Source organism: Halostagnicola sp. A-GB9-2 (assembly GCF_030068615.1).
Classification (GTDB): domain Archaea; phylum Halobacteriota; class Halobacteria; order Halobacteriales; family Natrialbaceae; genus Halostagnicola.
The window spans coordinates 112,692-225,356 of the sequence record NZ_JASJOC010000001.1 but is presented as its reverse complement, the minus strand read 5'-3'; the positions used below and the strand labels follow the sequence as shown (position 1 = coordinate 225,356).

Genomic DNA, 112,665 nt, shown 5'->3' with positions numbered 1-112,665 from the left:
GAACGTGAGCGTCGTCTTCGACGAAGACCTCGACACAGCCCGAGTGAAGGTTGTGCGAGCCGTACTTCGGCGCGGAACAGCCCTCGATATAGTGGACTTCGGAGCCTTCCTCGGCGACGATAAGCGTGTGCTCGAACTGGCCCATCCCTTCCGAATTCATCCGGAAGTACGCCTGAACGGGCATCTCGACGGTAACGTCTTCGGGAATGTAGACGAAGGAGCCGCCGGACCAGACCGCGCCGTGGAGCGCGGCGAACTTGTTGTCGCTTGGGGGCACGCAGGTCGTCATGAAGTACTCTTTGACGAGCTCCGGGTGTTCTTCGACGGCGCGATCCATGTTCATGAAGATCACGCCTTTCTCCTCCCACTGGTCCTGCATGTTCTGGTAGACGACCTCGGACTCGTACTGCGCGCCGACACCCGAGAGTGCGTTCTTCTCGGCTTCCGGAATGCCGAGTTTGTCGAACGTGTCTTTGATCTCGTCCGGAAGCTCCGTCCAGTCGTCGACGCCTTCGCGCTTGTCAACGTCCGGGCGGATGTACGGAACGATCTCTTCGATGTCGAGCTCGGTCAGGTCGGGCTGGCCGGGCCAGTCCGTCGGCATCGGCATCGCGTGGTACTGCTGTAGCGCACGCAGACGCCGCTCGAGCATCCAATCCGGTTCGTCTTTGTCCTCACTGATCAGTCGAACGACTTCTTCGGTGAGGCCTTTGTCAGATCTGACGGCCGAGCGCTCTTCTTTTTTAAACTCGAAGCGCGCTTCAGTGTCAGTGTCTTTGAGGTGATCTTGTTCGGAACTCATGATTTGTATGTATTCGTGTTTACGGCTGTAGCGTTATTACCGTTGTTCTAGCTGCATTCGGTTACGCCGTCTCGTAGACCTCTTCTCGGACCCAGTCGTACCCCTTGTCCTCAAGCTCTGCGGCCAGCGAGGCGTCGCCGCTCTTGACGACTTCCCCGTCGAGCATGATGTGGACGGTGTCGGGTTCGACGTAGTCGAGAATTCGCTGGTAGTGGGTGATCTGGAGGATCCCAGTTCCCTGCTCGTCGCGAAGGGCGTTGATGCCGTTCGAGACGTCCTGGAGTCGATCGATGTCCAGTCCGGAGTCGATCTCGTCGAGCACTGCAACTGCCGGCTCAAGGATCGCGGCCTGCAGGACCTCGTTTTGTTTCTTCTCGCCGCCGGAGAACCCGGCGTTGAGGTAGCGCTGGGCGAACTGCTCGTCCATGTCGAGTTCCTCCATCTTCTCGGCGAGGATTTCCTGGAACTCGGCGACGCCGATTTCGCCGTCGTCGGCGGGACCTTCCATCGGCGAGGTCTCGAAGCCTTCGTCTTCGTCCTCGGCGTCGTCTTCGCCTTCGCCTTCCTCGAAGAGCTCTTCGCGCTCTTCGATCTTTGCGTTAAGCGCGGTTCGGAGGAAGTTCGTCATCGTGACGCCTTCGATCTCGGCCGGGTACTGGAACGCGAGGAAGATACCCAGTGCCGCGCGCTCGTTTGGCTCAAGGTCGAGGATGTTCCACGTCCGCTTGTCTTCGGGAATCTCGAAGTCGTCGCCGAACTCGTCCTCGTCGAGGTGGACGAGCACTTCGCCCTCCGTGACCTCGTAGGCCGGGTGACCGGCGATGACCTTGGCGGTCGTCGACTTCCCGGAGCCGTTCGGCCCCATCAGTGCGTGGATCTCGCCCGACTCGACCTCGAGGTCGACGCCGTGCAGGATCTGTTCGTCGCCCTCTGCCACTTCTGCATGCAGATTTCGGAGCTCTAAGCGTGCCATAGTACGAATACCTCTGTCGTCCAAAAGGTGGGTCGTGTGAGTGATAAGGGTTTGGTATCTAATTGGTTACGGTTCCGATTTCGGAAGATAATTTTTGGAAAGTGAAAGTGTTCCGGCGACAGCGCGCGTTTCGGCCCAAACGTTCGGCGGTCGCACAGTCACACCGCGACTCGATCACATGAAGTTGTCGAGACCTGTCTGCTCCTGTCCGGATTTGACCTCCTCCCACGAGACGTCGAGCGCCTCGAGAATGCGCTCGATCGGTCCCTTTAACGTCTTCTCGAGCATCGTATCGTAATCGATCTCGAACTCGGGGGGAATCTGGTCGTCGTACTCGAAGCAGATGACGTCCGGATCGCGCTTGAACGCGCCGTAAAGGGGATCGCGTCGGGCGTCGAACTCGTTGTTCTCCTCGAGTTTGCGGAAGAAGGATGGATCAACGCGATCGAGATACAGCCGTTTGGGCTTGCTCCCGCGGTCGAAGTTGGTTCCAAGCAGAAGATTCGCGTACTTCGCGCCGCGAACCTGTGCGGTGTCGGTGTCGTAGTTGTCGAGCCGTTTCCCGATGCCGCCCGGAATGGCGATCTCTTCGGGGTTTGCGTTGCCCGACTCGAACTCTTCGATGATTCCGTTGACGTACTCTTTGACGCCCTCGATATCGCCCTGGCGGACGATCATCTCGATGACCTGGTGCTGGACCTCTTTGGTGATCGGGGCGATGTCCGAGCGCTTGTACTCGAACCCGGTGATGTCGATGTCGTCGACGTCTTTGCCCTCCTTCCAGATGATGTGTCCCGCGTAGCGTTTCTTCGTCCCGGCCTGGAAGAACCGACGATACAGCTTCTCGAATTCGATCTGGAAGCGGTGTTCCTCCGCGTTCAGTTCCTCGCGTGCGAAGTCGTCGTACCGGTCGTTAACGTAGTCCTCGATGTCGAACGATTGCTCGAGCGCTTGTTCTCTCGAGACATCCGGTCCGAGTTCCAACATGACAGAATCCGTATCTCCGTAAGCGACGGTATGGTCGAGTTCCTTCGACGCGGTTTCGGTAAACTCGATAACTTCGCGCCCCGTTGCGGTAATTGCGGACGCGGCGTCCTTATCGTAGAGCCGGAAGCGTTCCCATCCCGATACGCCGTAGAGCGAATTCATAATAACCTTGACGGCACCCTGCTGGCGGTCGTACTGCTCGTACTCCCGGCTTCCGGGTTCGTACTCGTTTCGAAGCGACTTCTTTTCCTCTCGTTCGGCGAGCAGTTGGTTGATCATCTCCCGCATGACCCCGTCGGGCTTTTTCTGGAAGTGGGTTCCCGACGGTGCGATATGCGTCTCGCCGTCGTACTCGTCGGGATCGACTTTCGTCTCCGGCGAGGCGTTGATCGTCACCATGCACATCGGGTACAGACTCTTCAGGTCGAGCACGGTCACGTTCTCTCGAACGCCCGTAATCGGCTCGAAGACGGCCCCGCCCTCGTATTCCTCGTCGGCTTCCTGTTGGCCTTTCGAGGGAAGGGAGAACTGGCCGTGAGCCTGATGGAGGACGTACATGTCGACCGTATCGCCGGGCGTCGGCGCGTCCTCGAGCTTGCAACCGACGAACGAGCGCACCTCGTCCCAGAAGGGCACGATCGACTGCTGGCGGTCGAGTTCGACGCAGAGTTCGACGTCCCGGAGGTTGTACTCGAGCAACCGCGTCGGATCGTCCTCCCAGAGGTCGCCGATCGAGCCGGCGTACCGTTCTTTCCCAACGCCGAGTTCGGCCTCGCCGACGGCGTCGAGCCTGTACGAATCGAGCTCCGAGAAGACCATCCGCTGGTAGGCATAGAGCAGATCAAAGACGACGCGACCTTTCACGTCGGGGCCGCCCCAGTTGCTTCGCCAGACCTCGTTGACCCGCGAGAGTCGGTCCGAATTCAGATCGTAGTCGTGGTGGGGCCCTTCGAGTTCCTCGAGTCGATCCAGAAAGTACGGACAGTCGAAGTCCTCGAAGTTCCAGCCGGTGAGGATGTCCGGGTCGGTGTCGTCGATGTAGTCGACGAACGCCTCGAGCATCGCTTCTTCCTCCGAAAACGCGCGAACTTCGTGTTCGATCTCACCTTCGATCGGCTCGTACTCGTCGATTTCGCCGGGAATCTGTCCCTCGCCGTCCGGCGCTTCGAAGAGCCACATGATGTACTCGTCGCGATAGGAGTCGTGGCTCGTAAGACAGACGATGGGCTCTTCGCCGTCTTCGGGGAATCCGGCCCGGTCGTTGACTTCGATGTCGAACGTATTGACCCGCGGGTCGGCGTCGACATCTGTGGCGACCACTTCGTCGTGGGGGACGACGAGCGTCCCGTCGTCGTTTCGGCGCTCGGTCACCGTGATACCGCTTCGAATATCCTTGTCGATGAGAAAACGGTTCGGGAACAACACGTCGGCCTCAAAGTGGTCGAACTCGTCTCTGACTTTCCCGACGTCTCGAGGCGTCTGTCCGAATATTTTCGTCAACCGCTCGCCGCGAATGCTCTCGTAGGGCTCTCCGTTTTTGCCGGTTTCCTCGCTCCCAGTCAGGCGGTCGTACTCCTCTTCGGGCGGCCGGTCGAGCGAATCCGTGGGTGCGTAGAAATACGGCTTGAAGCCCAGAACGCGAATGTGCTCTAAGTCCCCTGCCGGCGTGCGCCCGAAGACGTTCATGATAACCCGCTCGTCGTCGCCGTAGCCGTCGATCGTGTAATCGACCTGCATCACGGCGAGCTCGAGTTCGCCCGTCGCGTCCGGCAGGGTCTCCTCGACGACGTCGACCACTTCCGGGCGCTCCGTCCCGCCGTTGCCCGCGACGGCCATCGCCTCCTCGTCCGGTCGCTCCCCGGACTCGGCAGAAAACGAGTCGAGTCCGGTCTGTCCCGCGTCAGTCATGGTTGCTGATTTTGGAGCCGTCGGATAAAAACCCCCGCATACGGTTCTTCGGGCGGTTCGAACCGGCGAGCGACGGCCGTGTACTCCGGTCGCGTCGCCGAACGTGATATTGCAGAGGCAATAAGACCTATAAATTGGTAACACATAGCATGGTCCAAGGTGATCGAAGTGTCCACTCGAGTTACCGACGAGACGACGGCCGACGCACCGAGTAGTGAACCCACGGGCACCGAAACGATCGAATCGTACGAAACGGACGACGGCGTCGTTTTTTATGACGCCGAAAACCCCCTCGCGTGGGTCGAGACGACGCAGACGCTCCCGCTCAAAGAGATCGTTTGACCGGGCGTACCGACGACAGGAGAACGAATGTCGACAAGCTAACCTGAAGGTGGATGGAGACGAACGCGAATGCTTTTGCCATTCGTGGCCGTTCTCACTTCTGTGGTGTTCGAGCGATCCGAAAACGAACCGGATGAATACGATCCGGAGGCGGAGTTCGAAGACCCGGAGAGCGATTCGATTACGATTCCCGACGTAACGCCCGAAGAGCCCGAGCATCCGACGGTTTCGCCGCCGGAAGTTTCGATTCCGGAAGTCTCGACCGACGAGACGGACGTTCCGAAAGCAGTGTTTCAACACTTCTGGGCGATCGTTGTCGCGGTCAACGCCGCGTTGCTCGCGTTCTCACTCGGCGTGATGTTGTTTTTCATCCAGGGAATGACGACCATCGGTGGCGTCCTTGCTGTCGGCGGCCTCGTCCTGTTCGGGCTCGCGTACCGCCGATACAGGGCTTTTCGATCCCAGGACTCCCTTGACTCAGACCCCTCCTCAGAGCGGTAACACACTACCTACACCATGAAAACCGTACGTGACGACGACGGAACCGACTACGTTCTCTTGAAAAGATCGGACGATGCGAGTCTCGTCCGGGATCCGGCAACCGGTAACGAATGTTACGTCCGCAACGACCGACTTGAGGCTACCGACCAGTCGCCGCTCGAGACGGCCGCGAGCGGCGTCGCCGATCCGGTTCGAACGCTCGTCACGAACGTCCACGACGAGAAGACGCTCGGACTGCTGTTCGAACTCGCCGACCGGGGTCCGACCCGCGTTCGGACGATCCTGGGCGATACCGCCTTCTGTGAAAGCGACCTTCACGGAACGCTCGCCGTACTCACGGCCGCCGATCTGCTCGCAGAGACGGAGGTCTCGGGCGAACGCGGGTATCGCGTCACCGAAACCGGGACGGATGCGCTCGAGGGGATTCGAACGGAGTGAAGTCGGTCGATACGTTCTCGAGAAGGACAGACTGAACGACAAACTCGAACCAGCCGACCTGTAAAGATCAGTCGGAGCCGAGCAACGCGATCTCGGGCGGCTCGCCGCGCTCGAGTTCCGACCGGTTTGACGTCGCATCTTTTTCGACGCGGACGAGTTCGTCCGCGGCACCGACGAGTTCCTCGTCGTGGCTCACGACGACGATCTGTTCGACGCCGAGGTCGCGCATCGACTCGACCAGCGAAACGAGTTGCGTGACGTGGCCCGAATCAAGAAACACCGTCGGCTCGTCGAGGATCAGCGGCGGCATCGGCGCGGTTCCCTCGACGCCTTCGGCCAAGAGTCGGTAGATCGCACACCGCAGACTGAGGTTGAACAGGGCCCGTTCGCCGCCCGAGAGCTGTTCGGGCTCGAGCGGTTCGCCGTCTTTCTGATACACCGTCAATCGGTACTGTCCGTCGAGATCGATCGAGGCGTACGAATCGTTCTGATAGACCAGCTCGAACGTCTCGTTCAAGAGCCGCTCGAGCGTTTCGACGTTGCGCTGGCGAAGCTCCGCCCGCAGCTCGCCGTAGGTCGCCTGAAGGGTTTCGGCTTCCTCGTACAGCGACTCGAGGTCGTCACAACGCGATTCGATCGACTCGAGTCGCTCGCGCAGGCGTTCGAGCTCCTCGAGTTCGTTCTCGACGCCGCCGATCGCGTTCTGTACCTCGTTTCGCTTCTCGCGAAGCGTCGAGAGCTTCTCGTCGACTTTCTCGAGGTAGTCTTCGGCGCTTCGTTTCCGTTCGCGAGCCTGCTCGACCCGTTGCTCGTCGAACTCGTCCTCGAGCGCTCGTTTCCGATCCCGCTTGTTCGAGAGCTGTTCGCGCCGCTCGTCGTTCATCGTCTGCCAGTCCTCGCGGCGCTCGCGGGCGTTTTCGATCTCGCGTTCGATCTCCTCGCGCTCGTCGTCGATCTCGACGAGTCGGTGTAGATCCTCCAGTTCGGCCCTGATATCGCCGCGCGTTCCGTTAATCTCGCCGAGTTCGCTCCGGGAGTCACCGATGGCCGCTTCGATGTCGTCCGTGGCTTCTCGCTTCTCTTCGGCTTCCGACTCGAGCTCGTCCGCCGTTTCGCGCAGTTCCTCGCATCGATCGCGACGGTCCGAGAGCGTCTCGCGCTTTTCCTCGAGCAGTTGCGCGACGTTCTGGCGGTTGTCCGAGAGCCGCTCGACATCGCGTTCGGCCTCGCGGAGCGTCTCCGCGCGGTCGATTCGCTCGTCCAATTCCTCGCGCTCCTCCTCGAGTGCCTCGCGCTTTTCCTCGAGTTCGGAGAGCGTCTCGCGCTTTTCCTCGAGTACGTTGACATGTGGGGAGTCCTCGACCGGCTGGCCGCACTCGGGACACTTTCCTTCCGCGAGCAACGTTTCACCCTCCTCGATCGAGCTTTCGACGGCTTTGATCTCCGCAGCGACGTCGCCGAGCTCCGAGACGACCGCTTTGCGCTCCTCGGCGACCGTCTCGCGGCGGTCAGCCGCGTCGCCGAAGTCGATCGAGCTCCCTTCGAACCGCTCGCGGGCCGTTTCGATCCGTTCGTCGAGCGTCGAGAGCTTCTCCTCGCGCTCGTCGATCGCGTTTTCGTCGTCGGCTATCTTCGACTCGAGCTCGGTTGCTTTCTCGCGTTTTTGTGTCGCCTCGGACTCGAACTCGTCCGCTTCGGTTTCCAGTCGCTCTTTCTCGTTCGACCGCTCGTTGATTTCGACCCGGAGCGTTTCGAGGTCGTCGCGTAGCTGTTCGTCTCGGCCCTCGAGCGCGTCGATCCGCTCTTCGACATCGGCGGTCGACTCGAGCGCTTGGGGGAGCTCGATCGATTCAGGGGTGTCGTCGTCACCGATAGCATCGCCGTCGCCATCGGATTCGTTCGCGTGGTCGATCTCCGCCGTGATCGTCTCGCGTTCGTCCGCGAGCTCGTCTCGGCGCGACTTTCGCTCGTCGATCGTTTCGCTCGCGTTCTCGCGTTTGCGCTCGGTTTCGTTGATTTTCGATCGGAGCGTCTCGATCTCCTCCTCGAGGGTCTCGATCTCCTCGCGCGTCTCCTCGTGGCGCTCGAGAACTTCCGTCGACGCCTCGAGCGTCTCGCTCGCGTTCTCCCGCTGGGATTCGAAGTTCTCGATCTCGTTCGCGATATCGGCCCGTCTGGACTCGAGTTCGTTCAGCCGTTCATGGAGTTCCTTGTCCTCCTTCTGATCGACCTGGTTTCGAAGGTCCTCCAGTACGTCCCGTTGGCCGTCAAGTACCGTCTTCACGCCCAGTCGCGCGTCGCTTGCGCGTTCGCGGTACTCCTCGAGTGCGCCCAGTTGCAGGAGGTCGTCTATCATGTCCTGACGATCGCTCGGCGAGGCGTGAATAAGCTTGTTCACCTCCCCCTGCCTGACGTACGCGCAGTTGACGAACGCCTCGGCGTCCATCCGCAACAGATTCGTCACCTTCCGGCGAACATCGGTCGCGCCCTCGATCGTCGAGTTCGGAGTCTCGAGTACGCACTTGGTCGTCGTCGCCCGATCGCCGCGAAGCTTCAGGTGACGCTCGATCCGGTAGTCGACATCGTCGTGGCGAAACGCCAGCTCGACTTCGGCTTCCTCCTCGCCCGTCGTAATCACGTCGTCGAGCGTGCGATTGTCCAGCGCTTTCGAGCCGTAGAGCGCGAAAAAGACGCCCTCGAGGAGCGTCGACTTGCCGCTCCCGTTGACGCCGTGGACGATGGTGACCCCTCGCTCGAGGCCGAGGTCGGCGTCGCCGTAGCACTTGAAGTTCCGAAGCCGTATTCGTTCGACTTTCATGCGAAATCACCGAGCGACGTGGTTTCTGCCCCTTCCGAACGGTCCGTCGCAGGCTCGCTCTCTCGGTCGTGATCGACTGATTCGTCCTCGGCTCCGACGTCGTCCGATTCGTGCTCGTCCTCGGCGCTGTCCAGCCTTCCGTCCTCCTCGGAACTCTCCGGCCTTTTGCCGTCCTCGGCGCTGTCCGGTGCTTCGTCGCTATCCAGGCTGTCCGGTTCGGCTGCTTCGGTCGATTCCACAGAAGAACTCACGTCCGCGTCGATCGGAGCCGTCTCCGGTTCGTCGTCATCCCCCACCGGTGTCACTTTTTCCGCATCGGAATCGGGCTCGTCGGTCGCTTCCCCGTCTGGGTCATCGGCCCCCTTACCGTCTCCAAGCGCGTCGGCGACCGTTGTCACCTCCGCGGGATCGCGATCCGGAGCGGGTTCGAACGCCGACTCGTCCTCCTCGAGGAGGTCCCGAACCAACCGTTCTGCGGTCTCGCGGACGTTCGAATCCGCGAGGTCGGTCTTTCGCACCGTTCGATCGAGGTTCAACGCCGCGTCGCTGAGACCCAACTCGCGGACCCGTTCGCGGACGGCTTCGTCGGGATCCGCGAAGCTGACCGAAACCTCATCGTCCTGGTCGGGAAGCTCTCGCCGATCGTTGACTCGGGAGACTAACGCGCCCCGGTCGGTCGCGAGCTCCTCGACGGTCGCGGGGGTGATCGGCCGCCCCTCGCCTTCGACGGTGACGATCACGACCGCGTCCTCGAGATCGTACTCCCGGACGCGATCCTGTACCCGGTCGATTCCCTCCTCCTCATTGAGTTCGACATCGACGAAGACGAACGCTCGAGTGTCGGCGAGACCGCGTCTGCGGATCGTCACGTCGTCTGTTCCACCGTCTTCCGATTGGGTCCCGGTCCCGGCGTCGAACGTGACGATGTTGTATCCTCGCTCCTCGCGCTCGCTCGCGCTCGCTCGCTCCGTGGATCCACAATACGTGACCCACGTCTCGAGCACCTCTGCGGTGTCGGGTTTGTGATTATCGCCGAGCAAAACGGCGTCGAAATCGACGGTCGACTCCTTGAGGAGCCGTTCCGTATCCCAGTCGGCGTGGGCGAACGGCTCGAACAGACCGTGGGTCACCAGCGCCGCGTGCTCGGCGGCGTCGGGGAGCGGTTCGAACTCGTACTCGAGGCCGTCCCGTCGCGACCGGGGGACGAAATCGAGTCCGTAGAGTGCAACCTCCTCGAGGACGTACGGGTCGGCGTCGAGTCGAGTCGCGAGGCCGAGGTCGGCGAACAGGTCGAGCCACTGGCCGTCGCGTTTCGATTCGTGGTTGCCGACGACCGCCAGAAACGGAATGTCGGCATCGTCAAGTCGCCGCAAGACCTCGACCGTTCCTTGCAGATCCGCCAGTCCCGGCCGTCGGTCGTGAAAGAGGTCACCCGCGTGGATCACCGCGTCGACGTCGTCTTCGACCGCATCGTCGACGACCTCGCGAAATGCCTCGAGAAAGTCCCGCCGTCGCTCGGGTGCGTTGTACTGCTGGTACCCGATGTGGGTATCACCCGTGTGTATCACCCGCGTCATCTACAGTGACGTTACTGTGGCTAGCCTAAATGGCTTCCGTGACCGCGGTGAAAGTGACTTCCTCTGTCGAGTTCGAGCGAAGAGAGAAAGAAAGCCGTAGGGAACTACGAGACCGTCAGGATTCGATGTCGAGCGTGTAGAGTCGCTTTCGTGCGTCGGAAAACGAGAACCGGGAGTCGATGACGTTTTCCTCGTCGAGTCGGTTCAGCGCGTATCGAACTGTCCGCGCCGGAAGCAGGGTCTCGTCTGCGATCTGCTGTTGGGTCATCGTGTCGTTGTACTCGAGTACCTTCGCGACGAGTTTCGCACTCGGCGGGAGATCTCGAACGTCCTCCCAGCTTCCGCGGGGGTCGGCTTCCTGTCGAAACGGCTCTGAAGCACTCATCGTAGTACCCGTTTCGGATACAAGGTAATAATATTTTCTGTTTCAATAAATGCCCCAGAGTAATACAGTCACCGGCAGTGTATCGACCCGAAGTCTCTTATGAACCAACACCCAAGAGTGGGTTGATGAGCGACACTGTGGACGACGTCGACCTCCCATACGATGAGGACGAGGCGTCCCAACAGGAGAAAATGCAGTCGCTCGAGGACCGTCTGGAGATCCTCGAGTCGCAAAACGAGGAGATGCGTGACAAACTCCTCGATGCGAACGCCGAGAACAACAAATACCAGCAGAAACTCGAGCGACTCACCCACGAAAACAAGAAGCTAAAGCAGTCACCGCTGTTCGTCGCGACGGTGCAGGAACTGACCGACGAAGGCGTTATTATCAAACAACACGGCAACAACCAGGAAGCCCTCACCGAAGTCACCGAAGAGATGCGTGAGGACCTCGAACCGGACTCTCGAGTTGCTGTCAACAACTCCCTCTCGGTCGTCAAGACGCTCTCAGGAGAAACCGACGTCCGGGCTCGCGTAATGGAAGTCACCCAGAGCCCCGAGGTCGATTACGAGGATATCGGCGGGCTCGAGGACCAGCTACAGGAGGTCCGCGAGACCGTTGAGATGCCGATGAAGAAACCCGGCATGTTCGACGACGTCGGGATCGACCCGCCGAGCGGCGTCCTCCTCCACGGCCCGCCAGGGACGGGAAAAACGATGCTCGCCAAAGCAGTCGCCAACCAGACCGACGCCACCTTCATCAAGATGGCCGGCTCGGAACTGGTCCACAAATTCATCGGCGAGGGTGCCAAGCTGGTTCGTGACCTCTTCGAGGTCGCCCGCGAACACGAACCCGCGGTCATCTTCATCGACGAGATCGACGCGATCGCCGCGAAACGAACGGAGTCCAAGACCTCCGGCGACGCCGAGGTCCAACGGACGATGATGCAACTGCTCTCGGAGATGGACGGCTTCGAAGAGCGCGGCGAGATCCGTATCATCGCGGCCACGAACCGCTTCGATATGCTCGACCGCGCCATCCTTCGTCCCGGCCGCTTCGACCGCCTTATCGAGGTTCCGAAACCTGACGAGGAGGGTCGGGAACTCATCTTCCAGATCCACACTCGAGGCATGAACGTCGCCGACGACGTCGAGTTCGACACGCTCGCCGCCGAAGCCGAGGAGGCCTCCGGCGCGGACGTCAAGGCGATCTGTACCGAAGCCGGGATGTTCGCGATTCGCGACGACCGAACCGAAATCGCGATGGAAGACTTCCAGAACGCCTGGGAGAAGGTACAGGCCAGCTCCGATGAGACCGAAGACGTCTCGAAGACGTTCGCCTGAAATCTCCAGACCGGTCGTTAGACCGATTCGATTGCGTGACGTTTTGCCTACCGTGTTTTCGACAGTTGGTAGTCTCTCGACCCTCGTTTGAACCACTGCTCTCGACTCCCGTCCGGTAGCACCACTCTCCTCAAGACCGCTGCAGATTCTTCCTACCGGTGGTGAGAAGCGCGCTGGCCAAATCGAGGACTTACGGAAGTGCGAGGAGAACCCCTCGCCCTTCAGAGCGGGGAGGATCTCAAGGAGAGAAGACGTCCGATCTAACGGACGATCCGTCCGAACGGATCATGGCGAGTAATCGGCGGCTTCGATCAAAGCATCGCGAAGATCTGCCATGGAATAAGAAACAGCAGGACTGTCAAGAGAACGAGAATCAACAGATACCCCACGCCGGTTCCTACCGCGGTCAGCCACGCCGGATGGTCGAACTCACTGAGATCAACGGCCATACACGAATCCTCTTGGGAGGCGTCCATAAACGTACCGAATGTCCATGATCGTTGCGGACGGCTGGCTGGGAAGCGTTCGAAACGCCCGTTTCGGGGAGGACGACCCAAAACGCTACACGGTCACCGCTCGAGCGAGTGAGGATCGACTCTCAGGCTCGGTTCCGGACCGTTTTTACCGTCTGATCCGCTACGTTCCGCCAATGACGAAGATCGTTGTGGTGGATAACCACGGCCAATTTACGCATCTCGAGGATCGAGCGCTTCGCGACCTCGGCGTTGACTCGGAACTGATCGACAACGACACGCCGCCCGAAGACGTCGACGCCGACGGCGTCGTCCTCTCCGGCGGTCCGGACATGGATCGGACGGGTCGCTCCGCAGAGTATCTCGAGTCGGAGATGCCGGTTCTGGGAATCTGTCTGGGCATGCAGTTGATCGCCGAGGAGTTCGGTGGTCGCGTCGGGAGCGGTGAGTACGGCGGGTACGCGGACGTCACCGTCGACCTCCTCTCACCCGAGGACCCGCTTACGGGTTCGCTCCACCCCGAAACCCGCGTCTGGGCGAGTCACGCCGACGAGGTCAAAGAAGTTCCGGACGGGTTCGAACGCACCGCCTCGAGCGACGTCTGTGGGATCGAGGCGATGAGTGACACCGATCGGGACCTCTACGGCGTCCAGTGGCACCCGGAGGTCGCCCATACCGAAGAGGGAGACGAAGTCTTCGAGAATTTCCTCGAGATCTGTACGGAAGCGTAACGTTCGCCTAGTTCCGCAATTTCGGTCTTCATCGACTGCTCGTTCTGGCGGTTACGCTGTCGGCTTCCTGCCTTGGATCTTAGTCACTGGGCTCGAGGCGAACCTCGTACTCGTTGAAATTCCTGTGGCCGTCTTCGGTAACGACGACCAGATCCTCGATACGGACGCCGCCGACGGCGGGATCGTAGATGCCGGGCTCGATACTGATGACGTGGCCGGGCTCGAGTTCGCCGCCGGACGGCGAAACCGTCGGCTGTTCGTGGATGTCGAGGCCGACCCCGTGACCCGTGTTGTGGATGAACCCCGTTTTCGTCGTCGGATCGCTTCGAAGGCTTTCGTAGCCGGCATTTTCGATGACGTCGCAGGCGACATCGTGAACGGCCGATCCCGTTACGCCCGCCTCGACGGCCTCGAGTGCCGCTTCGTACGCTTTCTCAGTCACGTCGTAGCGCCGTCGCTGTTCCTCGCTCGGCTCCCCGCGCAGGAACGTACGCGTCATATCGCCGAAGTAGCCCGTCTCCTTGTCCCGCGGGAAAATATCGATCACGATCAGTTCGCCGGCCTCGAGCGGCCCGCTACCGCGGTTATGAGGGTCGGCTCCGTCGGCTCCGGCGGCCACGATCGTCTCGTCGAGACCGCACCCGTGTCGAAGGAGCGTGATTTCGATCTCCTCGGTGACGCGTTCGCTCGTCAACGGGTCGCCCTCGTGGACGAGGATCCCGTCTTCGACGTCGGCGGACGCGATCATCCCTTCGGCGACGGCCATCGCCTGCTCGTTGGCTCGCTGGGTCGCCTGAATCTGTTCGATCTCCCACTCGGTCTTGCTCGCGCGAATCTCCGTTTCGACGATTCCGTCGGGTTCGACCGTCACGGAGAGTCCCTGCTCTCGGAGGCCGTCTGCGGTCCCCGTCGGAAAGCCCGCGGGAACGGCGACAGATTCGACGTCGTGGGACTCGAGAAACGCTGCGATAGCGCGAATCTTTCCTTCGTACGGGCCGTACTCCGCGACGAGTTCCCGGTAGTCGAAATCGGCGCGGCGGGCGATCGAGTCGACCTCGGCTTCGTTTCGGGCCCGACCGTACTCGAGTCCGGAGACCAGCAGGTTGACCCCCTCTCGTCCCCCGGTATCGCTCGAGTCGACGGCTCCGCCGTTTGTCGTGACCAGCGTCTGGTACGGATCCGGCGCGGTAAAATCGGAGACGTACCGCTGATCGGAGTCCGACCCATCCGCGTCGATGAGGTAGCCGTCGATACCCTCGGCCTCGAGGGCCGACCGGAGCGGCGAGAGATCGATATCCATAGCCAGAACTGTGGCGGGCGAGTACATAATTTCGAGGGTCTCGGAATTGGGCGAGTAGCCGACGAGTTCGGAAATCTGTGCGCAGACGCTGGGGGAGTCAGTCGCGCTCGACTCGAATCCTCACTCTTATCAATATACCATACAATCAGGATATATGCACCGTCGACGTCTCATCACAGCGGGAGCGACAGTCGCGCTCGCCGGTTGTTTCGAGACCGCCAGCTCGGAGGGGGATCCGGCAAGTGACGAACTCGTTCAGGAGGCGATCGACGCACGTGCGGAGATCGACGACCTCGCCGCCGTTCGGACGATGACCGCCGAAACGCCCGAAGAGTCTGTCGAACGGACGGAACGGCTCTACCAGCGTCCGCCGGATGCTCAGCGAAAGGAGGTCCTCAAGTCGACCGATTCGCGAGCACCGACGGGGACGGTTTCGGTACGAAACCAGGCAGTTACCTGGGGCTACGATCCGACGATGGACCGGGTTCTGGAACGACACCACCCCAATCGCATCGTCGCCGATCGGACGCGTCTCGTTCTGGAAACCTTGCTCGAGGACTACGAGCTCGCATACGACGGAACCGACACGGTCGGCGACAGGGAGACTCACGTCGTCGACGCCACGCCGAAATCGGATGACGAACTCGAGCGATCCATCGAACTCTTGGTCGGCGAAACGGTCTACGTCATTCCGCTCGGGATGGCAGATGATGGGGAGATCGACGAGGCGGAAGTCGTCCGAACGATCTGGATCGACGACGAACACCGATACCCGATCAAAGAACGAACGCGCGTCGAAACGGACGAAACGACCCTGCACAGCCTGACGGTAACGTACGACGAACTCGAGATCAACGAGGGTCTCGAGGATGGAACGTTCACGTACGACCCGCCGGAAGATGCCGATGTCGAGTCAGTCGGGATGGAACCCGTCGGAGTATACGAATCCCCAGCCGCTGCGGAGGCGGTGGTTCCCTACGAGCTACCTGAACCGGACGTTCCCGAGGCGTTCGATCTGGATCGGATTACCGTCCTCGACAAATCCTTCAGCACGACGGCGACGAGCTGGTACGTCGATACGAGCACGGCCGAGCGCGAACTGTTCGTCGCCGTCCGCGAATCGTCACGACACAACGAGGATGTACTCGAGCCAATCGAAATCGATGGCCACGAAGCGTATCTCCGCGACGGCAACATCGAGAGCATCTTCTGGGAATGCGAGGAGCTGAGTTTCGAGGTATCGAGCCCGCACATTGGTGAACCGCTCGAAGATATCGCGTCGTCGATCGGCTGCCCGTAGCCGTTCGTGGAGACGGCGTATCGGTATCGGTATAGGGTATCCACCCCACAGATCGAGCATGAACGTCACGCTCGCTCCCTCGAGTCTTCGGGGAACGGCGACGGCACCGCCATCTAAGAGCTACACCCATCGGGCGATTCTCGCGTCGGGCTACGCCGAGCAGGCGACAGTCCGGGACGCCCTCTGGAGCGCGGACACGCGAGCGACTGCGCGCGCGGTGGAACTGTTCGGTGGGACCGTAAATCGACGCGAGGACGGCACGCTCGAGATCGAGGGCTTCGACGGCGACCCCGAGGTCCCGGCGGACGTGATCGACTGCGATAACAGCGGCACGACGATGCGGCTCGTAACCGCGGCGGCCGCCCTCGTCGACGGCACCAGCGTGCTTACCGGAGACGAGTCGCTCCGTTCACGCCCGCAAGGGCCGCTTCTCGATGCGCTCACGGATCTCGGAGCCGAGGCCGAAAGCACGCGAAAGAACGGGCAGGCACCGCTGGTCGTCTCCGGTCCGTTTTCCGGTGACAGCGTCTCGATCCCTGGCGACGTCTCCTCCCAGTACATCACCGCCCTGTTACTGGCGGGAGCAGTGACCGCAGACGGTCTCGAGATCGACCTCGAGACGGAGCTCAAGTCTGCGCCGTACGTCGACATCACGATCGAGGTGTTAGCCGACTTCGGCGTCGACGCCGAAGCGACCGCGGACGGGTTCGCGGTTCCCGGCGGACAGTCCTACGCGCCCGAGGGCGGTGAGTACGCCGTTCCCGGCGACTTCTCGTCGATCTCGTATCCGCTCGCAGCGGGAGCCATCGCGAGTCAGGACGGCCTCCGCATCGAGGGTGCCAACCCGAGCGCGCAGGGGGACACCGCAATCGTCGACATTGTCGATCGGATGGGTGCAGTTGTCGAGTGGAATCGCGAGGACGGTACGATCGACGTCTCGAAAGCGCCGCTCGAGGGAATCGAAGTGTCCGTCGAAGATACACCCGACCTGCTGCCGACGGTCGCGACTCTCGGCGCAGTCGCGGACGGGGACACCCGAATTACGAACGCCGAACACGTCCGCTTCAAGGAAACCGATCGCGTGAGCGCGATGGCCGAGGAACTCGGAAAGATGGGGGTTGAAACGACCGAGACGCGGGACTCGCTGACGGTTCACGGCGACGAGTCGACCATCCGAGGCGCGACGGTCGACGGCCGTGCGGACCACCGGATCGTCATGTCGCTGGCGCTCGCCGGACTCGTCGCCGACGGCGAGACGACGATCCAGGGGGCCGAACACGTCGACGTCTCGTTCCCCGGGTTCTTCGACACGCTGTCGGAACTGGGTGCATCCGTCGATCGATCGGAGTGACGCCTCGAGGGAAGCCCTCACCCTGATGTGAAATTCGACCGGGAGTGAGTTCGCGCGACTGCTATCCACGGAGTACGACCGGGTTTTCTGAATCAGAAAACGGTAGACTGAGTTATATGGGTAGTACAGAAAGGAAGGGATGCCCATGAATTGGCTGCTGACGCGACTTCGGCCCTGGGGGTGCGAATGGATCGCAACTCATCTTCTCGCGTGATACTCGAAACCACTTTCGCGAACGTTCCGAAACGAATGACAGGTTATTTTTGTACCCGAGCCCTGATTGAGACTAATCACCATCCAGCTTTCAACATATGAACGCAATCACAGCAACTGACCTCACGAAGCAATTCGACGGCACCACCGTCGTCGACCGACTCGACCTCGTCGTCCCGCAAGGGACGGTGTACGGCTTCCTCGGACCGAACGGAGCCGGAAAGACCACCACAATGCGAATGCTGACAACGCTAACTCGCCCAACCTCCGGTAACGCGACGATTATGGGTGAACCGATTACCGACCGCGACGCCGTCCGATCATCGCTGGGGTATCTTCCCGAAGATCCGCCGGTGTTCGACGAGCTTACGGGTCGAGAGCAACTCAAGTACTTCGCGCGCCTCCGCGATATCCCCGCGGAGACCGCTACCGAACGAATCAACTTCTGGCTAGACCGATTCGACCTCGCCGGGGACGCCGGCAAACGGATCGAGGCCTACTCGAAAGGGATGCGCCAGAAGATCGGCCTCATTCAGGCGCTGCTCCACGAACCCGAAGTCGTCTTTCTCGACGAGCCGACCTCCGGGCTTGACCCTCGAGCCGCTCGGACTGTCCTCGACGTTATTTCCGAAGTCACCGACGAGGGTCACACTGTCTTTCTCTCGACGCACATTCTCCCAGTCGTCGAGGAACTCGCTGATCTCGTCGGCGTCCTCTATCAGGGACGGATCGTCGAGGAAGGAGACCCCCAGAAGCTGACCGGAACGCTCGAGGCCGCCGAAGGCACGACGCTCGAGGACGTGTTCCTTTCGGTGACGACCGACCACGGCGCACCGGTGATGGGTGAATAGACGGTGGTGAAATTCCTATGAATCTGGGGACACGTTCCGCGGCGACCGCTCACGTCTGGACCATCGGTAAAACAGAACTTCGCCGACGGTGGCGTAAACTGCGGGATAACGGGTGGCAGTTACTCGCTATCGTCATTGCAGTCGGTTTCGGGAGTCTGTTCGCGTTGATGGGGATTGCGGCAATGTTTTTCTTCGGACACAACGTGCAGGCTGGCAACGTTGACGACCCGCTCGCGATAAGTCACATCGGTATCGTCTACGGCTGGTTGTTCGTCACGGGATTGAGCGGCTATCGAATATACGCGACCGGATTAGATCCCGATCATTCCGATGGACTGCTGACGACGATTTCGCATCGCGAACTCATCGGCGGACTCGTCGTCGCGGAGCTGTTACTCTGGGGAATACCAGCCGTCGCACTCGGCGGCATCGGTTCACTCGCGTTTGCCGTTGGTGCACAGTCAGCGCTCATTGCACTTCTGCTGTTCGTGACGATCTGTGCGATCGTCACACTCGGGATCCTCTCCGGATTCGCACTCGCACTCGCAGTGAAAAACTCCGGCGTCCGTTCCCGGCTACTCACCCGCCTTCGAACGGTGTTTCTCGGCCTTCTCGGCCTCGTTTATTTCGGTGTTATCTTTACCCAGTCGGTCGGCTCGGTGCTCGATCCGCTCATCACAGTGTTCGCCCAGACGCCGCTGGTCTGGTTCGGCGATCTCGCACTCCTGACGCTCAGTTCCGAGGCGTCGGTATTCCGAGCCGCCGGCGCAGTCGGAATTAGCGTCCTCGGTGTGGCAATCGCCCCGACGGCACTCGGCCACCTCGCGAGATGGCTCTGGTATACCGACCCTGTCCGCGTCGATCATACAGAGACGAAAACACCGGCGGCGGAGACGGAAGAATCCAGATTGGCATCGCTCGTTCCCCGACCGATATACGGGGTGGCTCGAGTCGACTGGGCTCGAGCCCGACGTGCGCCGATCACGCTGTCGTTCGTGCTCTATCCGCTGATCTTTCTCGCGATGCCGATTACGACGACGGTACAGACCGGCAGTATCGGCGGTTCCTTACCGATTCTCGTCGGCCTGTGCGGTGCCTGGATCACTGGAACCCTGTTCACCCTGAACGTGCTCGGAAACGAGGGGGCCACGCTTCCCGTAACGGTGCTCGGACTCGAATCCGGTAAGACCCTGGTCGCCGGGCACGTCTTCGCCGGCGCGCTTATTGGCGTTCCGCTGACTGCCGTCTCGACCGCTTCCCTGGGTATCGCGAGTCCGATGTCGTTGACGCTCGTCTCCACGTTTACCCTTTCGTGTATCGTTCTCGCACTCTGTGCGGGCCCGCTCGCTTCGGGAATCGGGACGATCTTCCCGCGCTACGAGGAAGTGAGCGTCTCTCGAAGTCAAGAGGCGATCATCCCGAGTACGATCGCCTTTACCGCGTTCTCGATCGTCCTCTTTATCGCCGCGATGCCAACCCTGATCGCACATACCGGAATAATCAACGAATTCGTCGCCGACTGGCTCGGCCTGCAACCGCTCGTGCTCGGACTGATTGGTGCTATTACCAGTGCCCTGATGGCGATCGTTCTCGGTGCGCTTTCGGTCTACCGCTCGTCTCGAGCGATCGACCAGTTCCACTTCGATTGAGCGGATCGTTAATTTCCTCAACCGCGTACGACTGTAGTTCTATGCATCCGTCACGGTCTCCGCCAGTTTATCCCGAGCAGTGATCGGCTTCGGCGTCTTCGCTGATCACGAGATCCGTTTCCGCGCCGACGAAGACGTCGGTTCGCGGGCAAGCGTCGTCGAACCGCGCTTCCTCGAGTTCGATTGGTTCGTCGCCGTCAATACCGAGGGAGGTGCCGTCCGCCGAAATCTCGAGTTCGTACGACTCCCGATCAAAGAGTTCCACGAGGACGTGCTGTTCCGGGGCAAGTCCGTAGCTCCCGACGACCGACGTCTGTCCGCCAGTGTCGTCGGCGTTCCCGAGGTCGTACGCTACGGTTCGATAGTCATCCGCGAGATTCCAGATTCGAATCTGGTGGCTCCGCCCCTCACCGAGTAGACTGCCGGTTCGCGACGTTGCGACGGGGTCGGCGGGATCAGCCGGTGGTTCGGGCGTCGCGTCGGTGTTCTCGAATTCGGATTCGTCGGTCGGTTCGCCCTCGAGTCCGCCATCGGATCCGTCCGATTCGGAGCCGTTGACCGTTTCGAATCCGTCGCTCGAGTCGCTCTTCGGATCTGACTCGCTCTCTCCCGAGAGACAGCCGCTGACCGCGATTACTGTGCCACTGACTCCGGCGAGAAGCACGCGGCGTCGATACATAACACCAGGCTACAACGATGGGACGGTTATGTGTTGTGCGAATCACACAATCCCATGATTTTCAGGGAAGCGAATAGGTTCTCCGCGCGGACCGTTTCGTCGAACCCCCCGAAAATTCAGGCCAATCCTGTACCGCTAAGTGTCCGCGTCTCTGAGGTGACGGTAATGAACGGCAACGAGTTCGGTCGCCTCTTCCAGGTGACCACGTTCGGCGAGAGTCACGGCGAGGCGATGGGTTGTACGGTTTCGGGCTGTCCCGCCGGCCTCGAGCTATCCGAATCGGACATTCAGGGGGACCTCGACCGGCGGAAGCCGGGCCAGTCGATGATCACGACGAGTCGGGGCGAAGCCGACGACGTCTCGATCAAGTCGGGTGTTCAGGACGGCTATACGACGGGGACGCCGATCGGGATGATCATCCAGAACAAGGATGCGCGATCCGGCAAGTACGAGCCATTCATCACCGCGCCGCGGCCGTCACACGGGGACTTTACCTACTCAGCGAAGTTCGGAACGCGAAACTGGGGCGGCGGCGGCCGATCGTCCGCACGCGAAACCGTCAACTGGGTCGCGGCGGGAGCCATCGCGAAGAAGCTCCTCTCCGCACAGGGAATCGAACTCAAGGCTCACGTCAACCAGATCGGCGATGTGCAAGCGCCGGAAGTCAGCTTCGAGGAAATGCTCGAGCACAGCGAGGAAAACGACGTTCGCTGTGCACATCCCGAGACGGCGACTGAGATGCAGGATCTCATCGAGGACTACCAAGAGGAAGGCGACTCGATCGGCGGTTCGATCTACTTCGAAGCCCAGGGCGTGCCGACCGGACTGGGGGCGCCGCGATTCGATTCGCTCTCGGCACGGCTCGGTCAGGCCATGATGGCCGTTCCAGCGACGACGGCGTTCGAGTTCGGCCTCGGCCGCCAAGCGCGCGAATATACGGGGAAAGACCGCAACGACGACTGGGAGTTCGACTCGGAGGGGAACCCGACGCCGGTCGAAAACGACCACGGCGGCATCCAGGGCGGGATCAGTTCGGGCGAACCGATCTACGGCGAAGTCACCCTGCACGCGCCGACCTCGATTCCGAAGAGCCAACAGACGGCCGACTGGGAGACGGGGGAACTCAAAGAGGAGAAAGTCATCGGCCGTCACGACCCGGTACTGCCGCCTCGAGGCGTCCCGGTCGTCGAAGCGATGCTCGCGTTGACGCTGGTCGACTTCATGTTGCTGTCGGGCCGAATCAATCCCGATCGGGTCGACGATCAGCCTGGAACGTACGACACCGAGTATCACCCGAGTAACCCACAGAACGAGTAGCCCCGAGCCGTCTCGTCTTTTTAGCGTCGAGAGCCACTCGATGACTCGGTAACGTGTTGTCGGATTTACCTGCTATCCCGGCTCCCTCTTGCTCTTCTCAAAACCAATCGATCAGTTATCTGCAAGACTATTGTACGAGTGTCCAATACACTTACGTATTCCCTGAAATTGGTTTTCGAACGGCAGGAATCTTCTACTTTTGGTGAATCTTCCTAACGAATATGAGGGATTCTGGCACCTAAAGTGGATGGTTGTTCATTCTTCACGATAGATGCATGGCAATCTATAGCAAAGTCTTTAGGGACGGTAGACCGAAGATTGTGATACTGCTGGCCCACCGGCCATGACATTACTATGAGCGATGACGAACTCATCTGGCGAATCGCAGGGGGTTCCGGGGATGGAATCGACTCGACGAGCCAGAACTTTGCGAAGGCGCTGATGCGCGCAGGCTTGCACGTATTCACCCACCGACACTATCCGTCACGGATTCGCGGTGGTCACACGTACGTCGAAATTCGCGCATCGGCCGACGAGGTACAGTCACGAGGAGACGGCTACAACTTCCTGCTCGCGCTGGGTGACTCGTTCGCGCGGAACCCTCAGGAAGAGGCCTACTACGGAAACGAAGAGATCAAGCCGCTCTCGGAGAACTTAGACGAACTCCGCGAGGGCGGGATCATCGTCTACGACGAAGGCCTCGTCAGCGAGGAGGACGTCGCCGATCTCAATCTCGAGGAACGTGCCGAGGAGAACGACTGGCACGTCTTCCCGATGGACCTTCGCGGCCTCGCGAAAGAACACGGCCGCGAAGTCATGCGTAACACCGCCGGTGTCGGTGTCACCGCGGCTCTGCTCGACATGGATCTCGAGCACATTGAGGACCTGATGAGCGACGCGATGGGCGGGGACGTCCTCGAGTCGAATCTCGAGATCCTCCACGAGGCCTATGAGATCGTCAACGAGGAGTACGAGTTCGAACACGATCTTCGTGCCCCAACTGGCGAACACGAGACCGAGCAGGCGTTGCTCTCGGGTTCGAACGCGATCGCCTACGGCTCGATCGACGAGGGCTGTCGGTTCATCGCGGGCTACCCGATGACGCCGTGGACGGACGTCTTTACGATCCTCAGCCAGAACTTCCCCGATATGGGAGGGATCGCTGAGCAGGTCGAAGACGAAATCGCCGCCGCGGCCCTCGCCGTCGGTGCGAGCCACGCTGGCGCGAAAGCGATGTCCGGATCGTCGGGCGGCGGCTTCGCACTGATGAGCGAACCGCTCGGCCTCGCCGAGATGACCGAGACGCCGATCGTTCTGCTTGAGTCGATGCGCGCCGGTCCCTCGACCGGGATGCCGACCAAACCCGAACAGGGCGACCTCGAGTTCGTCCTCTATACGAGCCAGGGCGACTCCTCTCGAGTCGTCTTCGCACCGGCGACTATCGAGGAGTGTTACGAGCAGACGCGACTCGCGTTCCACATCGCCTACGAGTACCAGATTCCGGCGATCATCATCTACGATCAGAAGCTTTCGGGCGAGAACACGAACGTTCCCGTCGAGTTCTTCGACCGCGAGCCGAACCCAGACCTCGGCTCGACGCTAACCGAAGAGGAACTCAAGGAGGCCGCACACGACGCCTCAGGGAAGTTCCACCGGTTCGCGTACGAACACGAATCGGGCGCGGAAAACGGCGTCAGCCCGCGGTCGCTTCCCGGCCAGAAGGGTGGACGCTACCTCGCGACGGGTAACGAGCACTCGCCGGTCGGCCACATCAGCGAAGACCCCGACAATCGGGTCTATCAGATGAGCCGCCGCATCCAGAAGCTCGACCACATCCGCGAGGAACTCGACGAAGAACACGACTCGAATCAGACCTACTTCGGCGACGAGTCGGCCGACTTCGGCATCATCACCTGGGGCTCCTCCCAGGGGGCCGTCGCGGAAGCGGTCGACCGACTCAACGAGAACGGTCACTCGGTCAAAGCGGTCGGCGTCTCCGATATGATGCCGTTCCCAGAGACTGAGATGGTCGAATTCTTAGAGAGCGTCGACGAAGCGATGGTCGTCGAGATGAACGCCACCGCCCAGTTCCGCGGCCTGATCCAGAAGGAACTCGGCCGGTACGGCGAGAAGATGACGAGCCTGCTGAAGTACAACGGGAACCCGTTCGAACCGGCAGAGGTCGTCGAATCCGCCGAGATCAACCTCAACGGTGGCGAGGAAGAACCGTCCGCACAGGTACACATCGAACCCGCAGCAGGTGACTAACCATGAGTGCTTTCAACGCAATTGGCGACGAACGAGAGATCGACCGCGAGGAGTACACCCCAGGGGTCGAGCCACAGCCGACGTGGTGTCCGGGCTGTGGTGACTTCGGTGTACTCAAATCGCTGAAACAGGCGCTTCCGGAAGTCGGGCGAACCCCCGAAGAAACGCTCGTCTGTACCGGAATCGGCTGCTCGGGGAAGCTCAACAGCTATCTCGACACGTACGGCTTTCACACCATCCACGGCCGTTCGCTTCCAGTCGCCCGCGCGGCGAAACTGGCAAACGACGGCCTCGAAGTGATCGCCGCAGGCGGCGACGGTGACGGCTACGGGATCGGTGGGAACCACTTCATCCACACGGCTCGAGAGAACCACGATATGACCTACATCGTGTTCAACAACGAGATTTTCGGCCTGACGAAGGGCCAGACCTCGCCAACGAGCCCGAAGGGTCACAAGTCAAAGACCCAGCCCGGTGGAACGGCGAAGACGCCGATCCGCCCGCTCTCGATGTCGCTGACCTCGGGCGCGACCTACATCGCCCGAACGGCCGCCGTCAACCCGAACCAGGCCAAGGAAATCATCGCCGAAGCCATCGAACACGACGGCTTTGCACACGTCGATTTCCTCACCCAGTGTCCGACCTGGAACAAGGACGCGCGCCAGTACGTCCCCTATATCGACGTCCAGGAGTCCGATGACTACGACTTCGACGTCACCGACCGCGGCGAAGCCGCCCAGATGATGCACGAGACCGAAGACGTTCTCAACGAGGGAACCGTCCTCACCGGTCGATACTACGTCGACGACGAGAGTCCATCCTACCAGCAGGAGAAGAAAGATCTCGGCCGCGTCCCGCAGGAACCGCTCGCCGAGCGCTACTTCGACGACGACGCCGAGTGGGAGCGGAGCTACGACCTGCTCGAGCGCCACACGTAGGGACCGAGCGAAAGTCTTCGATTTTCTCTTTCGAACGTCGATCCGTGAGTCGCGACTTCGTCCTCGAGTTGCAGGTTTGCAGTCCAAATGTCCAACAATGAACGGCAGTTGAACAACAATCGGAACTAATTGGGAGTCCACCAGACTCAACGGAGTAGTGACTCGGCTATCTCGAGAAGCGTCTGCTCTTCGAGTTCCGCGTCACCGAAGAGGTGGTAGTAGTTGCCCTCGTGTTTCCACTCGAGTTCCGTTCCGTGATCGGTCTCGCCGATCGTTGCGTTGACATCGCTGATAGTTATTGATGAGCCGTCGACGGGTATCTCTCGTGGGCCGTCGCCGACGGCAACCAATAGACTCCGTTCGCTACCGACTCGGTAGGTCTGGGTAACCTGTGTTCGGTCCTCATCAGGGTAGGTAACCCCCTGAACGGAATCGAGTTCGAAATCAGTTGGTATCGTTTCCGGACCGGGCTCCCGCACGTCGAAGTCGACCGCCGAGTCAGCGTCTTCGACGACGTCGTATTCGTTGAATTCTGGGAAGGTAATTCCCTCAGGTTCCGAATCGGCTGGCGGCTCGAATTCGAATAGCTCGTCCTCGAAGGACTCGTCGAACGAAACGTCTTCGTAGCTCACGGCGAACTCGGTGGACTCGGAGTTCATCTCATACTGGAGCGGAAAGAGCGTCTCCTCGTCGAACCAAATCTCTATTTCCTCCGCGTGCTCGTCGCCGGCGTCTTCGAGGCTCGTCTCGAGTGGAATCCGGTAGGTCGTCTCCTCGACCATGATGTCGATCGACCGCTCGAGCGTTTCGTTTTGTGGTGGCTCGAAGACGACGCGGTGGGCGTCACGGTCGTCGATGGTCGTCTCGTCGACGGATTGGACATCGAAGCGCTCGAAGTACCGCTCCTGTTCCTCGTAGATGCGCTCGAGGCGGCTCTGGTTGCTCGTTTGGGTTTCGTAACTCGTTACCGAACCCGTCTCGTTGTCCTGGTGCCAGACTTCGTCGCCGTCGTTGACGACGACGTAACCGCCGTCGGATCCGTCCGTTTCACCGCTCACAGCTTCGGTTCGGCTCGTTCCATCGTTTCGGAGCCAAACGGATTCCGTCGTCGATTGGGTCTCGGAGCCGTTTGCAGTTTCGATCGTCGTCGACGTTTCGACCGTCGCCGAGAGCGCTTCCGGCGGCTCCGTTTCGGCCAGTTCCTGCTGGACGCGTTCACCCGGGTCGTCACCGTCATCGGTCAAGCCGATACAGCCGGCTGTTAGAACGAGGAGCGCGATCGCGGTAAAAAGGATGATGAAACGGGACCGGGTCATGCCAGATTCATCTCTTGGCGGGGGTTATTATTTCACCGGATTCGATTTCGTATATCGCGGTGGAATAATGGTTTTGCTCTCGGCTTGAATCTCTCCACGGAACCGGTATACTACGCCTCGCTGCTGATCGACTCCGCCACCGAAACTACCATCTCCTCGCCGAGGTCCTACGATCCACCGACTTGACATCCTCCCCGCGCTGAAGCTCGAGGACTCCCGACCGCGGGTGGGATATTGTGGTTTACGACGTCACGTGGCCACGTGACACTCGCCACCACTGGCGACCGCGTGACAGCCGAATACGTCCTCCCACACGACGACGAGGATACGCCATTCGAGGAGTACTGGAACGAGGATGAGTGGGAAAAGAAAGAAGCCACGCTCCACAAGCGCGACGGTGAGTACTACCTCCACGTTGCCGTTGAGGAAAAAGTCGAACCTGTTTCTAGCGACGATTCGACCGAGAACGGAGTGGTTCTCGGCGTTGACCTCAACGTGGATGGCTACCTCGCTGTCACCAGCACTGGAGCGTTCCTTGGAAACGCGGACGAGTTGAATCATAAGCGCGACGAGTACGAGCGTCGGCGTGGAAACCTGCAACAGACGGGGACGCGCTCGGCGCACCTCACCATCCAGTCAATCGGTGACTGGTTTGCTGAGTGGAGTCGCCAGCGTTTGCACGACGTGTCGAACGGTATCATTCGAGAGGGCGTTGACAACGACTGTACGCACATCGCGTTCGAGCGATTGACGTATATCTGGACGCGCATCTCGAACGCTTTCAAGTTTCCAGCAGTGGGCGTTCAGAGAAATCCAGCGACAGGTCGAGTACAAGGCTGAAGAATACGGCATCGAAGTCGAAACCGTCGCTCCTCAGTACACGTCGCAGCGGTGCAATCACGGTGAGTGTGGGTTCACACACGAGGATAACCGCGATGGTGACGAGTTCGAGTGCCTAAACTGTGGGAAGGAACTCCACGCAGATTACAACGCTGCACGGAATGTGGCGTGGCGTCTTGTCCAGAACTGGCTCAAGTCTGGTTCTGGACGGGCTACCAGTCAACTGGCCCTGAAGTCAGGAACGGTGAGCGCGAATGGCGATTTCAACGCCTCTGCCTAAGTGCGCCAAAGCGGGGGTTCACTGACAAGCCCCGACCCTTGTGGTCGGGGTTGTTGACACAGCCGAATGTGTCGTAGAATTATATCAATCGTTCGACTCGTGGTCCGAGCCGTCTCGAGAACCGTAGCCGCGGGCGAACAGCTTCGAGACGTAACTCAGCACCAACAATACGACGACCAGTCCGCCGAGGGCATACGGTTGGAAGCCGTAGACCATCTCTCGAACCGCGTAGGTCACGACGAGGACGCCCATGAGAAGTGCCGTTCCACCCGCCCACCGAGACGCGTAGGCGGGGTCGACTGACTCCTCGTACGCCGAGTGCAGGTCCGCACGCCCCTGAATGGCGATCAGATAGCCGAGATACAGGATAACCACACCGCAGACGAGCCAGACGAGACCGCTCACCAGATTGTAGTCGACCATTGGTTGTGCTTGTGCCCACCAAAAGAATAAGGGCGACGATAGATGCTTCGGATCCGCAAACTCGCCGGGCGATTGCACTCAGCTCGCCTGATTACAGTATTACCATGATTTCGATCGTCAGCAATCCGTCGTTTCCAGATACAAAAGATATTTTTCTTCGCCAGCAAAACATACTGGTATGAGCACTCAGGGAACGCAAGATCGCATCCTCGAAGTTCTCGAGGAGGATGCGCAGGCGTCCTACGCCGATATCGCCGATCGGGCGGACGTCTCGAAACCAACCGTTCGAAAATATATCAAGCAACTCGAGGAGGAGGGTGTCATTATCGGATATTCTGCGGACATCGATCCAAAGAAACTCTCGAGCCAGACGATCGCCCTCGTCGGGATCGACGTCGCGAGCGAACGGTACGTCGAAGCGACCAACGATCTCAAGGCCCTTTCCGAGATCGAGGCGCTGTACAGTTCGAGTGGCGATCACATGTTGATGGCCGAAGTTCGAGCCGAAGATGGCGACTCACTGGGCGAGATCATCTCGAACGAGATTCTCGAGATCGAGGGCGTTACCGCGGCTCACCCGTCTTTCCTTCAGGAACGTCTCAAGTAGCTCGCTCGTCTCCCGGCAACCACGTCAACGAATAGAGGCTCCGCCCTTTTGCCGGTTGACCACGTGTTCTCACTATGGCGACCTACCAGCGTGAAACGCGAATCCGAGCACCCATAGAGAAGGTCTGGCAGTTTCACTCGACAGTTTCAGGGCTCGAAGCGCTCACGCCAGAATGGATGGAATTGCGCGTCGAATCGGTGCTCGGGCCGGATGGGGAACTCGACCCGGGCGTGCTCGAGGCCGGGTCCGAGGTTTCGCTCTCCATCCGACCGTTCGGCGTCGGACCGAGACAACGGTGGACATCGGTGATCACTGCGCGAGAACGGTCAGACGGCAACGCTTTCTTTCGGGACGAGATGGTCGACGGCCCGTTCGACACGTGGATTCACACGCACTCGTTTTTCGCGGACGGCAAGGAAACGATACTCCGCGATCGCGTCGAGTACACGCTCCCGTTCGGTTCCGTCGGCGACCTCGTGACTCCGTTTTCGCGGGTCGGCTTCGAGCCGATGTTTCGGGCCCGTCACAAGCGGACGAAAGAGCGCCTCGAGGCAAAGCGCTAACTTCGACCGCTGGCCGGGCGAGTTCAGCGGCTTCGAGAGACGAACCAAACGGGTTTTGATGCCGTATTGGCTAGATGAACTATGAACCGATCCGATGCCTGTTCGGTCTCGAGACGGGCACTCGTCGCCGTTGTCGCTGGAACCGGATTCCTCGCAGGCTGTCTGGACGATGAGGGCGACGACGGAACGAACGCTGACGACGGATCCGGGAGCGAGAACGGTGGGGAAGCCCTCGAGCTCGTGGACCACCCGAGTGACGAGCCGATCGATCCACCAGAGGGGTACAACTGCCCGGTCTGTAACATGCAACCGAACGACTGGCAGGACTGGGACGCACAACTCGTTCACGGCGAGGACGGTGCCACATTTTTCGATTCGCCCGGTTGTCTCTTCGCCTATTACGCGGACCCGACCGATCCGAACCACGGCGGACCCGATTCCGAAATCACCGGTGCGTGGGTATCGGGGTTCGAAACGGGCGAACTGACCGACGCCGAGGACGCAACGTTCGTCCTCGAACACGACCACGACCGAACCACCGCGCCGATGGACAGCCCCGTTCCGTTCGCGGACCGAGAGGACGCCGTCGCGTACGTCGAGGACTACGATGACTTGTCCGAAGACGATATCGTCGGTCTCGACGCCGCAAGCGGAGAAGCCGAGGGCATGTACCCCTAAGTCTCGCTTCGAAAGCGTATCCTTCCATCGGATCGGCCCACCGATTCCTTGCCAATGACGCAACCGTCGGGAGCAACCTAGTGTGTCGCCTTCGAAACAGGTTAGTTCCGGCAGGAAGATCATCGAGCAGTAACAGTGCGGACGAACGTCCAGACCACGCCGGTCGCCGCGCTCGCGTTCGCGGTCTTTGCCGCCAGTACGAGTGCAATCTTGGTCCGCTGGAGTACTGCTCCGAGTTCCGTCGCCGCCTTCTATCGCGTGCTTTTCACGACTGCCATCGTCGCACCGATCGCGTTCGCGTTCCACCGCGAGGAGTTCGGCCGACTCTCGAGTCGCGACCTCGGATTTGCGAGCCTCGCCGGCGTCGCACTGGCGATCCACTTTGTGTCCTGGTTCGAGAGCTTGAATCACACGAGCGTCGCGGCGAGCGTGACGCTCGTTCAGACCCAGCCCATCTTCGTAGCGATCGGGGCCGCGCTCTTGCTCGGCGAGCGCGTCAACCGGCAAACGGTGATCGGTATCGTCGTCGCACTCGCCGGGGCGACTGCGATGTCGTTCGGGGATGCGGGTCAGGCGCCGCTCTCGGATGCCACCGCCTACGGCAACTCGCTTGCGGTGCTGGGTGCGATCACCGTCGCGGGGTACGTCCTCGCCGGGCGGTCGATCCGCCAGCGCGTTTCGCTCTTCCCGTACGTAACCGTCGTCTACACCACATGTGTGGTGACCTTGTTCGTCCTCGTTGGAACTCAAGGACACGACTACGTCGCCTATCCGGCCCGCGAGTGGCTGCTCTTTCTCGGGATGGCCGTCGGCCCCGGTATCTTCGGCCATACGATCATCAACTGGGTGCTGAAACACCTCGAGTCGGTCGTCGTGAGCGTCGCCTGGCTAGGCGAACCGGTCGGGGCGACCATCCTGGCGCTGGCACTGCTCGCGGAAGTCCCCGACGCGGTGACCGTCGTCGGCGGGGGAATCGTCCTCGCCGGAATCTACGCTACGACCATCGAACGAGGAAAGCGCCAAACCGACTCGAGCGAATAGTCTCCCGGAGCAGTTTTCAGCGACCCCACTCGAGTAAACCGCACCATACAGCGTTTTGCACCCCTTACGCTGTCCGGAATCACGTTCCCCAGCCAGATGAAATTGCACTTCGAGCCTGTGTTCTGTCCTGAAGCGGCGAGCATCGGTAATTTCCGGTGTGTCCGGATACCGAGACGACGTTCGGATCGTTTCGGGATGACAATCGTTTACCGCCACTGAAGCCGTTCGTTGTCTCAGAGAGGCGACGGATACAGCGTAGATACCCGATCAATAACTTACCGGGATTTTCTCGAAGGACTGGACACTCCGATGAACCGACGAACGTATCTCACGACAACCGCGGGAATCAGCGCAGTCGCCTTCGCTGGCTGCGCCGAACTGGATAACCCCGACGAATCGGGCGACGATGACGACGGTGACGAGCCCTCGGACGATGACGCATCCGACAGTGGAGACGAGGGGGACGACGAAACCGGGGGCGTCGAAGAGTTCGACGATTTCGAGGACCTCGACGATTGGGAGACGATCGAAGGATCGCTCTCCGCCGACGAGGACCGATACTACACCGGCTCCCAGTCCGCCCACCTCGAGACCGAGGCCGACGGACGAGTCACGATCGCACGCGAGCTGTCGGACTCCGAAGACTTCTCGGGGATGAGCCCCGGACTCGCCGTCGAGTCGGGCTCCCTGTCGGATCTCTTGATACAGCTGTTCGACGACGACGGCGACCTGCTCGCGTTCCGGAGCGAGATCGGCGAACTTTCGTTCGAGCGAACCAACTTCGGCGTCGCAGAAGCCGATGACGACGCGGACATGGGCGAGGTTTCCGAGATTCAGATTACGATGCTTGGCGGCGAAGACGACGGCCGGGAGATCTGGATCGACGATCTTCACTTCGTCCCCCGTCCCGACGACGGTATGGTAATGATCCAGCTCGACGGCGGCTACGAGAACCACTACACGGAAGCGCTCGGCATTCTCGAGGAGTACGACTATCCGGCGACCGCCTTCGTCCCGCCCGGGCGCATTCGCGAGGACGAGCAAGCAGAAGGCGACCGACTCACCGAGGAGCAACTCGAGGAACTCGCTGATGCGGACTGGACCATCGCGAGCAACACGCACAACGCACAGAACCCGACCGGACTCGACGACGACGAGCAGGAAGATGCGTTCGCGGACGCGGTCGAGTGGCTCGAGGATAACGGCTACGAGGACGGCGCGAAATACGTCTCCTATCCGACCGGCAGGTACAACGAGCGGACGCTCGATCTCTGTGCGGAACACCACGAACTCGGCTTTGCCGGCCGGTATGGAGTCGGCGGCTACGCGACCAATCCGACGCTCTGTCCGCGAGTGTCGGATCCGTCGGCCGGTGAAGTCGAGCAGTTACTCGAGTGGACCGCCGAACTGGGCGGGATCACGTCTCTGGCGTACTTCGAACTCGACGAGTCGCTCGAGGAGTTCGAGGACGCTGTCGAAGCCATATCTGAGTACGAAGAAGGGGGCGAAATAACCGTTATTCAACCGGAAACGGTCGAAAACGAGTACGTGATCAACGACTAACAGCTCATTTGGGTGTGCTTTTGGGCTCTTCTCCACTCGGCGGTTCAACGCCGCGACGCGCGGGCTCACAATCGTCGTGGAGTGGTGAGAGGAGGCGAAGCGTATACACGCTCAGGATCGTCAGTCCCGCGGCGAGGGCGAAAAACATCGCTGGTCGCGCGAGACCGAGCGCCTCGAGCGTCGAGAGGCCGAACCCGCCCCCGAGCATCGTCAGGATCACCCAACTGCCAGTATCTTCGGGGATCGCGTCGATAACGTGACGTCGATAGCGCCGGGTGTAGAGCAGCCCGCTCGCGATTCCGAGTGGGATTACCGGCCAGAGCCAGCCCGGGTGAAGCGCTCCCGGATCCGGCGCGACGAAATAGGCTAAAACCGGAAGGGCGACAGCGAGCGCGACGAACTCACCCTTACGTCCCCTGGGGACCGTCCAGTCGCCATTTTCGTCGCGAAACCACTCGAGGAGAGGGAGGCCCATTATCGGTCGATTCGACGCAGTGACAGATGAGCGTTTCCCCATGCGTGTCGCTCGCACCGATTGGGCGACTTCACAAAAATGTCCGCTGGGTGTGCCTGCGAGTTTCCGGGAGTCGTTCGTCTGTGAGGAAAGCATTCGAGGGAACGGATACGAACCGTCAACTCTGTGGATATGAAGGACGCGTCGCGTACGCAATCGGATCCCGAACGCCGTTGTTTCGAAACGCTTGCAGCCGGAACGCACACGAGTCACAGGTGCCGCAGGCGGGCTCATCCTCACGATAACACGACCACGTGTGTTCGTAGGGTACCTCGAGCTCGAGTCCTCGCTCGGCGATATCGGTCTTCGACCACTCGACGAAGGGGGCTTCGATCGAAATCTCCGTCTCGGGTTTCGTTCCGACCTCGACGACGCGTTCGAAGGCGTCGAAGAACGCGGGCCGACAGTCCGGGTAGCCCGAAAAGTCCTCGCTGTGGGCGCCGATGAAGACCGCTTCGCAGTCGTTGGCCTCCGCGTAGGAGACCGCCATCGAGAGCAGGTTCGCGTTGCGAAACGGGACGTAGGTGTCCGGAATTTCCTCGCTTTCCATATCCGCGTCTTCGACGGCCATCTCCTCGTCCGTCAGACTCGAGGCACCGATTGCCGCGAGGTGTCCCGTTTCGATCCGGAGGAAGTCCTCGACCGCGAGTTCGCTCGCGAGTTGGCGGGCGCACTCGAGTTCGCGGCTCTCGGTTCGCTGGCCGTAGGAGGTGTGCAACGCGTAAATGTCGTAGCCGCGCTCTCGTGCTTCGTAGGCCGCCGTCGCGCTGTCCATGCCGCCCGAGAGGAGGACGACGGCGCGATCACGGGGGCGGTCGCCTTCGGAAGTCAATTCGTCGGTCGCGTCGATGTCTGTTTTTGGAGCCATTTGTGGTACTAATCCGTCGTCTACGTTTCCGGGGCGTCGTTCCACAGGTCGACGTGGAGCCGCGGCGTGTATCGAAAGCCGTGATCCATCGCGAGTTCGGCGACTCGAGTCCGCGTCTCCGCGAGGCGCTCTCGAGTCGCGCCTTCGGGCATTAACAGAACGTCGTTGGCGGTGATCGGAACCGAAGATTCCGACCGAAGGTCCTCGAGGAGCGACAGAATTTCGGGCATATCGTCCTCGCCCGTGACGACGAACTTCAACTGGAAGTCGGAGGTTTCCAGCAGTCGGCTCATCGACTCGAGGTCGATCCGGTCGCGTTCGTGCTTCGATTCGAACTCGCCCTCGTCCCGGTTCAGGGCTCCCGCCGGCCACCGGTCACCGTCCCGAGATTCCTTCGGAACTTCGCCCCTCGGATCGCGTTCGGGCGTCGGCGTGCTGTTCTCGAGTTTCGGGCTGATCGAGGCGAGGTCGATCGGGGCGTCGCGGAAGATCGTCCCGTTAGTTTCGACCGTCGTGTGATAGCCCAGTTCGTCGAGTTGCTCGAGAAGCGTCACTGACTCGTCGTGGAGCATCGGTTCGCCGCCCGTGAGGACGACGTGATTCGCCTCCTCAAAGGACTGGATTTCGGAAACGATATCGTCGAGATTCATCCAGGCGTGGGTGGGTTCCCACGAGGTGTGATAGGAGTCGCAGAACCAACACCGGAGGTTACAGCCGCTCGTTCGGACGAACACGGATGGGACGCCCGCGAGCGTTCCCTCGCCCTGAATCGAGTAGAAGAGTTCGTTGATCGGGAGTGCGTCCCCCTTCGGCTTCTCGACAGCATCCGACTCCTGCCCGGAATCGCTTCCTGTGCTCGAGGCGGAGGCACCCTTCGAACCCGGACCGGAACTCGAGACGGGCATCTCAGCGAGTGCCTCCGCCGCAGAGTTCGCTCGTTTCGCTCACCTGGACGGTAATCTCGTCCACGCTCTCGGGCAGGGAATCCGCGAGGCGGTTCTCCAAGACGACGCTCATCACCTCCGCAGTCGGGGGGTGCTCGAGAACGACGAGCGCGTCGCCGTCGCCGGCCGCTTCGAAAGCGTCGACCAGCGGATCACCGGCCTCGAGCAGGAACATGTGATCCCACTCAGAGATCACCTCGGTAATATCTCCCTTGTCGACGACCCATCCTTCTTCGGTAAGTTCGCCTTCAACAGTGACGGAAACTTCGTAATTGTGTCCGTGTGGTCGAGCGCATTTGCCGTCGTGATGGAGGATTCGATGCCCCGCACTGATCCTGATGGGGCGATCGTGTCCGATCCGGAGCGTTCGGGTTGTGCCGACAATGTCGGTCGTTCGGGAACGGTCCGTTTTCACCGGGGCTCCATCGGACTCGACTCTACTGTTCATACTCGGAGATGATCTCGAGAATACTTAGTTCCTCTCCAAGCGAATTGCCGACGGCGGTCGGGGCGTCGACAGCGTTCGAAGCGTCGACGACGGCACCGGGCGACGAGATACCTATGGTCGCGGAGTTCGAACGAAGTGTTATGAACGTTGCCGTGGTAACGGTCGGGGACGAGTTACTCGCCGGGCGAACAGCCAACACCAACGCGACGTGGCTCGCCGAGCAACTCACCGACCGCGGGGTGGCCGTCGAGCGCGTGACGACGATACCGGATCGCATCGATGATCTCGCCCGAGTAGTAAACGAGTATCGAGCCGAGTACGACGCCGTACTCGTCACGGGCGGACTCGGACCGACCCACGACGACGTAACCATGGAAGGCGTCGCCGCTGCGGTCGGGCGACGACTCGAACCGCACGAGGGAGCGCTCGAGTGGCTCGCCGAGGAAGGCGGCTACTCCCACGAGGATCTAACGGACGGAACGGGGAATCTTCCGGCAGGTGCTCGAGCGCTGCATAATACGAACGGCGTCGCTCCCGGTGTGGTCCTCGAGAATATTTACGTCCTCCCCGGCGTCCCAGAAGAGATGAAATCGATGTTCGACGGGATTGCCGGCGAATTCAACGGCGTTCGGACCCATCGCGAGGTCGTCGTCGCGGACGAACCGGAAAGCGCACTGCTCGATCGACTCGCCGAACTCAGGGACCGATTCGATGTCTCCGTCGGGAGTTATCCCGGCGAATCCGTGCGAGTGGCGATCGAAAGTACCGACCTCCAAACCGTCCAAGCTGCGGCTGAGTGGTTCGAAGATCGGACCGAACAACCGAGTTAACGATACAAAAACGCAAGCCAGACGACGGCTATTAGGAGGCTCACGAGCAGGACGCCCCAGCCGACGATGGTCATCGGAAGTGCCGGTTCCGCCTCGAGGAGCAGGTGTGTCAGTGCAGTCATGGTCGATACTCCCGTCCCATCCCTCTTAACGTTTCAGAAAAACGGTGAGCCGCGGTGGATCGCAGTGGTAGCCGAACGGGAAGCCACACCGTTTTTGGAGCCGTCCCCGCTATCCCACCTATGAACTCAATCGGGTTCGTCGTCAATCCGATCGCAGGTATGGGCGGGCGAGTCGGCCTAAAGGGAACGGACGGCAAACTCGAGGAGGCCCGCCGTCGCGGTGCGAAACCGCGGGCTCCGAGTCGCGCACGCGACGCGCTCGAGACGCTCTTTCGGCTCCGTTCGGAGCTTTCCGTCTACACAGCGGCGGGAAGTTTGGGTGAGGACGCCGTCAGAGCCGCCGGATTCGAGCCGAAAGTCGTCTTCGAGCCCGACGCGTCCGAAGGTTTTTCGCGTTCGGCGTCCGCAGACGGGGAGGAGACGACGGCCGAAGACACGCGGAGAGCGGTTCGCTCGTTTCTCGAGTGCGATGTCGACCTGGTCCTGTTCGTCGGCGGGGACGGGACCGCCGTCGACGTCGCCGAAGTGCTCGAGGAAGCCAGCGTCGATACGCCGATGCTCGGCGTCCCGGCGGGCGTGAAAATCTACTCCTCGGTGTTCGCCGTTACGCCAGCCGACGCCGGTCGAGTCGCTGCCGAGTTCGACCGGGTCGAACCGCGGGAGGTAAACGATATCGACGAAGACGCCTACCGGGATGGGACGGTTCGGTCGGAACTGAAAGCGGTCGTTTCAGTTCCCGTTTCCTCCGAGGTCCAATCGAGCAAACAACTCGCGAGCGGGAACGTCGAATCCCTGGCTGCCGGATATGCCCGAGATATCGACCGGGGGACGACTTACGTGTTCGGCCCCGGAAGCACCGTCGGTCGGATCGAATCGGAACTCGACATCGATCCGTCCCCGCTCGGCGTGGACGTCTGGCGAGGCGGCGAGCTCCTCGAGCGAGACGCGACCGAAGACCAAATACTGGCGGTCCTCGAGGATCCGGTCACGATCGTCGTCTCTCCGATCGGCGGACAGGGATTTCTCTTTGGTCGCGGTAATCACCAGATCTCGCCGGCCGTTATTCGACGATCCGAAGCGCTCGATATCGTCGCGTCAGAGGAGAAACTCGACGGCATCGGGACGTTTCATGTCGACACCGACGACGACGAACTCGACGAAACGCTTCGCGGCTGGATCAAGGTCCAGACGGGGCGGTATACCACCCGCCTCGTGAAGGTTGTTTAAGGATGAGACGCAATATTCTGAACGACGCAAGGATATAACGACGCAGTAGAATGTATTGAGTATATAGTCAGGATTAAGGTCGCGTCCTGCGTAGGGAGCGGTATGGAAACGCGGAAAGTGCAGCGGCTTGGTCCGTCGACGCTCGCAATGACGCTCCCCGCCGAATGGGCATCCGAACACGATGTCGAGAAAGGCGACGAAGTGTCGCTTCGAACCAGCGGCAAAGGAACGCTGACGGTGATGCCCGAGTCTGCGAACTCGGAAGAAACCGAGGCGATCATCCACGCCGACAATCTCGACTCGAAAGCCGTTGAACGAGCGATCGTCGCCCAGTACGTTCTCGGTCGACGCGTCATTCGAATCGAATGCGAAGACGGCGCGCTCGAGTCGGATCACATCAACGCGGTCTACCGCGCGGAAACGCAGTTGATGGGACTCGGCGTCATCGAAGAAACGCCGGAGAACATCTCCATTCGCTGTTCGGTCGACCCGGAGGACTTCACGCTGGATAGCCTGCTCGAGCGACTCGAGCGAACCGGCCGGACGATGCGTGGCGAAGCCATCAAAGCGCTCGCCCACGGAAACCCGGACCTCGCACAGCGGGCTCTAAACCGCGAGCGACAGGCGAACAAGATCTTCGTCTTACTGCTCCGCCTGATCTTTACGGCCTACCAGAATCCGAACCTCGCCCGTGCGGTCGGTCTCAACAGCGGCTTTCCGCTAATCGGCTACCGCTCGATCGCGAAGAACCTCGAGTTGACCGCCGACAACGCCGAAGATATCGCCGATATCGTGATGGAGACGAAGGGTCACACGCTCGACATCGACAGCAGCGTCATGCGCGAAATCCGAGAACTGACCGAACTGGTCGACGAGATCACGTCCCTCGCGGTCGAGTCGGCCGTCGAGCGGGACTACGACAAGACGATCGAAGCTCGCGAACTCTACCAGGACATCGCGGACCGGGAGGAAGAGATCCTCTCGGAACTACCCGAAATGGACAACGACGACCTCCTCAAAGTTCGCGAGGTGCTGGTCAGTGTCCAACAGACCGCGGGATACGCCATGCGAAACGCGGAAATCGCCGCCAATCTCGCGCTCAACGAAGAGTCCGAGCACACGACGATCAGATAAGGTCGTTCCGTCTTTTTCAAGGGAATTCGACCTGCCGGAGTCGTTCACACCGCCTCGACAGCAGCTCTGGCCGGTGGCGAGAATCACCGCGAATGAGTGCAATTAAGAGACTTCACTCGAAACCGGCTTGATATGACTACCCAAACGGAATCTGCGTCGGACAAAGGTGTCGGCCTCACGATGGCACTCAGCGCACTCGTCGTTGTCGGTGCTGTTGCGATGATAGTCGGTGCGCTCGAGCTCGGTGGTGTTCCCGAAATTACGGCGGCCTGGGGCTTTGCTGGAGCTGTCGCGTTCGGGATAATCGCGGTCGCCGGTATTCACATCTGGGAGTAAACGGAAGGCGTCGCTGTCGAATCAATCCGCGACAACCTGCCGATCGTATTTCTCTCGGTCCACTCCTCGAGTATCGCGTTCATAACCCGTCACTGCTGGCGATTTTCACAGTCAGAAGCTGGTCTTAGCCGTTAAGAGTTAAGGCCACAGACACCCTAGACAGAACACGGACGATGAACGACTACTCCGACGAAGAACAGCGCATTCTCTCCTATCTCCGTGAGAGTGCAGCCCGAGGGGAACAGTATTTCCGGGCGAAGAACATTGCCGCAGCTATCGATCTCTCATCGAAACAGGTCGGCGCTCGCCTCCCCCACCTCGCAGAGAAATCGGAAGACGTCGATATCGAGAAGTGGGGTCGGGCGCGTTCGACAACCTGGAAAGTCACGCTCAGTTGAGTCAGTCGCCGATTTCACCGGCTTTTTACCCGTGAACCACGGATACAACTCACATGACAGTACGGGTCGATCGATCGTTCGAAGTCGACGCTTCCCCCGAACGCGTCTGGGAGTTCATTTCCGACCCGGAGAACCGAGCGCGATCTATCAGTGTCGTCTCCGAGTACACGATCGATGACGAAGCCGGCAACAAAGCAACGTGGCACGTCGAGTTACCGATCCCGCTGATTCGACAGACGATTACCGTAAAGACCGAAGACGTCACTCGAGAGCCACCGAACTACGTCAAGTTCGTCGGCCGATCGAAAGTGATGGACGTCACGGGAGATCACGACATCGTCGAGACCGAAAACGGGGCTCGCCTCGAGAACCAGTTCGTCGTCGACGGGAAACTGCCTGGCGTCGAGAAGTTCTTCAAGCGAAACCTCGACGAGGAACTCGAGAACCTTCGTCGCGGACTCGAGAACGACATCCGTTCGGACGACTACTCCCGGTCCGCTGATTGACCCGCATTTCGCTGATCACCCATTATGACGGCCGATCATTCAACGACAGGTTCGATGGAGACAGGTCACTTGACCGACAGCTCGGCGACCGAACTGGCGCTCGCACAGATCGGGATCGAACCGGGCGACGTCGACGGCAACGTCGAACGAGCGACGGCGGCGGTGGCTCGAGCAGCGTCTTCTGGTGCCGACCTCGTTGTGCTCCCGGAACTGTTCAACGTCGGTTACTTCGCGTTCGATCAGTACGAGCACTACGCCGAACCGATCCGCGGGCAAACGTTCGATCGACTCAGGGACGCGGCCGTCGACCACGACGTTGCCGTCCTCGCGGGAACCATCGTCGAGGATCTCGCGGCGACCGAGGCCGTCCCGACGCCCGCCGAGGAGGGCCTCGCGAACACCGCGGCGCTGTTTGGATCGGACGGAACCCTCGAGTTAGTCTATCGAAAACATCACCTCTTTGGCTACGAATCCGCCGAGAGCGAACTTCTCGTGGCGGGCAAGCGGGTCGAAACCGCGGAAATCTGTGGGTTCACCGTCGGCGTGACGACCTGCTACGATCTCCGATTCCCTGAACTGTATCGCGAACTGGTCGATGCGGGTGCCGAACTTCTCCTCATCCCGAGCGCGTGGCCATATCCGCGAGTCGAGCATTGGGAAACGCTCGCGCGCGCTCGAGCGATCGAAAATCAGTGTTACGTCGCGGCGGTCAACGGGTCCGGTTCCTTCGAGGACGCGGAACTAATCGGCAGATCGACCGTGTACGATCCCTGGGGCGTTCGTCTGGCCTCGAGCGGCGACGATCCGGCACTGGTATCCACGACGGTTGATCCTGCCGTCGTCGAAAGCGTCCGATCCGCTTTCCCCGCGCTCGAGGACCGCCGGTCCTAACCGAAGCAGTTCAAAAACGGTTCGAAACGCGACTCCAGACCGAACGGAAGAGCTGTCGAATGCGATTCCAGATCGACCGAAAGAGCGGTCGAACGCGACTCTAGGTAGAATAGGTGAGGTGAACGACAGTCGGTTCCGCAACCGGGATCTTTTAGTTGCTCCCGCCCCGCATACGAGATACCGGTTTACGACGCTTTTCTCGTCTTGACCGGTACTGCTCGTCTCCAACTCCGCCGAACTCCTCGAAGGACGGATCCACCGCTCGCCCACGCCTTTCGCCACCCACTCTTCGTTTCCAGGATTCATCGTTCCTAGCGTGTGCAGTGGCGTCAGAAAAGCGGAATACGATTCGGGAAATCTGGCCTGTCTATACACCAAGCATTCGATCCTTACTTTTGTAAATCGGCTACCTTTTCGACCTCGCTTCGAAGTCGCGTCGAGTCGAACTGATGATCGGGGCGTATTCGAATGAAATCGAGGAATTCTCGAGCCGAAAGCAGGAGTTCTGCGTTGTAGACGGCCGCCGCCTCGTCGACGGCGGCTCGGGATCCGATCCGCGGTTCGAGGACGGCCATTGCGCAGGCGAGGTCGTACGCCGTGCTTTCCGACAGTCGACCGTCGGAAATGCTCGTCGCGTCGATGACGTAGAGTTCGTCGTTACACAGCAGGATGTTTTCTGCGCGGAGGTCGCCGTGTGCGAGTTCGTTGGCGTGCATCGTCGCGAGCATCTCGAACAGTTCTGACGCGTGAGCCCGGACGACCGAATCGGGAACGTCGTCGAGCGACCGGAAGTCGGGGAGGTACTCGAGGACGAGGACGCCGAGGCCGTTAACTTCGAACGACTCGATCGGCTTCGGTGCGTTGAGCCCCAGTTCTCGGATTCGCTTCGTCGCTTCGTACTCGTGTTCGACCATCTGGAGTGGCGTATCGAACCGATCGAAGAATCCCTCGGTTCCCGAGGAAAACGCCCCAACGTTTCTGCCGGCCGTCAACAACCCGTGAACCAGCGCGTTCTGCTTCGAGACGATCTTGACGAACCACTTGTCGTCGATTACACAGGGGGTCGATAGCCAGTTGTCCGCCTCGAGAAACTCGACGCGCACGACTTCTTGGTCGTACCGATCCACCAGCGTGTGGATAACACGCTCGATACGGCTCCACTCGACGGACCCACGCGCGAGCTGGCGGATATCCATGTGGTGGCAGTGAGGGGTTTTGGGCTTATATGAGTCCCGAACTGTTGCCGATAAGAGGTGTTCGATGAACGTCGACGTTGCCCACTCTCGAGAGTGAGGAGAACCGAATCGTCCTGAAAACGGGAGTGACCGTCATAACAATATTATTTTCATGGTGGCGATAGAAACCCTGATCAATCATGTACGCTGTCGATGACCTCAGCGATGCGATCGACGCAACCCGCGAGTTCCTTACGCCGCTCAGAATCGGGTTCGTGCTCAAACTCGCGCTGATCGTTTTCTTCGTGAGTAGCCTCGGGATGACCGGGCCGGGAATTCCGATGGGAGATATCGGAATGTACTCGGAGGATCCGACCCAGACCCAGGAGTGGGCGGAGTTCGAGGAAGAGTTCGAGGCTGAGACCGGCGAGGAGTTTCCCTTGGAGGAACTGATCGCCGGATTGGTCATCATCGGGCTCATCTTCATGGGGATCTGGCTGGTGTACGCCCTCATCAAGGCGATCATGGAGTTCGTCTTCATCGAGTCGTTGCGCTCCGATGAGATACACTTTCGACGGTACTTCAAAGAGAACCTCGGCCGAGGGCTTCGGCTCTTCGTGTTCCGGGTGGGCGTCATACTAGCTTCGATAGCGCTCGTGGGCGGTCCGCTCTATTACGTCGCAACGACCGGCGGCGGACTCGATCAGGCTTCGGGAAGCACCCTCGGCGCGTTCGTGGCCTACGGGTTCGTCGTTACGCTCGTCTATAGTGCCGTTCTTCGCTTTACCTCCGAATTCGTCGCTCCGGTCATGCTCTTCGAGGAGCGGGGCGTGTTGAGCGCCTGGAGTCGCTTCTGGTCGACGTTCAAAGCGAACTGGACGGAGTACGTCGTCTATCTGGTGATCGCGTGGATCCTCCTGCTCGTCATCACGATCACGGCGTGGGCCGTGATCGCTATCACATCGTTCGTGCTTGCGATTCCGTTCATGATTCTGCTTTTCATCTTGGTCGCCGTTCTCGCGGAGTTGGGCGCAATCGGCGGAATTCTTCTGTTCCTCTTCGTTTTCCTCGGATTTCTCCTGTTTCTGCTGGTGCTGTCGTTGGTCTGGGCACCGATTACGGCGTACTTCCAGTACTACGCCCTCTTGTTGCTCGGCGATACCGACGGGGAACTCGATCTGATCCCGGACCAGCGCGCATTGATTCGCGGGGACGTCGCAGGCACGGCCGCTGGCGGCTCGGCAACCGGTCACGCGACGGACTCGCAGTGGGATGAGACGGCCGATATTCCAGACGACGCTGACGAAGACGAATTCGGCGACGACGATGACGACGATCCGTGGTCGGCGTCGGACAGTTCCGGTGGGGCCGACGGCGAAGACGAGTTCGAATGGTACGATTCGGGCGACTCGGACGACGAATCGGGTCTCGATGGTGACGCCGAACGGGACGACGCCGACCCCGGCACCGGCAGTGACGGTGTCGGTGGTGGATTCGACGAGGGTGAGACAGACGCGGAAGACCCTGAAGAGTCGGACGCTGACGACTCGGACAACGCTGCCGACGCGGACAACAACGACGCTGACGACTCGGACGGCGACCTCGACGACCGAGGCTGGTAGGGAGCAAATCGTTCGCCGCTCTCTCGGGTTCGCCGCCGATCGATTTTCCGGTGCCGAGCTGCGAACACTACTCGAGCCGTCGGTGCGTTTATTGCTCGAGGTGGCAAGTATTGCGTATGGAAGCCGATCTATCCGACGAGCATCGGATGATTCGAAAAACCGTCAGGGACGTCTGTACGGACGAAATCAAGCCGATCGCTCAGGAGATCGAGGACGAACACCGGTTCCCCGAGGAGATTTTCGATACGCTCGCAGATCTCGATATCATGGGAATTCCCATCGACGAGGAGTACGGCGGGCTGGGCGGCGATACGTTGATGTACGCGCTGGTCGCCGAAGAGATCGGCAGGGTTTCGGGCTCGGTGGGCCTGTCCTACGTCGCACACACCTCGCTGGCGTCGAAACCGCTCGAGTTGTTCGGCACCGAAGACCAGAAGGAACGATGGCTTCGGCCGCTCGCCGAGGGCGAGTATCTCGGCGGCTGGGCGTTAACCGAACCCGAGAGCGGTTCGGATGCCTCCGATATGAACACGACGGCCCGAAAGGACGGCTCGGAGTGGGTCCTGGACGGGACCAAGCAGTTCATCACCAACGCGTCCGTCGCGGGTTCGATTCTCGTCAAGGCCGTAACTGACCCGGACGCCGGCTACGACGGCATCTCGACGTTCATCGTCGACCCGAACGAAGACGACGGCTTCGAGGTGACGACGACCTGGGAGAAGATGGGGCTCAACGCCTCTCCCACCTGTGAAATCGCGCTTGACGACGTACGACTCCCGGACGATCGTCTTCTGGGCGAGGAGGGCGAGGGCTGGGAGCAAACAAAAAAGACCCTTGACGGGGGTCGCATCTCCATCGCCGCGCTCTCGACAGGGCTGGCCCAGGGAGCCTACGAGCACGCGAAGCGATACAGCACCGAACGCGAACAGTTCGGTCAGCCGATTTCGGAGTTCGACGCCGTCCGCGACAAAGTCGTCGATATGTACCGGAAGACCGAGCGTGCGCGACTGCTGACTCACAAAGCCGCACGGAAGTACGACCGCGGCGAACCCGTTACGAAAGCCTCCGCGCTCGCGAAACTCGACGCGAGCGAAGCCGCTCGAGAGGTCGCCGAAGATTCGGTACAGGTTCTGGGCGGCTACGGCTACACCACGGATTTCGCCCCCCAACGATTCTACCGCGATGCGAAACTCATGGAAATCGGTGAAGGGACCAGCGAAATCCAGCACCTCGTCATCGGCCGAGAACTCGGCCTTTAAATCGCCCCGGTGGAAACCACAGTCCATCGATGGCTTTCATACTCATTGCCGGATTGTGCATGCTTGGACTCGGGATTGGGGGTATCCTGTACGCACCTGCTATTCTCGAGGCCCAACGAAAACGCGGTGCGACGCCGGTTCGTGCCGAGGCAATCGGCCAGAAGGATCGACTGCGAGCCACTCGAGGGGTCGGAGTCGCGTTCGCCGTGTTTGGCGGTTTGCTTATCGCGTACGCAATTTTATGACTTGCGGCGAGACGACAAATTGATGGACGCTTCGGTGGCTATTTTCGCCGGTTGAACAGCGAGAGCGCGACCGAAACCGGCGAAGATCCAACGGACGGATCCTCTCTACGGCGGTAAGATCGGGTAAGGTGTAACACGATCAGGTAGCTGAGCCCGGAAAGCGCCAGTGCGATGAGGAAGTTTCCGACGAGCAAGAACTGGACGAGGGCAAATGCCGTGTCGATTGTCCCGTGACCGACGAAGACGAGCTGTTCGGATCCGAGGAGCATGCTCCCAAGCTGATAACTCGCGACGTACACTGCGGGTTTCACGAGCGGGTTCATGCAGACGACCGCTCCGAACATTGCCGTCTTGCTCGTCCACGACTGCCAATATGCCATCGCAGCCAGTAACCCGAGTCCGAGCCCGCCGGTGGGCATCGATGTGACGAACAATCCGATCGCAAAACTAACTGCAACTTCGTGAGGCGAGTGATCCTCCGCAAATGCGGTAGTCAGCTCGCGGCGGACACGGTCGCGGTACACCGCCAGCCGATCTCGGATCATTCAAGCGTTGGAGGGAGATTCGGAGCAGACGAGAAAAAGCTACCGAGTATCGAACGGACCGGTTGGAAATCGATCACGAGCGTCGAACTCCGCGCGGAGTCAGGAGCGAAGCGCGCGCAGGTAGAAACGAAGCGCCGATCAGGGGAACGTTCCCGCTTCTTCGAACGCGTCGGCGACCCGCTGAACTGCAACGACGTAGGCGGCGGTTCGGAACGACCGAAGATCGTTCGCTTCGTACGTGTCGACGAGATCGGCGAACGCGTCGACGATGATCGCCTCGAGTTCCTCGTTGACCCGTTCTTCCGTCCAGTAGAACCGCTGGCGGTTCTGCACCCATTCGAAGTACGAGACGGTGACGCCGCCCGCGTTCGCGAGGATGTCCGGAATGACCAGCACGTCCTCGTCGGCGAGTATTTCGTCGGCTTCGGGCGTGAGCGGGCCGTTTGCGGCCTCCGAGATTACGTCGGCCTGAACGTCCGGTGCGAGGTCACCGTCGATGGCGTTCTCGAGTGCTGCCGGGATCAGGAGGTCGACATCGAGCGTGAGGACGTCTTCGTTCGTAATCTCCTCGGCCGCGCCGTCGTAGCCGGTGATGCTCCCCGTTTCGTGTTTATGGTCTTTCGCGGCGACCGGATCGATGCCGTCGGCGTTGTAGATGCCACCGCTCGAGTCGCTGGCCGCGACCACGGTTGCACCCATTTCGTGAATCAGTTTCGCGGCAATCCAGCCGGCGTTTCCGTAGCCTTGCACGGCGACCGTCGCTCCCTCGAGGTCTTTATCGAGGTAGTCGAACGCTTCGCGTGCGGCCAGAACGGTCGATCGCCCGGTCGCCTCGACGCGACCCTCGCTACCCCCTGAATCAGGTGCTTTTCCGGTGACGACGCCGGGTTCAGTGGTGTTCTCGAGCGTCTCGTAGGTGTCTTTGATCCAGTTCATCTCCCGCTGGCCCGTGTTCACGTCGGGTGCTGGCACGTCCCGATCGACGCCGATCATCGGCCGGAGTTCCTTCGCGAACGCTCGCGTGAGCCGTTCGATCTCGGTTGCGGAGTACTCGTCGGGGTCGATGATTATCCCGCCTTTCCCGCCGCCGTAGGGAATCCCCACGGTTGCACATTTGTACACCATCCACCCGGAGAGCGCTTTGACTTCGTCGCGAGACACTCCCGGATGGTATCGAATGCCCCCTTTGTAGGGGCCGCGGTCACCGTTAAATTGGGACCGAAACGCTTTGAATCGCTCGAGCGATCCGTCGTCGAGTTCGACGGTGAGGTTCGTCTCGAGAACTCGTTCCGGGTGTTTGAGGCGCTCGAGGACGTCACTATCGACGTCGACGTGAGAACTGGCCTCGTCGATCTGAGATTGCAAACTTTCGAATGGGTTCGTTTGCTCCGACATACGCGCCTATTTTTCTGAACAGGGGATAAGCGTAGCGAATGTCTATCATGGGATGGTGTCGATAGTACATTAATTGATATGGATATCACCATATATTGGATGAACGGTCAGTATTCTCCATCTTCGAGTTCGGCACGCTCGAGGATTCGATTCGCTTGAGCGACCAACGGCGCGTCGATCATCTCACCATCGACTTCGAACGCGCCGCGGTCGATGTCGTCGGCCTCGCGTTTGGCCGCGAGAACGTCGCGCGCCCACTCGAGATCCGCCGGTTCGGGGACGAACGCCTCGTTGATCGGTTCGATCTGCGCGGGATGGATCGCGAGTTTTCCGTCGTAGCCCAATTGGATCGCAAATGACGTTTCCGTTCGCAGGCCAGATTCGTCTTCGAAATCGGTAAAGACGGTGTCGATGGCATCGATATCGGCCGCCGCCGCCGCGAGCACGATGCGCTCTCGAGCGTACAGAACCTCGGTTCCCGCCGATGTTCGCGTTGCGCCGATGTCCGCAGAAAGGTCTTCAGCACCGAAAACGAGCGCCGTGGTTTCCGGAACGCGGGCGATCTTCGGAGCCTCGAGAACGCCGGAAGCGCTCTCGATGAGCGCAAAAATCGGGACTGTTGTCGCGTACTCTTCGAGTCGATCGACGACGGACTGGACGTCCGAAGCCGATGCCGTCTTGGGGAGCATCAGGCCGTCAAGTGTGAGTTGTCCGGAATCGACCAGCGCCTCGAGATCGGCATCCCTCAGTTCCGGTTCGGCGTTGGTCCTGACACAGACCTCGCAGTCGGGATCGAATCGGGGATCGCTGAGAGCGTCTACAACGCCCTCTCGTGCCTGTTGTTTTCGATCCGGGGAAACCCCATCCTCGAGATCGAACACGATCACGTCCGCACCGGACTTCGGTGCCTTTCGGAGCATCTCCGGGCGGTCTCCCGGCGTAAAGAGCACGCTTCGACGAGCCATACAGAGTGTGTGCGCGAGTGGGCGAATTGAAAGTATGGGTTGGGAGCCGACAGTCGACGCGAATCATCCTCGTCGTACTGCCGGCGAATTCCGCCCAGCGAACTTTGGCACTACTCCCCGTGACCTCTTTCATGTCCATCGAAAGCACGAATCCCGCGACCGGCGAGACGCTCGAGACGTACGAAGGAGAGTCGACCGCGGAGCGAGACGAGGCCGTAGAGCGGGCCGAGGAGGCGTTCGCTGAGTGGCGAGACGTTCCGATCGAAGACCGACAGCGGATGCTGGCCAGAGCCGGCGAGCAGTTGCGAGAGAAGGAGACGGAGTACGCAGAGCTGATGACAGCGGAGATGGGAAAACCCATCGCACAGAGCCGAGCGGAGGTCGAAAAGTGTGCCTGGCTCTGTGAGTACTACGCCGAACACGCCGCCGAGCACCTGCAGGACGAGCGGGTCGCGAGCGACGCGGACGCTCGGACGCTGATCAGCTACGAGCCACTCGGCACAGTGCTCGCGATCATGCCCTGGAACTTCCCGTTCTGGCAGGCGTTTCGCTTCGCCGTTCCGAATCTCGCCGCCGGGAACGTGGGCGTTCTCAAACACGCCTCGAACGTCCCCGGCTGCGCTCGAGCCATCGAAGAGGTCTTTCGAGAAGCTGGCTGTCCCGAGGGCGCGTTCAGTTCGCTATTGATCGGCTCCGACGAAATCGACGAGGTCATCGAAGACGACCGAATCGACGCGGTCACGATCACCGGCTCGAGCGGTGCGGGCCGGTCGGTCGCCGAAACTGCGGGGAGTCAACTGAAAAAGACCGTCCTCGAACTCGGCGGGAGCGACCCGTTCGTCGTTCTCGACGATGCGGACCTCGAGTCCGCGGTCGAGAAAGGGACCCAATCTCGGCTCATCAACTCCGGGCAGTCCTGTATCGCGGCGAAACGGTTCATCGTCGTCGATGACGTCTACGACGAGTTTCTCGAGCGATTCGTCGAGCGGATGGACGGGCGGGTCGTCGGCGATCCGATGGACGAAGAAACCGATATTGGCCCGCAGGCGCGCGAGGACCTCATGGAGACGCTCGACGAACAAGTTCAGGAGACTGTCGATCAGGGAGCGGAGTTACATATCGGCGGCGAACCGATGGACCGGGAAGGGGCGTTCTACCCGCCGACGGTGCTTTCGGACGTTCCCGAGGGATCGCCAGCCGATCACGAGGAGTTGTTCGGCCCAGTCGCGACGGTATTTCGGGTTCCCGACGAGGAGGCGGCCATCGAGAAAGCCAACGACACGCGCTTCGGACTCGGTGCGAGCGTCTGGACCGAAGACGAGACTCGAGGTGAACGCGTCGCGAGACAGTTCGAGTCGGGACTGGCGTTCGTGAACGAACTCGTCAAGTCCGATCCCAGATTACCGTTCGGCGGCGTCAAGGAGTCCGGCTACGGCCGCGAACTCGCTCGAGACGGAATTCGGGAGTTCGTCAACACGAAGACGGTCTGGGTCCAGCACGGGAGCGAAGAAGATGGCGGATTAGTCGAATAGCGGTCTTTCGTCGGACAGCGCAACCGACCACCGGCCAAAAAATCAGTCTCGATACGTCTCGTTCGTCACAGACGGTCAGGAAGACCGCGTATACAGTCCGAGACTGGCGACTGCGACCAACAACGCCAGAAGGCCTGCGGAAACACCGAAGCCAGGCATTCCGTCGTCGTCGATTTCACTCTCCGCATACACCGAGTCCTCGTTCGAGTTTACCAGATCCCACGTTGCTGTCGTTCCATCATCGCTTATTTCGTCTGCGTTGTGGTCCTGAATCTCGCCAGGCATGATCAGTTCGTACTCGACGGTAATCTGACTGTCAAACTCGTCCATCTCATCGCCTTCATCTCCGCCGGTATCGTCCATGATGCCGCTATCCTCGAACTCGATCATATCGTCCTCAACTGTGACGTCGATATCGTCCGATCCATCAGGGTCAACATTGTCGGCACTGACAGTCACGAGATAATCTCCATCATCGAGTTCCTTGGTCGATGAACTCACGTCATCGTAGTACTCGTCGTCAGCGTCGTCTAGCATATCGTCTTCCAGCATTGCCTCAACTGAGTCGTACCCTTCCTCCTGAGCTTCAGCCTCGAGTTCGTTGTAGATAATCTCATCCATCTCCATTTCGACTGCCATCGTCTCGAGGTCGCCGTCCGGGGAAACTTCGACTGTCGCAGTCATATGAAGACATCCTGAAAGAAGTATCACCGCAAGAACAGCTAGTGACGCGATTGTTTTTCTATTCATCTTTCGGCCTTCACAATCTTGCTTCGATGAATGTTACTTCGTTCGGATCGGTCAGTGGATACCCCGGCACGCTTCTCATGACAATATCTTCCTACCATTATGCGATTTCCGTCTACGGGAACCGCTCCTGTCTATTTAATAATTATGATCTATTGAAATGTGTTGGGCAATGAAATTTGATGGATCCCATCCGTGGGGACTTTCCATACCCAACGGACTACATCGAAGAGTTCTCCGATCCCCACTGACATTCTTTGGGGCCCCCACCTATGTCTCTGGTATGACCGGACTCTACTACGAGGAACTCGAGGTCGGAGAAACCATCCAGCACGAGCGCCGGCGGACGATATCCGAGAGCGACAACCAGCGCTTTTGTGACATGACGATGAACCAGCAGCCGTTGCACCTCGATTCCGAATTCGCCGAGGACACTCAGTTCGGCGAGCGGGTCGTTAACGGGCTCTACACGATGTCGCTGGCGGTCGGTATTTCGATTCCGGAAACGACCGACGGAACGATCGTCGCGAACCTCTCCTACGACGATGTGGAACATCCCGAACCCGTCTTTCACGGCGATACGATTCGCGCCCAATCGACAATAACCGAGAAGCGAGAAACGTCAGACGGCGACCGCGGCGTCGTCACGATGCGCGTCGAAGCCTTCAATCAGGACGACGACCTGGTCTGTTCGTTCGACCGGACAGTCCTTTCGAAAAAGCGCGAACAGGTTCCCTGAACAATCGGAGCGGTTTGTCCTAGCCGTTCCGAGCTAGCACAATCACGAGACGAAACGTACACGACGACGGGACGAATGGACACGGTAGCAGCAGCCAGATTGAACGCACACGATGACATCTCCCAAATCAGACGAATCCGATGGAATCGTAATCAGCTCAGAGCCCGCTGATTCACCCGGTTCGACGACGGATCTCGAGTGGCTATCGCTCGAGGACGGTGAGTCAGTCCACTGGATCGGCGGACCGGATTGGCGGACGATCACACCGGTTGTGGCACTCCTGTTACTACCGCTGAGCACGCTGGCATTGTTCCCGTTCTCGGTATCTGCCGGGCTCGTCGCGATGGCGGTCCTGTCGATCGTGACGCTTCCCGTCGCTCTCTGGGCAGTCTTGCGCGTCAGTCGAACCGATTACGTCGTTACCTCGAGTGCGCTCTACAAGAAACGCGGCGTCTTCTCGAGGGACGTCAAACGAGTCGATTTCGAAAAGGTGCAAAACAGCTCCTACACCCAGACCGCGGTCGGGAACGTCATGGGGTACGGCCACGTCGGGATCAGCACCGCGGGCGGAGCCGGCGTCGAGATGCGCTTTTCCTCTGTTCGATCCCCAAAACAGGTACAAGCGATGATCAGTCGCTACCGCTCGGACGAGCAGGGAGCGGACGAACGGCCCGACGAGGAGGTTCTCGAGGAGATTCTCGCGGAACTCCGCTCGATTCGATCCGCCGTCGAAGACGCTGATGTGTCCAATAAAAAATCCCCGTCGCGCAACGTCGCCGTCAGTCACGACGAGACGGAATTCGATAAGTGAACGGTAACGCGGAACCAAAACCGGAGTTACAGCTTCAACGGCGACCGCCTGATGGGGTTAGGCCTTCGCCTGCCACGTCCGAACTCGGTCCGCGCTCACGCCGTCGACGCTCTCGGCGACGGCATCCGGATCGGCATCAGAGAGATCCGACACGTCTTCGATTCCCGCGTTCGCCAGCTTTTCGACGGTCTTCGCGCCGATCCCCTCGAGCGCCTCGAGGTCCGAACCGCTGTCGGCTTCTCGAGCCTGAAACTCGCGGTAGTTACAGATCGGACAGCCAAGCTCCCACGGTTCGTCGCCGTTGTGGACGAGCAGTTCCGGCAGGTCGTGTTCCTCACAGCGTTCGTCGGTGACCTCGATTTCGCCGCGGCGGGGAAGCGGTAGCGAGTACTCACAGTCCGGATAGCGAGTACAGCCGACGAGCCTCGAGCCGCTCTGGAGGGTCTTTACCGCAAGCTCCCCATCGTGTTCGTCTCCGCATTCTGGACACGCCCCCAGCGTCGGCCCTTCGCCAGCCTCTTCGGCCTTACAGAGCGCACAGCCGTGAACGAACGTCTGTCGTCCGGCGAGCATCTTGACCTCGTTGAGGCCGTGGTCCTCGCATTCGTCCTCGAGGATCAGCGGCTTGCCCGTCGAGGGGAGCGGGAGCGTGTTCTCACAGTCGGGATAGCCGTCACAGCCGACGAAATAGGAGCCGTGGCGCGAGCGCCGAACGAGCAGGTCCTCGCCGCATTCGGGACACGGTCCGAGGCGCTTGTCGTCCTTGAGCGACTTGCGAAGCTGGTCGCCGATCTCTTCGCGGGAGTCGGCGAGGCTCGCGAAGATGTCCTCGAGCATCTCTCGGGACTCGTCGGTGACGTCTTCGAGCGACGCTTCTCCGTTCGCGATGGCGTCCATGTCCGCCTCGAGCTGGGCGGTCATGTCCTCGCTGACGACGCGGTCGGCGTAGTCCTCCGCGGCACCGACGACGGCCATCGCGAGTCGCGTCGGCCGCGGCGGATCGCTCTCGATGTAGCCACGGTCATAGAGCTTCTCGATCGTCTCGTGGCGGGTCGACTTCGTTCCGATACCCAGATCCTCCATCGTCTCGATGAGCCGAGATTGGCCGTATCGACGCGGCGGCTGGGTTTCCTTGGCCTCGAGTTCGGCATCGGATAGCGAGAGCTCCTCGCCTACGTCGACGGCGGGAACGAAGTTTTCGGAGGTGTTGAAGTACGGGTAGACGGCGTGGTAGCCGGGTTCGACGAGACGCTTGCCGTTTGCCTTGAGTCGCTCTTCGTCGTCGACCTCCGCGACGACCTTGAGGTGTTCCCACTCCGCAGGGTCCGCGACGGTCGCGTAGAAGCGCCGAACGACGAGTTCGAACACTTCCCACTCGTCGTCTGAGACGTCGCCGCCCCGGGACGGAATCTCTCCCGTCGGGTGAATTGGCGGGTGATCGGTCGTCTCTTCATCGCCTTCCGTCGGAACGATTTCCTCGTCGTCCTCGAGGAGCGATTCTGCGCTCTCGCCCAGCGTCGGGTGGCCGACAAACTCGTCCAAGAGCGCGTCGGGCTCGAGGTCGTCCGGGTAGACCGTGTTGTCCGTTCGGGGATAGGTAATGTAACCGGCAGTGTAGAGGTCCTCCGCGATGGACATCGCCCGCTTGGCGGAGTAGCCGATCGCGCTCGCTGCGCGGATGAACTGAGTGGTGTTGAACGGCGCTGGCGGCGAATCCGTCCGGCTGCGACCGTTGACGTCGACGACCGTGGCCGAGTCAGCGCTCGAGAGCGTCTCGTAGACTCCTTCTGCGGTCGACTCGTCCCAGACGCGTTCGGCTTCGTTATCGTCTTCGTCGCGATAGAAGTACTGGGCTTCGAACGGGGCGGTCGGGTCCTCGCCGCTCTCGCCGTCGGCCTCGGCACCGTCATCGCTGTCGGTTTTCGCCAAATCGGCGACCAGTTCCCAGTAGGATTCGGGATCGAAGGCCTCGATTTCGCGCTCGCGGTCGACCATCAGTTTGAGCGTCGGCGACTGGACTCGACCGACCGAGATGAAGTCGTTGCCCAGTTGGCCCGAAGAAAGCGAGAGGAATCGCGTGAGCGACGCTCCCCAGATGAGATCGATGATCTGGCGGGCCTCGCCGGCGGCGGCGAGGTCGAAGTCGAGTTCGTCGGGTTCGTTGAACGCCGACTGGACCTCGTTTTCGGTGATCGAGGAGAACCGCACCCGGCGAATCGGGATCTCGTCGTTGGCTTCCTCGACGATCTCGTAGGCTTCCTTGCCGATGAGTTCGCCCTCGCGGTCGTAGTCGGTCGCGATCGTCGCCCGTTCGGCTTTGCGCGCGAGGATCCGAAGCGTCGCGACGATGTTTTCTTTCGTCGCGGTCTTTTCGACGCTCGCGTCGATCAACTCCTTGGGTTCGACGTCTCGCCAATCAGAGTACTCCGGCGGAAAGTCAACCCCGACGACGTGGCCCGAAAGGCCGACGCAGCGCTTGCCGCCCCACTCATAGACGTTCACTCCGTTCTTTCGACTCGAGTCCATCGAGTCGCCGCTCAGTATTTCGGCGATTCGCCGCGCAGCGTTGTCCTTCTCCGTAATAATCAGCTCCACGGTCGCTCACCCCCCACAAGGAACTTCTCGAGCATGATCGCTCGGTACGACCGAGATTGGGATAACCCTTTCGCCGAAACTCGCCTGAAATCGCAAGACTACGCGGGTGTGCGTGCGATGGGCGCTCGCGTGCGCAAGGTGGCTCGAGATGCGCCGTGTCGACTCGAGATCGAACTTCGTCGAGTTTCGAAATACGACGTGAACGTCCCCGAGTTGAAAAATACTCGAGTCGTGAACACTGCTCGAGTCCGGTTGCGGACAGTTATCCCTCTGGAATTCCTCTCCGCACCTATGACCCGCCGTATGACGGTTTCTCTCGACGACGACGCTGAAACAGCACTCGAGACGCTCATGTCCCAGACGGACAACGGCCAGAGCGAGGTGGTCCGACGGGCGCTCGCGTTCTACGCGGCGAACTTCGAAGCCGCGAGCGGTCGGCCCAGCGACAACCTAGAGCAGTACTACCAGATGCTTTCTTCGGGCGAGCACGTTCTACTCGATGTCGACTTTCTGCACTGTTTTCTCGAACACCTCTACGAGGACGGTGACCCGGATCCAGCGTTCGTCGAGGCCGCCGACCGGGTCTCGGACTACCACGCTCGAGAGTACGCCGAGCGCTTCGACAGCGTGGAAGAGCTCCTCGAGTGGCTGTCCTTTTGTGGGTTTCTTGGCGTTCGAACCCAGGAGGATGGCGTCTACCAGATCGTCTTCGCGTCCGAACCGATCCGCTGGTTCATGACGCGGTTCATCGAACGAAGTACGGTCGATCTTCCGGTCGACATCGAGATCGATCAGGGGCTCTCGAAGGTGTTTATTACCGAGCGGCCGGCAGGCGAGCAGAACGAAGGCGAGTAGCCGAACCCGGCCGAGCCAGTTGACCGGAGTCGACAAGTGGAGTTCTGACCACACATCTTCATACGCAGACGAGATCATACGAACTCATACAATATCATACTTTCTCACACGAAACCATACACTCTCATACAGATTTCGTCCAATCACCGGTACTGTATCGAGCCGTATGACCGCTTCTCAACAACCCTTTTGGTGGTTACGGAGAGGGATGTGAGCGTATATCGAACATGGGTATCGTCAACCGACTCAAGGCAATCGGTCCGGGGGCGCTCGTCGCGGCGGCGTTCGTGGGACCAGGTACTGTAACGACGGCAAGCGTCATCGGCGCGGAGTACGCTTACCTCCTGCTGTGGACGATTGCGTTCTCGATCATCGCAACGATGGTCCTGCAGGAGATGAGCGCGCGGCTCGGACTGGTCTCTCGAGAAGGGCTCGGAGAAGCGCTTCGGAACGAGTCGTCGAACCTACTCGTCAAGGTCGTTACCGTCGCCCTTGTCGTCGGTGCGATCGGTCTCGGGACGGCGGCGTTCCAGACCGGCAACATAGTCGGTGGTGCTGCGGGTTTGAGCACGATCACCGGCGTGAGCGAGAACGTCTGGGGGCCGCTCATCGGAATCGCCGCAGGTTCATTGCTCTGGTCAGGAAACTACAAACTGATCGAGCGGGTGTTCGTCGGCCTCGTCACCGTCATGGGGCTGGCCTTCATCGTCAACGCGATCATGGTTCGACCGGATATCGGCGCGATATCGGGCGGACTCGTGCCGACGGTTCCGGAGGGGTCCGCGTATCTCATCGCGGGGCTCATCGGGACGACCGTCGTCGGATACAATCTATTCCTTCACGCGAGCACCGTCCAAGAGCGCTGGGACGGCCCGAGCGACCTCGCGGAGTGTCGGACGGATACGATCGCGATGGTCGTCCTCGGCGGAATCATCACGACCTCGATCGTCGTGACGGCTGCTGCGGTGTTTCCGGAGGGGTCGGGAATCGAGAATATCGGCGAAATGGCTGACCAGCTCGAGCCCGCCTTCGGCGGTTACGCGCTCACATTCTTCGCGATCGGGCTGTTCGCCGCCGGCTTTACGAGTGCAATGAGCGCGCCGCTTGCTGGTGCGTACGCTACTGCCGGCGCACTGGGATGGGAACGCGACCTCACCTCCACGCGATTCCGTGCGATCTGGGTCACGATACTCGGCGTCGGGACCGTCTTTTCAGCACTCGATTACAGCCCCCTGGAAGTGATCCTTTTCGCGCAGGCGATGAACGGTATTCTCTTGCCCATCCTCGCGATCTTCCTGATCTACGCGATGAACAACGAATCCTTACTCGGAGAGTACACCAACAGCACGCTACAAAACGTGCTGGGCGGACTCGTCACGTTGGTCGTCGTCGTCATCGGTCTGCAAACGCTGTTCGACGCGATCACCGGTCTTCTGGGCATCTAATCACCACGTTTACCGACATTCACATGAACGAATCAGCCATGACGGACGAAGGCGCATCGGATCGAGACCGCGACGGAACGAAATCGAAGGGCGGGAAACGCCGATCCTCGAGCCCGACCGACACTCGAGTCGGCGTCGACGTGGGCGGCACGTTCACGGACGTCGCACTCTCGGTCGAGGATCGACTCGTTACGGCGAAAGTGCCCACCACGGACGACCAGAGCGTCGGCGTCCTCGAGGGAATCGAAAAGGCCTGCGACCGCGCGGGTATCGAGCCGAGCGAGATCGACGAGTTCGCACACGCGATGACCGTCTCGGTTAACGCCCTGCTCGAGCGCGGCGGCGCGGAGACCGCGCTGGTCACGACCGAGGGGTTCCGGGACGTGCTCGAGATCGGCAGACAGGACCGACCCGACCTGTACGATCTCGAGGCCGAAAAGCCTGAGCCGCTCGTTCCGCGCCGTCGACGGTACGAACTCGACGAGCGAACGACTCCCTCGGGCGTCGAACGAGCAGTTGACGAGGAGGACGTTCGGGAACTCGCAGCGACCCTGCGAGAGCGCGACATCGAGAGCGTCGCGATCTGTCTGCTTCACGCCTACGCTGACCCCGAGAACGAGCGGGTCGTCGCCGACGTGCTTCGCGAGGAACTCGAGGTGCCGGTGTCGGCGTCTCACGAAGTTCTCGCCGAGTTCCGCGAGTTCGAGCGAACCTCGACGACGGCCGTCGACGCCTACGTCCGCCCGGCGATCGACAGCTACGTCGGCCGGCTGGTCGAGGAGGCAACCGAAGCGGGCATCCCCGCGCCGCGGATCATGCAGGCCAACGGCGGCATCGCGGACCCCGAAACGGTTCGTGAGCAGGCCGTCACGACGACGCTTTCGGGACCAGCCGCGGGCGTGGTCGGTGCCGCCGCCACGGTGGACGACGACGCCGTTTCGGGGCTCGTCACCTTCGACATGGGCGGCACCTCGAGCGACGTGAGCCTCGTCCGCGACGGCGAAGCGGAACGGACGACCGATTCCGAAATCGACGGGCTCCCGATCCGAACGCCGATGGTCGACGTGAACACCGTCGGCGCGGGCGGCGGGTCGATCGCCTGGGTCGACGCGGGCGGCGCACTCCGGGTCGGCCCTCGATCTTCGGGGGCTCAGCCCGGTCCGGCCTGCTACGGCCGCGGCGGCACCGAACCCACGGTAACGGACGCGAACGTCGTGCTGGGATACATCGGCCCCGAGACCGCCCTGGGCGGGGAGTTCACGCTCGACGTCGAGGCCGCCCACGACGCGCTGGAACGGCTCGCGGATGAAGCCGGGCTCGAGAACGCACTCGAGGCGGCTCGCGGCGTCTACCGCGTCGCCAACGCGACAATGACCCGGACGATCCGCTCGGTCACCGTCGAGCGCGGTCACGACCCGCGGGAGTTCGCGCTCGTCGCCTTCGGCGGTGCGGGGCCGATGCACGCCGCATCGCTCGCGGAGAGTCTCGAGGTCGACCGCGTCGTCGTCCCCCGTCCCGGCGGGGTTCTCTCGGCGTTCGGCCTGCTCGCGGCCGACGAGAGCTACGACGCCGTGAGGACGGTCGGCGTCGATCTCGAGACCGCCGATCCGTCGCGTCTCGAGGACGTCTACGACGGACTCGTTTCGGACGTGCTGGCCGACGCCTCCGATACCGATGCGGCTCGGATCGAACGAACCGCCGACTGCCGGTACGCCGGGCAAAGCTTCGAACTGTCCGTCTCTGCAGGGGAGCAGTTCGACCCGTCCGCGGTCGCCGAGCGGTTCCACGAAGTCCACGAGCAGGCCTACGGCTACGCGATGGACGAGGCTATCGAGGTCGTCAATTTGCGCGCGAGCGCGACCGTCGACGGCCCCGACCCGTTGGTCCGCCACGACGGCGAGGGCGACGCCCGAATCGGCACTCGGGACGCCCACTTTCCCGGCCACGGCACGCACGAAACCGCCGTCTACGAACGGGATCGACTCGAGCCGGGCGCGCCGGTCGAGGGCCCCGCGGTCCTCGAGCAAGCCGAAAGCACGACCGTCGTTCCGCCCGAGTGGACGGGCGAGATCCTCGAGGACGGCACGCTCGTCATGACGCAGGCGAACGCAGACGGTGGGGAATAGTCCGATGAGCGCACATCAGCCAGCGAAACAGATGACCGACTCAGCAATCGATCCGATCACCCTGGAGGTACTGCGAAATCAACTCGAGAGTGCCGCCGAGGAGATGGGCCAGACCCTGATCCGCGGAGCCTACTCGCCGAACATCAAGGAGCGACGCGACTGCTCGACGGCGCTGTTCGACGCCGAGGGTCGCATGGTCGCCCAGGCCGAACACATCCCCGTTCACCTCGGGGCGATGCCCGAAGCCGTCGAGGCGGTTCGCGAGCACGATCCGAAACCAGGCGACGTGTTCGTTCTCAACGACCCGTTCACCGGCGGCACGCACCTGCCCGACGTGACGATGGTCTCGCCGATCGCTCCGGAGGACGAGATCGTCGGCTACGCGGTTTCTCGAGCGCACCACGCCGACGTGGGCGGGATGACCCCCGGAAGCATGCCCGCCGGGGCCCGCGAGATCTATCAGGAGGGGCTTCGACTGCCGCCGATTCGGCTCGTCGAGGACGGCGAGATCCGATCTGACGTCCAGTCGCTCGTCCTCGCGAACGTTCGCAACGCCCGAGAGCGCAGAGCGGACTTTCGCGCACAGCTCGCGGCGAACGAGCGCGCCGAAGCGCGCGTCGCCTCGCTCATCGAGGAGCACGGGCGGGAGACCGTGCTGGCCGGCTTCGACGCCGTCATCGACTACTCTCGAGAACGCATCGTAAGCGAGGTTGAGGAGTTACCCGACGGCGTTTACGAGGCCAGCGACGTGCTCGAGGGCGACGGGATCACCGACGAAGACGTCCGAATCGAGACGACGGTTACGGTCGACGGCGCGTCGATCGACGTCGATTTTTCCGGAACCGCAGAACAGGTCGAAGGGAACCTGAACGCACCGATCGCGGTCGCTAAGAGTGCGGTCTACTTCGTCGTTCGGTGTATCACCGACCCCGAAATTCCGCCGAACGACGGCTGCTATGCACCCGTCTCCGTCGACGCCCCTGAAGGATCATTACTCAACCCAACCGCGCCCGCGGCCGTCGTCGGCGGAAACGTCGAGACCAGCCAGCGGGTCACCGACGTGGTCTTCACCGCGCTCGCGAAGGCCGCCCCCAACCGCGTCCCCGCGCAGGGGCAGGGGACCATGAACAATCTCACCATCGGCGCTCGAGACGGCTCCTTTACCTACTACGAGACGATCGCCGGCGGGTTCGGCGCTCGAGCCGGCGCGGACGGAATGGATGGCGTCCAGGTCGGGATGACCAACACGCTCAACACGCCGATCGAATCGATGGAGACCGAGTACCCGATGCGGGTCGAACGCTACGCCCTCCGGCCCGGAAGCGGCGGGAAGGGGAAATTCCGCGGCGGTCTCGGACTCGAGCGCGCCGTGACGGTCGAAACTGAGTCGACGGTTTCCCTGCTCACCGAGCGCCGTCGACATGCGCCCGCCGGGGTCGCCGGCGGGGAGGATGGTTCGTGCGGGCAAAATCTGCTCGAGTTGCCGGACGATATCGAAAAACCGGACGGCCTCGAGTCAGATAGCGGCGACGACCCGGGCGACGAAAGCGGGACGACAGACGCCGACGGTACGGCGGTCGCCGCGAAGACGACAGTCGACGTTCCCGCCGGAACGACGGTGACAGTTCGAACGCCCGGCGGCGGCGGTCACGGCGATCCAGACGATCGGGAGCAGGCCGCAATCGAGCGCGATCGGGCGGACGAGAAAGCGTATCGCGACGGCGAGAGAGATGCGTGACTCGGACCCTTACTGCAACGGCGGTACCGATGACCGGGACCGCATCGGCCTGATCGTCCCCTCGTCGAACACGACAGTAGAACCCGAGTTCGAGCGGACGACGGCCGAGAGCGTCACGATCCATTCGGCCCGAATGGCCCTCGAGTCGGTCACCGTCGACGAACTCGACACGATGAGCGACGGTGCGGTTCGCGCGGCGGGGCTACTCGAACACGCCGATGTCGACGCGGTCGCCGACGCCTTCACCACCGGTAGTCTGCTTCACGGCCCCGGCTTCGACGTGGAACTCGAGGAGCGCCTCGAGAACGCCGCGGGCGCTCCCGCCGTCGCGACCGCCCGATCCGTCGTGCGGGCGCTCTCCGAACTCGAAATCGAACGCGTCGGGGTCGTCACGCCGTACACCGACGCGCTGGACGAGCGCGAAGTCGAAGTTCTCGAGGAGGGGGTTTCGACGTCGTCGCCATCGACGGTCGCTGGATCGAATCGAACACCGAAATTGGGACGCTCGAGCCCGAAGACGCGTACGAACAGGCGACAACGCTGGCGGACGGCGCGTCGCTTGACGGGCTCTTCATTTCGTGTACGAACTACCGATCGCTCGCCGCGGTCGACCGACTCGAGGGCGATCTGGGTATTCCCGTCGTAACGAGCAACGGGACGACCCTGTGGGATGTCGCCCGCGTCGCGTCGATCGATATCGACGCGCCGGGTGCGCTCTTCGACGGAAACTGAATCTCGGATTCGCTTTTCCAGCCGCTATTCGGTTATGGGGCTGTTCTCACCGGTTCCACGGACCTGCGGGAAGCCACTTTTCGATCGCCGGGCTGAATTCAGCCGCCATCTGGGCGTCGTCATCGGTAAACGCGTCCGTCGTGAGGAGCGTAAAGATGTAGGCCGCCAAGACGACGATCGGGAGCAACGCGACGATGATGGTATCCGAGTCGATGAAATAGACCACCGGGGCCCCGGCGATCGTCGCGGGAATACCGGCGAAAACGATTTTGCCGAAATCCCGCGTGAACGGGTGAACGCGGTCAAGGTAGTAGAGTTCGCCGATGGTCAGCCCGCCGACGAGAAAGAGCGCCGTCGCCGACCCGATTGCCGCCCCCTCCATCCCGAACAGCGGGACGAGCGTCAGCGAGACGAGGAAGTTCGCGCCGAAGAGGACGAGCGTGTTCGCGAAGACGACCCGAGAGTAGCCCATCCCCTGTAGCAACGTGCCGTCAGGGCCACCGAAGGTCACGTTGAACAGGAACGCGAGCGCGAGCAGCGCGACGACGGCGCTCGCCTCGCTGTACTGGGGCGTGTACAACACCGCGAGGTAGGAACTCGCACCGAGCGAGAGCGTGATCGCGATCGGGAGCGTCAGCCCTGCAATCCACCGTGCGGCGACCCGGAACCGTTCGTTGACCAGTTCGGTGTCCTCTCGAGTCTCGGCGATCAGCGGTTTGAACACCGGAGACAGCGAGTTGAAGATGATCATCAGCCCGGAGCCGAGCATGTAGCCGACCCTGTAGATTCCCACGTCGTCCGAGTCAAGGAAGAAGCCGAGGACGAAGTAATCGACGTGACCCATCAGGACGAAGACGACGCTCGTCATCGCCAGCGGAACCGAGTAGGTCAACAACGGCTTCGGCGCGACGAACTCGAGCTTCGTCGAGAGCAGGTCCCAGGCTTTGTAGGTAAAGACCATCGAACCGATCGTGATGGCGATAAACAGGCCGACGATGTATCCGGCAATCAGCCCGAGCAGACCGAACCCCGCCAACAGGAGCGCCGCGGTCACGGTAAACCGGACCAGCGGTCGAACGAGGTCGCGCATTATCACTCGGTACTGGAGCTTCTTGATGCTGTAATAGGAGGTGAGCAAGACGTTGTAGATCGCCAGCATCGGGATCGTCACGCTCAACAGCAAGAGTGCGATCTGCATCGACGGCTCCTGGAAGAACTCGCCGACGTAGCCGGAACTCGCCGCAAGTACGAGCGCAACGATCGAAGAGGTCACGAGCACCGTCGCGGTGACCTGCACGATGACGCCCTTGGCCTTCCCCCGCTCGCCCTCGTCCAAGTACTGGGGGACGAAGTAATCGATCGCCAACGGGAGTCCGAGATTCGCAAACACCTGCATGAACAGGATGACGGACGTGGCGAGCACGAACAGGCCGTACACCGAAGGGCTCACGAACCGCGTCATCAACATGACGATCGCAAACCCCATCGCGCCGTTGACGACGTTCCCAATAAAGGTGATGCTCCCCTGCTTCGCGAGCGTCGACACGCCCGTATCGTGATCGGTCGCCCCATCTACCCCGCCCGGGTCGCCGCTCTCGCCGGCGACTGCGAACGAACTCCTTTCGTCGGTCCGTTCCTCGAGTTCCCGTTCCTGATCGTGGCCCGAGGAGCAACCGCTTTCCGAACCATCATCCTCGAGATCGGTCGCGTCGACCTCGGAACCATCTCCGTTTCCGCTTCCGTCGCCCATCTCAGCACCTCACCTCGAAGAGTGATTCCCGAAACTGCTCCGAGCGGCGGGAGTCGACATAAGAGAGGGCCCAGACGCACAATCCGATCCAGACGGTCGAATAGCCACTCGAGGGCAACGGGCCGCTTGAGGGTGACAGACCGCTCGGTGGAGACAGGCCATTCGAGATGGCTGCTCCACTCGAGACTGTTGTGATGGGGTCTTGCTGTCGGGTTTGGTCCATGTGCTCGATCCGTTGTCTCTCAGACGCCGGTGGCTGGCTCGAGTTCGTACTCCTCGACCTCCGCGGCGCGTTCGCCGAAATCGGGGAATTCGATTTCGAATCCCCACTCCTCGTCGGCGCTGACGTCTTCCTGAACGTTTTCGATGACGCTCTCTAATTCCTCCCCGTCGTTGTCGAAAAACGTCGCCCGAATCTCGACGTAGTTCAGCGTTCGGTCCCCGACGTTTCTGGCGACTCCCCAAACGTAGACGCGTTCCTCCTCAGTTCCGGGATTGTCCCGGATCAGGCTATCCCAGATGATTTCGATGTCCTCGGGTTCCTGTATCTCCTCGCCGTTGCCGACACAGCCAGGGAGACAGACCGCAAGGACGAGAAACGCGCGACGTTTCATCCTGCGGAGTTTCGTTCGGTGGTTCCTTCAGCGTTCTGGATGTGTACTCGATATTTCTTGGGAGGAAAACCGGACTGGTGGGGAGACCGCCTGCATTTGACGACCTCGAGAGCCGGAGCCGTTTCGCTATCCACCGTTCAAAACAGCGGCAATTCGCCCGTTACGCGATCGACGAGATCCGCTTCTGCTGGACCGACGGCTAGTGCGGTCACGGTCCCCGGCTCGAGTTGGGTGTGTCCCGCGTCGCGGACGAGCGCTTCCACGATCCCTTTGTGTTCGGCAATCTCGGAGAGTTCGTGGAGTTCGCGTTCGCTGCTTCCCTTGAGAACGATCTTCTTCTGCCCGCTGTTTTTCCACTCCCGACGGGTTCGTTTGTCGGCTTTCTCGTATGCCGACAGCGAGGCGTGTGCGACCTGCGCGGCGAGTTTTCCCTGTCCCATCCCGATGTCGGTCCGCGCGACGATGGCCTGTTTCATATCGTACGTCTCGAGAGCGAGCGATATAGGAACGGCGGTTAGTCTTGAGTCGTGAACAGAATTCCTGATTAAGATGTGGTGACGAGAAACAGATTCAGAAAGCCGCTGTCACTACATATTTCACGGCGTAGTCGCTAGCAGAGACATGGATATCTCACGCCGTACGTTCACTGCAACGGCGCTTACGAGTACCGCCGTCGCCGTCGCCGGCTGTTTTGGCTCGAGCGCGGACGAAATAGCACTCGAGGGTGACTCGGAGCTCCCGATTGCGGTTGCGGGCGATCCGGACGCGGATGTTACGGTCATGGCGTTCGAGGACTATGGATGCGGAGGGTGTGCGAGTTACAAGACGAACGTCTATCCCGATATCAAAGCGGCGTACATCGATTCCGGACAGATCCGGTACGAACAACGCGACTTTCCGATACCGGCGGACAACGAGTGGTCGTGGGAAATCGCTAGCGCGGCCCGCTCCGTTCAAGAACAGGGGGACGACGACGCGTTCTGGGAGTTTACGGAGAACATTTACACGCACTTTGGCGAGTACTCGCTGGACGACGTCAGAGCGGTTGCAGATGATGTCGGTGTCGACGGGGAACAGGTAGTCGAAGCCGTCGAGGACGGACGTTTCAGAGACGAGTTGGAAGCGGAAAAAGAGCGGGCCGAAGATGCTGGCGTTCAGGCCACTCCAACGGTCGTCGTCGACGGCCAAACGGTCGACGAGCCGTTATCCGACGACGGCGTCGAATCGGATATCGAGGACGCGCTGTAGCCCGATAGTATACTGCCGGCTGTTCGCCACACCCGCGGCGCTCTCGAGGCCGCCTTTCAGTGACTTTTAATCCCCTCCACTCGAGTGCTCGCACATGATCCTTTCCGACGCGGATATTCTCGAGCGCCTCGAGGAGGGCGACCTCGTTATCGACCCGATCGACGACTACGAACTCCAGATCCAGCCGGCGAGCGTCGATATGCGACTCGGACGGGAGTTCCTCGAATTCCAGCGGACGAACATCCCCTGCATCCACCCCACCTCCGAGGGAGAAGTTGACGAGTACGTGACCGAGACGGTCGTTGATGACGACGACGACTTCATCCTCCATCCGGGTGATTTCGTCCTCGGAACGACTCACGAACGCGTCGAAATCCCCGCGGATCTCATCGCCCACGTCGAGGGGCGCTCGTCGCTGGGTCGCCTTGCGGTGGTAGTTCATGCCACAGCAGGCCTCTGCGATCCGGGGTATCGCGGGCAGATCACCCTCGAGTTGTCGAACCTCGGCTCCGCTCCGGTCGCCCTGACGCCGGGAATGCGGATCTCGCAACTGACGTTTACGGAACTCAAAACCCCGGCCGATCGACCGTACGGGAGCGACCGCGGATCGAAGTATCAGGATCAGGACGGTCCGCAGGCCTCGCGGATCCAGAGCGACGACGAGTTCGGCGGCGATCAACTCGGGCGAACGGATTGACGATAGCCATCGCTACCTGAACTCGCTGTGATGGCCGACAGCTATTTTTCCTGACTAGTGTTTCTAGAGAACAAGAGTGAGTCCCGTAGTCGACACCGATCTGCTCCAGGTTAGCTTCAATGCCCTCCCGTTCGAGATTGCGCTGTTGGATGCGACGGGCGAGATCATCTTCGCGAACGACTCGTGGATGGCGTTCGGGGATGCGAACAGTTCGGCCCACGACGTCCACTGGGTCGGCGAAAATTATTTGACGGTTTGTCGGCAGGCCGACCACCCGACCGCGACTGCAGTCGCAAACGGCCTCGAAGAGTTGTTATCTGCCGATCGCGAGCGCTTCCGACTCGAGTATCCGTGCCATCCACCGGACGATCAGCGCTGGTTTCTTCTCGACGCGACCACGGCCACATACGACGACAACCGATACGGCATCGTCACGCATATCGATATCACGACCCGTAAACAAGCCGAACTCCAGCGGGATCGACAGATCGAGCAGCTCGAAACGATCGTGAACGCGCTCTCTCACGACCTTCGTAACCCGCTCAATATCGTCGACGGCTATACCGAACAGTTGCGGACGCCCGGAACGAACCCCAGCGCGATTGAAGCGATTCAAGAAAGTACCGACCGAATGATCGAGATGGTCGATTCGATACTCGAATTCGCGCGGACACAGCGCGTCAGTTCCCTCACGCAGGTCGCGCTAGCGGATGTCGCAACGAACGCGTGGGCGCAGACGCCGACCGCCGACGCTTCGCTCGAGGTCGAATCCTCTCGCTCGTTCGTTGCCGACGAAACCCTCCTTGCACAGGTCTTCGAGAACCTCTTTTGCAACGCCGTCGAGCACGGCGGTTCGTCGGTTACTATCTGGGTCGGAACGACCGAGGACGGGATATACGTCGAAGACGATGGCCCTGGGATCCGACCGGCCAAACGTACCCAATTGCAAAAACGCGACGTCTCGCATGATGCGAAAACCGGGTTCGGGCTCGAAATAATTAGGGCGATCGCCATCGCTCACGGCTGGTCGTTTTCGATCACCGACGGACGAGCAGATGGGACACGCATCGAAATTCACGATATGGATTACACTGAAGGCGTACAAGCGAATTTTCGGAGATAGAAACGCCCGGAATGAATCTTGAGCCGGATGGATTTCCTTTCGATTCGAGGCGTTGTGCCCCCGTCGAGAGTACACGAATCCCACAGCAGTGAGCCACAGTTATCCCACGTCGCTCCCTAGACCGGGTCAACAGATGAAATTCGTCGAAGAGATCGTCGTCGAAGAATTCTTGCCGACAGTTCGATCGATGTTAGCCGGTGAACTACGCGAACGGGGGCTTACGCAGAGTGAAGTTGCAACCGTGCTCGGAATCAGCCAGAGTGCCGTTTCGAAGTACGCTCACGGAGACGTAACCGTAAACCAGTTGGTCGCAACTGACGAGCGAGTCGAGAGCCTCGTCGCCGAACTCGGAGAGGGGCTCGCAACGGGCGATACGACCCCAGTGCAGGCGCTCATCGAACTCGAGGTTCTGGTTCGCGAACTCGAACGTGGCGGGGACGTCCTCGCACGGGTTCACGAAGAGGAGGTTCCGGAACTCGCCGAGTACGAATCCAGTTTCCGCGTCCACGATCCGGAAAGTGATCTTCGGGCGAGCGAACGCGTTCTCTCCTCGCTCCGGCGAGGGCTTCGCATCCTCGAGAACACGAGCGGCTTTTCGGGATTGATTCCCGCGGTCGGTTCGAATCTGGTGGCGTGCACGCCCGACGCCGATGGAGTGGACGATGTCGCGGGCGTTCCCGGTCGCGTGTTCGATGTGAAGGGAAAAGCGACGGTCCCCGGCGGCCCGGAGTTCGGGGTTTCCGAGCACGTCGCAACGGTGTTGCTCGCGGCGCGTCGACACGGAGCCGACGTCTCGGCTGCGGCCAACATCAAGTACGATCGGGACATCGTCGAAACCCTTGCATCGAAAGGGCATGCGATCGCCGAGTTCGACGAATCGGCCGACATCACCTCAAGCATCGGTGGAGCGATCGACGCGAATCCGGATGCGACGGTACTCTACCAGACCGGCGGGATGGGGATCGAACCGATCACGTACGTACTCGGCCCGGACCCAGAATCAGTCGCTGATACGGTTCGCTCGTTAATTTAAGGATGGCGGCTGACGTTGGGGGAGACGAGGATGACCAAAACAGGATCGGGGGACGCCCAAGCATTCTACGGGAGGTGGGCGCAGTTGTACGACCTGCTCGCTCGCAAAACGCCCGGAATCGCGACGCTTCGGCGACGAGCGACCAGCGCCTGTCGACTCGAGCCGGGCGACACGGTCGTCGAGATGGGGTGTGGGACGGGTGCAAACCTTCCCTTTCTTCGGGAAGCGGTCGGTCCGGAGGGGGCTGTGGTCGGCATCGACTTTACCGAGCCAGTGCTCCGACGAGCCCGCGACCTGACCGCACCGTACGAAAACGTACACGTCGTTCGCGGAGATGCGACGATGCCGCCGATTTCCGGCCCCGTTGATGCGGTGATCGCAACGTTCGTCGTCGGCATGCTCTCGGATCCCGACGGCGCGGTCGACGACTGGTGCGAACTCGTCGGAAGCGGCGGCCACCTCGTACTCGTCAATGCCGCCCGAAGCAGACGGTGGTACGGGCCGCCAGTAAACGCCGTTTTTCACGCTATCACGGTTCTTTCGACGCCGCCGACGACGAAGCTTCGCTACGAGAAGCCGCCGACCGAGCGGCTGGACGAACGCATCGGAAAAGCCCACGACGAACTTCGGGAGAACGCCGTTGCAGTCGCCCACGAAACCCACGCCTTCGGCGTCGTGCGCTTGACCGGTGGTCGACTCGAATAGGTTCCGGCTACGACCGTTTTGCTGAGCCGATCAACTCGAGAGCCGGGATATACCAGCGGTCTTGCAATCGTTCACTCCGTCCTGAGATCGCGATCGAGTTGCCCGTACCCGGTGACGAACTGAACCGAAACCGTTTCGGGCTGGTCGAGGAGGACCGCTATGACGTCGCCGACCTGTTCGAATTTCGGGCCTCGTCGGACCAGAAACGGATCCATTTCCCAGCGGACGAATTCGTAGTCCTCTAACACCGGCAAGTGACGGTGAATCAGTCGGGATCGAAGCTCCCGTAACTCACAGTCGAGAGCCGGAGAGGTTGCGGCTCCGGGGAGTTCGACGAACTCCTCCGGACTGGCATTCAGGAGCGAAATCAGGACCTGTCTTCGCGGCTCGGCCGAGAGCGCGGTGAAAACGCGATCCCTGTGCTCGACCCTCTCATTTTCATCCTGACAGATGGATGTGGGCATAATACTCTAATGTAAGAGAATGACACACATAATAGCTGCGTTCAATTGATCGATCACTCACCGTAGCTCGACTGCCGATCGGGACTCAAAACGTCGAAATCGGTGCGCAGTCTCTCACTCGAGCGACTCGTGCTCGAGTATCGGTTCCCGGATCTCGTCGGGAAGGGGTTCGGGTTGCTCGCTTTCCGGATCGAAGTGGACGTTCGTCGTCTTGCCGGTCGCTACGACGTCTCCGTCGACCCGGAACTCGTAGGTCATCGTCCAACTCGTTTCGCCGAGTTCGGTTATCGAAACCGCGACCTCGAGTTCGTCGTCGAGCGAGATTGGGCGTGCAAAGGAGAGTTCGAGGTTGACGATGACGAGTTCGAACTCGGTGATGTCGACGTCGAGTACCGACTCGAGATAGGCGAACCTGGCCTCTTCGAGATACGTCGAATACACCGCGTTATTGACGTGATTCAGTCGGTCGATATCGCGAAACCGAACGGGAATCGACAGCGTAAATTCATCACTCATTTATAGTTGGTAGGTCGGCATCGACGTAAAAATGTGCACCGAATTCGGTGGCGCGTGAGGAAGTAAAGCGGTTCCGGCCGTCCGCGAGAAAGCGAGGAGGAGACCGCCTTCGCGAGTCAAATCGAGTCGGTCCGCAGTTCCAAATCAAACCGAGACGGTTCGCTGGTTGCGAGCGGAATCGGACCGACCGTCGTACTGTCGGCTATACGCCGTTCACGATTCTCATCGCCTCAGGGGATGCGAGAATCTTCACAGAGGTACAGCCGACAGTATCAATCGTAGGTGGATGCGTGGGCTTTACAGAATTCGGGTTCTCGAAGTTGCGCCTCGATCAGGTCCTCGTGGTAGTGGGCGTTGAACAACCGACAGCTCTCCTCCTCACAGAAGGGCTCTCCCGTCAGGAGGTAATGAACCGTCTGGAGCACGTATCCACACAGCGCGTCCGTCGTGCGCGGGTCGTTTTCGATCAAAAAGTCACCCTCGACGCGGTTTTCGAGGACCTCTCGGGGCGGTGTATCTCCCGAGAGCATCGCGTGGCGCTGTTGTTCCTTGTAATAACTCTCGGGCTTTGCTGGGGCCTCGTACAGCCCCGGCACGGAGACGATTCCGGGCTGGCCGGGCACGTTCACTCGCTTGTGCCATCGGCCGTCGTGATCACCCCAGGTTCCGATCGCCCGGTCGAGGATCGCGACGTGAAGCGTCTCAAGACTCCGCTCTTCGGGTGCAAGCGCGTCGTTGAGCGCTCGCTGGACCTGCAGTCCGTCGTATAGTACACCCCCTGCCCGATCAGGTGATTCGAGCGCTCGCTCTTCGTAGCGGATCGTGCCGAGCATCGTGTTCCCCGTTTTGCGATCGTACGGCGAGAGCACTCGAGCTTTCGCGAACCGCTCGGCCAACTCGTCGGTTCGATGAACGTCGAGAAACCGATCCCGCACGACGACATCCGCTCCAACCGAGGATTCGAAGCGCTCCTCGAGCCAGCCTGCGATCTCCTCGACCTGCGCTTCGGTCGTCGGCGCTCGATACAGGACGACTCGATCCATCGCGGGTTCAGTCGTCAGCGGGCGCCGCTCGGGAGCTCAGTTCGACCGGTTCGGCGTCGACCTCGAGCTCATCGAGGGCGACCTGGGCCGCGCGTTTGCCGGAGACGAGCATGGCACCGAACGTCGGGCCCATGCGCGGTAGTCCGAACGTCGTTGCGGTCGCCATTCCGGTCGCGATCAGGCCTTCGTGGACGAGGCCGGTGTGTTCGACGACGGCGTCCTCGCTCTCGCCGACCCACATCGAGTCGTGGCCGGGCGAGTCGTGGCCGGGTGCGCCGTAGGTGTCGCTGTCGGTCTGGTCCATGACCTCGCCGCGGTCGCGGGCATCCTGAATGCCAGGCGCGTCGAGGACGCCGCGCTCGTCGAGTTTGGTGACCGCCATCGCGTCGTGGCCCGTCGCGTCGATGACGAGGTCCGCTTCGACGGCGATCGGGTCGACACACGTGATTTCTCGAGGCAGGGCGTGAACGGGCGTCCAGTTCATGACGATACCGCCGACGCGGTGGTTCTCTCGGATCACGATGTCCGTGAATTCGGTCATGTTCTGCATCTTCGCACCAGCGTCGCAGGCGGCCTTGATCAGACCGGAACACGCCTCCGGACCGTTCGCAACGTAGAGATCCTCGCTGTCCTGGGATTCCTTGTAGGAAACGTCGAGTTCGTCGAGAACCTTCTGGGCCGGGCTCCGAACCGTGACCTTGTTCATCAGGAAGCCGCCGAGCCAGAAGCCGCCGCCGAGGTAGTTGTTCTTCTCGACGACCATGACCTTCACGCCGCGCTCCGAGAGCTCCTTTGCGGCCGTCAGGCCCGATGGGCCGCCACCGACAATGATGACGTCCGAATCCGAGAAGTCCATGAATTCTTCGGTCCATTCCTGTCCGATCGCTCGCGTTACGTCCGCTTCACCGACGTCGCTGAATTTTTCGAACTCGCTCATACAACTAGGTAATAACACCGAGTAGTGAAAAGAGTATCGAGTTTATCGCCTGCCGGTTCGAAACCGGTTCCGCCGCTTGCGTGCATCTACGAACAGAGGCTGAAAGATCGAAAGCAAGCCTCACTACGTAGATTCGTCGAGCTCCTCGAGCGGCGGGACGGCCCCCACTTCCTGAAGGAGGCCCAGCGCGTCGTAGTTCGTCCACATCTCGGCGATCTTTCCATCTTCGACACGGTACATCTCCATCCCCGACACCGAAACCCGTTCGTCGGTCGGTTCGATCCCCATGAACGATCCCTCGTGGGTCCCCTGGGCGGTGTATCGAAGCGCGACCATTTCGCCCTCGCCGATCACGGCTTCGACCTCGTAGGCGACGTCGGGAAATGCTTCTCGATAGGTCTCGACGTACTCTCTGTACTCTTGAGGGCCCTGCTGTCTCTCATCCGTGGACGGATCGTGTAGAACGAACGTTTCCGCGAAGATTTCGTCTATCGCATCCAGATTTCCGTCGGTCCAGATCTCCTCCGGGTCGCGTCGAACGAGCGTTTTCGGTTCTGTTGACATTGGAATCCGCCGTCTCACAGCCGACGCACTCGTCGGATTCGACCGATCAATTCGCGAAGCGCCGAACCGGTATCCTCCGAGCCTGTGGCTCTCAAAACGGCTCGAAGCTCTACCACCGACGACCTTGTAAACCTAGCACGGCTCGAGCACAGCAGACCCGAATCACCGATTCACCAACGTCTTTTGGCGTTCGGACCGTTGGACCGACTATGATCGACGATCCGCACGGAACCCAGCCGATCGAGCGGGCCGGAGCCGACCTCGAGGAAGCCAGCGCAGCGATGATCCTCGTCCACGGCCGCGGGGCTCGCGCACAGGGCATGCTCGAGTTTGCGAACGAATTCGCTCGCGACGATATCGCCTATATCGCGCCCCAGGCCCACCGCGGTACCTGGTATCCGCAGTCGTTTCTCGCGCCGCTCGAGGACAATCAGCCCCATCTCGATTCCGCGCTCACGAAACTAGACGATGTCCTCGAGACGGTCGAATCGGCCGGCGTCCCGCTCGATCGGACGATCCTGCTCGGCTTCTCCCAGGGCGGCTGTCTCTCGACGGAGTACGCGGCTCGAAACGCAGATCGATACGGCGGTGTGGTCGCCCTCTCGGGCGGGTTGATCGGACCCGAGGGAACGCCACGAGACTACGACGGATCGATGGACGGCACGCCGGTCTTCATCGGCTGCGGGGACCAGGATCCGCACATTCCAGTCGAACGGGTCGAGGAGTCCATTCGGGCCTTCGACGACCTCGAGGCCGAGACCGAGAAACGGATCTACCAGGGCGTCGGCCACACGGTGCTGGAGGACGAACTCGAGTACGTGCGCGAACTCGTCGACGACGTCGCGGAGTGAATCTAGTGGTTTACTTCACTATATCGGTCACATGCCAACTACTCTCAGTTAATAACTAACGTTGGTTGCGTACGAAACAGGAAGAGAACGCACGTCTTTGCCTGGCCGGGGTCAATCGCTATCCGTAGGCTGCGGTGTTCCGGAATGCGAGGATGATGCAGTCGAATTACCCGCTACCCGTTCCAACACGGCGAGTGTGCCCGCCGCGTATGCGACGAGTCCAACGCCGGTGACGAGGAACCCGAGACCGAGCCGCAGTTCATTCACGAGCGGGAGCACTGGACTCACCCCGACGAGAGCGGCGAGGGTAACGAGACCAACGCTCAGTCCCGTCCATCGTTTATCGGCCCATGTTTCGCCCGTGGCGTATGCCGGATACAGGTGCCCGACGTAAAAGGTGAGTTTGAGGCCACAGGCCCAACAAAGACCGGTCACAAGTGCAAGGCTCAGATAGCCGCCAAGCCAGTAGAGACCGCCGCTGATTCCTCCTCCGGCGAGGAGGGAGATGAGACTGTTCCGGATTGTTCGGTCCATATCCCCATGCACGTGGAATTACCTGTTAAGTATTGCCAGAGATACGTGATGAATACGCAGTTGTGGTGAAAGACGCCTCGCCACGAACAAAGAACCATCTGCACAACTATCGTTGGGTGCATCAATTGGTCTGGATCGTCACACGTGTAGCCAGAGCGCTGCACTTACGAGGACGACCGTCAACAGGGCTCCGCCGACGATCGCCGTTCGCTCCTCGAGCGGGCCGGGATGATACGCGAGTACCGGGAGGACGAGACAGCCCAGAGCGGTGCCGATCACCGTCCCGATCCGCACGGACTCGCCGGTAGCGAGCGGGACGGCGATGAACGCGGCGAGTACGCCGACCATCACCAGTAGTGCACCCCGGAGCGGGGACTGCTTCATAGAGAGAAACTAAAAGCCCTTCACCAAATGACATTCGATCCAGGCAGACGGCTCGAGCGATCCGCTTGATGTCGAGCCAGGTCTCGGCCTCGAGAACGAACCGATTTAGTCCCGGCGACCAAAGCCGTTCTCAATACGAATGCGTCCTGCCCATCCAACCGAAACCGCCGTCGGAATGGAGTATTACGTCAGCGACGCCGACGGGGTCGGCGGTCGCTTGCGCGAGGCTGATGACCACTTTCGCGTGCGCGAACTCGAGCGGTTCTCGACCGAACCAGTCGACGCCTCGACGGACGCCTATCCGCACCTCGTCTTTCGGGCGACGCTCACGGGCTGGGATACGAACGACTTTGCGTCCCAGCTCTCGGACGCGCTGGGGGTCAGCCGCGAACGGATCAACTGGGCCGGAACCAAGGACAAGTACGCCGTGACGACCCAACTCTTCTCCGTCTACGAGACCGACCGGAACGAACTTCCGGACGTGAACGGTGCCGACATCGAAGTTCTCGGGAGGGCGGGCCGAGCGCTCGAGTTCGGCGACCTCGCGGGGAACGCGTTCGAACTCGTCGTCAGTGACGCCGAACGGCCCGAAAACGCGGCGGCGATCACCGACGAACTCGCCGAGTTTGGTGGAAGAGATAACGGCGGGAAGAACGACAGCGGAAAGGATGCGGACGGAGACGGCCCGGCACAATCCATCGGGGTCCCCAACTTCTTCGGTCAGCAACGCTTCGGAAGCCGGCGGCCCGTCACGCACAAAGTCGGCCTCGCGATTGCTCGAGACGACTGGGAGGGCGCGGTAATGGCGTATCTCGGTAACCCCGCCGAGTCCGAACCGGAGGGAACCCAAGAGGCCCGCCGGTTCGTCGACGAAACCCGCGATTGGCAGGAATCGCTCGAGCGGTTCCCGAACCGCCTTCGGTACGAGCGCTCCATGTTGCACGAACTGGCCGAACACCAGAGTCAGGAATCGGGCGATCCGGGGCCGGAGACGTACCGAGCGGCGCTCGAGCGCGTGCCGTCGAACCTCCAGCGGCTGTTCGTTCACGCGGGTCAGTCTTACGCGTTCAACCTGATGTTGAGCGAGCGCTTAGAGCGCGGCCTTCCCTTCGACCGACCGGTCGAGGGCGACGTCGTCTGTTTCGCCGACCGAGACGCGCCCGACGAACTCGAGTTGCCCGACGTCGATCGAGAACAGCGCGTAGACGAACGACGTGTTCGATCCGTCACCCGCCACTGCGAGCGAGGTCGCGCGTTCGTCACGGCACCCTTAGTTGGCACCGAGACGGAACTCGCCGACGGCGAACAGGGCGAGATCGAACGAGACGTATTGGATGACCTCGGACTCGAGCCCGGCGACTTCGATCTCCCAGGAGAGTTTCACTCTACGGGAACCCGGCGCGCGATCCTCGTCCGAACCGACCTCGCCGTCGAACGGGATCCGCTGGCGCTATCGTTCGCGTTGCCGAAAGGATGCTACGCCACGGTCCTCTGTCGCGAGTATCTGAAGGTCGATCCGATCGAACTCGGGTGAGGGCACGAAGCAGTTCGAGAGACGACCGTCCCGTCGCTTCCGAACGCGTCCTTCTCGAGTGAAAGCGCGGGCGTTTTACACGAACGGCATCAAATGGGCACAGAGCCATGGAGTGTCGCCACTGCGCGTCGCCGCTCGAGAAACCCGGAGACTTCTGTCTGGTCTGTCGGGAGGAGAATACGGAGCGGATCGTTCTCGAGGCAGGTCGCGAGCGGGCGACGATCACGATGCTCGCCGAGGAGACGGTTCTCGGCGAGACGACGATCACGACGGTTCCCGAAACCGGCGAGGAGGAAACCGTCGAGTTTCGAAACTTCGCGGAGCTTATCGGCGATGAAATCCGAAGAAAACGGCCGGAGGAAGTCTATGCGGCGGGCGATCGGCCGGTCATTCGAGCCGTTCGAAACACCCTCCACCACACGTTCTATCGCGTCGACGACGCGAATCCCGTCGAGGCCGTCATCGAGCGCAACGGGGAGCGAGCGCTTGACGTCGTCAATCTCCCGCTTGAGGAGAAGATCGGTGGGAGCCACACGACGCTCATCGGCGGGCGTACGGGGATGCGGGCCATTCAGACCGTCGCGGGTCACCCGCACGTAAAGAAAGTCATCCCCGGACCGATCGACGCGGGCGGCAAGGGGTCGCAGTCGGGGTTGCGCGCAAAAGTCACTCGAGCCGACGACGGCGGAAACATTCGCCTCCTTTTGCGAGACGGCTCGAGCGTGCAGGAAAACCGGATCGTGACGACCGCACGCGACCGAGAGATGGGCGAACGTGTTCGTGATGATCTCAACGATGTGCTCGACGAGGAGGAGTTTCAGTAGCCAAAGCGTACTCCGAACCAGGTTAAGAGCGATCGCAGGAGTGAGAGTCGGGTTCCGGGACGCTCGTCGCCTATCGATCCGTTCGACTCGATGGAAGAGACAGAACCTGCTGGTTGTCAGTCACTTATCCGGCAAGCCGTAATTAGATGTAATTACGATGCTCGAACGCGCCGACATCGTCCTGGCGCTGATTCCAGTGCTTGCGGTGAGCGGCCTTACTGTCCAAACGCTCATCGCAGTCACCGGAATCGGAACGGGATTACTCGCCGCACCGCTCGCACCGGCTGGCTATCTGGCCGCACTGGGTGTCGTCGTTCGAGAACTGCTGTGGGCGCCAGCCACGACCAACGGGACGGCTGGACGAGCGTGACTCAACAGCTTTATGAATCCGCTGGGGATAGCATACGATACTATGAGCAACAACTCCGGAATCGTCGGTAGCGCTGGCCGATTCGGTGCACGCTACGGACGCGTTTCGCGACGACGAGTGAGCGAGATCGAAGCGGACATGGAAAACGCACAGGTCGACGGCGACGACGTCACTCGCGTCGGAACCGGCATCTGGAAGAACGACGAGACCGGTGAAGTGTTCACCGGCGGTGCCTACCGCCCGCAGACCCCGGCCGGCAAAACCGTGACTCGATCGATTCGAGCCGCGCTGTCCGAAGACGAGAGCGACGACTAGCGACCTCACAGAGTCAGTTCACCATGAGCTACAAATGTTCCCGCTGTAAACGCGACGTGCAACTCGACGAATACGGCGGCGTCCGCTGTCCCTACTGTGGACACCGAGTCCTTCTCAAAGAGCGCAGCCGAGACGTCAAAGAAGTCGACGCCCACTGATAGCGTGTCTCTTCACGGCGCGACCCTCGAGTTCGACTACGAGAGCGGAACTCGAGCGCGTATCGTCGCCGAAAGCGTTTCTCGAGAGATCGGCGAAATCGACGACGAACGGTCTCGAACGACTATTTCCCGAAGCGACCAAACCGTTTTCGTCGAGATCGAAGCCGCGGACGTCATCGCCCTTCGAGCGGCACTCAATACCTGGTTCTCGCTGATCGATATCGCAGAGGAGATCGCAACTGCCGGCGAACGGTTCGTCTGACCGACGGTGGGGTCGACGGTCAACAGAGCGTGCAACCGATCTCCGAACGCAAAGCTTGGCTTTATCAGTCCGGAGGGCTACGGTCGAGGTATGCAAGGTAATCTACCGCCGGAAGCACAGGAGAAAATCGAGGAACTGCAGGACCTTCAGGAGACCGCCCAGACGGTCGCCGTCCAGAAGCAGGAAGCCGAATCCTCGCTCACCGACGCCGAGAACGCACTCGAGGAACTCGAGAACATCGAGGGCGACACGACGATGTACCGACAGGTTGGCGAACTCCTCGTCGAGACCGAGTACGACGAAGCCGAAGACGACCTCGACGAGAAGGTCGACAGCCTCGAAATCCGACTCGAAACCCTCGAGAAGCAAGAAGAGCGCGTCCAGGACCAGTTCGAGTCCCTACAGGAAGAACTCGAGCAGATGCTTGGCGGCGGCATGGGCGGCCCGGCAGGCCCAGGCGGCCCAGGCGCAGGTGGCGCATAAAAACGAATCGCGCTGAGACAGGCGGATTCGACTCGAGACGGAATACGACCACGAACCCCCAATTTTTGGGGCTTCATAACCCACAACAACAACTGAACTAGCAATGGACACAGATACGAAAGCGGAGTCAGAACCCGACCCGGAGACGGTCGTCCAGACCGCCTCCGACGCTGCGGAAGGGGTCATTTTTTCGCGGTACAAGCAGTCGGCGGTCCGCGATTGTGATGTCACGGCTGTTTTCGAGGATGGTGTGTTAGAAATCGACGTCTACCTCGACGCACCCGAAGACGCAGACGACCCCGAAGCCGTCGCCGACGAAGCGGCGCTTGCAGGACGATCGGCTGTCGACGAGTTGTTTGAGGAGTAGTTTCGCGACAGAACGTTGCAAACTCGTTGCATCGTTCCTGAAACGGGACCCAACTGACGGCCAACACTTATCCGCCATTCTGTAGTGGATGGGGACGCAATGGCCGACACCCAGCCGAACGTTCTTTTGATTCACTGTCACGATATCGGTCAGCATCTCGGCTGCTATGGGGTAGATATCGAGACGCCGAATCTGGATTCGCTCGCGAAGGAGGGCGCCTTACTCGAGAACCACTACGTCAGCGCACCGCAGTGTTCTCCAAGCCGCGGGAGCCTGATGACCGGCCAGATGCCCCACGTGAACGGGCTGATGGGATTAGCACACGGAGAGTGGGAGATCGAATCCGGTCGACAAGTGATGCCGCAATATTTCAACGAAGAAGGGTACGAAACGCACCTCTTCGGCCTGCAACACATCGCACAGGATACCGACCGGCTCGAGTACGAGTACGTTCACTCGGAGGGGAACCTGTATCCGGGCGTTTCGCCCGAAGTTCATCAGGTGAACCGAGCCCGGACCGTCGCATCGGTCGTGTCGACGTTTCTCGAGAAGGAGTTGTACGAGAAGCCGTTTTTCGCGTCGATCGGATTTTTCGAAGCCCACCGCGCCGAGGAAGAGAACGGACGATTTGGGTTCGAATCCGATTTCTATGGCTGTGATGATCCCGAGGAAGTCCAGCCGCTCCCCTATCTTCCCGATCGACAGGGAATTCGGCGAGACCTCGCTGCGATGCGGCGGATGTTATACGCCATCGACGATGCCGTCGGCACGATCCTCGAGGGACTCGAGGAAAACGGGATAGCCGAAGAGACGGTGGTGATCTTCACGACGGAACATGGTATCGCGTTTCCTCGAGCGAAGGGGTCATGTTACGATCCGGGAATCGAGGCGGCGTTTCTCGTTCGGTACCCCGGCATCGTCGAACCGGACGAGCGCTACGACGAACTCATCAGCAACGTCGACGTTTTACCGACGCTTCTCGAGCTAATTGGGTCCGATATTCCCGATGACCTCGGTGGCCGGAGCTTTCACTCGCTCGTGGCCAGCGGAGAAACGGACGACGAGGACGAGGCCCAAGCGGGGAACAACGACTACGAGGAGCGCGAGCGACTGTTCGCCGAGATCACCTGGCACGACATGTACAACCCTGTCAGAGCGATCCGAACGCAGCGGTACAAGTACATTCGGAACTTCTGGCACCTGCCAAAGGTCTATCTGACTGCCGACATCTTCTCGAGTCTAGCCGGACGGGAAGTGCGCGAGGAGTACGCCACCCCGTTGCGAGCCTACGAGGAACTGTACAACCTCGAGAACGATCCACAGGAGGGCCAAAACCTCATCTACGAGCCGCAGTACGAAGACGTCCGACTCAGACTCGCGTCAAGGCTTCGAGAGTGGATGGAGGAAACCGATGACCCGCTACTCGACGGGCCGGTTGCGCCGGGGGATTACGACGAGATGATCTCGTGGCCGGAGCAGGACGAAAGCGGATAGGTGGCCCAAACTCCCGGGCTACCCGGCTTACGGAAGTGCGATGAGAAAGCCCCGCCCTTCAGGGCGGGGTGGATGTCAATCGGTAGTCGACGTTCCTTCTACAGCCGAACGTACGGCCTCCACCGAGAGCGCTGACAGCGAAACGAGTTCGCCACCCGTTTCGGCGGCGACGAGTTCGGAGAGCCCGGCTCGAGAGTCGTCCCCCGCATCGACGACTACGACCGACGCACCCGTCGACTCGAGCCGTCGGGCCGCTTGCCGCGTCGCATCGGTCGGACTGCCGTTTTCGCCTGCGACGTTCGCGCCGCCGTCGGTGACGAGGACGACGACCGAGGCGTCGGATTCCGTGCGATCGAGTACCGCTCGAGTCGTCTCGAGACCAGCCGGAAGCGGCGTTCGGTCACCGGAGGGGAGGTCTTTCAGGTGCCGGGCAGCGAGCGTGATGCTGTTGGTCGGCGGTAAGAGTACGTCGGCGTTGTCCCCGGCAAACGCCACGAACGCGACTTCGTCGCGATTCTGGTAGCTATCCCGAAGGAGGTCGAGGACGACGCCTTTCGCCGTTCGCATCGCGGGACGCATCGAGGCGCTCGCGTCGACTGCGAAGACGATCGTCACCGCGGCGTCGCCGCTTCGGACGGATTGCCGGAGATCCCGCTTGTCGACGCTTGACTCGCCGCGGTTCGCGGCAGATCGAACGGAGGCAGCGGCGTCGATCGAGCCGCTTTCACCGTTCGTCGAAAGCTGTTCGGTGCGAACGCGGGCTCCGCGGCCGTCGGTGGTCGGAGTCGTTTTCGCTCGAGAACCGCCGGACGCGTTATCGGGCGTCTCGTGGTCGCTGAGATCGACGTCGATACTCGGTGCGGCGGCTTCCCCGATATCGGCTCGTTGACCGGGGAGCAGTGGCGTTGCCGTTTCGTCGTCGGTGCCGTCATCACCGCTTTCGTCAGTTTCGCCGCGGCTATCGTCGCCGCTGCCGTCTTCGCCCGCCTCGGATCCTGCATCCGCTTGCTGTCCGGTCCGGGTGGAAGACCGCTCCTTGCTCTTTTCGCTGTCGGTCGAATCGTCCGCTGCTGTCAGTTCCGGCGTCGATTCGGACGTCCGTTCGTCCTCTCCACTAGAATCGGTATCGCCGGGCGAATCTTGCCCGTCTCGAGCGTCGCCCTCGTCGTGTCCCGACTCGTCATCGCTCGTCGTTTCGTTTCCCTCGGGTCCGCCGTTCGCTTCATCGACGTCGTCCGAATCGTGGTCATCGTCACGCTCTCTGTCTCCCGCGTCGGACGAGTCGTCGAACTCCTCCTCAAGCAAGTCCTCGAGGTCCGGCGTTTCCTCGAACGGCGTACTTCGGAGGCGGTGGGGGAGGGTGTAGGACGCCGCCTCGTGGACATCGGGTTCGATAACCGTCGTGCGGCCCTCGAGTGCGGCCAACGTTCTGGCCGTTCGGGCGGTGGCAACGTCCCCGCGGTGACCGTCGACGCCGGCCTCGAGGCAGAGGCGAGCGATGTCCGCCTTGAAATCGTCGGGGAGATCGACGGACTCGAGGCGTTCTCTGGCGTCCTCGAGGTCGCTCCGGAGCTTCCGAACGTCGTCGGCGTACTCCGTGCCCGGGTCGTCCCGCTCGAGCCCGAGCGATCGATCGATGACTTCGACGCGATCCTCGATTTCCCGACAACCTTCGACGGTGGCCTGCAGTGCGAACCGATCTCGAAGCTGGGGCCGGAGGTCTCCCTCTTCGGGATTCATCGTTCCGACGAGCGTAAACTCGGCGGGATGAGAGACGCTCATCCCGTCCCGTTCGACGGTGTTGACGCCGGAAGCCGCCGCATCGAGGATAACGTCGACCAGGTGATCCCCGAGCAAATTGACCTCGTCGACGTAGAGGATTCCGCGGTGGGATCGAGCGAGCAGGCCGGGGTCAAAGTCGGCTTCGCCGGCGAGCGCGTCTTCGACAGAGAGGGTGCCGACGACGCGGTCGCGAGTGGCTCCAAGGGGAAGCGTCACGAGCGGAACCGGTCGTGTCTCGACCGGGAGCTCCCCATGGTTCCGACTACTGCGCTCTCGACAATCCTCACACTGCTGGGTTGGATCGTCCGGCGAACAGCCGTACGGACAGTCCGCAACGACCCGTTGTTCGGGAAGCAGGTCGATCAGTGCGCGAACGGCCGTCGACTTCGCCGTCCCTTTTTCGCCGGCAACGAGTGCGCCGTCGAGTTCGTCGTTGACTGCGACGGCGAGCAACACTCGCTTGAGTTCCTGTTGTCCGACGATCGCTGGAAAGGGCAGTGACGATACCTTTTTGTCTCCAGCGTTTGCAACCATGCTTGAGCTAATACAACAGAGGTTTAAAAACACGATGACATCTATCGGGATCTACACCGCGACCGAGAACGAGCTCGGCTCGATCGGCGAGGCCGCAGACCGCCTCGAGGGCGTTGACCTTGTCGTCAGGTCCGAGTCGGACCTGGACGACGAGACGTCGATCGAGGCGTTCGTCGACGAACTAACCGAAGCGACGGCTGCGATCTTCTGGCTCCACGGGGCCGAAGACAGCATGCCGGGATACGATTACGCGACGGCCGAACTCGAGGACGCGGGCGTTCCGCTCGTCGTGAAAGCGACCGGCGACGCCTACGCGTTTGAGGATACGACCGTCAGCGATTCACACCGGGACCTCGCCTACGAGTACCTCGAGAAGGGCGGGACGATAAACGTCGAGAACCTGTGTCGATACCTCGTCTCGGAGTACGGAGATGCTGCCGAAAACGACGCCCTCAACGCCGAATACGCCGACCCCACCGCGCTCCCGACCGAGGGCGTCTACCACCCCGACCATCCGGGGATCGAGTACGAGGAACTCCTCGAGACCTTCGACCCGGATCGGCCGACGGTAGCCGTCTGGTTCTACGAATCGCACTGGACCCACGAGAACACCCGGTACGTCGATGCGCAGGTCCGAGCGCTCGAGGAACAGGGTGCGAATGCGCTCCCGATATTCTGTAACCCGGCGACCGATACGGAAGAACAGGAAGACGCGGAGTGGGTAACTGATAGCTGGCTCATCGATAAGCAGGGAGAACCGATCGTCGATGCGGTCCTCTCCTCGTTCATGTTCTCGCTCTCGATGGACGAGCGCGGACGGAGTGCCGACGACGAAGGGAGTTCGGCGGAAGACGTCTTCCTCGATCGCCTCGGCGTACCAGTCCTTCAGACGATCACGACGATGCGCTCGCGCTCGAGGTACGAATCGAACGATACGGGCGTGATGGGCTTCGAACTCGCCCTTTCCGTCGCGCTCCCGGAGTTCGACGGCAACGTCATCACCCACCCGATCTCGGGTAAGGAGCGAACCGACGACGAGGCTGGGATCGGAAGCGCGCCAAAACACCACTACCCGATCGAGGACCGAGTCGACCACGCGACCCGGCTGGCGGTCAACTGGGCCGAGCTCCGACACACGCCGAACGAGGAGAAGAAGGTTGCCGTCGTCCTGCACAACTACCCGCCGAGCGATGACGGGATCGGGACCGCATTCGGTCTGGACTCACCCGAGAGCACGGTTAACCTGCTTGAGGAACTCGATGCCCGGAATTACGATCTCGGTGGCAAGATGCCCGAAGACGGCCAGACGCTCGTCGAGAAGCTGACCGCACAGCTCACACTCGAGGATCGCTGGGTCGCGCCGGAGGATGTCCGAGACCTCTCTGTTGATGTGGTCTCGAGCGACCAGTACGCCGACTGGTTCGCGGACGCGGACGAGCGGTTTCGGGAAAACGTCCTCGGGGAGTGGGGCGAGGCGCCGGATCGACCGTTCGCGATTCCTGGCGTCGAGTTCGGCAACGTGCTCGTCACCGTCCAGCCCCCGCGCGGGTTCGGGATGGATCCCTCGAAGGTGTACCACGATTCGGACCTTCAGCCGCCACACGACTACTACGCGTTCTATAGCTGGATGCGAGACACCTACGACGCCGACGCGGTCGTCCACCTGGGAACCCACGGGAGCCTCGAGTGGCTCCCCGGCAAGACCGTCGGCCTCGACGGCGAGAGCGCGCCCGATCAACTGATCGACGACCTGCCGAACGTCTACCCCTACATCGTGAACAACCCTGGCGAAGGGACCCAGGCCAAGCGCCGGTCCTACGCCGCGATCGTCGACTACCTGACGCCGGTCATGCGGAACGCGGGCACCTACGACGAGTTATCGGAACTCGAGGAACTCGCGAACCAGTACCGCGAAGCGGGGATGGAAGACGCCCGCGCGGACGACGGCGAACACCTCGAGACGCTCATCCGGGAGACAGTCGAGGAGTTAGATCTCGCGGTCGAGCTCGGCATTTCGGGAGAGATAGACGAGAAGGTCGACGTTCGCGGCCCCGAGGAGTCGGGAACGACCCTCGCCGAGGGCGAGGTGTCGGGCGATTCCCTCGAGATCGACGACCTCGTCGAACGGATCCACGAGTACCTCACGGACGTCAAAACGACCCAGATTCGACTGGGGCTGCACACGATGTCCGAACCGCCGGAGGGTGAACGCCTCGTCGAGTACTTGGTCGCGCTCACCCGACTCGAGAACCCGGGCGCGCCGAGCCTTCGCGAGAGCGTCGCCGGCGTGCTGGGAATCGACTACCAGACGATGCTCGACTCGCCGGGAGCCTTCGACGACGACCTCGGCATGACCTACGCGGAGGCGTCCGATCGCGTCTTCGAGACCAGCGTCGAGTTGCTCGAGACGCTCGCCGAATACGAGTTCGACGTGCCCGAATCCGAGGTGGACGGTGGGCCTGACGACGAGGTCAACATGAATCTGCTCGTCGTCGACCTCGAGACGATCGGCGACGCGCGGGCGAAATCCGGCGCACACGACGACCTTCGGAAGGCACTGGCGTACATCTGCGAGGAAGCTCAGCCTCGCGTCCAGGGGGCTGAAGACGAGATCCCGCGGACAGCGGATGCCCTCAACGGAGAGTACGTTCCGCCGGGCGGCTCCGGCGCGCCGACACGCGGCGGCGTCGACCTGCTTCCGACGGCGCGGAACTTCTACACGCTCGATCCACGCAAGGTGCCGGCAAAGGCCGCCTGGCAGGTCGGCAGCGACGTCGCCGAAGGCGTTCTCGAGCGCCATTACAACGAGAACGACGAGTATCCCGAAGAGATCGGCGTGGTCGCCTGGGGGACGCCGACCGTTCGCACCCGTGGCGAGACGATCGCCCAAGTGCTCGCGATGATGGGCGTCGAGCCGCAGTGGACCGACGCGGGTCGGATCGACGACGTGGAGCCGATTCCGCTCGAGGAACTGGATCGGCCCAGAATCGACGTGACGACGCGCGTTTCGGGGCTCTTCCGAGACGCCTTCCCCGCCGCGGCGGGCGTCATCCACGACGCCGTCGACGCGGTCGTCGACCTCGAGGAACCCCACAACATGAACTACGTGAAAAAGCACGTCGAGGAGGAGCAGGCCGAACTCGAGGACGAAGAGGGGCTCGACGCAAAAGACGCACGGAAGGCGGCCAAACACCGCGTCTTCACGACGAAACCCGGCGGTTACGGTGCCGGGACGAACAAGGCCGTCGACGAGGGTAACTGGGACGACCGAAGCGACCTCGCGAGCGTCTACGTCCAATGGGGCGGCTACGCCATGGGCTCGAGAGGGAAGGTAAGCGACGCTCACGATTCCTTCGAACGCCGGCTCTCGAGCGTCGACGCGACGGTCAAACTCGAGGATACGATGGAACAGGACGAGTTCGACTCCTCGGACTGGTACGCCTTCCACGGCGGCTTTATTTCGGCCGTGAGCGAGATTTCGGGCGAGGAGCCCGCCTCGTATGTCGGCGACTCGTCGGACCCGGACAACGTCGACGTGTACACGAACGAGGAGAAGGTCCGCAAGTCGATGCGGGCCCGCGTGTTGAACCCTGACTGGCTCGAGTCGATGGAGGAACACGGCTACAAGGGCGCGGGCGATCTCTCGACGACAGTCGACGTGACCCTCGGCTGGGACGCCACGACGGGCGTCGTCTCGGATACGCTCTGGGAGGAGGTAGCCGAGAAGTTCGCCTTCGACGAGGATCGTCAGGAGTGGATGCGCGACGTGAATCCGTGGGCGCTCGAGTCCATCTCGGACACCCTCCTCGAGGCGATCGAGCGCGACCTGTGGGACGCCGATGAGGAGACCGTCGATCGACTGCGGGACATCAACCTGACCGTCGAGGGCGACCTCGAGGCGCGAACGACCAACGAGGCCGTCGGGGTGACCACCGATGACTGAACGAACTGAGAAAGCGGGAACGGGACCGCAAGAAGAAACCCAGGACTTCGAACGAGAGTACGCCGATTTGGGCGCGACGACCCAGAACGCGATGGATATCGCCGAGACGAGCATGGACATCGTCCGGCAGTTCGTCCCCGACGAGACCCTCGCTGATCGGATCCGCCAGAAGTCGGTTCACTCGATGGGCGACATCGAGTTCCAGCACCTGATCGAATTTACGGGGAGTGACGAACTCGGCGACGACGAGGACGCGCCGATTCGGGCGGGCGCTCGAGCGGTGCTCGCGGAGACGACGATTGTCACCGACATCACGATGTCCAAGGCTGGTATTACGGGCCGGGGCCACAACTGCGAGAAGCGCAAGGCGATCGGTAACGGTGCCGAGTTGGCGAAGGAGACCGGAATGACCCGAACCGCCGCCTCGGTGCTCGAACTCGATAAGGAAGGCGTCTACGACGACGCGATCGCGGTCGTCGGAAACGCGCCGACCGCCGCGTTCGCCCTCGCGGACTGTATCGAGAACGGGACTCGTCCAGCCGCGATCGTTGCGACGCCGGTCGGGTTCGTCAAGGCCGAGGAGAGCCGACAGCGCATCCGCGAGATCAGCGAGGCCTACGACGTTCCGGCGATCACCAACGTCGGTCGCCGCGGCGGAAGCGGACTGGCGGCCGCGCTGACGAACGAGCTGATCCACGTCGCGAAAGACGTGCGGGCTGAGGGACTCGAGTTGGAACTGACGGCCGACGAGCGAACGGCTCAGGACGCTGACGAGGACCGATGAGCGACGAGTACGATCTCGAGGCGGGGCCGGATCCGGCGACGTTCGCTGCGGCGAGTTCGGAACCCGTCATCGACGAAGACGCGGACGAACCCGTCTACGCCGTCGGCGTCGGCCCCGGGAACCCGGAGTACCTCACGCCTCGAGGACGCCGGGCAATTCGGGACGCGGACGTCGTCGTCGGCTTTACGACCGTTGTGGAGTTCGTCGAGGAGTTCACCGACGCCGACCTGCTGACCTGCGGTTACAAGGACGAGGCCGACGCCCTCGAGGAGTTCGGTCGGCGCGTCGCGGCCGGCGAGTCCGGAACTGCCGTCGCGATGGGCGATCCGAACCATTCCGGTTACCAGTTCGTCGGCAAAGTGCAGGACGCCGTCGAGCAAAGCTCGACGAGCCCTGACTCGCACGCTCGTCAGGACGCCGTGGAACGAGTTTCCACGAGCCCTGCTTCGCAGACTCAGCAGGACGCCGTCGAGCAAAGCTCGACGAGCCCTGACTCGCACGCTCGTCAGGACGCGATAGAACGCAACTCCACCGAGATTCCGGTTCGCGTCATCCCCGGCATCTCCTCGCTCCAGATGGCCGCGAGCCGGGCCCGAACGCCGATGGAGGACACCGAGTTCGTCACGTTGCACAAGAGCGGCGACCTCGAGGCCGACATGGCTCGGTTGGCGAGTGCTGTGACGGTTGACGGCCGGCACGCGCTGGTGCTTCCCCGGCCCTACGACCGAATGCCCGGCGACCTCGCGCAGTTCCTGCTCGAGGAGGGAGCCGACCCGGATCTCGAGGCGCTGGTACTCGAGAAGCTAACCCACGACGAGGAGGAGATCCACCGGTTTACGCTCGGCGAGCTATCGGAACACGCCGGCGGGAGCGGCGAGGCGGATACACCGTTTTCGGATCTGGTCGTGTTGGCGGTTAGACAGCCCGTATCGTAGCCTGACTCGAGTCACGTTCGGACGGGCCCGACTCGCCGTTTCGTCTCCGACCGGGCGCTACACACTGATCCAGTGAACGACAATGAGCGGTTCGTACCGCACCGCCTGCGCTATACCATGCTCGTGCGAGGAAAACCCACGACGGCATGGGGCAGAATGAGCTACTCGGACACGTCGCCGACCATGATGTACTTCTCGTAATTTGGCTCCTGTCCCCAGAGCTCAGACTCCTCCAGAGGTTCGTACTCGACGTTTTCGAGACCCTGTTCTCTGAGAAACATCGCCAGCTCTTCGGGTGGCCGACCGTCGTACAGCGGCAGGTCGTCGTGGATTTCTTCGTACCCCTCGAACACCTCGGAAAAGTCCCAGTGGCCCTCGATCAAGACGAGACGACCACCGGGCTGGACAACGCGACGCCATTCGTCGATTGCATTTTCGGGGGTCGGCAGCGTCCAGATGAGGTGTCGCGCCGTTACTAGGTCGTAGGCGTCGTCGCACTGCGCCAAGTTCTCCGCGTCTCCGCGCTGGAACTCGGCGGACAGTTCCGACTGCTCGACCTTCGTTCGCGCCTGCTCGAGCATTTCCGGCGCGAAGTCGACGCCCGTGACATCGTGACCGAGTTCCGCCAGCAGCAGCGAGATCACGCCGGTGCCGCAGCCGACATCGAGGACCTTCTTCGGTGGCTCGCCCGTCCACGGCCGCAGCACCGACAGCCACGCCTCCCGTTGCTCGTCGCTGTGAATGCCGTGTTGGCTGTCGTCGTCGAACGAATCGGCGCGGCCGTCCCAGTACTGTTGGACAGTCGCCTTGATTTCCTCGCCCGTCTGATCGTGTCGCGTCATGATGCCGTCTTCGGACGAAGACGATAAGCAGTTTCGTGAGACGGTAATACTTGAGAGCGTTGATTTATTATATGTAATTAACTTATAGAGAATATTTACTAGATGCGAGACCAACATCCGCCCGGAACCACCGCTTCCCTTCCGGTGACGGTAACTTATTCGCCCTGCACGTGTTCGCGGAGGACCAACGAAACGGTGTTTAATTCTCTCTGACAGGTTAATCCAATAACGGAACGCGTTCGTCAGAAACCGAGGGTCGAAAGTGGCCGAAGATTTCCTGACGTATATTCTCGGAATTGATGACAGGAACCTGCAGCCTATCGACCCTACTCCTGAATCCGCAGCCATGGACCGACCCACAGAAGATTTTCACGTTAGCCGCCGCCTGTGAGTTCGATGTGATGATTATTAGTGGTGACACCTCAGGATCGTCAGCCTGCAAGTTTCCCGTTCGGGCGGACTTCGAGACGCGAACGCGGTGTGAACTATCTCTCTCGCTCTTTCGAAGAGAACGGTGTCGCGGCGCGGGGTTTCCCGCCTTGTGGAGATACCTGTGTCTGCGGAGCGAGTCGTGAATTGAGGACTTCAAAGAGCAAACGAGACTGCATCATACGGATAGGACAATCCGGTAGAAAATTCACCCTCATAGTTGATATTAAGGAACTCGATCCATATCATAGTTTTTATTACTGTAGACCATACTGTTAATAATACATGACTCAATACACTCGACGACGGCTTCTCGCAGCCGGGCTCGGTACAGCTGCGGTTGGATCCATCGCAGGCTGTTCGTCCGACACTGCGCAATCTTCGACCATTCGGATTGGAGGGACATATATTCCGGAATCCATCGATCCGGTCGATCACGGGGGTGGACCGCTAGGGCAAATTGGCGTCTATGAATCACTGTGTCGCGTCTCCCCTGAACTAGAAATCCAGCCACAGCTAGCCACTGACTGGACAGTAACTGACGACAACCGAACCTGGACGTTCGACATTCGAGATGACGTGCAGTTCCATGATGGGACAGATCTAACCGGCAAATCAGTCGAACACTCTCTGTCCAGAGCGTTTGCTGAATCGAGTCTCTTGTCTCCGCTACCCGTTGAAGAAGTCGCCACAACGGATAGGTACGAAGTGCAAATCACGACGACCACCCCATTCTCACCGCTCCCGTCGTATTTATCACATCCATACGCCTCAATAATTAGTTCGGATTCAACGACTGATTCGGGGGAGTTTGAGGAACCGGTCGGAACCGGACCGTACGTCTTCGAGTCCTGGCAGATGAACGAGAGGCTCGTCGCAACGAAGAATTCCGACTACTACGAATCGTTGCCCCAAATCAATCGGGTTGTCTACGAGGGAATCCAAGACAGCCAAACGAGCGTATTCAGTCTTGAAGCGAACGAACTCGATATTTCATACAACCTTTCAGCGTCGGCCCTGGAAGACTTATCGGAAAACGATGACGTGGAACTCAGTATAACGCCGACTACTAATAATCGTTTTTTGGCATATAACGTTCGGAGGCCACCGTTCGACGACGTCCGGGTCAGGAAGGCAGTCAACCACGCGATCGATATGCAAACAATCGTTGAGACAGTTCTTAGCGATCTGGGAAGTGCCGCTGTGGGACCGTTCGATCCATCAGTGAGCGATTGGGCGAATACGTCCCTCGAGCCGTACGAATACGATCCTGAACGAGCGAGAGCCCTGTTGGAAGATGCCGGTTGGGAGGCTACCCCAGAGGAGGGCACCCCCCGTCAACGCGATGGGACTCCCTTCGAGATCGTGCTCCGAACCTACACCCGGCAACCCGAATTGGAACTCATTTCGGAGGTAATTCAGGACCAACTCAGTGAAGTGGGGATCGATATCGAGATACTCGTGACCGAGGTAGCCGCGATCCAAGAAGACATGGAGGCAGGCGAGTTCGATGTAGGTCTGTGGTCGTACAACTTCTTTTGGGTAGCAGACCCGGATCGTGCCATGACGTTTTACCACTCGACAGATTCACAGATACATACGGGTTACGACAACCCGGAGGCCGACGAACTGATTGAACGAGGGCGACGTGTGACAGACGTTGAAGAACGAAAAGAGATATACGACGAACTGCAGACGATCGTACACGATGATACCCCGCTGGGAATGCTAACATACAAAGAAACTGTTTCGGGAACTCGAAACCGAGTGAAGAATTTCGATGTCCATCCGACAATGTATACCCACGGACTTCGGAACCTCCGGCTCCAGTAAACGAGAGTGAGATCACCAAGGGGAGTCTAATACGGTACTCACTCTCTGAGTTCGTCTATCCGGGTCAACAGCCCCCCTCAGCGGTAGATCCACGGATCGACTTGGTATCGGTGCGGAGTTCTCCGCTTTACTTGCATGATCTGATTCGTGTTCCGGCGACGGCGCATCACTCGTCCTGTCTGTGTTCGCGCAACACCGCCGACACCGTCTTCGAGACCTCCTCGAGCGCGACGTCGTTCGTCTTTCTGAGTTCGCCGTCTCGGGCCTCGCTAATGTGCTGGAGCGCTTCTCGAAGGTGATGTTCGGTTTCGTCTTCTGGTTCCTCGGTCATCGTGATTGAAACAGTCGTAACCGATCGGTTCCCTTACGTTCGTCGGTAGTGCGAACCGGTCACACGAGCGCGTCTCGAACCGCCGCCGTCCGTTCGGCGAACGTCGCGTCGTCGAGTACCGGCGTCGCTGTTCGTGGCCGAACGGCGTTCCGGCTCGAGAGCGGCGCTCGACACGATTTATGCCTTGCAACCTCGATGATTGTGCGAGGGGGCACTTCATCGGCTGTCGATTTCAGTTTCCCTGCTTGAATTCCGTTTCGTCAGTCGATGTCCATCCGAATTCGAGCCACGCGACGCCGGTGGCGAACAGAACCATCCCGATCACATCCGCCAACCCACTCCCGTGAGCGACGATGGCGATCGGTGCGCCACCGAGTAAGACGAGGGGGACGAGCGGGGCACCCGAACGGCGCAGTACAACGCCGATAGCGACGACTGCGAGAAGGATTCCGATGGTCCCGAGTAGGGCCAGTACCCCGACCACCCCGTTTATCGGCTCCGTAAAAATCACCTGAAGGACGGCTTCGACGCCCTCCTGCTGTTCGGTGGAGAGGTTCTGTGACTCTCGGAGGAGGATTCCAGTTGCGATGCCAGCGATCGATTCGAACGCGATGTAACAGACGAGGTATCCCGCGATTCCGATCCGTCCGATGGTCGCAGTGGTGCCCCGATAACCGGCCAGAAGTACGTAGAGGACGACTCCGAGCAGGCCAAAGAGAGGCAAGAGGAGGATGTGAATGTAGAACCACGTGTCAGCAACCGGTTCGAGATTGGAGTACACCTCTTCGCCAGCGGCCGGATGAAACCACAACACCGCTGCGAGTGCGATCGGGGTGCCCAGAAGGAGTAGCCACCGACCGACGAGTTTTAGAGAAGCAGTCGGTCCAGCGTCTTTTAGCGAACCCACAGGTTGTTTAATTGTCATGTTTGCGAACATTTACTGCCAAATACTATAAAACGTTTCGGATATTTATCCAAGTCCCTCGTAACCGTCGGATCCACGGTGGAGTCAAGCGAGAGACTCGGTACTGTATCGGGACGATTACTGTAACCAAGTGAACTACCCCACCCTACTCACTCGCCGCTACCGCGGCTCGTTCCTTGAGGGTACCGTGAGATCGACGGTCTCACGGACCATGCGAACGGGCGCTTTGCGCCCGTGAGCAGATGGGGCTTTCTGTGTCAACGACGGTACTTGCAGGAATCACGTCTCTAGACGAGCTAGAGCGCGACCCCGCAGAGGTTCCAGTCTCAGCGGGCGTTGATTCGGCCAGTTCCTGACCTAATCCTAACTCATCTTCAACCACTCCCAGTTCGAGCAACCCAAGACGCTGTACCTCAAGAGCAGCGTTCTGGTCACGGTCCGTCTCAAACCCGCACGATGGGCACGAATGCTCTCGAGCCCACAAGGGTTTTTTCGACTCCACACCACACTGTACGCATCGCTTCGTCGTTCCTTCAGGTGGAACAAGTACGACATAGCAGCCGTTTTTCTCGCCAAAACGTTCGAACGTTTTCAGCGTCTCATACCACGACATCGACGCGATGTTCCGACTGTTCCCGTTCTGCTGCATCATACTGCCGACATTCAGGTCTTCAAGGAACACCGCGTCGTATCGTTGCGTGTATGCGTTGGCAAGGGCTTCGCGATACGCTCGACGCTTGTTCGATAACCGCTCGTATGCTCGTGCTAAGCGTTGGCGGGCCTTGTTCCAGTTGTTCGACTCGTGTTCCTTGCGAGACACGGATTGATGCCGCGTCTCGATGCGTTCTCGGTCTACAGTCTCATCCAACGGAGAAAACGCTCGCCCGTCCGAATCGTGGATGAACTTCGTGATACCGAGGTCTATACCCACGGTATCCTAACGTCAATGTCTTCGACAGCAGGTTTCTCAAGATAGTCAGCCTCGTATTCAACGAGGATGCTAACCGTCCAGTCACCTGTTTTCTGCTTTTTCAGGATGACTTCCTTGATGTTAGCGTCGCTTGGGAGTGGTCGGTGGAAATTCAAGTGGAACGTCCCGATTTTCGAAAGTTCTACGGTCGCGTGACCAGATCAACCCGTGTTACTATCCACGTCAAAGCCAGACTGGTTATAGCAAATGCTACGGTATTCTCGCGGTGCTTTCCACTTGAGTTTACCTACGTCGAAGCCGCGTTCTTCGAGCGAGTCGAGGACAGTTTCACTGTTTTTGATTCGTCGGACTGCCATTTGTAGGCATTTCGAGTACACACTGCTCCACTCTGTCCACTTGCGCTTCCACTCAGGAAGCTTGTTCTGTATCGTGGTGTACGATGGTTTGTTGTAGTCTGGAGCGGGTTTGTACTCTTGTGTGAGCGCGTGGTTGTACACTTCGCGACAGGTTTGAATTGCGCTCTACGCACTCTCGGCAGTCGAAGTGTCCTCGGGCTCTGCTGTGTATTTGAACGCTTCTTCGACCACTGCTTATTGAATAGAATTGTTGTCACTTGAAGATTTTTTATTAGACGGAGGTGACGGCTGTATCCCCGCTTACTCGCTCCCTACGGTCGCTCCTTAAGGACGGGGACTTAGCCTGTAGAAGAGGGTGTCATAGAACTCTTCCCACAGTGTTGATTACATTCACTATTTCAGTGAACTGACCAATAAGTAGGTATGCGAACTTAACGCGCTTACTTCCATCAGCTAATAGAGATGTTGAGCGAGCCCTGCTGAATATACAGCGCGAATGTGGCACGAACTGGGTTCGATCTCCGAAGGGGGTGAGCGGAGGAATGGGCTATCAGCACTCGACCGGCTCGACCCACTCCGTCGCTGGCTCTCCGTCGGGGATCCCGAGGAAGGTGACGTGTGCGAGCGCGCCGCTCTCGCTGTCTGCCTTGTGGACGTGGCCGGGGTCGATCCACGCGTCACCCGCCGAGTACGTCCGCGGGACGCAGTCGTCTTCCATCGTGTGCTCGATTTCGCCCTCGATCATGCGGACGATGGACATCCCGGGGTGGCGGTGCCACCCGGACTCCGCGCCCTCCTCCCACGTCGCCTCGGCGAGGATGACGGTCGAGGCGTCGTCGAGGTCGACGACGATCGGTTCGTCAGCGTCGTCGTAGGTTACTTCGAACGTCGCGGCCACGCCGTCGGTGAAGGATGCATGCTCCTGGAGGACATCGACCTCGAAGCCATGAGGTTCGTCTACCTCAACCTCGTCGTCGTAGTCGTCCTCCTCGTCGTGTTCGTCGGCGGCCGCTGTTCCGCTCAGAGCGAGTGCCCCCGCCGCTGCAGCGCTGGCTTTCAGGACTGTTCTCCGCAGGATACCATCCGCTGGATTGAGTTTTCTGCTCATGATCTCTCGTGCCTCCTGACTGCTCAGAGGTACCCCTATACACGTTCAGATAGCATATATAGATGTCACTCTGAAAAGATTATTGACTGTCAGATAGGGCGGCGCATCGTGGCCGGTCATCGGTCAGTTCGCATATCTATGGATCGGCTGATTCAGCGCAATGCGATTGGAACAAACGAAGCCGGTTTGCTGAACTCATCCTCTATATTCAGCAGGAAATTTTTGGCAGGTTCTGTATGACCCGATGGACGCTCCGGTAACTACTCGTCCTGTACTTACCGTTCGTCGGGTAGTCGAAGATAGGTATGCGAACCGTTCTATGACACCCTCTGTAGAAGTTTAAACGGACAGTCGCCCATTATACCGAACTCGCTGGCGCTATCGGCGGCGTCACCGACGGATTCAAGTTCGGTTGTCCGAACGCAACCACAATGATGAACGGATTCGTCCTCGGCGGCGTCAGTTCCGGCGTCGGGAAAACGGTCGCCACCCTCGCAATCGTTCAGGCCCTCGAGGATGCGGGCCACGAGGTCCAGCCCGCGAAAGCTGGCCCGGACTTCATCGATCCGAGTCACCACGAAGCGATCGCGGATCGGCCCTCGCGAACGCTCGATCTCTGGCTCTGTGGCAAAGACGGGCTTCGTCGGAATTACCACCGCGGCGAGGGAGACATCTGCGTGGTCGAGGGCGTCATGGGCCTCTACGACGGCGACGGCTCGAGCACCGCCATGGTTGCCGAAGCGCTCGACGTGCCGGTCGTGCTCGTCGTCGACGCCAAGGCGGGGATGGAAAGCGTCGCGGCGACGGCGCTCGGCTTTCGCGAGTACGCGGACGCGATCGGTCGAGATATCGAAGTTGCGGGAATCGTCGCCCAGCGCGCCCACGGCGGCCGCCACGAGCAGGGAATTCGGGATGCACTCCCCGACGATCTCGAGTTCTTCGGGCGGATTCCCCCGAAGCCGGACCTCGAGATTCCGGATCGGCATCTCGGTCTCGAGATGGGCGGCGAAGCGGCGCTGCCGAGAGAAGCGCTCCGGGAAGCCGCGGAGACGCTCGAGGCCGAGCGGTTGGCCGATGTTGCGAGCGAACCGCCCGAACCCGAAACTTCCGCCGCCGAGATGGTTGCCGGCACAGGAAGATCCGAACCGTCGGTCGACGCCCGAATCGCCGTTGCCGACGACGCCGCTTTCTGTTTCCGGTATCCTGCGACTCTCGAGCGCTTTCGCGAGCGGGCCGAACTCGTCACGTTTTCGCCGCTTTCGGGCGATTCGGTTCCCGACTGCGACGGCGTCTATCTCCCCGGCGGCTACCCCGAACTCCACGCGTCGGAACTCGAGTCGGCGGGAACGCTCTCCGAACTCGGGGAACTGGCGAGCGACGGACTGCCCGTGCTCGGCGAGTGTGGCGGCCTGATGGCGATGAGCGAGTCGCTGACGACGGCCGAGGGCGAGACGAGCGCGATGGCCGGCATTCTCCCCGCCGAGGTGACGATGCACGACCGCTATCAGGCGTTGGATCACGTCGAACTCGAGGCGATAGACGGGACGCTGACAGCAACCGCCGGCGAGACGATTCGAGGCCACGAGTTTCACTACTCGAGCGCCGACGTGGCGGGCGACGCCCGCTTCGCGTTCGAAACGGTTCGCGGGGACGGCATCGACGGCGACCACGACGGGCTAATCGAGTACGAATCGCTCGGCACGTACGTCCACGTGCATCCAGAAAGCGGGGCGTTCGATCGGTTCCTCGAGTCGGTTGGAAAGAACAGTTAATCGCTACTCCCTACTTGGGCAGATCGACCCAACCACTCTTTATTGACTCTCTGTAAACTGTAAACTGTAAACAGTGGTTGCCCATGTCACGCACTTCAAATCGGACTAATGGCGGCGTCATACGCGACTTCCTCTCGGTCGCGGGCCTCCTCGAGGAGCCCCAGTGAGCGCGATTGTACGCGTATATCGCTCGAGAGGGAGAAACGACCGTCCAGGAACTCATGGACGCCCTCGACCTCGCACAAGGAACGGCCTACACCTACGTGAACCGATTGGTCGACGCCGGCATCATTCAGGCGACGACCGACGAGCAACCGCGAACGTACGTCGCCTGGGAGATCGACCTGACCGTCACGGCAGGTAACGACGCTCACGAGTACACGATTACCCCGGCACTGATCGACGCCGTTGGGCGCCGCACAACCGACGAGGACATTTCGGTTCATTAAAGATCTCCTTGAGCAATCCGCTCCTTGGTGAGGTCTCTTATCGGACCATGAGGATCAAGAGGAGATACTCCTCGCTTACTAGTAAAATTCGGTCCGCGATACAGTCTTCGGAGAGTTACCAACAATACTTTCCCTAACCAAACTCAAACTGAGCAATGCAGATTGTTCTATACCAAACAAAATTGTTTTAGGGATGGCTTCTGTTCCATCCGGTGATGCCACCCATCGCGCTTCCACACGATGCGAAGGCCGGGCCGACGAAGTCGGAGGTCCGCGCCGTCGTCCAATCGAAGCTCGCCTTAGAGCCCGAGGACCACTTCGCGGAGGTCGGCTCCTGTACGGGAGCGATCACTATCGAAGCGGCCCAACAAGCCGGGCAGGTAACTGCCCTCGAGCGGAAAGTAGAACGCCTCGAGACGACGGAGAAGAACCTCGCGGCGAACGAGGAGTCGATCCGAGCTAATGTCGAGCTCCGAAACGAGGAAGCGCCTGCAGGGCTCCCCGACGACGCCGACGCCCTCTTTCTGGGCGGGAGTCGGAACTTCGAAGCTGTCCTCGATCACGCCGTCGAGACCGAAATCGATCGCGTGATCATGAACGTCTCGAGACTCGAGGTCGCCGGTCGCGCAACGGAGGCGTTTCGAGAGCGGGACCTGCTCGAGGAGGTCGTCCAGTTTCAGGTGAGCCACGGTTACGAACTCGCCGGGGCGACGAGTTTCAATTCGGACAATCCAGTTTACATGCTGGTCGGGAGTGCGACATCCGAGGAGGGGACCGACGATGCCGAAAAAGTGGCTGCTGACGGAGGGAGCACTCGCTGATGACGCTCTACGGAATCGGCCTCGGACCCGGCGAAGCCGACCTCGTGACGGTTCGGGGGAAGCGGGTGCTCGAGGAAGCGGACGTGGTCTACTCGCCCGGTCGGCTTTCGCGGTCGGTCGCGCTGAACCACGTCGACGAGTCGAAGATCGGCGATCTGGACTTTCCGATGACCAAAGACGAAGAGAAGCTCCGCTCGGCCTGGAAGGAGGCCGCGGCAGAGGTCGCTCCTCGAGCCAGAGAGGGTGACGTCGCGTTCGTCACGCTCGGCGATCCGAACGTCTACTCGACGTTTGGCCACCTGCGACGGACGATCAACGCCTTCCACGACGACGTGGACCTCGAGATCGTTCCCGGCGTGAGCGCGGTGACGGGCTTTGCGACCGCGATGGGAGTCGAAATCGAGGCCGGAGCCGGCCTCTCATTGCGGGAGGCGGCGGACGGGGCGAGCCCGACCGGGCCGGATCGGATGATCCTGTTCAAGGTCACCGACGCGCCGGCGACCCACGAGGGGCTCGTGGAGGCCGGCTACGACGTGACCTACGGCCGACGGCTGTTCATGGAGCAAGGCGAGACGCTGATCACGGACGATCCCGCGGAAATCGACGAACGGGACTACTACACGCTCGCCTACGCCGTGAAGGACGATCTCGAGATCGAGTCGGCGACGGCGGCATTCGAGACCGACGGTACTGACGAGACGAAGGGCACGGACGAACCGACGGAGGAGGGCGAGGAATCGGCCTCGAGCGGCGAACCCCTCGCCGACGGCGGGACGACGGAGACGATGGAAAGAGAGCGCGCCGAGGGCTGTGCCCAGGGCGATTGTGGAGGTCACTGAATATGACGGATACAACTGAAACTGACGAGACGAACAAGACGGACTCGACGGTCGAGACGGCCGAGACGGGCGGGACAAGCGAAGCTGCCCGGATGGACGCGACCGTGGCGACGGACGGCGGCGACCCCCAGCAGGCGATCGACGCTCAGGGCGAGCGCCGTCGGGAAGAACTGGACGACCGAATTTTCGACCACAGCGCGGGAGACGACCAGGAGGGCGTCCCCTTCGTCGGAGCCGGTCCCGGTAACCCGCGACTCCTGACCGTGGCCGGGAAGGAACTGCTCGAGGAGGCCGACCTCGTCGTCCACGCCGGCTCGCTAGTTAACAGCGAACTGTTGGACGAGTACTGCGCCCACGCGGAGCTGGTGAACTCCGTGGGGAAGGACCTCGAGGAACTCATCCCGTTGATGCGTGACTCCTACGAGGACGGCGAGAACGTGGTGCGGCTCCACAGTGGCGATCCCGCGATCTACGGGGCCGCCTTGGAGCAGATGGACGCGCTGGAACACGAGGGCGTTCCGACGTACTTCGTTCCCGGCGTCACGTCTGCGTTTGCCGCGAGCGCAACGTTGCGGACCCAACTGACGTTAAACGAGGTCTCGAACCACGTCGCGTTCACCCGGCCGCAAGGCAAGACCCTGACCGAGGAGGAAGACCACATTTCGGAGTTCGTCGAGATGGGCGACGTGACGACCTGCATCTATCTGGGGACCCACGCCGTTCGGGACACGATGGATCGCCTGCTCGAGGACGATCACGATCCGGAGACCCCGGTCGCGGTGATCTACCACGCCTCTTGGCCCGACGAGGACGTGATTATCGGCTCGGTTGGAACTATTGCCGATAAAGTCGAGGAAGCCGGCTACCGGGCCTCCGCGCTGGTCGTTATCGGTGATGCGGTGACGGGAGCGGGCTACGAGCGATCCTTCCTCTACGGTGACTGGGCTAATAGGGGGTCATCTGGGAGTTCGTCCGAGAACACGAGCGAACCGGAGGCGAGCGATGACTAAGCGACGGCGGACACGGTACCGCGAACACGGAGAAAGCCCCCAACCCCGTCGACTCGGGGGGCTCGCTGTGCGCCTCGGTCGCTCGCTTCGCTCCCTCCCTGCGGTGCTTGTTCCGCGAGACGCAGGGCGTCTCGCTGATCCCTCGCTCACTTCGTTCACGAGGGCTTCGCCCGCCTTCGCCGACGGGGCTGGCCCCTTTCAGTCCCACCCCCGCGGTGGTCTGGTCGGGTCGATAGCACGTGGACAGGACGATTTCGGTACGAGAGAGGTTTTAATATGAGTTCAGGAACTGAGAACGCGGACGGGACGGACGACTCGAGTTCGAGTACAGATTCCGGCGGTCACTGTTCGACGGCCGATTCGGACGGCGAGGTCGCCGAGGAGATCGCGATTATCTCCTTCGGTCGGAAGATGGAGACCGCAGAGGAAATCGAGGCGGAGATCGGCGACCGCTACGAGAGCATCGACATCATCGAGTACCACGGCGACGTCTTCGAGGAGCAATGGGGCGAGTACGACTGCTTCATCGGCCTGATGGCTTCCGGGATCGCGATGCGAAAGACGGCCCACCTGCTCGACGACAAGTGGGAGGATCCCGCGATCTGCGTCGTCGACGAGGAACTTACCTGGGCCATCCCGATCACGGGCGGTCACCACGGCGCGAATCAGGTCGCACAGGATCTGGCGACGATGGGCGCGGTTCCGGCGATGACCACCGCGAGCGAGGCCGCCGGCAAGCAGGGCGTCGAATCCCGCGCGAAGGCGATGGACGCCCACGTGGTCAACGGCGACTCGACGGTGAAGACCAACCTCGCCGTGCTCGACGACAATCTCGGTCCCGTCGCACGGCTCGAGGGGCCGAAGGCCGTCCTCGTCGGCGACGATGTGACGGTTCTCAAGCGCAACAAGGACGACGGCATCGTGCTGGGCACCGGAAGCGTCTCGGGCGCGAGCAAAGATGCGTTCCTCGCCGCTTGGGAGCAGGCGCTCGAGGAGACCGACTACGACTTTGAGGACGTCGAGTTCGTCGGCACGGCCACTCGAAAGGAAGACGAAGAAGGACTGCTCGAGGCCGCGGACGAACTCGATCTCGGCGTGGTCGTCTTCGACAAGGAGACGCTCCTCGAGCACGAGGGGCCGACGCCTTCGCGCTCGAAGGACCTGATCGGCTGGCCGGGCGTCTCCGAGGCCAGTGCGATCGCCGGCGGAGCCGAGAACGAACTCGTCCTCGAGAAGCTCGGCTACGAGAACGAAGTCACGGTGGCGATCGGCAGATGAGCGGCGCTGAGAGCACTGCGGACGAAGCGGGTTCGGGAACCCCTGACGAGTACGGGACCCTCTACGTGGTCGGTATCGGTCCCGGCCTGCCGGATCACATGACCGCGAAGGCCAAGGCGGTGATCGAGTCCGCCGACTGCGTGATCGCCTCCGATCTCTACCAAGCGTTCCTCCGGGACGACGGAACGCTTCCGCCGGAGGAAGCGGTGGACGACGACGGAATCGCGACTCGTGAAGATGGCACCGCAGCGCGAGCCGAAGACGATCGCGAGGATGGCTTCGAACAGCAGATCGTCCGCTCGACGATGGGCCGCCAGATCGAGCTGGCGAAGGAGGCGTTCGATCGCGTTCGAGACGGCGAGGACGTCGCCCACGTGTCGGGTGGCGACCCGTCGGTCTACGGCAAGTCGGACCTGATCTTCCTGATGGCCGAAGAGGAAGACGCGAACGACATCCCCGTCGAAATCGTCCCGGGGCTGACCGCAGCGCTCGGCGGCGCAGCAAACGTCGGCGCGCCGCTGTGTAACGACTTCTGTACGATTTCGCTTTCGGATAAGTGGCGCGGCTGGGACGAAATCGAGGAGAAGCTCCGGGCCGCGGCGATCAGCGGCTTCGTGATCGTCCTCTACAACTGCTGGCGAAACTACGAGAAGGCGGTCGATATCGTCCGCGAGGAGCGGACCGACGACGCCTACGTGGCCATCGTCAACGACGCCGGCCGCGAAGACGCCGGCCGGAACGGCGAGGACCACTTCATCACCAGCCTCGGCGAGGCGACGGCTCACGACGACAAGGTCTCGGGCATGGGAACCTCGCTAATCATCGGCAATCACGAGACCAAGACCTGGGAGAACGACGACCGAACGTACCTCGTCACCCCCCGCGGCGGGCGTGACGTCGACAACTTCTAACACTAACAGCCAATGAGTACTGACACCAACGCGGACGAAACCGAATCGGCATCCAACTGCGGCGCATCGACAACCGAGACCGAAGAGACGTCCTCGAAGTGCGGCGCGAGTTCCGAATCCTCGAGCGACTCCGAATCCGCCTCAAGCTCGAAATGCGGGGCGTCTTCGTCTTCCTCGAGCGGCTCATCATCCGACTCCTCGTCATCGGGCTCGAGTTCCAAGTGCGGCGCAAGCTCGAACTCTTCGAGCAAGCAGGAGAAAACGGACGAAAAGGTCGGCTCGACGGTCGAGGACTTCGAGGGCGATCCCGGCCAGCTGATCGCGGTCGGGCTCGGCCCTGGCCATCCGGAGGGGATGACCGAACGAGCGAAGACCGCGCTGCTCGAGGCCGAGCACATCGTCGGCTACACGACTTACATCGACCTGATCCCCGACGAGATTACCGAGGAGGCCGACGAGCTGTACGACACGCCGATGTGCGGCGAAGTCTCGCGCACGGAGGAGGCGATCGACCGCACGCTCGCGGGCAACGACGTGGCGATCGTCGGCAGCGGTGACCCCAACGTCTACGCGCTGGCGGGGCTCGCCCTCGAGATCATCGAGTCCAAGGGTGCGACGGCGTCGATGCTTAACTTCGAGGTCGTCCCCGGCGTTCCAGCGGCCCAGTCCTGTGGAGCCCGTCTCGGTGCTCCCCTCGTGAACGACACCGTCTCGGTTTCGCTCTCGGATCATCTGGTTCCGATGCCCGAAATCGAGTCGCGACTGCACTCGGTCGCGAGCGAGAGCTTCACGATCACAATCTACAATCCGTGGAGTCGCAAGCGCCGCGAGAACTTCCAGAAGTGCTGTGAGATCTTGCTCACCCACCGCGACTCCGACACGCCCGTCGGCATCGTCCACGGCGCGGGCCGCGAGGACGAGCAGGTGATGATCACCGAACTGGGCGAACTCGAAGAGCTAGGCGAAAGCGAGATCATCGACATGACGACGACCATCGTCGTCGGCAACGAGGAAACCTACGTCTGGGACGACCGGATGGTCACGCCTCGCGGCTACGAGACGAAATACGACTACTGACCATGCCGGCCTACGAGATCACCATCGAGAAGGACGCCTGCGACGGCATCTTCGCCTGCCTGACCCGCGATCCGCGATTCGTCGAGGGCGAAGACGGGCTGGCGACGATCGATCCCGACGCGGATCCAATCTACGACTGCGAGGGCGAGGTGACCGACACGGACGAGCGCGTCGTCGCGACGTTCGACGACGACCGGATCGACGAGGCCCAGCAGGCCGCCGCGGCCTGCCCAACCGACGCCATCATCGTTCGCGAGGTGGGCGAATGAGCGACGCCGTCTCCGGATCCGACGGCCAATCGCTCGAGATCGAGGTTCCCGCCGACCCCCTCGCGAGCCATCCCGCGTCGGCGTACCTCTGGGGCCATATCGCCGGCAGCGGAGACGTCGGTGACGACACCGTCGAAGTCGTGACCAACGACGAGGCGTCCGCGAACGTTCTCGCAGCCATTGCTGGCGGCGAAATCGATCACGAAACGAACAGCCGCGAGTACGCCCACGACGCGTCGATCACCAGAACCGAAGACGAGTACACGCTCGAGATCGGCTCGAGCGAGACGGCCTCCGGTGACACTGTTAGGGAGACGGACGACGCCCTCTTCGGACGGCGTTCGACGCTCGGCCTTCCCGTCGACGGGCGCGGAAACTACCGCTTCTCGGCGTTCTCGAGTCACGAGCGGGAACTGCTTCGGGGCATTCTCGAGGGTTGTGGAACGATCTGTTTCAAATCGAAGAGCGAGACTGTAGGTATCTCGTTCGTTCACGACGACGAGGCGCTTCTCGAGTTGACTCGAGAGCTGATCGAGGACTGCCCGATTGAGGCACCGATGGGCGAGCTCTCCGAGACTTCTTCGGGCGGCTACTGGTTCGGCGTCGACGACGCCGCCGCTCCCGAGTTCGGCACGTGGCTCTACGAGGACTGCGAGGAGACCGGACTCTACGCGCCGAGTCGCGAGCGAAAGTTACGGAAGAGCCTCGAGCAGGCCGAATCATACGACTGAGGACTGCGATACGCGACAGGGGTTGACCGACGACTCATCCGGAACGCACCACCTATGAGCAAAACCGACGACACCGCGTTCGCCTTCGACGACGAGGCCGTCCTGCTGGTCGGCCACGGCTCGAGGCGCGAGCGCTCGAACGAACAGGTTCGCGAACTGGCGGCCGACCTCGAGTCACGGCTCGGGATCCCCGTCGACGCGGCGTTTCTCGAGTTGGCCGAGCCGGCCATCGACGAGGCGTTCGAGACGTTATCCGCGGTGACGAGTCAGATCACCGTCGTCCACTGCTCGCTGTTCGCCGCGAGTCACGTCAAAAACGACGTACCGCTGGCGATCGATCAGGCTCGAGCCGCCCACGATATCGGGATCAACAACGGCGCGCATCTGGGGATTCACCCGGCGATTCTCGATCTGCTCGAGGACCGCGCTGGGGCCGTCGAACGCGAGCTGGGCGTCGATCGCGCCGCGGACGACGTCGCGGTCGTCCTCTGTGCGCGGGGTTCGAGCGATCCGGACGCCAACGGCGACGTACACAAGCTGGCCCGACTGCTCTACGAAGGTCGGGAGTTCTCGAGAGTCGAAGCGTCGTTCGTCGGCGTGACGGAACCGCGACTCGAGGAATCCCTCCATGGGCTTTCGAAGCACCGACCCGATGCCGTCGTGGTCCTCCCGTACATGCTCGGCGACGGTGTGTTGACCCAGCGCGTACGCGACTGGACCGACGAGTTCGACGCGGACTATCCCTACGTCGAGGCGGCCGCTGGCGACCCGCTCGGCACGGACTCGAGACTGCTGGACGTCTTCGCGGATCGCTGGCAGGAAGCCAGAACGGACAGCGTCGAAATGTCCTGCGATACGTGCAAGTACAAAGTTGATCTCGAGGGCTACGAGGAGGACCGGGGCGGCGCTCGAGCGATGTTGCGGGCGCTGGCCCACCAAGAGAGTCACGCGGACCGCGAGAACGTCGACGACGACCCGCACAGCCACAATGCGCCGGGAAAACACGTCGCCGTCTGCACGAATCGAACCTGCTCGGAGATGGGCTCGCCGGCCGTCCTCGAGCGCCTTCGACAGGAGGCTCGAGACTCCGAGCACTGCGACGCCCGGATAACCAGATCGTCGTGTCTCGGGCGCTGTGGCGACGGGCCGATGGTCGCCGTCTATCCCGACGGAATCTGGTACGGCGATGTCGACGCGAGCGACGCGGATCGAATCGTTTCCGACCACTTAGACAGGGATCGCATCGTGAGCGATCTCGTCGATCAGACGTTGTAATCTATTCATATCATGAGCTGTTACGAAATCGAAGCGCTGAAACTCGGATTGATGAACGTCCTCGGCGTCGGGGACCGACACGCCCGCGAACACGCGGAGAAAGACCTCGAAGGCCACCTCGAGGGACCCATCGAGGCGCTGACCGAAGCCGAAAGCCTCACCGAGATCGAACGCCATCTCGACGCCGCGCTCGTCGATTTGGAGGAGACGGTCGCGACGATGGACGAGGACGATCCCGAATACAACTATACGCGGGGCCGTCTGCTGGCCGTTCGCGACGCCGAGCGCGCCGTTCACCGACTAACTGAGCAGGGCGAGAGCATCTTCGAGGGACTCAAGGACGCCCACGACTTGCTCCACGAAACGTTCCCGGAGGAGTGAGTATGGCGGCAAACAAACAGAAAGGGTCGGGGACCTTCGAAACGCAACCACTGGGAGACATCGAGAGCGCCCGGAGTCGGCATATGTGGACTCGATCGAGCGTTCACGCGACAGGCTCACTCGTCATTGCGGGCGAGTGGGACGGTACCGTCACCGCGTTCGACCGCGACACGCTCGAGGCGCAGTGGTCGGTCGACCACCCCGAACACGCGGTCGGCCTCGAGACGCTCGGCGATTCGCTCGTCGTCGCCGGACGCGGCGAAACGGGAACGATCGCATCCTACGACCTCGAGACGGGCGAGCGGGAGTGGTCCTACGACACGCGCGAAGACGTCGGAGAGGCTTCGAGGGAGAGTATCTTCTACCTTCCCTACGTCGTCGGCCTCGAGTCGGGTTCCGTAGGAAACGACGAAGGCGCAGTCGCCGATCAGACGGAGCCCGCGCTGTACGCGGCCGCGCGGCGCTACGAACGCGACGGAGAGCACCGCGAATGGTACAGCACCGTCTACGCGTTCGACGCCGACGGAACGGTTCGTTGGCGCTACGAAACCGACGCGTCGCCGATTTCGATCGACCTCGACGACGCGGGAGAGCGACTCGCCGTCGGCTACAACCGGTGTATGGGTGTACACGACAACGGACTGGTCGTGCTCGAGACCGATACCGGGTCGCCGAGTTGGACCTGGGATCCCGGGACCGAAGGCGACCGACGCGTCGGAGACGTTTCGTTCGACGGCGACCGGATCGCCGTCTCGAGTCACGGCGACAAACGGGGGTACCTTCTGGGACCCGGCGGTGCCGAACTGTGGCGCGTCGACCTCGCGACCGAGACCGAAATCGACGGCGAGACGCTGTACGCCTATCCGAACCACGCCCACGCGAACGACGGCCGCGTCGCGTTCGTGACGGGGAACACCTACGCGATCGAGAGTCGAGAGACAGAAAATCGCCATCCGAACGAACACCGGATCGCCGCCTTCGACGCCGATGGGAACTCGCTCTGGGATGCGAACGTCGGCGGGTTCATCCACGGCCTCGAGGCGGTCGGCGAGACGATGGTTGCACCCTGTGCCCAGAACTTCCGAGTTCGAGAGCCGGACACACACGGTGTTCGATGCTTTTCGCTCGATGACGGCGAGCAGAGCCTCGAGCAGTTCGAAGGGATCGCGACCGCGGCAACCCTTCAGGAAGGAATTATCGGCGCAATCGAGGAACCTGTCGAATATCACGACGAAGACCGAACGCGAGGGGAGTACGCCCTTCGCGTTGGTTCACTCGAGTAACGACAGTGTGTGGCAGAAATGGGATTCGAGCAGAGTGAAGTTACCTGAAGGGATCCGTCGATCGGAGACAGATTCGTTTCGTCCGCTACGAGTACCCGTTCACGATCTCATTACCTATCGACATCGCTAGATTATGGCGTTCGTCCGAGTGGCCCCAACGGACGCACACGCAAGGGAAACCACCACAACGATCTTTCTCGTGTATGTTCTCGTATAATGACAGACGGGTTAACCGGTGATGGCTTCGAGGATCGTCCGGACTCCGGATGCGTCGGTGCCACCTCGAGCCATCACCACGACGAACGACAACCGGCGAGGAGAGTGATGACCGATGGCGGTCAGGCGGAAATTTCCCAAGAAGGCGACAAAAACGAAGGATCGGAAACCGATGGAGAGACCGCCGAGTCATCGACTGAGTCAGAAGAGACATCCACAACAGCGGACGACGAATCCGAGGACGGCGGCCAAGAGGATACACAAGCAGACGAGTCAGACGGTGCAGACGGAGAGTTGGACGACGAAGCGACGGCGGAGCCGGGAGACGAGAGTGAAGAGAGTGAGACTGACGACGACGAATCTACTGATGCGGACGACTCCGACGAGGATGAGGGTGAAGGCGATTCCGGCGAGGACGCGGGTGGGAACGATTCCGACGAGGATGAGGGTGAAGGCGATTCCGGCGAGGGGGACGAGGAGGACGAATACCACGTCGAGGACGCCGATGACGTGTACGAAGGCGACGACGCCTCCGGCGTTCTCCACCTCGATCTCGACGGCCTGTTTCTCGACCTGCTCGGCCTCGAGGTCAACCTGAATCCGGTCACGCTCGACGTGTCGGCTCGCCCAGGCGAGAACAACCTGTTAGGGAACCTGTTATCCGCCGTAACGGGGCTCCTCGACGGTCCCAAGGCGATGCTGAGTGGGATTCTCGACAAAGCGAAATCGCTACTCGAAAAACCAAAGGCGCTGCTCGGGTCGTTGCTCAAGAAGCCCAAACAGTATCTCGGTAGCCTCTACGGGAAGGTGACGAAACGGCTCAAAAGTCTGCTCGGGAAGCCGAAGGCCTTCTTCAGTAGTCTATTCGGCAGTTTATTCGGTACCGGGGATGACGGCGAGCAGGAGGATGACGGCGAGGAGAGCGACGAAGACGAACCAAGCGAGGACGAAGCGTCCGGCGGTCGGCTCGCGGCCGCTGGCAAGTGGCTGAAGGAGAAACTCGTCGGACTCGTTCCAGGTCTCCCGATCGAGGACCTCGTTGCGACGATCGTCAGCGAAATCATCCGGCAACTGGCCGAACAGATCGAACCCCAGAACAGTCAGGACGACTCGAGTGAACAGTCCCAGTCCGAATCACCAGCGCAAGCAGAATCCCAATCATGAGTGAACAATCAGTAACCGAGCGAATCGACTACGAGAAAATCACGGAAAACATCGATATTCAGGAACTTCTCGAGGGAACCCAGTGGGAAGGCGAAATCGGCGAGGACGAACCGCTCGGCGAGGCGCTGGGAAGACAGATCGGTGCGTTCGTCGGACGAAAAATCGGAGAGTCCGTCGGTCGGACAATCGGTGGACTCGTCGTCGAGCAGTTGGTGAGTTCCGACGAGGCGGAGGAAGAAGACGCCGAGGAGGAAGCGGACGATGGGGAGAGCGATGACGAGGATGAAGCTGAAGACGAGGAAAGCGATGATGAGGAAGCCGCCGAGGATGAGGAGGAATCCGGAGCGGAGAGCGAAGGCAATGGGGAATCTGAAGACGAGGACGCAGAATCCGAAAGCGAGCAATCGGGCGACGAGGATGAGGACGAGCAAGAAGACGAGAACCAGCAAACGGACGAGGAAACCGGTGACGACGAAGAGGAAAGTGAGAATGATCAGGAGTCCGAGGAGGAGTAGCCCGATGGGAGTGGATCACCCAGCCGCGATCGGAAAGTATCGGGGTGGTCCGGATGAGTGACGGGTCGGATCTGAAACAGCTCGTCGCCGACGAAGTCAGCGAACAGATCGATGTTGCCGATCTAATCGGCGGCGGGTCGCTCGAGGACAGTATCAACGGCGACGAGATCGGGGCATCCGTCGGTCGCGAGTTCGGCGACAGAATCGGCCGCGAACTCGGCGGTGCGATTGGCCGCGAGGTTCACGAAACGATCAGCGAGGGACTCGAGGAAGAAAAAGACCGTTCGGAACTCCGCTCCGAGCTCACGTCGGCGATCAAAGACGCCTTCACCGAAGCTCTCGAGGATCTCGAAGCCAGTGATTCTGTGGCCTCACTGGCGAAGGGAATCTCCGAAGGGAGTAGTCTCGAGGATGTCCTCGAGAGCGAGGAGGATGAGGACGGCGGGAATGGTGAGACGGAAGAGATGGATGAGGATGGCGGGAATGGTGAGACGGAAGAGATGGATGAGGACGATGCAGTTGACGAGAGTGAAGAGGACGGTAAAGTAGCGGACGAAGACTCAACGACCGACGATGAACAGGATAGCGACGAGGGTGATGAACCCGATGCTGGCGACCTCGAGGGGCTTCGCAAAGAGACTCTCGAGCAGTTCCTCGAGATCATGTCGTATTCGGATCTCCAGTCGGTTGCCAAAGACGTCGGCGTGAAAGCCAACCTCAGTCGCGAGGAGATGACCGAACGGATCGTCGAGACCGTGTCCGAATCGGACGACGAGTTTGCGACGGTGTCGAACGGGGGCTAAGTACGGACCTCGGCACGAACCCACGACCAACACAAACCATACTGAAACATCGGGTGAAAAGATAATGAGCAACGATATCGGCGATCGCCTCTCGGAACTGCTCTCCTCGTCACGGGACGAACTCGAGGCCGACGACGCTCTCGAGGACGTCCTCAATGTCCCGCTCGAGGAGCTCGGCGAACAGGACGAGCTGATCGAACCGGACGATTCGAGCCCGCTTCTCGAGAACGCCGCGGACGCGCGGGAGATCATCGAGACGAACGATCCGGAAGCGGTTCTCGAGGCGGTCGGGCTCGCCGAACTCCCCGACGGAAGCGAACCAGCATCGATTCCCGAAGCGATCGCGAAGGCTCCCGAAGACGAGCTTCGAAAACTCCACGCGCTGGTCACGCTGGCAACCGTCGCGGATCTCCTCGAGGAGAGTGGTGCCGATAGCGACAGTGATGAGGGCGAAGACGACCGGCGAGCGACACTCGAGGAGAACTTGCACGACCTCCGGCAAACGCTTCAAGTGGGCGGGGACGACAGTCAGCGAGACACTGAATCAGCACCAGATTCTGACGACGAATCAAGTACCGAGGTCGACTCCAAGGACGGGTCGGATGATGAGGTCGACTCCAAGGACGGGTCGAATGATGAGGTCGACTCAAACGGTGAGTCGGATGGGGAGGCCGACTCGAGTGATGAGACCGATTCGGAAGACGAGTCGATGCTCGGATCGACGCTCGAATCCGTCGCCGGAACCGATGTTGAGGGATTTAGCGACGAACTCGAATCGCTTCGGGATCGACTCGAGGGGCTTCGTGGCGGTGAGACAGACAGAAGCACCGACGAAGACGACGGCGACCGGGAAGCTGACGACGAGGAGGCCGAACGCGAGGAATCAGACCAGAAGGAGGACGAAGACGGGTTACTCGGCGGGGGGTTGGTTGGCGGCAGTGATGAGGACTCTTCTCCGGGTCGCTCGACAAGGCATTCGACGATGCCGTCCTCGGATCGGCCGGATATGAACGCCGTCGCTCGGCTGTCGACGATGCCGGATCGGAACTAAGATAAATTCGTCCGATTGGGGTTGGAATTAACTCAACTCGTCTGCTCATCTCCTGCTCGGCTGTCTCTTCGAGAACATATCGATACTGAGAGACGGAAAGTAGCGGTTAATGACAATACTACTCGCCATTTCTGCGAAGTTAGTCCGGAGCCTTACTGGTTTTTGAGCCACGACTCTGCCTCATCTCGATCGCTGAATATCCGCGATTTGTTCTCGTTGGAGCCGAACTCCTGGACGAGGTTTTCAACGGACATGTTTGCGACGACGCTTTCCGGCTGAATCACCGCGATAGTCGAGAGTGAGGTTTCGAACGCTCGAGGATGCCACTCTTCTTGTGTCCACTCCTGGTCCTCCTGGGTCACGGTCCCGAGATCCCGGAGATCGGCGAGCCAGTTCTCGGCTCGTTTTTCTTCGACTAACTCCAGACCCTTCTCGAGTCCCTCCCGGTATTGGTCACCTTTCGCGAAGTTGTGCCAGTCCATCACGACGGCATCGATCGTTGACTCCCATTCGATCGTCAGCGCATCTGATTCGTAATAACTCATACTCAAATAGTTGAGTTGAGTTCTACATAAGCGTTCTTGCCAAGTGTCAGGTATGCCAACCTGAATTTCACAAACGACTCAATGAGGTGTGTTTAGCGCTGACACCCTCACCTCTATTGTCATAGCAAATCACTAACTAAGGAAGAAATATCATCTATATAGATATGTATTATGTGGGTCATTTACATACAACTACGAACGCCAACCAGAATCGCTATCTGTTGTGGGCCGAAGCGATAGTCTATGAAGCTAGTCGAAAACGACGTTGCAGTCATTACGGGTGCAGCATCCGGAATCGGTCGAACGACGGCGAAGGTCTTCGCCAACCACGGGGCGTCGGTCGTGGTCGCGGACGTGGACGAAGAAGGCGGTGCGAAAACAGTGGCCGATATCACAGAGAACGGCGGCGAGGCGACGTTCGTCCGAACGGATATTTCCGATTCCGACGATGCAAAGCGGATGATCGAAACCGCTGTCAGCGAGTACGGGGGATTGGACGTGCTCTTCAACAACGCGGCGATTGAAGGCCCCGTTGCGCGACTCGGAGAGTACGACAACGACGCCTTCGAGCAAGTGATCGACGTCAACCTGAAGGGCGTCTGGTACGGCATGAAATACGGAATCGAAGCAATGCTTGCGGACGACGGCGGCTCGATCATCAGCGCCTCCTCGATCGGCGGCGAAGTCGCCGTTCCCCAGTACAGCGGCTACGGTGCCGCGAAGGCGGCTGTCGGCCAACTGACGAAGTACGCCGCACTCGAGTACGCGGAGGACGGGATCCGCGCGAACGCGGTCGCGCCGGGAATCGTCCGAACTGAGATGATCGAACGGACGGTCGAGGAACACCCAGAAATGGAAGCGCAGTTCCTCGAGACGGAACCGATGCCCGGACTGGCCGACCCCGAGGAGATCGCGAACGCCGTTCTGTTCCTCGGATCGGACATGTCCTCTCGAGTCACGGGAGTTACCCTCCCCGTCGAAGGCGGCTATCTCGCGCAGTAGGCACCCTCGATTCCGCTCGAAGTGGGGCTCCTTTTCTTTCCGAGCGCGCTCGGTGCGGCGGGACTGGATATCGGGCTCGCACTGATCTCGCTCGCGTACTCGGCGGGAACCGCCCCGTCAGTTCTCGGCGGTGACGTCGCGGTTGTCGGCGGCTCATCGGAGTTCTCGGCCTTTTCGGGTGTTGTTTCAGGCGTTCCTCGAGCGCCGCCCCAATCGGGAGACGGCGCTGGGGATCGTCGATCGCCACGGGCGACCGGGACGATCTGTAGCGAGACGGCCTGACTCCCGACTTCGGGGTCGGGCGTCGAAGACGGTCGCGTTCGCGTCGGTTCGGTCGGCTCGATCCCGTATTTCGTCTCGAGGTGACGTTCGAACCACTCCCGTTCGTGCGTGAACTGTTCGGTCCCCGTTAAGTTCCAGACGTCGGCGTCTTCGACCGGCGGTCCGGCCCAGTGCGACCAGATCATGTTGTAGAGCCACAGCAACACGCTGATTCCGACGAGGTACGCGCCGAAGAACATGGGAGAGACGTACTCGATGAGTGACGTGAATAACTCGTCCGATGCGTTCTAAAACGACAGACGAAGTTTGCAGAAGCGATCCGGCTCGCTCACTAGACGATCAGCTAACAGCAAACGGTGTACGATTCCATGGGAAAGACGACCCCATCATCGTCAGTGTACCCTTCGAGTTCGTCAGCGACATCCTGAACGAGAGCATCTCGGATCTCCTGTTCTACGGTTCTGATCGACTCGGCCAACGGCGAACTGGCAACTTCCCGGCGAACGAACTCCTCGATCGAGGGATACCGGACCGAACCGATTTCAATGGTGATCGACACGTCATCGAAACCCGCCTTACGGACGAGCGTTCGAAGGTAGTCCATATCCCACGTCGGAAACGGGGACCGCATCATTACTCCCGCCTCGTCGCCGACATGGCGCTCCAGAGCATCAGCCAACGCGACGTACCCAGGCTGATAGGTCAGCGGTCTCCAGACGCTACTGAGTGCCTGCCCGCCTGGAGCGAGTACACGGCGTATCTCCCCGAGCGCCGTTTCGGGGTCGTCGA

At 60.9% G+C, this 112,665-nt stretch carries 114 protein-coding genes and 2 pseudogenes (2 of these 116 running past the window's edge); 74 read left to right on the top strand and 42 right to left on the bottom strand.

The window, feature by feature from the left end:
• The 3 genes from sufB to QNM96_RS01165 form a co-directional block, all read right to left on the bottom strand.
• Nucleotides 1–802, bottom strand: partial view of a Fe-S cluster assembly protein SufB gene (gene sufB / locus QNM96_RS01175; protein ID WP_283834173.1) — the 5' portion only. It extends 629 nt beyond the left edge of the window; 802 of the gene's 1,431 nt are visible here — the first part of the coding sequence; the start codon lies at nt 800–802; its stop codon lies beyond the left edge, outside the window.
• Between the two features lie 61 nt (nt 803–863).
• Nucleotides 864–1,775, bottom strand: coding sequence for an ABC transporter ATP-binding protein (locus QNM96_RS01170; RefSeq protein ID WP_283834172.1), 912 nt, complete (start codon nt 1,773–1,775; stop codon nt 864–866).
• 174 nt (nt 1,776–1,949) lie between these two features.
• Nucleotides 1,950–4,670, bottom strand: coding sequence for a DNA-directed DNA polymerase (locus QNM96_RS01165; RefSeq protein ID WP_283834171.1), 2,721 nt, complete (start codon nt 4,668–4,670; stop codon nt 1,950–1,952).
• Between the two features lie 159 nt (nt 4,671–4,829).
• On the opposite strand from QNM96_RS01165, the gene QNM96_RS01160 reads away from it, so the two are divergent.
• The 3 genes from QNM96_RS01160 (at nt 4,830) to QNM96_RS01150 (ending at nt 5,951) form a co-directional block, all read left to right on the top strand.
• Nucleotides 4,830–5,012: a hypothetical protein gene (locus QNM96_RS01160; protein ID WP_283834170.1), complete on the top strand. Its 183-nt coding sequence runs from the start codon at nt 4,830–4,832 to the stop codon at nt 5,010–5,012.
• Nucleotides 5,013–5,081: 69 nt separating this feature from the next.
• Entirely contained in the window at nt 5,082–5,513 is a 432-nt protein-coding gene (locus QNM96_RS01155) for a hypothetical protein (protein ID WP_283834169.1), read from the top strand.
• Nucleotides 5,514–5,528: 15 nt separating this feature from the next.
• Nucleotides 5,529–5,951 carry a hypothetical protein gene (locus QNM96_RS01150; protein WP_283834168.1) on the top strand — a complete coding sequence of 141 codons (423 nt, stop codon included), beginning with the start codon at nt 5,529–5,531 and terminating at the stop codon, nt 5,949–5,951.
• Nucleotides 5,952–6,018: 67 nt separating this feature from the next.
• On the opposite strand, the gene rad50 is transcribed toward QNM96_RS01150, so the two are convergent.
• The 3 genes from rad50 to QNM96_RS01135 form a co-directional block, all read right to left on the bottom strand.
• Nucleotides 6,019–8,769, bottom strand: coding sequence for a DNA double-strand break repair ATPase Rad50 (rad50, locus tag QNM96_RS01145; RefSeq protein ID WP_283834167.1), 2,751 nt, complete (start codon nt 8,767–8,769; stop codon nt 6,019–6,021).
• Nucleotides 8,766–10,346 (bottom strand): DNA double-strand break repair protein Mre11, encoded by a 1,581-nt coding sequence (gene mre11 / locus QNM96_RS01140; protein ID WP_283834166.1) that lies wholly within the window; start codon nt 10,344–10,346, stop codon nt 8,766–8,768. Before mre11 ends, rad50 begins: the two co-directional genes overlap by 4 nt.
• Nucleotides 10,347–10,461: 115 nt before the next feature.
• Nucleotides 10,462–10,731, bottom strand: coding sequence for a helix-turn-helix domain-containing protein (locus QNM96_RS01135; RefSeq protein WP_283834165.1), 270 nt, complete (start codon nt 10,729–10,731; stop codon nt 10,462–10,464).
• A 125-nt stretch (nt 10,732–10,856) separates the two neighbouring features.
• Here QNM96_RS01135 and QNM96_RS01130 point away from each other — a divergent pair, with 125 nt between their 5' ends.
• Nucleotides 10,857–12,074, top strand: coding sequence for a proteasome-activating nucleotidase (locus QNM96_RS01130; RefSeq protein ID WP_283834164.1), 1,218 nt, complete (start codon nt 10,857–10,859; stop codon nt 12,072–12,074).
• A gap of 311 nt (nt 12,075–12,385) precedes the next feature.
• Here QNM96_RS01130 and QNM96_RS01125 read toward each other — a convergent pair whose 3' ends face one another.
• Nucleotides 12,386–12,523, bottom strand: coding sequence for a hypothetical protein (locus QNM96_RS01125; RefSeq protein WP_283834163.1), 138 nt, complete (start codon nt 12,521–12,523; stop codon nt 12,386–12,388).
• Between the two features lie 200 nt (nt 12,524–12,723).
• On the opposite strand from QNM96_RS01125, the gene QNM96_RS01120 reads away from it, so the two are divergent.
• The gene (locus QNM96_RS01120; RefSeq protein ID WP_283834972.1) at nt 12,724–13,278 is read left to right on the top strand and encodes a GMP synthase subunit A; all 555 of its coding nucleotides are present in this window, start codon (nt 12,724–12,726) and stop codon (nt 13,276–13,278) included.
• Nucleotides 13,279–13,357: 79 nt separating this feature from the next.
• On the opposite strand, the gene QNM96_RS01115 is transcribed toward QNM96_RS01120, so the two are convergent.
• A complete protein-coding gene (locus tag QNM96_RS01115) occupies nt 13,358–14,584 on the bottom strand; it encodes a Xaa-Pro peptidase family protein (protein ID WP_283834971.1) in 1,227 nt (408 codons plus the stop codon).
• A 148-nt stretch (nt 14,585–14,732) separates the two neighbouring features.
• Here QNM96_RS01115 and QNM96_RS01110 point away from each other — a divergent pair, with 148 nt between their 5' ends.
• The 4 genes from QNM96_RS01110 (at nt 14,733) to QNM96_RS01095 (ending at nt 19,942) form a co-directional block, all read left to right on the top strand.
• Nucleotides 14,733–15,878, top strand: a complete 1,146-nt coding sequence (locus QNM96_RS01110) for a DUF2092 domain-containing protein (protein WP_283834162.1) — start codon at nt 14,733–14,735, stop codon at nt 15,876–15,878.
• Nucleotides 15,879–15,936: 58 nt separating this feature from the next.
• Nucleotides 15,937–17,229: a 3-phosphoshikimate 1-carboxyvinyltransferase gene (aroA, locus tag QNM96_RS01105; RefSeq protein WP_283834161.1), complete on the top strand. Its 1,293-nt coding sequence runs from the start codon at nt 15,937–15,939 to the stop codon at nt 17,227–17,229.
• A gap of 311 nt (nt 17,230–17,540) precedes the next feature.
• Nucleotides 17,541–18,293, top strand: a complete 753-nt coding sequence (locus QNM96_RS01100; protein WP_283834160.1) for an ABC transporter ATP-binding protein — start codon at nt 17,541–17,543, stop codon at nt 18,291–18,293.
• Nucleotides 18,294–18,310: 17 nt separating this feature from the next.
• Nucleotides 18,311–19,942, top strand: a complete 1,632-nt coding sequence (locus QNM96_RS01095) for a hypothetical protein (RefSeq protein ID WP_283834159.1) — start codon at nt 18,311–18,313, stop codon at nt 19,940–19,942.
• Nucleotides 19,943–20,009: 67 nt separating this feature from the next.
• On the opposite strand, the gene QNM96_RS01090 is transcribed toward QNM96_RS01095, so the two are convergent.
• Nucleotides 20,010–20,621 carry a hypothetical protein gene (locus QNM96_RS01090; protein ID WP_283834158.1) on the bottom strand — a complete coding sequence of 204 codons (612 nt, stop codon included), beginning with the start codon at nt 20,619–20,621 and terminating at the stop codon, nt 20,010–20,012.
• A 165-nt stretch (nt 20,622–20,786) separates the two neighbouring features.
• Here QNM96_RS01090 and aroC point away from each other — a divergent pair, with 165 nt between their 5' ends.
• From aroC to QNM96_RS01075, 3 genes are all read left to right on the top strand, one after another.
• On the top strand, nt 20,787–21,938 hold the full coding sequence (gene aroC, locus QNM96_RS01085; RefSeq protein WP_283834157.1) for a chorismate synthase: 1,152 nt from the start codon (nt 20,787–20,789) through the stop codon (nt 21,936–21,938).
• A gap of 354 nt (nt 21,939–22,292) precedes the next feature.
• Nucleotides 22,293–24,206, top strand: a complete 1,914-nt coding sequence (locus QNM96_RS01080; protein WP_283834156.1) for a 2-oxoacid:acceptor oxidoreductase subunit alpha — start codon at nt 22,293–22,295, stop codon at nt 24,204–24,206.
• A gap of 2 nt (nt 24,207–24,208) precedes the next feature.
• Nucleotides 24,209–25,144: a thiamine pyrophosphate-dependent enzyme gene (locus QNM96_RS01075; RefSeq protein WP_283834155.1), complete on the top strand. Its 936-nt coding sequence runs from the start codon at nt 24,209–24,211 to the stop codon at nt 25,142–25,144.
• A gap of 146 nt (nt 25,145–25,290) precedes the next feature.
• Here QNM96_RS01075 and QNM96_RS01070 read toward each other — a convergent pair whose 3' ends face one another.
• Nucleotides 25,291–26,460, bottom strand: coding sequence for a DUF4367 domain-containing protein (locus QNM96_RS01070; RefSeq protein WP_283834154.1), 1,170 nt, complete (start codon nt 26,458–26,460; stop codon nt 25,291–25,293).
• A gap of 261 nt (nt 26,461–26,721) precedes the next feature.
• Here QNM96_RS01070 and QNM96_RS01065 point away from each other — a divergent pair, with 261 nt between their 5' ends.
• Both QNM96_RS01065 and QNM96_RS01060 read left to right on the top strand, forming a co-directional pair.
• Nucleotides 26,722–27,300, top strand: coding sequence for a hypothetical protein (locus tag QNM96_RS01065; protein ID WP_283834153.1), 579 nt, complete (start codon nt 26,722–26,724; stop codon nt 27,298–27,300).
• Nucleotides 27,215–27,580, top strand: coding sequence for a transposase (locus QNM96_RS01060; RefSeq protein ID WP_345782520.1), 366 nt, complete (start codon nt 27,215–27,217; stop codon nt 27,578–27,580). The genes QNM96_RS01065 and QNM96_RS01060 overlap by 86 nt, the downstream gene beginning before the upstream one ends.
• Before the next feature lie 84 nt (nt 27,581–27,664).
• Here the strand turns inward: QNM96_RS01060 and QNM96_RS01055 are convergent, their stop codons facing one another.
• The gene (locus tag QNM96_RS01055) at nt 27,665–28,003 is read right to left on the bottom strand and encodes a hypothetical protein (protein WP_283834152.1); all 339 of its coding nucleotides are present in this window, start codon (nt 28,001–28,003) and stop codon (nt 27,665–27,667) included.
• A 178-nt stretch (nt 28,004–28,181) separates the two neighbouring features.
• Here QNM96_RS01055 and lrpA1 point away from each other — a divergent pair, with 178 nt between their 5' ends.
• The 5 genes from lrpA1 to QNM96_RS01030 all read left to right on the top strand — a co-directional run bounded on the left by lrpA1 (nt 28,182) and on the right by QNM96_RS01030 (nt 32,455).
• Complete coding sequence (gene lrpA1 / locus QNM96_RS01050; protein WP_283834151.1) at nt 28,182–28,610, top strand: HTH-type transcriptional regulator LrpA1; 429 nt, start codon at nt 28,182–28,184, stop codon at nt 28,608–28,610.
• Between the two features lie 74 nt (nt 28,611–28,684).
• Complete coding sequence (locus QNM96_RS01045; protein WP_283834150.1) at nt 28,685–29,173, top strand: SRPBCC family protein; 489 nt, start codon at nt 28,685–28,687, stop codon at nt 29,171–29,173.
• 81 nt (nt 29,174–29,254) lie between these two features.
• Entirely contained in the window at nt 29,255–29,851 is a 597-nt protein-coding gene (locus QNM96_RS01040) for a nitrous oxide reductase accessory protein NosL (protein WP_283834149.1), read from the top strand.
• Between the two features lie 135 nt (nt 29,852–29,986).
• Complete coding sequence (locus QNM96_RS01035) at nt 29,987–30,892, top strand: DMT family transporter (RefSeq protein WP_283834148.1); 906 nt, start codon at nt 29,987–29,989, stop codon at nt 30,890–30,892.
• Between the two features lie 309 nt (nt 30,893–31,201).
• The gene (locus tag QNM96_RS01030) at nt 31,202–32,455 is read left to right on the top strand and encodes a polysaccharide deacetylase family protein (RefSeq protein ID WP_283834147.1); all 1,254 of its coding nucleotides are present in this window, start codon (nt 31,202–31,204) and stop codon (nt 32,453–32,455) included.
• 4 nt (nt 32,456–32,459) lie between these two features.
• On the opposite strand, the gene QNM96_RS01025 is transcribed toward QNM96_RS01030, so the two are convergent.
• From QNM96_RS01025 to QNM96_RS01010, 4 genes are all read right to left on the bottom strand, one after another.
• Entirely contained in the window at nt 32,460–32,930 is a 471-nt protein-coding gene (locus QNM96_RS01025; protein ID WP_283834146.1) for a hypothetical protein, read from the bottom strand.
• A 157-nt stretch (nt 32,931–33,087) separates the two neighbouring features.
• Nucleotides 33,088–33,837 carry a 7-cyano-7-deazaguanine synthase QueC gene (queC, locus tag QNM96_RS01020; protein ID WP_283834145.1) on the bottom strand — a complete coding sequence of 250 codons (750 nt, stop codon included), beginning with the start codon at nt 33,835–33,837 and terminating at the stop codon, nt 33,088–33,090.
• Nucleotides 33,838–33,857: 20 nt separating this feature from the next.
• Complete coding sequence (locus tag QNM96_RS01015; RefSeq protein ID WP_283834144.1) at nt 33,858–34,742, bottom strand: 7-carboxy-7-deazaguanine synthase QueE; 885 nt, start codon at nt 34,740–34,742, stop codon at nt 33,858–33,860.
• A 1-nt stretch (nt 34,743) separates the two neighbouring features.
• On the bottom strand, nt 34,744–35,229 hold the full coding sequence (locus QNM96_RS01010) for a 6-pyruvoyl tetrahydropterin synthase family protein (RefSeq protein ID WP_283834143.1): 486 nt from the start codon (nt 35,227–35,229) through the stop codon (nt 34,744–34,746).
• Between the two features lie 140 nt (nt 35,230–35,369).
• On the opposite strand from QNM96_RS01010, the gene QNM96_RS01005 reads away from it, so the two are divergent.
• A complete protein-coding gene (locus QNM96_RS01005) occupies nt 35,370–36,059 on the top strand; it encodes a molybdopterin-binding protein (RefSeq protein WP_283834142.1) in 690 nt (229 codons plus the stop codon).
• Here QNM96_RS01005 and QNM96_RS01000 read toward each other — a convergent pair.
• Nucleotides 36,056–36,181, bottom strand: a complete 126-nt coding sequence (locus tag QNM96_RS01000) for a hypothetical protein (RefSeq protein WP_283834141.1) — start codon at nt 36,179–36,181, stop codon at nt 36,056–36,058. The genes QNM96_RS01005 and QNM96_RS01000 overlap by 4 nt on opposite strands.
• Before the next feature lie 120 nt (nt 36,182–36,301).
• Between QNM96_RS01000 and QNM96_RS00995 the strand changes: the two genes are divergently transcribed.
• From QNM96_RS00995 to QNM96_RS00970, 6 genes are all read left to right on the top strand, one after another.
• Complete coding sequence (locus QNM96_RS00995) at nt 36,302–37,408, top strand: ATP-NAD kinase family protein (protein WP_283834140.1); 1,107 nt, start codon at nt 36,302–36,304, stop codon at nt 37,406–37,408.
• 102 nt (nt 37,409–37,510) lie between these two features.
• Nucleotides 37,511–38,542, top strand: coding sequence for a phosphate uptake regulator PhoU (locus QNM96_RS00990; RefSeq protein WP_283834139.1), 1,032 nt, complete (start codon nt 37,511–37,513; stop codon nt 38,540–38,542).
• 132 nt (nt 38,543–38,674) lie between these two features.
• Nucleotides 38,675–38,878, top strand: a complete 204-nt coding sequence (locus QNM96_RS00985; RefSeq protein ID WP_283834138.1) for a hypothetical protein — start codon at nt 38,675–38,677, stop codon at nt 38,876–38,878.
• 173 nt (nt 38,879–39,051) lie between these two features.
• Entirely contained in the window at nt 39,052–39,276 is a 225-nt protein-coding gene (locus QNM96_RS00980; protein ID WP_283834137.1) for a hypothetical protein, read from the top strand.
• Nucleotides 39,277–39,329: 53 nt separating this feature from the next.
• Nucleotides 39,330–39,782 (top strand): SRPBCC family protein, encoded by a 453-nt coding sequence (locus tag QNM96_RS00975; protein WP_283834136.1) that lies wholly within the window; start codon nt 39,330–39,332, stop codon nt 39,780–39,782.
• A gap of 54 nt (nt 39,783–39,836) precedes the next feature.
• Nucleotides 39,837–40,673, top strand: coding sequence for a carbon-nitrogen family hydrolase (locus QNM96_RS00970; protein ID WP_283834135.1), 837 nt, complete (start codon nt 39,837–39,839; stop codon nt 40,671–40,673).
• Nucleotides 40,674–41,062: 389 nt separating this feature from the next.
• Here the strand turns inward: QNM96_RS00970 and QNM96_RS00965 are convergent, their stop codons facing one another.
• The gene (locus tag QNM96_RS00965) at nt 41,063–41,869 is read right to left on the bottom strand and encodes an RIO1 family regulatory kinase/ATPase (RefSeq protein WP_283834134.1); all 807 of its coding nucleotides are present in this window, start codon (nt 41,867–41,869) and stop codon (nt 41,063–41,065) included.
• 179 nt (nt 41,870–42,048) lie between these two features.
• Between QNM96_RS00965 and QNM96_RS00960 the strand changes: the two genes are divergently transcribed.
• From QNM96_RS00960 to QNM96_RS00950, 3 genes are all read left to right on the top strand, one after another.
• Nucleotides 42,049–43,470 carry a hypothetical protein gene (locus QNM96_RS00960; RefSeq protein ID WP_283834133.1) on the top strand — a complete coding sequence of 474 codons (1,422 nt, stop codon included), beginning with the start codon at nt 42,049–42,051 and terminating at the stop codon, nt 43,468–43,470.
• A 116-nt stretch (nt 43,471–43,586) separates the two neighbouring features.
• A complete protein-coding gene (locus tag QNM96_RS00955) occupies nt 43,587–44,729 on the top strand; it encodes an acyl-CoA dehydrogenase family protein (protein WP_283834132.1) in 1,143 nt (380 codons plus the stop codon).
• Between the two features lie 29 nt (nt 44,730–44,758).
• A complete protein-coding gene (locus QNM96_RS00950; protein WP_283834131.1) occupies nt 44,759–44,974 on the top strand; it encodes a hypothetical protein in 216 nt (71 codons plus the stop codon).
• 38 nt (nt 44,975–45,012) lie between these two features.
• Here the strand turns inward: QNM96_RS00950 and QNM96_RS00945 are convergent, their stop codons facing one another.
• The 3 genes from QNM96_RS00945 to QNM96_RS00935 form a co-directional block, all read right to left on the bottom strand.
• A complete protein-coding gene (locus QNM96_RS00945) occupies nt 45,013–45,498 on the bottom strand; it encodes a DUF2062 domain-containing protein (protein ID WP_345782508.1) in 486 nt (161 codons plus the stop codon).
• A 159-nt stretch (nt 45,499–45,657) separates the two neighbouring features.
• Nucleotides 45,658–46,914, bottom strand: a complete 1,257-nt coding sequence (locus tag QNM96_RS00940; protein WP_283834129.1) for a Glu/Leu/Phe/Val dehydrogenase — start codon at nt 46,912–46,914, stop codon at nt 45,658–45,660.
• Nucleotides 46,915–47,021: 107 nt separating this feature from the next.
• Nucleotides 47,022–47,879, bottom strand: coding sequence for a CoA ester lyase (locus tag QNM96_RS00935; protein WP_283834128.1), 858 nt, complete (start codon nt 47,877–47,879; stop codon nt 47,022–47,024).
• A gap of 131 nt (nt 47,880–48,010) precedes the next feature.
• On the opposite strand from QNM96_RS00935, the gene QNM96_RS00930 reads away from it, so the two are divergent.
• Nucleotides 48,011–49,411 (top strand): NAD-dependent succinate-semialdehyde dehydrogenase, encoded by a 1,401-nt coding sequence (locus QNM96_RS00930; protein ID WP_283834127.1) that lies wholly within the window; start codon nt 48,011–48,013, stop codon nt 49,409–49,411.
• Nucleotides 49,412–49,486: 75 nt separating this feature from the next.
• Here the strand turns inward: QNM96_RS00930 and QNM96_RS00925 are convergent, their stop codons facing one another.
• Nucleotides 49,487–50,095: a hypothetical protein gene (locus QNM96_RS00925; RefSeq protein ID WP_283834126.1), complete on the bottom strand. Its 609-nt coding sequence runs from the start codon at nt 50,093–50,095 to the stop codon at nt 49,487–49,489.
• Nucleotides 50,096–50,441: 346 nt separating this feature from the next.
• Between QNM96_RS00925 and QNM96_RS00920 the strand changes: the two genes are divergently transcribed.
• Both QNM96_RS00920 and QNM96_RS00915 read left to right on the top strand, forming a co-directional pair.
• Nucleotides 50,442–50,897, top strand: coding sequence for a MaoC family dehydratase (locus tag QNM96_RS00920; protein ID WP_283834125.1), 456 nt, complete (start codon nt 50,442–50,444; stop codon nt 50,895–50,897).
• Nucleotides 50,898–51,009: 112 nt separating this feature from the next.
• Entirely contained in the window at nt 51,010–51,708 is a 699-nt protein-coding gene (locus QNM96_RS00915) for a PH domain-containing protein (RefSeq protein ID WP_283834124.1), read from the top strand.
• A 57-nt stretch (nt 51,709–51,765) separates the two neighbouring features.
• Here the strand turns inward: QNM96_RS00915 and QNM96_RS00910 are convergent, their stop codons facing one another.
• Nucleotides 51,766–54,303, bottom strand: coding sequence for a DNA topoisomerase (locus QNM96_RS00910; protein WP_283834123.1), 2,538 nt, complete (start codon nt 54,301–54,303; stop codon nt 51,766–51,768).
• 291 nt (nt 54,304–54,594) lie between these two features.
• Here QNM96_RS00910 and QNM96_RS00905 point away from each other — a divergent pair, with 291 nt between their 5' ends.
• The 5 genes and pseudogenes from QNM96_RS00905 (at nt 54,595) to QNM96_RS00885 (ending at nt 61,199) form a co-directional block, all read left to right on the top strand.
• A complete protein-coding gene (locus QNM96_RS00905; RefSeq protein ID WP_283834122.1) occupies nt 54,595–55,158 on the top strand; it encodes a CopG family transcriptional regulator in 564 nt (187 codons plus the stop codon).
• 227 nt (nt 55,159–55,385) lie between these two features.
• Entirely contained in the window at nt 55,386–56,603 is a 1,218-nt protein-coding gene (locus tag QNM96_RS00900; RefSeq protein WP_283834121.1) for an Nramp family divalent metal transporter, read from the top strand.
• A gap of 23 nt (nt 56,604–56,626) precedes the next feature.
• A complete protein-coding gene (locus QNM96_RS00895) occupies nt 56,627–58,729 on the top strand; it encodes a hydantoinase/oxoprolinase family protein (protein ID WP_283834120.1) in 2,103 nt (700 codons plus the stop codon).
• 31 nt (nt 58,730–58,760) lie between these two features.
• Nucleotides 58,761–60,467 (top strand): hydantoinase B/oxoprolinase family protein, encoded by a 1,707-nt coding sequence (locus tag QNM96_RS00890; protein WP_283834119.1) that lies wholly within the window; start codon nt 58,761–58,763, stop codon nt 60,465–60,467.
• Nucleotides 60,460–61,199 (top strand): annotated as a pseudogene (locus tag QNM96_RS00885) (maleate cis-trans isomerase). The gene QNM96_RS00890 and the pseudogene QNM96_RS00885 overlap by 8 nt, the downstream one beginning before the upstream one ends.
• Nucleotides 61,200–61,245: 46 nt before the next feature.
• Here QNM96_RS00885 and QNM96_RS00880 read toward each other — a convergent pair.
• The 3 genes from QNM96_RS00880 to pth2 all read right to left on the bottom strand — a co-directional run bounded on the left by QNM96_RS00880 (nt 61,246) and on the right by pth2 (nt 64,039).
• The gene (locus QNM96_RS00880; protein ID WP_283834118.1) at nt 61,246–62,949 is read right to left on the bottom strand and encodes a flippase; all 1,704 of its coding nucleotides are present in this window, start codon (nt 62,947–62,949) and stop codon (nt 61,246–61,248) included.
• Between the two features lie 242 nt (nt 62,950–63,191).
• The gene (locus QNM96_RS00875) at nt 63,192–63,563 is read right to left on the bottom strand and encodes an FxLYD domain-containing protein (RefSeq protein ID WP_283834117.1); all 372 of its coding nucleotides are present in this window, start codon (nt 63,561–63,563) and stop codon (nt 63,192–63,194) included.
• 137 nt (nt 63,564–63,700) lie between these two features.
• The gene (pth2, locus tag QNM96_RS00870) at nt 63,701–64,039 is read right to left on the bottom strand and encodes a peptidyl-tRNA hydrolase Pth2 (RefSeq protein WP_283834116.1); all 339 of its coding nucleotides are present in this window, start codon (nt 64,037–64,039) and stop codon (nt 63,701–63,703) included.
• 145 nt (nt 64,040–64,184) lie between these two features.
• Here pth2 and QNM96_RS00865 point away from each other — a divergent pair, with 145 nt between their 5' ends.
• The 5 genes from QNM96_RS00865 to QNM96_RS00845 all read left to right on the top strand — a co-directional run bounded on the left by QNM96_RS00865 (nt 64,185) and on the right by QNM96_RS00845 (nt 68,369).
• Entirely contained in the window at nt 64,185–64,811 is a 627-nt protein-coding gene (locus QNM96_RS00865; RefSeq protein WP_283834115.1) for a thioredoxin domain-containing protein, read from the top strand.
• A gap of 94 nt (nt 64,812–64,905) precedes the next feature.
• Entirely contained in the window at nt 64,906–65,508 is a 603-nt protein-coding gene (gene dcd / locus QNM96_RS00860; protein ID WP_283834114.1) for a dCTP deaminase, read from the top strand.
• Nucleotides 65,509–65,584: 76 nt separating this feature from the next.
• Nucleotides 65,585–66,631: a HAMP domain-containing sensor histidine kinase gene (locus tag QNM96_RS00855; RefSeq protein ID WP_283834113.1), complete on the top strand. Its 1,047-nt coding sequence runs from the start codon at nt 65,585–65,587 to the stop codon at nt 66,629–66,631.
• 133 nt (nt 66,632–66,764) lie between these two features.
• Complete coding sequence (locus QNM96_RS00850; protein WP_283834112.1) at nt 66,765–67,664, top strand: thiamine-phosphate synthase family protein; 900 nt, start codon at nt 66,765–66,767, stop codon at nt 67,662–67,664.
• 30 nt (nt 67,665–67,694) lie between these two features.
• Entirely contained in the window at nt 67,695–68,369 is a 675-nt protein-coding gene (locus tag QNM96_RS00845; protein WP_283834111.1) for a class I SAM-dependent methyltransferase, read from the top strand.
• A 71-nt stretch (nt 68,370–68,440) separates the two neighbouring features.
• Here QNM96_RS00845 and QNM96_RS00840 read toward each other — a convergent pair whose 3' ends face one another.
• The 5 genes from QNM96_RS00840 to QNM96_RS00820 all read right to left on the bottom strand — a co-directional run bounded on the left by QNM96_RS00840 (nt 68,441) and on the right by QNM96_RS00820 (nt 71,893).
• Entirely contained in the window at nt 68,441–68,833 is a 393-nt protein-coding gene (locus QNM96_RS00840; RefSeq protein WP_283834110.1) for a hypothetical protein, read from the bottom strand.
• A gap of 114 nt (nt 68,834–68,947) precedes the next feature.
• The gene (locus tag QNM96_RS00835; protein WP_283834109.1) at nt 68,948–69,349 is read right to left on the bottom strand and encodes a thioesterase family protein; all 402 of its coding nucleotides are present in this window, start codon (nt 69,347–69,349) and stop codon (nt 68,948–68,950) included.
• A 272-nt stretch (nt 69,350–69,621) separates the two neighbouring features.
• Nucleotides 69,622–70,392: a DUF6775 family putative metallopeptidase gene (locus tag QNM96_RS00830; RefSeq protein WP_283834108.1), complete on the bottom strand. Its 771-nt coding sequence runs from the start codon at nt 70,390–70,392 to the stop codon at nt 69,622–69,624.
• 7 nt (nt 70,393–70,399) lie between these two features.
• On the bottom strand, nt 70,400–71,329 hold the full coding sequence (locus tag QNM96_RS00825) for a sulfide-dependent adenosine diphosphate thiazole synthase (protein ID WP_283834107.1): 930 nt from the start codon (nt 71,327–71,329) through the stop codon (nt 70,400–70,402).
• A 123-nt stretch (nt 71,330–71,452) separates the two neighbouring features.
• Nucleotides 71,453–71,893: an ester cyclase gene (locus QNM96_RS00820; protein WP_283834106.1), complete on the bottom strand. Its 441-nt coding sequence runs from the start codon at nt 71,891–71,893 to the stop codon at nt 71,453–71,455.
• 209 nt (nt 71,894–72,102) lie between these two features.
• Between QNM96_RS00820 and QNM96_RS00815 the strand changes: the two genes are divergently transcribed.
• Nucleotides 72,103–72,744: an alpha/beta hydrolase gene (locus QNM96_RS00815; RefSeq protein ID WP_283834105.1), complete on the top strand. Its 642-nt coding sequence runs from the start codon at nt 72,103–72,105 to the stop codon at nt 72,742–72,744.
• A 111-nt stretch (nt 72,745–72,855) separates the two neighbouring features.
• Here the strand turns inward: QNM96_RS00815 and QNM96_RS00810 are convergent, their stop codons facing one another.
• Nucleotides 72,856–73,278 carry a sterol desaturase gene (locus QNM96_RS00810; protein ID WP_283834104.1) on the bottom strand — a complete coding sequence of 141 codons (423 nt, stop codon included), beginning with the start codon at nt 73,276–73,278 and terminating at the stop codon, nt 72,856–72,858.
• A 138-nt stretch (nt 73,279–73,416) separates the two neighbouring features.
• Nucleotides 73,417–73,662: a hypothetical protein gene (locus tag QNM96_RS00805; RefSeq protein WP_283834103.1), complete on the bottom strand. Its 246-nt coding sequence runs from the start codon at nt 73,660–73,662 to the stop codon at nt 73,417–73,419.
• Nucleotides 73,663–73,801: 139 nt separating this feature from the next.
• On the opposite strand from QNM96_RS00805, the gene truD reads away from it, so the two are divergent.
• The 9 genes from truD to QNM96_RS00760 all read left to right on the top strand — a co-directional run bounded on the left by truD (nt 73,802) and on the right by QNM96_RS00760 (nt 79,469).
• Complete coding sequence (gene truD, locus QNM96_RS00800; protein ID WP_283834102.1) at nt 73,802–75,196, top strand: tRNA pseudouridine(13) synthase TruD; 1,395 nt, start codon at nt 73,802–73,804, stop codon at nt 75,194–75,196.
• 107 nt (nt 75,197–75,303) lie between these two features.
• Nucleotides 75,304–76,020, top strand: a complete 717-nt coding sequence (locus QNM96_RS00795; protein WP_283834101.1) for a DUF2103 domain-containing protein — start codon at nt 75,304–75,306, stop codon at nt 76,018–76,020.
• Between the two features lie 157 nt (nt 76,021–76,177).
• Nucleotides 76,178–76,390 carry a hypothetical protein gene (locus tag QNM96_RS00790; protein ID WP_283834100.1) on the top strand — a complete coding sequence of 71 codons (213 nt, stop codon included), beginning with the start codon at nt 76,178–76,180 and terminating at the stop codon, nt 76,388–76,390.
• A gap of 42 nt (nt 76,391–76,432) precedes the next feature.
• On the top strand, nt 76,433–76,705 hold the full coding sequence (locus tag QNM96_RS00785; RefSeq protein WP_283834099.1) for a 50S ribosomal protein L37ae: 273 nt from the start codon (nt 76,433–76,435) through the stop codon (nt 76,703–76,705).
• 23 nt (nt 76,706–76,728) lie between these two features.
• Nucleotides 76,729–76,863: a DNA-directed RNA polymerase subunit P gene (locus tag QNM96_RS00780; protein WP_283834098.1), complete on the top strand. Its 135-nt coding sequence runs from the start codon at nt 76,729–76,731 to the stop codon at nt 76,861–76,863.
• Nucleotides 76,864–76,867: 4 nt separating this feature from the next.
• A complete protein-coding gene (locus QNM96_RS00775) occupies nt 76,868–77,125 on the top strand; it encodes a KEOPS complex subunit Pcc1 (protein ID WP_283834097.1) in 258 nt (85 codons plus the stop codon).
• A 90-nt stretch (nt 77,126–77,215) separates the two neighbouring features.
• Nucleotides 77,216–77,608, top strand: coding sequence for a prefoldin subunit beta (locus QNM96_RS00770; RefSeq protein WP_283834096.1), 393 nt, complete (start codon nt 77,216–77,218; stop codon nt 77,606–77,608).
• Nucleotides 77,609–77,711: 103 nt separating this feature from the next.
• The gene (locus tag QNM96_RS00765) at nt 77,712–77,975 is read left to right on the top strand and encodes a DUF3194 domain-containing protein (RefSeq protein WP_283834095.1); all 264 of its coding nucleotides are present in this window, start codon (nt 77,712–77,714) and stop codon (nt 77,973–77,975) included.
• A gap of 99 nt (nt 77,976–78,074) precedes the next feature.
• Nucleotides 78,075–79,469, top strand: a complete 1,395-nt coding sequence (locus QNM96_RS00760; protein WP_283834094.1) for a sulfatase — start codon at nt 78,075–78,077, stop codon at nt 79,467–79,469.
• Between the two features lie 75 nt (nt 79,470–79,544).
• On the opposite strand, the gene QNM96_RS00755 is transcribed toward QNM96_RS00760, so the two are convergent.
• Nucleotides 79,545–81,785, bottom strand: coding sequence for a VWA domain-containing protein (locus tag QNM96_RS00755; protein ID WP_283834093.1), 2,241 nt, complete (start codon nt 81,783–81,785; stop codon nt 79,545–79,547).
• A 34-nt stretch (nt 81,786–81,819) separates the two neighbouring features.
• Between QNM96_RS00755 and cobN the strand changes: the two genes are divergently transcribed.
• The 3 genes from cobN to QNM96_RS00740 are packed head-to-tail and all read left to right on the top strand — an operon-like array spanning nt 81,820 to nt 87,447.
• A complete protein-coding gene (gene cobN / locus QNM96_RS00750; RefSeq protein ID WP_283834092.1) occupies nt 81,820–85,728 on the top strand; it encodes a cobaltochelatase subunit CobN in 3,909 nt (1,302 codons plus the stop codon).
• Nucleotides 85,721–86,512 (top strand): precorrin-8X methylmutase, encoded by a 792-nt coding sequence (locus QNM96_RS00745; protein WP_283834091.1) that lies wholly within the window; start codon nt 85,721–85,723, stop codon nt 86,510–86,512. Before cobN ends, QNM96_RS00745 begins: the two co-directional genes overlap by 8 nt.
• Nucleotides 86,509–87,447 carry a cobalt-precorrin-7 (C(5))-methyltransferase gene (locus QNM96_RS00740; RefSeq protein ID WP_283834090.1) on the top strand — a complete coding sequence of 313 codons (939 nt, stop codon included), beginning with the start codon at nt 86,509–86,511 and terminating at the stop codon, nt 87,445–87,447. Before QNM96_RS00745 ends, QNM96_RS00740 begins: the two co-directional genes overlap by 4 nt.
• A 161-nt stretch (nt 87,448–87,608) precedes the next feature.
• Here the strand turns inward: QNM96_RS00740 and QNM96_RS00735 are convergent, their stop codons facing one another.
• Nucleotides 87,609–88,289 (bottom strand): class I SAM-dependent methyltransferase, encoded by a 681-nt coding sequence (locus tag QNM96_RS00735; RefSeq protein ID WP_283834089.1) that lies wholly within the window; start codon nt 88,287–88,289, stop codon nt 87,609–87,611.
• 777 nt (nt 88,290–89,066) lie between these two features.
• Here QNM96_RS00735 and QNM96_RS00730 point away from each other — a divergent pair.
• Nucleotides 89,067–90,551, top strand: coding sequence for an ABC transporter substrate-binding protein (locus tag QNM96_RS00730; protein ID WP_345782519.1), 1,485 nt, complete (start codon nt 89,067–89,069; stop codon nt 90,549–90,551).
• 166 nt (nt 90,552–90,717) lie between these two features.
• Here the strand turns inward: QNM96_RS00730 and QNM96_RS00725 are convergent, their stop codons facing one another.
• From QNM96_RS00725 to QNM96_RS00705, 5 genes are all read right to left on the bottom strand, one after another.
• Nucleotides 90,718–90,882, bottom strand: coding sequence for a hypothetical protein (locus QNM96_RS00725; RefSeq protein WP_283834087.1), 165 nt, complete (start codon nt 90,880–90,882; stop codon nt 90,718–90,720).
• Nucleotides 90,883–90,941: 59 nt separating this feature from the next.
• Nucleotides 90,942–91,097 (bottom strand): hypothetical protein, encoded by a 156-nt coding sequence (locus tag QNM96_RS00720; protein WP_283834086.1) that lies wholly within the window; start codon nt 91,095–91,097, stop codon nt 90,942–90,944.
• A gap of 17 nt (nt 91,098–91,114) precedes the next feature.
• Nucleotides 91,115–91,807, bottom strand: coding sequence for a hypothetical protein (locus QNM96_RS00715; protein ID WP_283834085.1), 693 nt, complete (start codon nt 91,805–91,807; stop codon nt 91,115–91,117).
• 202 nt (nt 91,808–92,009) lie between these two features.
• A complete protein-coding gene (locus QNM96_RS00710; RefSeq protein ID WP_283834084.1) occupies nt 92,010–92,738 on the bottom strand; it encodes a transposase in 729 nt (242 codons plus the stop codon).
• A gap of 906 nt (nt 92,739–93,644) precedes the next feature.
• Nucleotides 93,645–94,202: a cupin domain-containing protein gene (locus QNM96_RS00705; protein ID WP_283834083.1), complete on the bottom strand. Its 558-nt coding sequence runs from the start codon at nt 94,200–94,202 to the stop codon at nt 93,645–93,647.
• 434 nt (nt 94,203–94,636) lie between these two features.
• Between QNM96_RS00705 and QNM96_RS00700 the strand changes: the two genes are divergently transcribed.
• From QNM96_RS00700 to QNM96_RS00620, 17 genes and pseudogenes are all read left to right on the top strand, one after another.
• Nucleotides 94,637–95,974, top strand: a complete 1,338-nt coding sequence (locus tag QNM96_RS00700) for a cobyrinic acid a,c-diamide synthase (RefSeq protein WP_283834969.1) — start codon at nt 94,637–94,639, stop codon at nt 95,972–95,974.
• A gap of 83 nt (nt 95,975–96,057) precedes the next feature.
• Nucleotides 96,058–96,411: pseudogene (locus QNM96_RS00695) on the top strand (winged helix-turn-helix domain-containing protein); the annotation flags it as partial.
• A gap of 227 nt (nt 96,412–96,638) precedes the next feature.
• Nucleotides 96,639–97,244, top strand: coding sequence for a precorrin-6Y C5,15-methyltransferase (decarboxylating) subunit CbiT (gene cbiT, locus QNM96_RS00690; RefSeq protein ID WP_283834082.1), 606 nt, complete (start codon nt 96,639–96,641; stop codon nt 97,242–97,244).
• A complete protein-coding gene (locus tag QNM96_RS00685) occupies nt 97,244–98,083 on the top strand; it encodes a cobalt-factor II C(20)-methyltransferase (RefSeq protein ID WP_283834081.1) in 840 nt (279 codons plus the stop codon). Before cbiT ends, QNM96_RS00685 begins: the two co-directional genes overlap by 1 nt.
• A gap of 92 nt (nt 98,084–98,175) precedes the next feature.
• Nucleotides 98,176–99,093: a cobalt-precorrin-4/precorrin-4 C(11)-methyltransferase gene (locus QNM96_RS00680; RefSeq protein ID WP_283834968.1), complete on the top strand. Its 918-nt coding sequence runs from the start codon at nt 98,176–98,178 to the stop codon at nt 99,091–99,093.
• A 276-nt stretch (nt 99,094–99,369) separates the two neighbouring features.
• The gene (cbiG, locus tag QNM96_RS00675) at nt 99,370–100,371 is read left to right on the top strand and encodes a cobalt-precorrin 5A hydrolase (RefSeq protein WP_283834080.1); all 1,002 of its coding nucleotides are present in this window, start codon (nt 99,370–99,372) and stop codon (nt 100,369–100,371) included.
• Complete coding sequence (locus QNM96_RS00670) at nt 100,368–101,282, top strand: SAM-dependent methyltransferase (RefSeq protein ID WP_283834079.1); 915 nt, start codon at nt 100,368–100,370, stop codon at nt 101,280–101,282. Before cbiG ends, QNM96_RS00670 begins: the two co-directional genes overlap by 4 nt.
• Nucleotides 101,283–101,294: 12 nt before the next feature.
• Complete coding sequence (gene cobJ / locus QNM96_RS00665; protein ID WP_283834078.1) at nt 101,295–102,359, top strand: precorrin-3B C(17)-methyltransferase; 1,065 nt, start codon at nt 101,295–101,297, stop codon at nt 102,357–102,359.
• Between the two features lie 2 nt (nt 102,360–102,361).
• Nucleotides 102,362–102,628 (top strand): ferredoxin, encoded by a 267-nt coding sequence (locus QNM96_RS00660; protein ID WP_283834077.1) that lies wholly within the window; start codon nt 102,362–102,364, stop codon nt 102,626–102,628.
• Nucleotides 102,625–103,359 (top strand): cobalamin biosynthesis protein, encoded by a 735-nt coding sequence (locus QNM96_RS00655; protein WP_283834076.1) that lies wholly within the window; start codon nt 102,625–102,627, stop codon nt 103,357–103,359. The genes QNM96_RS00660 and QNM96_RS00655 overlap by 4 nt, the downstream gene beginning before the upstream one ends.
• Before the next feature lie 54 nt (nt 103,360–103,413).
• A complete protein-coding gene (locus QNM96_RS00650; RefSeq protein WP_283834075.1) occupies nt 103,414–104,634 on the top strand; it encodes a CbiX/SirB N-terminal domain-containing protein in 1,221 nt (406 codons plus the stop codon).
• A 12-nt stretch (nt 104,635–104,646) separates the two neighbouring features.
• Entirely contained in the window at nt 104,647–105,015 is a 369-nt protein-coding gene (locus QNM96_RS00645; RefSeq protein ID WP_283834074.1) for a DUF3209 family protein, read from the top strand.
• A gap of 2 nt (nt 105,016–105,017) precedes the next feature.
• Nucleotides 105,018–106,298, top strand: coding sequence for a PQQ-binding-like beta-propeller repeat protein (locus QNM96_RS00640; RefSeq protein WP_283834073.1), 1,281 nt, complete (start codon nt 105,018–105,020; stop codon nt 106,296–106,298).
• A 216-nt stretch (nt 106,299–106,514) separates the two neighbouring features.
• On the top strand, nt 106,515–107,678 hold the full coding sequence (locus QNM96_RS00635) for a hypothetical protein (RefSeq protein WP_283834072.1): 1,164 nt from the start codon (nt 106,515–106,517) through the stop codon (nt 107,676–107,678).
• Nucleotides 107,675–108,193, top strand: a complete 519-nt coding sequence (locus QNM96_RS00630; RefSeq protein ID WP_283834071.1) for a hypothetical protein — start codon at nt 107,675–107,677, stop codon at nt 108,191–108,193. The genes QNM96_RS00635 and QNM96_RS00630 overlap by 4 nt, the downstream gene beginning before the upstream one ends.
• Before the next feature lie 53 nt (nt 108,194–108,246).
• Nucleotides 108,247–108,996 (top strand): hypothetical protein, encoded by a 750-nt coding sequence (locus QNM96_RS00625; RefSeq protein ID WP_283834070.1) that lies wholly within the window; start codon nt 108,247–108,249, stop codon nt 108,994–108,996.
• 64 nt (nt 108,997–109,060) lie between these two features.
• Nucleotides 109,061–110,047 (top strand): hypothetical protein, encoded by a 987-nt coding sequence (locus tag QNM96_RS00620; protein WP_283834069.1) that lies wholly within the window; start codon nt 109,061–109,063, stop codon nt 110,045–110,047.
• 152 nt (nt 110,048–110,199) lie between these two features.
• Here the strand turns inward: QNM96_RS00620 and QNM96_RS00615 are convergent, their stop codons facing one another.
• Nucleotides 110,200–110,592, bottom strand: coding sequence for a hypothetical protein (locus tag QNM96_RS00615; protein ID WP_283834068.1), 393 nt, complete (start codon nt 110,590–110,592; stop codon nt 110,200–110,202).
• Between the two features lie 243 nt (nt 110,593–110,835).
• Between QNM96_RS00615 and QNM96_RS00610 the strand changes: the two genes are divergently transcribed.
• On the top strand, nt 110,836–111,594 hold the full coding sequence (locus QNM96_RS00610) for a glucose 1-dehydrogenase (RefSeq protein WP_283834067.1): 759 nt from the start codon (nt 110,836–110,838) through the stop codon (nt 111,592–111,594).
• Here QNM96_RS00610 and QNM96_RS00605 read toward each other — a convergent pair.
• Together QNM96_RS00605 and QNM96_RS00600 are read right to left on the bottom strand one after the other, a co-directional pair.
• A complete protein-coding gene (locus tag QNM96_RS00605) occupies nt 111,579–112,115 on the bottom strand; it encodes a hypothetical protein (RefSeq protein ID WP_283834066.1) in 537 nt (178 codons plus the stop codon). The two genes, QNM96_RS00610 and QNM96_RS00605, sit on opposite strands and share 16 nt — an antisense overlap.
• A 104-nt stretch (nt 112,116–112,219) precedes the next feature.
• On the bottom strand, nt 112,220–112,665 hold the 3' portion of the coding sequence (locus tag QNM96_RS00600; protein WP_283834065.1) for a methyltransferase domain-containing protein. The gene runs 376 nt beyond the window's last position; only the last 446 of its 822 coding nucleotides appear in the window; its start codon lies beyond the right edge, outside the window — the gene reads right to left on this strand; the stop codon is at nt 112,220–112,222.

What these genes read in the sequence shown, in the direction of transcription:
- QNM96_RS01170 (WP_283834172.1), bottom strand. Translation starts at nt 1,775, where the DNA reads ATGGCACGCTTAGAGCTCCGAAATCTGCATGCAGAAGTGGCAGAGGGC.
- QNM96_RS01165 (WP_283834171.1), bottom strand. Translation starts at nt 4,670, where the DNA reads ATGACTGACGCGGGACAGACCGGACTCGACTCGTTTTCTGCCGAGTCC.
- QNM96_RS01155 (WP_283834169.1), top strand. Translation starts at nt 5,082, where the DNA reads ATGCTTTTGCCATTCGTGGCCGTTCTCACTTCTGTGGTGTTCGAGCGA.
- QNM96_RS01150 (WP_283834168.1), top strand. Translation starts at nt 5,529, where the DNA reads ATGAAAACCGTACGTGACGACGACGGAACCGACTACGTTCTCTTGAAA.
- rad50 (WP_283834167.1), bottom strand. Translation starts at nt 8,769, where the DNA reads ATGAAAGTCGAACGAATACGGCTTCGGAACTTCAAGTGCTACGGCGAC.
- mre11 (WP_283834166.1), bottom strand. Translation starts at nt 10,346, where the DNA reads ATGACGCGGGTGATACACACGGGTGATACCCACATCGGGTACCAGCAG.
- QNM96_RS01135 (WP_283834165.1), bottom strand. Translation starts at nt 10,731, where the DNA reads ATGAGTGCTTCAGAGCCGTTTCGACAGGAAGCCGACCCCCGCGGAAGC.
- QNM96_RS01130 (WP_283834164.1), top strand. Translation starts at nt 10,857, where the DNA reads ATGAGCGACACTGTGGACGACGTCGACCTCCCATACGATGAGGACGAG.
- QNM96_RS01125 (WP_283834163.1), bottom strand. Translation starts at nt 12,523, where the DNA reads ATGGCCGTTGATCTCAGTGAGTTCGACCATCCGGCGTGGCTGACCGCG.
- QNM96_RS01120 (WP_283834972.1), top strand. Translation starts at nt 12,724, where the DNA reads ATGACGAAGATCGTTGTGGTGGATAACCACGGCCAATTTACGCATCTC.
- QNM96_RS01110 (WP_283834162.1), top strand. Translation starts at nt 14,733, where the DNA reads ATGCACCGTCGACGTCTCATCACAGCGGGAGCGACAGTCGCGCTCGCC.
- aroA (WP_283834161.1), top strand. Translation starts at nt 15,937, where the DNA reads ATGAACGTCACGCTCGCTCCCTCGAGTCTTCGGGGAACGGCGACGGCA.
- QNM96_RS01100 (WP_283834160.1), top strand. Translation starts at nt 17,541, where the DNA reads ATGAACGCAATCACAGCAACTGACCTCACGAAGCAATTCGACGGCACC.
- QNM96_RS01095 (WP_283834159.1), top strand. Translation starts at nt 18,311, where the DNA reads ATGAATCTGGGGACACGTTCCGCGGCGACCGCTCACGTCTGGACCATC.
- QNM96_RS01090 (WP_283834158.1), bottom strand. Translation starts at nt 20,621, where the DNA reads ATGTATCGACGCCGCGTGCTTCTCGCCGGAGTCAGTGGCACAGTAATC.
- aroC (WP_283834157.1), top strand. Translation starts at nt 20,787, where the DNA reads ATGAACGGCAACGAGTTCGGTCGCCTCTTCCAGGTGACCACGTTCGGC.
- QNM96_RS01080 (WP_283834156.1), top strand. Translation starts at nt 22,293, where the DNA reads ATGAGCGATGACGAACTCATCTGGCGAATCGCAGGGGGTTCCGGGGAT.
- QNM96_RS01075 (WP_283834155.1), top strand. Translation starts at nt 24,209, where the DNA reads ATGAGTGCTTTCAACGCAATTGGCGACGAACGAGAGATCGACCGCGAG.
- QNM96_RS01070 (WP_283834154.1), bottom strand. Translation starts at nt 26,460, where the DNA reads ATGACCCGGTCCCGTTTCATCATCCTTTTTACCGCGATCGCGCTCCTC.
- QNM96_RS01055 (WP_283834152.1), bottom strand. Translation starts at nt 28,003, where the DNA reads ATGGTCGACTACAATCTGGTGAGCGGTCTCGTCTGGCTCGTCTGCGGT.
- lrpA1 (WP_283834151.1), top strand. Translation starts at nt 28,182, where the DNA reads ATGAGCACTCAGGGAACGCAAGATCGCATCCTCGAAGTTCTCGAGGAG.
- QNM96_RS01045 (WP_283834150.1), top strand. Translation starts at nt 28,685, where the DNA reads ATGGCGACCTACCAGCGTGAAACGCGAATCCGAGCACCCATAGAGAAG.
- QNM96_RS01040 (WP_283834149.1), top strand. Translation starts at nt 29,255, where the DNA reads ATGAACCGATCCGATGCCTGTTCGGTCTCGAGACGGGCACTCGTCGCC.
- QNM96_RS01030 (WP_283834147.1), top strand. Translation starts at nt 31,202, where the DNA reads ATGAACCGACGAACGTATCTCACGACAACCGCGGGAATCAGCGCAGTC.
- QNM96_RS01025 (WP_283834146.1), bottom strand. Translation starts at nt 32,930, where the DNA reads ATGGGCCTCCCTCTCCTCGAGTGGTTTCGCGACGAAAATGGCGACTGG.
- queC (WP_283834145.1), bottom strand. Translation starts at nt 33,837, where the DNA reads ATGGCTCCAAAAACAGACATCGACGCGACCGACGAATTGACTTCCGAA.
- QNM96_RS01015 (WP_283834144.1), bottom strand. Translation starts at nt 34,742, where the DNA reads ATGCCCGTCTCGAGTTCCGGTCCGGGTTCGAAGGGTGCCTCCGCCTCG.
- QNM96_RS01010 (WP_283834143.1), bottom strand. Translation starts at nt 35,229, where the DNA reads ATGAACAGTAGAGTCGAGTCCGATGGAGCCCCGGTGAAAACGGACCGT.
- QNM96_RS01005 (WP_283834142.1), top strand. Translation starts at nt 35,370, where the DNA reads ATGAACGTTGCCGTGGTAACGGTCGGGGACGAGTTACTCGCCGGGCGA.
- QNM96_RS01000 (WP_283834141.1), bottom strand. Translation starts at nt 36,181, where the DNA reads ATGACTGCACTGACACACCTGCTCCTCGAGGCGGAACCGGCACTTCCG.
- QNM96_RS00995 (WP_283834140.1), top strand. Translation starts at nt 36,302, where the DNA reads ATGAACTCAATCGGGTTCGTCGTCAATCCGATCGCAGGTATGGGCGGG.
- QNM96_RS00990 (WP_283834139.1), top strand. Translation starts at nt 37,511, where the DNA reads ATGGAAACGCGGAAAGTGCAGCGGCTTGGTCCGTCGACGCTCGCAATG.
- QNM96_RS00985 (WP_283834138.1), top strand. Translation starts at nt 38,675, where the DNA reads ATGACTACCCAAACGGAATCTGCGTCGGACAAAGGTGTCGGCCTCACG.
- QNM96_RS00980 (WP_283834137.1), top strand. Translation starts at nt 39,052, where the DNA reads ATGAACGACTACTCCGACGAAGAACAGCGCATTCTCTCCTATCTCCGT.
- QNM96_RS00975 (WP_283834136.1), top strand. Translation starts at nt 39,330, where the DNA reads ATGACAGTACGGGTCGATCGATCGTTCGAAGTCGACGCTTCCCCCGAA.
- QNM96_RS00970 (WP_283834135.1), top strand. Translation starts at nt 39,837, where the DNA reads ATGGAGACAGGTCACTTGACCGACAGCTCGGCGACCGAACTGGCGCTC.
- QNM96_RS00965 (WP_283834134.1), bottom strand. Translation starts at nt 41,869, where the DNA reads ATGGATATCCGCCAGCTCGCGCGTGGGTCCGTCGAGTGGAGCCGTATC.
- QNM96_RS00960 (WP_283834133.1), top strand. Translation starts at nt 42,049, where the DNA reads ATGTACGCTGTCGATGACCTCAGCGATGCGATCGACGCAACCCGCGAG.
- QNM96_RS00955 (WP_283834132.1), top strand. Translation starts at nt 43,587, where the DNA reads ATGGAAGCCGATCTATCCGACGAGCATCGGATGATTCGAAAAACCGTC.
- QNM96_RS00950 (WP_283834131.1), top strand. Translation starts at nt 44,759, where the DNA reads ATGGCTTTCATACTCATTGCCGGATTGTGCATGCTTGGACTCGGGATT.
- QNM96_RS00940 (WP_283834129.1), bottom strand. Translation starts at nt 46,914, where the DNA reads ATGTCGGAGCAAACGAACCCATTCGAAAGTTTGCAATCTCAGATCGAC.
- QNM96_RS00935 (WP_283834128.1), bottom strand. Translation starts at nt 47,879, where the DNA reads ATGGCTCGTCGAAGCGTGCTCTTTACGCCGGGAGACCGCCCGGAGATG.
- QNM96_RS00930 (WP_283834127.1), top strand. Translation starts at nt 48,011, where the DNA reads ATGTCCATCGAAAGCACGAATCCCGCGACCGGCGAGACGCTCGAGACG.
- QNM96_RS00925 (WP_283834126.1), bottom strand. Translation starts at nt 50,095, where the DNA reads ATGACTGCGACAGTCGAAGTTTCCCCGGACGGCGACCTCGAGACGATG.
- QNM96_RS00920 (WP_283834125.1), top strand. Translation starts at nt 50,442, where the DNA reads ATGACCGGACTCTACTACGAGGAACTCGAGGTCGGAGAAACCATCCAG.
- QNM96_RS00915 (WP_283834124.1), top strand. Translation starts at nt 51,010, where the DNA reads ATGACATCTCCCAAATCAGACGAATCCGATGGAATCGTAATCAGCTCA.
- QNM96_RS00905 (WP_283834122.1), top strand. Translation starts at nt 54,595, where the DNA reads ATGACCCGCCGTATGACGGTTTCTCTCGACGACGACGCTGAAACAGCA.
- QNM96_RS00900 (WP_283834121.1), top strand. Translation starts at nt 55,386, where the DNA reads ATGGGTATCGTCAACCGACTCAAGGCAATCGGTCCGGGGGCGCTCGTC.
- QNM96_RS00895 (WP_283834120.1), top strand. Translation starts at nt 56,627, where the DNA reads ATGAACGAATCAGCCATGACGGACGAAGGCGCATCGGATCGAGACCGC.
- QNM96_RS00890 (WP_283834119.1), top strand. Translation starts at nt 58,761, where the DNA reads ATGACCGACTCAGCAATCGATCCGATCACCCTGGAGGTACTGCGAAAT.
- QNM96_RS00880 (WP_283834118.1), bottom strand. Translation starts at nt 62,949, where the DNA reads ATGGGCGACGGAAGCGGAAACGGAGATGGTTCCGAGGTCGACGCGACC.
- QNM96_RS00875 (WP_283834117.1), bottom strand. Translation starts at nt 63,563, where the DNA reads ATGAAACGTCGCGCGTTTCTCGTCCTTGCGGTCTGTCTCCCTGGCTGT.
- pth2 (WP_283834116.1), bottom strand. Translation starts at nt 64,039, where the DNA reads ATGAAACAGGCCATCGTCGCGCGGACCGACATCGGGATGGGACAGGGA.
- QNM96_RS00865 (WP_283834115.1), top strand. Translation starts at nt 64,185, where the DNA reads ATGGATATCTCACGCCGTACGTTCACTGCAACGGCGCTTACGAGTACC.
- dcd (WP_283834114.1), top strand. Translation starts at nt 64,906, where the DNA reads ATGATCCTTTCCGACGCGGATATTCTCGAGCGCCTCGAGGAGGGCGAC.
- QNM96_RS00850 (WP_283834112.1), top strand. Translation starts at nt 66,765, where the DNA reads ATGAAATTCGTCGAAGAGATCGTCGTCGAAGAATTCTTGCCGACAGTT.
- QNM96_RS00845 (WP_283834111.1), top strand. Translation starts at nt 67,695, where the DNA reads ATGACCAAAACAGGATCGGGGGACGCCCAAGCATTCTACGGGAGGTGG.
- QNM96_RS00840 (WP_283834110.1), bottom strand. Translation starts at nt 68,833, where the DNA reads ATGCCCACATCCATCTGTCAGGATGAAAATGAGAGGGTCGAGCACAGG.
- QNM96_RS00835 (WP_283834109.1), bottom strand. Translation starts at nt 69,349, where the DNA reads ATGAGTGATGAATTTACGCTGTCGATTCCCGTTCGGTTTCGCGATATC.
- QNM96_RS00830 (WP_283834108.1), bottom strand. Translation starts at nt 70,392, where the DNA reads ATGGATCGAGTCGTCCTGTATCGAGCGCCGACGACCGAAGCGCAGGTC.
- QNM96_RS00825 (WP_283834107.1), bottom strand. Translation starts at nt 71,329, where the DNA reads ATGAGCGAGTTCGAAAAATTCAGCGACGTCGGTGAAGCGGACGTAACG.
- QNM96_RS00820 (WP_283834106.1), bottom strand. Translation starts at nt 71,893, where the DNA reads ATGTCAACAGAACCGAAAACGCTCGTTCGACGCGACCCGGAGGAGATC.
- QNM96_RS00815 (WP_283834105.1), top strand. Translation starts at nt 72,103, where the DNA reads ATGATCGACGATCCGCACGGAACCCAGCCGATCGAGCGGGCCGGAGCC.
- QNM96_RS00810 (WP_283834104.1), bottom strand. Translation starts at nt 73,278, where the DNA reads ATGGACCGAACAATCCGGAACAGTCTCATCTCCCTCCTCGCCGGAGGA.
- QNM96_RS00805 (WP_283834103.1), bottom strand. Translation starts at nt 73,662, where the DNA reads ATGAAGCAGTCCCCGCTCCGGGGTGCACTACTGGTGATGGTCGGCGTA.
- truD (WP_283834102.1), top strand. Translation starts at nt 73,802, where the DNA reads ATGCGTCCTGCCCATCCAACCGAAACCGCCGTCGGAATGGAGTATTAC.
- QNM96_RS00795 (WP_283834101.1), top strand. Translation starts at nt 75,304, where the DNA reads ATGGAGTGTCGCCACTGCGCGTCGCCGCTCGAGAAACCCGGAGACTTC.
- QNM96_RS00790 (WP_283834100.1), top strand. Translation starts at nt 76,178, where the DNA reads ATGCTCGAACGCGCCGACATCGTCCTGGCGCTGATTCCAGTGCTTGCG.
- QNM96_RS00785 (WP_283834099.1), top strand. Translation starts at nt 76,433, where the DNA reads ATGAGCAACAACTCCGGAATCGTCGGTAGCGCTGGCCGATTCGGTGCA.
- QNM96_RS00780 (WP_283834098.1), top strand. Translation starts at nt 76,729, where the DNA reads ATGAGCTACAAATGTTCCCGCTGTAAACGCGACGTGCAACTCGACGAA.
- QNM96_RS00770 (WP_283834096.1), top strand. Translation starts at nt 77,216, where the DNA reads ATGCAAGGTAATCTACCGCCGGAAGCACAGGAGAAAATCGAGGAACTG.
- QNM96_RS00765 (WP_283834095.1), top strand. Translation starts at nt 77,712, where the DNA reads ATGGACACAGATACGAAAGCGGAGTCAGAACCCGACCCGGAGACGGTC.
- QNM96_RS00760 (WP_283834094.1), top strand. Translation starts at nt 78,075, where the DNA reads ATGGCCGACACCCAGCCGAACGTTCTTTTGATTCACTGTCACGATATC.
- QNM96_RS00755 (WP_283834093.1), bottom strand. Translation starts at nt 81,785, where the DNA reads ATGGTTGCAAACGCTGGAGACAAAAAGGTATCGTCACTGCCCTTTCCA.
- cobN (WP_283834092.1), top strand. Translation starts at nt 81,820, where the DNA reads ATGACATCTATCGGGATCTACACCGCGACCGAGAACGAGCTCGGCTCG.
- QNM96_RS00745 (WP_283834091.1), top strand. Translation starts at nt 85,721, where the DNA reads ATGACTGAACGAACTGAGAAAGCGGGAACGGGACCGCAAGAAGAAACC.
- QNM96_RS00740 (WP_283834090.1), top strand. Translation starts at nt 86,509, where the DNA reads ATGAGCGACGAGTACGATCTCGAGGCGGGGCCGGATCCGGCGACGTTC.
- QNM96_RS00735 (WP_283834089.1), bottom strand. Translation starts at nt 88,289, where the DNA reads ATGACGCGACACGATCAGACGGGCGAGGAAATCAAGGCGACTGTCCAA.
- QNM96_RS00725 (WP_283834087.1), bottom strand. Translation starts at nt 90,882, where the DNA reads ATGACCGAGGAACCAGAAGACGAAACCGAACATCACCTTCGAGAAGCG.
- QNM96_RS00715 (WP_283834085.1), bottom strand. Translation starts at nt 91,807, where the DNA reads ATGACAATTAAACAACCTGTGGGTTCGCTAAAAGACGCTGGACCGACT.
- QNM96_RS00705 (WP_283834083.1), bottom strand. Translation starts at nt 94,202, where the DNA reads ATGAGCAGAAAACTCAATCCAGCGGATGGTATCCTGCGGAGAACAGTC.
- QNM96_RS00700 (WP_283834969.1), top strand. Translation starts at nt 94,637, where the DNA reads ATGAACGGATTCGTCCTCGGCGGCGTCAGTTCCGGCGTCGGGAAAACG.
- cbiT (WP_283834082.1), top strand. Translation starts at nt 96,639, where the DNA reads ATGCCACCCATCGCGCTTCCACACGATGCGAAGGCCGGGCCGACGAAG.
- QNM96_RS00685 (WP_283834081.1), top strand. Translation starts at nt 97,244, where the DNA reads ATGACGCTCTACGGAATCGGCCTCGGACCCGGCGAAGCCGACCTCGTG.
- QNM96_RS00680 (WP_283834968.1), top strand. Translation starts at nt 98,176, where the DNA reads ATGGACGCGACCGTGGCGACGGACGGCGGCGACCCCCAGCAGGCGATC.
- cbiG (WP_283834080.1), top strand. Translation starts at nt 99,370, where the DNA reads ATGAGTTCAGGAACTGAGAACGCGGACGGGACGGACGACTCGAGTTCG.
- QNM96_RS00670 (WP_283834079.1), top strand. Translation starts at nt 100,368, where the DNA reads ATGAGCGGCGCTGAGAGCACTGCGGACGAAGCGGGTTCGGGAACCCCT.
- cobJ (WP_283834078.1), top strand. Translation starts at nt 101,295, where the DNA reads ATGAGTACTGACACCAACGCGGACGAAACCGAATCGGCATCCAACTGC.
- QNM96_RS00660 (WP_283834077.1), top strand. Translation starts at nt 102,362, where the DNA reads ATGCCGGCCTACGAGATCACCATCGAGAAGGACGCCTGCGACGGCATC.
- QNM96_RS00655 (WP_283834076.1), top strand. Translation starts at nt 102,625, where the DNA reads ATGAGCGACGCCGTCTCCGGATCCGACGGCCAATCGCTCGAGATCGAG.
- QNM96_RS00650 (WP_283834075.1), top strand. Translation starts at nt 103,414, where the DNA reads ATGAGCAAAACCGACGACACCGCGTTCGCCTTCGACGACGAGGCCGTC.
- QNM96_RS00645 (WP_283834074.1), top strand. Translation starts at nt 104,647, where the DNA reads ATGAGCTGTTACGAAATCGAAGCGCTGAAACTCGGATTGATGAACGTC.
- QNM96_RS00640 (WP_283834073.1), top strand. Translation starts at nt 105,018, where the DNA reads ATGGCGGCAAACAAACAGAAAGGGTCGGGGACCTTCGAAACGCAACCA.
- QNM96_RS00635 (WP_283834072.1), top strand. Translation starts at nt 106,515, where the DNA reads ATGACAGACGGGTTAACCGGTGATGGCTTCGAGGATCGTCCGGACTCC.
- QNM96_RS00630 (WP_283834071.1), top strand. Translation starts at nt 107,675, where the DNA reads ATGAGTGAACAATCAGTAACCGAGCGAATCGACTACGAGAAAATCACG.
- QNM96_RS00625 (WP_283834070.1), top strand. Translation starts at nt 108,247, where the DNA reads ATGAGTGACGGGTCGGATCTGAAACAGCTCGTCGCCGACGAAGTCAGC.
- QNM96_RS00620 (WP_283834069.1), top strand. Translation starts at nt 109,061, where the DNA reads ATGAGCAACGATATCGGCGATCGCCTCTCGGAACTGCTCTCCTCGTCA.
- QNM96_RS00615 (WP_283834068.1), bottom strand. Translation starts at nt 110,592, where the DNA reads ATGAGTTATTACGAATCAGATGCGCTGACGATCGAATGGGAGTCAACG.
- QNM96_RS00610 (WP_283834067.1), top strand. Translation starts at nt 110,836, where the DNA reads ATGAAGCTAGTCGAAAACGACGTTGCAGTCATTACGGGTGCAGCATCC.
- QNM96_RS00605 (WP_283834066.1), bottom strand. Translation starts at nt 112,115, where the DNA reads ATGTTCTTCGGCGCGTACCTCGTCGGAATCAGCGTGTTGCTGTGGCTC.